The 115,343-nt window shown below is 71.4% G+C and carries 95 protein-coding genes and 2 pseudogenes (2 of these 97 only partly in view); 53 read left to right on the forward strand and 44 right to left on the reverse strand.

Translation table 11 applies throughout. The features are described from left to right. The 3 genes in view from ACWC97_RS06620 to ACWC97_RS06630 are tightly spaced (at most 26 nt apart) and all read left to right on the forward strand, a layout consistent with a single transcriptional unit that may run on beyond the window. Positions 1-569, forward strand: partial view of an ABC transporter permease gene (locus ACWC97_RS06620; protein WP_450647809.1) — the 3' portion only. It extends 412 nt beyond the left edge of the window; the window shows 569 of its 981 coding nt (coding positions 413-981); the start codon falls outside the window, past its left edge; its stop codon occupies positions 567-569. An 11-nt stretch (positions 570-580) separates the two neighbouring features. Beyond that, on the forward strand, positions 581-1,606 hold the full coding sequence (locus ACWC97_RS06625; protein ID WP_352273305.1) for an ABC transporter ATP-binding protein: 1,026 nt from the start codon (positions 581-583) through the stop codon (positions 1,604-1,606). 26 nt (positions 1,607-1,632) lie between these two features. After that, complete coding sequence (locus ACWC97_RS06630) at positions 1,633-2,709, forward strand: ABC transporter ATP-binding protein (protein WP_352273306.1); 1,077 nt, start codon at positions 1,633-1,635, stop codon at positions 2,707-2,709. Positions 2,710-2,887: 178 nt separating this feature from the next. Here ACWC97_RS06630 and ACWC97_RS06635 read toward each other — a convergent pair whose 3' ends face one another. From ACWC97_RS06635 to ACWC97_RS06665, 7 genes are all read right to left on the reverse strand, one after another. Further along, positions 2,888-4,039, reverse strand: coding sequence for an ABC transporter ATP-binding protein (locus ACWC97_RS06635; protein WP_352273307.1), 1,152 nt, complete (start codon positions 4,037-4,039; stop codon positions 2,888-2,890). Continuing rightward, entirely contained in the window at positions 4,032-5,090 is a 1,059-nt protein-coding gene (locus tag ACWC97_RS06640; RefSeq protein WP_352273308.1) for an ABC transporter ATP-binding protein, read from the reverse strand. Before ACWC97_RS06640 ends, ACWC97_RS06635 begins: the two co-directional genes overlap by 8 nt. A gap of 14 nt (positions 5,091-5,104) precedes the next feature. Next, positions 5,105-6,049, reverse strand: coding sequence for an ABC transporter permease (locus tag ACWC97_RS06645; RefSeq protein ID WP_352273309.1), 945 nt, complete (start codon positions 6,047-6,049; stop codon positions 5,105-5,107). Beyond that, a complete protein-coding gene (locus ACWC97_RS06650; protein WP_352273310.1) occupies positions 6,042-6,968 on the reverse strand; it encodes an ABC transporter permease in 927 nt (308 codons plus the stop codon). Before ACWC97_RS06650 ends, ACWC97_RS06645 begins: the two co-directional genes overlap by 8 nt. Before the next feature lie 151 nt (positions 6,969-7,119). Then, the gene (locus tag ACWC97_RS06655; protein WP_352273311.1) at positions 7,120-8,763 is read right to left on the reverse strand and encodes a peptide ABC transporter substrate-binding protein; all 1,644 of its coding nucleotides are present in this window, start codon (positions 8,761-8,763) and stop codon (positions 7,120-7,122) included. A 524-nt stretch (positions 8,764-9,287) separates the two neighbouring features. Beyond that, positions 9,288-11,192 carry a translational GTPase TypA gene (typA, locus tag ACWC97_RS06660; RefSeq protein WP_352273312.1) on the reverse strand — a complete coding sequence of 635 codons (1,905 nt, stop codon included), beginning with the start codon at positions 11,190-11,192 and terminating at the stop codon, positions 9,288-9,290. 560 nt (positions 11,193-11,752) lie between these two features. Further along, positions 11,753-13,999, reverse strand: coding sequence for an ABC transporter family substrate-binding protein (locus ACWC97_RS06665; RefSeq protein WP_450647813.1), 2,247 nt, complete (start codon positions 13,997-13,999; stop codon positions 11,753-11,755). A 369-nt stretch (positions 14,000-14,368) separates the two neighbouring features. Here ACWC97_RS06665 and ACWC97_RS06670 point away from each other — a divergent pair, with 369 nt between their 5' ends. Continuing rightward, entirely contained in the window at positions 14,369-15,421 is a 1,053-nt protein-coding gene (locus tag ACWC97_RS06670) for a LacI family DNA-binding transcriptional regulator (RefSeq protein WP_385214141.1), read from the forward strand. Between the two features lie 54 nt (positions 15,422-15,475). Here ACWC97_RS06670 and ACWC97_RS06675 read toward each other — a convergent pair whose 3' ends face one another. Next, the gene (locus ACWC97_RS06675) at positions 15,476-16,465 is read right to left on the reverse strand and encodes an acetylxylan esterase (RefSeq protein WP_352273315.1); all 990 of its coding nucleotides are present in this window, start codon (positions 16,463-16,465) and stop codon (positions 15,476-15,478) included. A 262-nt stretch (positions 16,466-16,727) separates the two neighbouring features. On the opposite strand from ACWC97_RS06675, the gene ACWC97_RS06680 reads away from it, so the two are divergent. From ACWC97_RS06680 to ACWC97_RS06710, 7 genes and pseudogenes are all read left to right on the forward strand, one after another. Continuing rightward, positions 16,728-17,978, forward strand: coding sequence for a sugar ABC transporter substrate-binding protein (locus tag ACWC97_RS06680; protein ID WP_352273316.1), 1,251 nt, complete (start codon positions 16,728-16,730; stop codon positions 17,976-17,978). A gap of 5 nt (positions 17,979-17,983) precedes the next feature. After that, entirely contained in the window at positions 17,984-18,970 is a 987-nt protein-coding gene (locus ACWC97_RS06685) for a carbohydrate ABC transporter permease (RefSeq protein WP_352273317.1), read from the forward strand. Further along, on the forward strand, positions 18,967-19,860 hold the full coding sequence (locus ACWC97_RS06690) for a carbohydrate ABC transporter permease (RefSeq protein ID WP_450647817.1): 894 nt from the start codon (positions 18,967-18,969) through the stop codon (positions 19,858-19,860). The genes ACWC97_RS06685 and ACWC97_RS06690 overlap by 4 nt, the downstream gene beginning before the upstream one ends. A 96-nt stretch (positions 19,861-19,956) precedes the next feature. Then, on the forward strand, positions 19,957-21,159 hold the full coding sequence (locus tag ACWC97_RS06695; protein ID WP_385214154.1) for a glycoside hydrolase family 1 protein: 1,203 nt from the start codon (positions 19,957-19,959) through the stop codon (positions 21,157-21,159). 255 nt (positions 21,160-21,414) lie between these two features. Next, positions 21,415-22,886, forward strand: a pseudogene (locus ACWC97_RS06700) (glucoamylase family protein). Between the two features lie 104 nt (positions 22,887-22,990). Continuing rightward, a complete protein-coding gene (locus ACWC97_RS06705; RefSeq protein ID WP_450648193.1) occupies positions 22,991-25,072 on the forward strand; it encodes a TPM domain-containing protein in 2,082 nt (693 codons plus the stop codon). Between the two features lie 47 nt (positions 25,073-25,119). Beyond that, positions 25,120-25,833: a PspA/IM30 family protein gene (locus ACWC97_RS06710; RefSeq protein WP_352273321.1), complete on the forward strand. Its 714-nt coding sequence runs from the start codon at positions 25,120-25,122 to the stop codon at positions 25,831-25,833. A gap of 31 nt (positions 25,834-25,864) precedes the next feature. Here the strand turns inward: ACWC97_RS06710 and ACWC97_RS06715 are convergent, their stop codons facing one another. From ACWC97_RS06715 to ACWC97_RS06740, 6 genes are all read right to left on the reverse strand, one after another. After that, complete coding sequence (locus ACWC97_RS06715; RefSeq protein ID WP_352273618.1) at positions 25,865-28,393, reverse strand: SpoIIE family protein phosphatase; 2,529 nt, start codon at positions 28,391-28,393, stop codon at positions 25,865-25,867. Between the two features lie 190 nt (positions 28,394-28,583). Next, positions 28,584-29,012, reverse strand: coding sequence for an ATP-binding protein (locus tag ACWC97_RS06720; protein ID WP_352273619.1), 429 nt, complete (start codon positions 29,010-29,012; stop codon positions 28,584-28,586). 237 nt (positions 29,013-29,249) lie between these two features. Beyond that, entirely contained in the window at positions 29,250-29,651 is a 402-nt protein-coding gene (locus ACWC97_RS06725; protein ID WP_352273322.1) for an NUDIX hydrolase, read from the reverse strand. A 130-nt stretch (positions 29,652-29,781) separates the two neighbouring features. Then, a complete protein-coding gene (locus ACWC97_RS06730) occupies positions 29,782-29,964 on the reverse strand; it encodes an SPOR domain-containing protein (RefSeq protein ID WP_352273323.1) in 183 nt (60 codons plus the stop codon). Positions 29,965-30,245: 281 nt separating this feature from the next. Next, positions 30,246-30,998, reverse strand: a complete 753-nt coding sequence (locus ACWC97_RS06735; protein WP_352273324.1) for a GntR family transcriptional regulator — start codon at positions 30,996-30,998, stop codon at positions 30,246-30,248. 415 nt (positions 30,999-31,413) lie between these two features. Next, on the reverse strand, positions 31,414-33,000 hold the full coding sequence (locus tag ACWC97_RS06740) for a S8 family peptidase (protein WP_450647821.1): 1,587 nt from the start codon (positions 32,998-33,000) through the stop codon (positions 31,414-31,416). Positions 33,001-33,230: 230 nt separating this feature from the next. On the opposite strand from ACWC97_RS06740, the gene ACWC97_RS06745 reads away from it, so the two are divergent. Continuing rightward, positions 33,231-34,331 carry a threonine synthase gene (locus tag ACWC97_RS06745; protein ID WP_450647823.1) on the forward strand — a complete coding sequence of 367 codons (1,101 nt, stop codon included), beginning with the start codon at positions 33,231-33,233 and terminating at the stop codon, positions 34,329-34,331. Positions 34,332-34,461: 130 nt separating this feature from the next. Continuing rightward, positions 34,462-37,086, forward strand: coding sequence for a glycosyl hydrolase family 65 protein (locus ACWC97_RS06750; protein WP_450647825.1), 2,625 nt, complete (start codon positions 34,462-34,464; stop codon positions 37,084-37,086). Between the two features lie 7 nt (positions 37,087-37,093). Here the strand turns inward: ACWC97_RS06750 and ACWC97_RS06755 are convergent, their stop codons facing one another. Continuing rightward, positions 37,094-37,984, reverse strand: a complete 891-nt coding sequence (locus ACWC97_RS06755; protein ID WP_352273328.1) for a peptidoglycan recognition protein family protein — start codon at positions 37,982-37,984, stop codon at positions 37,094-37,096. Between the two features lie 126 nt (positions 37,985-38,110). After that, positions 38,111-39,232 carry a PP2C family protein-serine/threonine phosphatase gene (locus ACWC97_RS06760; RefSeq protein ID WP_450647827.1) on the reverse strand — a complete coding sequence of 374 codons (1,122 nt, stop codon included), beginning with the start codon at positions 39,230-39,232 and terminating at the stop codon, positions 38,111-38,113. 224 nt (positions 39,233-39,456) lie between these two features. Between ACWC97_RS06760 and ACWC97_RS06765 the strand changes: the two genes are divergently transcribed. Together ACWC97_RS06765 and ACWC97_RS06770 are read left to right on the forward strand one after the other, a co-directional pair. Beyond that, positions 39,457-40,485: a helix-turn-helix domain-containing protein gene (locus ACWC97_RS06765; RefSeq protein WP_352273330.1), complete on the forward strand. Its 1,029-nt coding sequence runs from the start codon at positions 39,457-39,459 to the stop codon at positions 40,483-40,485. A gap of 234 nt (positions 40,486-40,719) precedes the next feature. Continuing rightward, positions 40,720-44,109 (forward strand): S8 family serine peptidase, encoded by a 3,390-nt coding sequence (locus ACWC97_RS06770; protein WP_450647830.1) that lies wholly within the window; start codon positions 40,720-40,722, stop codon positions 44,107-44,109. A 273-nt stretch (positions 44,110-44,382) separates the two neighbouring features. On the opposite strand, the gene ACWC97_RS06775 is transcribed toward ACWC97_RS06770, so the two are convergent. After that, complete coding sequence (locus ACWC97_RS06775) at positions 44,383-44,637, reverse strand: Txe/YoeB family addiction module toxin (RefSeq protein ID WP_352273331.1); 255 nt, start codon at positions 44,635-44,637, stop codon at positions 44,383-44,385. Further along, positions 44,634-44,918, reverse strand: a complete 285-nt coding sequence (locus ACWC97_RS06780; protein WP_450647832.1) for a type II toxin-antitoxin system Phd/YefM family antitoxin — start codon at positions 44,916-44,918, stop codon at positions 44,634-44,636. Before ACWC97_RS06780 ends, ACWC97_RS06775 begins: the two co-directional genes overlap by 4 nt. Before the next feature lie 402 nt (positions 44,919-45,320). Here ACWC97_RS06780 and ACWC97_RS06785 point away from each other — a divergent pair, with 402 nt between their 5' ends. The 5 genes from ACWC97_RS06785 (at position 45,321) to ACWC97_RS06805 (ending at position 49,559) form a co-directional block, all read left to right on the forward strand. Then, positions 45,321-45,707, forward strand: a complete 387-nt coding sequence (locus tag ACWC97_RS06785; protein WP_450647834.1) for a CPCC family cysteine-rich protein — start codon at positions 45,321-45,323, stop codon at positions 45,705-45,707. Next, positions 45,704-46,435, forward strand: coding sequence for a HEAT repeat domain-containing protein (locus tag ACWC97_RS06790; protein ID WP_450647836.1), 732 nt, complete (start codon positions 45,704-45,706; stop codon positions 46,433-46,435). Before ACWC97_RS06785 ends, ACWC97_RS06790 begins: the two co-directional genes overlap by 4 nt. A 492-nt stretch (positions 46,436-46,927) precedes the next feature. Then, on the forward strand, positions 46,928-48,877 hold the full coding sequence (locus tag ACWC97_RS06795) for a GmrSD restriction endonuclease domain-containing protein (protein WP_450647838.1): 1,950 nt from the start codon (positions 46,928-46,930) through the stop codon (positions 48,875-48,877). A gap of 156 nt (positions 48,878-49,033) precedes the next feature. After that, positions 49,034-49,303 carry a type II toxin-antitoxin system Phd/YefM family antitoxin gene (locus tag ACWC97_RS06800; protein ID WP_450647840.1) on the forward strand — a complete coding sequence of 90 codons (270 nt, stop codon included), beginning with the start codon at positions 49,034-49,036 and terminating at the stop codon, positions 49,301-49,303. Further along, entirely contained in the window at positions 49,296-49,559 is a 264-nt protein-coding gene (locus ACWC97_RS06805; protein WP_385214203.1) for a type II toxin-antitoxin system RelE family toxin, read from the forward strand. The genes ACWC97_RS06800 and ACWC97_RS06805 overlap by 8 nt, the downstream gene beginning before the upstream one ends. Before the next feature lie 97 nt (positions 49,560-49,656). Here ACWC97_RS06805 and ychF read toward each other — a convergent pair whose 3' ends face one another. Continuing rightward, positions 49,657-50,745 (reverse strand): redox-regulated ATPase YchF, encoded by a 1,089-nt coding sequence (gene ychF / locus ACWC97_RS06810; protein ID WP_352273333.1) that lies wholly within the window; start codon positions 50,743-50,745, stop codon positions 49,657-49,659. A gap of 231 nt (positions 50,746-50,976) precedes the next feature. Here ychF and ACWC97_RS06815 point away from each other — a divergent pair, with 231 nt between their 5' ends. Beyond that, entirely contained in the window at positions 50,977-51,618 is a 642-nt protein-coding gene (locus tag ACWC97_RS06815) for a DUF6542 domain-containing protein (RefSeq protein ID WP_352273334.1), read from the forward strand. A gap of 8 nt (positions 51,619-51,626) precedes the next feature. Here the strand turns inward: ACWC97_RS06815 and ppgK are convergent, their stop codons facing one another. Together ppgK and ACWC97_RS06825 are read right to left on the reverse strand one after the other, a co-directional pair. Beyond that, a complete protein-coding gene (ppgK, locus tag ACWC97_RS06820) occupies positions 51,627-52,367 on the reverse strand; it encodes a polyphosphate--glucose phosphotransferase (protein WP_352273335.1) in 741 nt (246 codons plus the stop codon). A gap of 88 nt (positions 52,368-52,455) precedes the next feature. Then, positions 52,456-53,445 (reverse strand): 4-hydroxy-3-methylbut-2-enyl diphosphate reductase, encoded by a 990-nt coding sequence (locus ACWC97_RS06825; RefSeq protein WP_352273336.1) that lies wholly within the window; start codon positions 53,443-53,445, stop codon positions 52,456-52,458. Between the two features lie 89 nt (positions 53,446-53,534). Between ACWC97_RS06825 and ACWC97_RS06830 the strand changes: the two genes are divergently transcribed. From ACWC97_RS06830 to ACWC97_RS06845, 4 genes are all read left to right on the forward strand, one after another. Then, positions 53,535-54,914 (forward strand): APC family permease, encoded by a 1,380-nt coding sequence (locus ACWC97_RS06830; protein WP_450647844.1) that lies wholly within the window; start codon positions 53,535-53,537, stop codon positions 54,912-54,914. Between the two features lie 167 nt (positions 54,915-55,081). Beyond that, positions 55,082-56,293, forward strand: coding sequence for an exodeoxyribonuclease VII large subunit (xseA, locus tag ACWC97_RS06835; protein WP_385214215.1), 1,212 nt, complete (start codon positions 55,082-55,084; stop codon positions 56,291-56,293). A gap of 166 nt (positions 56,294-56,459) precedes the next feature. Further along, positions 56,460-56,726, forward strand: a complete 267-nt coding sequence (locus ACWC97_RS06840; RefSeq protein ID WP_450647846.1) for an exodeoxyribonuclease VII small subunit — start codon at positions 56,460-56,462, stop codon at positions 56,724-56,726. A gap of 123 nt (positions 56,727-56,849) precedes the next feature. Continuing rightward, positions 56,850-57,440: a malonic semialdehyde reductase gene (locus tag ACWC97_RS06845; RefSeq protein ID WP_385214219.1), complete on the forward strand. Its 591-nt coding sequence runs from the start codon at positions 56,850-56,852 to the stop codon at positions 57,438-57,440. Between the two features lie 124 nt (positions 57,441-57,564). On the opposite strand, the gene ACWC97_RS06850 is transcribed toward ACWC97_RS06845, so the two are convergent. Further along, on the reverse strand, positions 57,565-58,113 hold the full coding sequence (locus ACWC97_RS06850) for a DUF4245 domain-containing protein (RefSeq protein ID WP_352273341.1): 549 nt from the start codon (positions 58,111-58,113) through the stop codon (positions 57,565-57,567). Positions 58,114-58,267: 154 nt separating this feature from the next. On the opposite strand from ACWC97_RS06850, the gene glpX reads away from it, so the two are divergent. Then, positions 58,268-59,299: a class II fructose-bisphosphatase gene (gene glpX / locus ACWC97_RS06855; RefSeq protein ID WP_352273342.1), complete on the forward strand. Its 1,032-nt coding sequence runs from the start codon at positions 58,268-58,270 to the stop codon at positions 59,297-59,299. Between the two features lie 178 nt (positions 59,300-59,477). On the opposite strand, the gene ACWC97_RS06860 is transcribed toward glpX, so the two are convergent. Both ACWC97_RS06860 and ACWC97_RS06865 read right to left on the reverse strand, forming a co-directional pair. Beyond that, positions 59,478-59,861 (reverse strand): WhiB family transcriptional regulator, encoded by a 384-nt coding sequence (locus tag ACWC97_RS06860; protein ID WP_352273343.1) that lies wholly within the window; start codon positions 59,859-59,861, stop codon positions 59,478-59,480. A gap of 419 nt (positions 59,862-60,280) precedes the next feature. Further along, positions 60,281-60,940: a DUF1707 SHOCT-like domain-containing protein gene (locus tag ACWC97_RS06865; protein ID WP_352273344.1), complete on the reverse strand. Its 660-nt coding sequence runs from the start codon at positions 60,938-60,940 to the stop codon at positions 60,281-60,283. A gap of 231 nt (positions 60,941-61,171) precedes the next feature. Here ACWC97_RS06865 and ACWC97_RS06870 point away from each other — a divergent pair, with 231 nt between their 5' ends. Together ACWC97_RS06870 and ACWC97_RS06875 are read left to right on the forward strand one after the other, a co-directional pair. Next, positions 61,172-62,839: a fumarate hydratase gene (locus ACWC97_RS06870; RefSeq protein ID WP_352273345.1), complete on the forward strand. Its 1,668-nt coding sequence runs from the start codon at positions 61,172-61,174 to the stop codon at positions 62,837-62,839. 465 nt (positions 62,840-63,304) lie between these two features. Next, positions 63,305-64,606, forward strand: coding sequence for a M18 family aminopeptidase (locus ACWC97_RS06875; RefSeq protein ID WP_352273346.1), 1,302 nt, complete (start codon positions 63,305-63,307; stop codon positions 64,604-64,606). A 70-nt stretch (positions 64,607-64,676) separates the two neighbouring features. Here ACWC97_RS06875 and ACWC97_RS06880 read toward each other — a convergent pair whose 3' ends face one another. After that, positions 64,677-66,209 (reverse strand): ricin-type beta-trefoil lectin domain protein, encoded by a 1,533-nt coding sequence (locus ACWC97_RS06880; protein ID WP_450647851.1) that lies wholly within the window; start codon positions 66,207-66,209, stop codon positions 64,677-64,679. A 115-nt stretch (positions 66,210-66,324) separates the two neighbouring features. Here ACWC97_RS06880 and ACWC97_RS06885 point away from each other — a divergent pair, with 115 nt between their 5' ends. From ACWC97_RS06885 to ACWC97_RS06900, 4 genes are all read left to right on the forward strand, one after another. Further along, positions 66,325-67,749 carry a class II fumarate hydratase gene (locus tag ACWC97_RS06885; RefSeq protein WP_352273620.1) on the forward strand — a complete coding sequence of 475 codons (1,425 nt, stop codon included), beginning with the start codon at positions 66,325-66,327 and terminating at the stop codon, positions 67,747-67,749. A 45-nt stretch (positions 67,750-67,794) separates the two neighbouring features. Then, entirely contained in the window at positions 67,795-68,493 is a 699-nt protein-coding gene (gene fomD / locus ACWC97_RS06890; protein ID WP_352273348.1) for a cytidylyl-2-hydroxypropylphosphonate hydrolase, read from the forward strand. Positions 68,494-68,871: 378 nt separating this feature from the next. Beyond that, positions 68,872-70,770 carry a SpoIIE family protein phosphatase gene (locus ACWC97_RS06895; RefSeq protein ID WP_352273349.1) on the forward strand — a complete coding sequence of 633 codons (1,899 nt, stop codon included), beginning with the start codon at positions 68,872-68,874 and terminating at the stop codon, positions 70,768-70,770. 137 nt (positions 70,771-70,907) lie between these two features. Then, entirely contained in the window at positions 70,908-72,386 is a 1,479-nt protein-coding gene (locus ACWC97_RS06900) for a catalase (RefSeq protein WP_352273350.1), read from the forward strand. Positions 72,387-72,449: 63 nt separating this feature from the next. On the opposite strand, the gene ACWC97_RS06905 is transcribed toward ACWC97_RS06900, so the two are convergent. Further along, the gene (locus ACWC97_RS06905; RefSeq protein WP_352273351.1) at positions 72,450-74,675 is read right to left on the reverse strand and encodes a transglycosylase domain-containing protein; all 2,226 of its coding nucleotides are present in this window, start codon (positions 74,673-74,675) and stop codon (positions 72,450-72,452) included. A 233-nt stretch (positions 74,676-74,908) separates the two neighbouring features. Here ACWC97_RS06905 and ACWC97_RS06910 point away from each other — a divergent pair, with 233 nt between their 5' ends. The 5 genes from ACWC97_RS06910 (at position 74,909) to ACWC97_RS06930 (ending at position 79,896) form a co-directional block, all read left to right on the forward strand. Then, complete coding sequence (locus tag ACWC97_RS06910) at positions 74,909-75,880, forward strand: SPFH domain-containing protein (protein WP_352273352.1); 972 nt, start codon at positions 74,909-74,911, stop codon at positions 75,878-75,880. Continuing rightward, positions 75,877-76,203: a hypothetical protein gene (locus tag ACWC97_RS06915; protein WP_450647854.1), complete on the forward strand. Its 327-nt coding sequence runs from the start codon at positions 75,877-75,879 to the stop codon at positions 76,201-76,203. The genes ACWC97_RS06910 and ACWC97_RS06915 overlap by 4 nt, the downstream gene beginning before the upstream one ends. 83 nt (positions 76,204-76,286) lie before the next feature. Then, the gene (locus tag ACWC97_RS06920; protein WP_352273354.1) at positions 76,287-76,811 is read left to right on the forward strand and encodes a PadR family transcriptional regulator; all 525 of its coding nucleotides are present in this window, start codon (positions 76,287-76,289) and stop codon (positions 76,809-76,811) included. Then, positions 76,808-77,494: an ABC transporter ATP-binding protein gene (locus ACWC97_RS06925; protein ID WP_352273355.1), complete on the forward strand. Its 687-nt coding sequence runs from the start codon at positions 76,808-76,810 to the stop codon at positions 77,492-77,494. The genes ACWC97_RS06920 and ACWC97_RS06925 overlap by 4 nt, the downstream gene beginning before the upstream one ends. Beyond that, positions 77,491-79,896: an ABC transporter permease gene (locus ACWC97_RS06930; RefSeq protein ID WP_450647857.1), complete on the forward strand. Its 2,406-nt coding sequence runs from the start codon at positions 77,491-77,493 to the stop codon at positions 79,894-79,896. The genes ACWC97_RS06925 and ACWC97_RS06930 overlap by 4 nt, the downstream gene beginning before the upstream one ends. Before the next feature lie 88 nt (positions 79,897-79,984). Here ACWC97_RS06930 and ACWC97_RS06935 read toward each other — a convergent pair whose 3' ends face one another. Beyond that, entirely contained in the window at positions 79,985-80,962 is a 978-nt protein-coding gene (locus ACWC97_RS06935; RefSeq protein WP_352273357.1) for a hydrogen peroxide-inducible genes activator, read from the reverse strand. Positions 80,963-81,092: 130 nt separating this feature from the next. On the opposite strand from ACWC97_RS06935, the gene ACWC97_RS06940 reads away from it, so the two are divergent. Further along, entirely contained in the window at positions 81,093-81,647 is a 555-nt protein-coding gene (locus tag ACWC97_RS06940; protein ID WP_189542777.1) for a peroxiredoxin, read from the forward strand. Positions 81,648-81,659: 12 nt separating this feature from the next. Beyond that, on the forward strand, positions 81,660-82,193 hold the full coding sequence (locus ACWC97_RS06945) for an alkyl hydroperoxide reductase (RefSeq protein WP_352273358.1): 534 nt from the start codon (positions 81,660-81,662) through the stop codon (positions 82,191-82,193). A 93-nt stretch (positions 82,194-82,286) separates the two neighbouring features. Here the strand turns inward: ACWC97_RS06945 and ACWC97_RS06950 are convergent, their stop codons facing one another. From ACWC97_RS06950 to ACWC97_RS06965, 4 genes are all read right to left on the reverse strand, one after another. Next, positions 82,287-83,714 (reverse strand): AI-2E family transporter, encoded by a 1,428-nt coding sequence (locus tag ACWC97_RS06950; RefSeq protein ID WP_450647860.1) that lies wholly within the window; start codon positions 83,712-83,714, stop codon positions 82,287-82,289. A gap of 134 nt (positions 83,715-83,848) precedes the next feature. Further along, positions 83,849-84,544, reverse strand: a complete 696-nt coding sequence (locus tag ACWC97_RS06955) for an aggregation-promoting factor C-terminal-like domain-containing protein (protein ID WP_352273360.1) — start codon at positions 84,542-84,544, stop codon at positions 83,849-83,851. A gap of 387 nt (positions 84,545-84,931) precedes the next feature. After that, positions 84,932-86,254: a PhoH family protein gene (locus ACWC97_RS06960; protein ID WP_352273361.1), complete on the reverse strand. Its 1,323-nt coding sequence runs from the start codon at positions 86,252-86,254 to the stop codon at positions 84,932-84,934. Positions 86,255-86,549: 295 nt separating this feature from the next. Beyond that, positions 86,550-87,311: an isoprenyl transferase gene (locus tag ACWC97_RS06965; protein ID WP_352273621.1), complete on the reverse strand. Its 762-nt coding sequence runs from the start codon at positions 87,309-87,311 to the stop codon at positions 86,550-86,552. A gap of 202 nt (positions 87,312-87,513) precedes the next feature. Between ACWC97_RS06965 and mgrA the strand changes: the two genes are divergently transcribed. Beyond that, on the forward strand, positions 87,514-88,554 hold the full coding sequence (gene mgrA, locus ACWC97_RS06970; RefSeq protein ID WP_450647862.1) for an L-glyceraldehyde 3-phosphate reductase: 1,041 nt from the start codon (positions 87,514-87,516) through the stop codon (positions 88,552-88,554). Between the two features lie 223 nt (positions 88,555-88,777). Here mgrA and ACWC97_RS06975 read toward each other — a convergent pair whose 3' ends face one another. Genes ACWC97_RS06975 through ACWC97_RS06985 form a run of 3 tightly spaced genes read right to left on the reverse strand, consistent with a single transcriptional unit; the run spans position 88,778 to position 91,130 of the window. Continuing rightward, positions 88,778-89,242, reverse strand: a complete 465-nt coding sequence (locus ACWC97_RS06975; RefSeq protein ID WP_352273363.1) for a hypothetical protein — start codon at positions 89,240-89,242, stop codon at positions 88,778-88,780. A gap of 43 nt (positions 89,243-89,285) precedes the next feature. Continuing rightward, the gene (locus ACWC97_RS06980; protein WP_352273364.1) at positions 89,286-90,086 is read right to left on the reverse strand and encodes a class I SAM-dependent methyltransferase; all 801 of its coding nucleotides are present in this window, start codon (positions 90,084-90,086) and stop codon (positions 89,286-89,288) included. Positions 90,087-90,146: 60 nt separating this feature from the next. Then, entirely contained in the window at positions 90,147-91,130 is a 984-nt protein-coding gene (locus tag ACWC97_RS06985; protein ID WP_450648197.1) for a prepilin peptidase, read from the reverse strand. Positions 91,131-91,242: 112 nt separating this feature from the next. Here ACWC97_RS06985 and ACWC97_RS06990 point away from each other — a divergent pair, with 112 nt between their 5' ends. Then, on the forward strand, positions 91,243-91,623 hold the full coding sequence (locus ACWC97_RS06990) for a DUF192 domain-containing protein (RefSeq protein ID WP_352273366.1): 381 nt from the start codon (positions 91,243-91,245) through the stop codon (positions 91,621-91,623). A gap of 52 nt (positions 91,624-91,675) precedes the next feature. Here the strand turns inward: ACWC97_RS06990 and ACWC97_RS06995 are convergent, their stop codons facing one another. Further along, positions 91,676-92,260, reverse strand: a complete 585-nt coding sequence (locus ACWC97_RS06995) for a helix-turn-helix domain-containing protein (RefSeq protein WP_352273367.1) — start codon at positions 92,258-92,260, stop codon at positions 91,676-91,678. 230 nt (positions 92,261-92,490) lie between these two features. Here ACWC97_RS06995 and ACWC97_RS07000 point away from each other — a divergent pair, with 230 nt between their 5' ends. The 5 genes from ACWC97_RS07000 (at position 92,491) to ACWC97_RS07020 (ending at position 98,479) form a co-directional block, all read left to right on the forward strand. Next, a complete protein-coding gene (locus tag ACWC97_RS07000) occupies positions 92,491-93,639 on the forward strand; it encodes a zinc-binding dehydrogenase (protein WP_402389066.1) in 1,149 nt (382 codons plus the stop codon). Beyond that, on the forward strand, positions 93,636-95,063 hold the full coding sequence (locus ACWC97_RS07005) for an APC family permease (protein WP_352273369.1): 1,428 nt from the start codon (positions 93,636-93,638) through the stop codon (positions 95,061-95,063). Before ACWC97_RS07000 ends, ACWC97_RS07005 begins: the two co-directional genes overlap by 4 nt. Positions 95,064-95,279: 216 nt before the next feature. Beyond that, the gene (locus ACWC97_RS07010) at positions 95,280-97,289 is read left to right on the forward strand and encodes a hypothetical protein (RefSeq protein WP_352273370.1); all 2,010 of its coding nucleotides are present in this window, start codon (positions 95,280-95,282) and stop codon (positions 97,287-97,289) included. A 71-nt stretch (positions 97,290-97,360) separates the two neighbouring features. Beyond that, positions 97,361-97,954 carry a hypothetical protein gene (locus ACWC97_RS07015; protein ID WP_352273622.1) on the forward strand — a complete coding sequence of 198 codons (594 nt, stop codon included), beginning with the start codon at positions 97,361-97,363 and terminating at the stop codon, positions 97,952-97,954. 75 nt (positions 97,955-98,029) lie between these two features. Further along, positions 98,030-98,479 (forward strand): DUF3592 domain-containing protein, encoded by a 450-nt coding sequence (locus tag ACWC97_RS07020; RefSeq protein ID WP_450647867.1) that lies wholly within the window; start codon positions 98,030-98,032, stop codon positions 98,477-98,479. A 25-nt stretch (positions 98,480-98,504) separates the two neighbouring features. On the opposite strand, the gene ACWC97_RS07025 is transcribed toward ACWC97_RS07020, so the two are convergent. The 3 genes from ACWC97_RS07025 to ACWC97_RS07035 all read right to left on the reverse strand — a co-directional run bounded on the left by ACWC97_RS07025 (position 98,505) and on the right by ACWC97_RS07035 (position 102,407). Further along, positions 98,505-99,233, reverse strand: a complete 729-nt coding sequence (locus ACWC97_RS07025; RefSeq protein WP_352273372.1) for a hypothetical protein — start codon at positions 99,231-99,233, stop codon at positions 98,505-98,507. A 50-nt stretch (positions 99,234-99,283) separates the two neighbouring features. Continuing rightward, positions 99,284-101,638, reverse strand: a complete 2,355-nt coding sequence (locus ACWC97_RS07030; protein WP_450647869.1) for a Tox-REase-5 domain-containing protein — start codon at positions 101,636-101,638, stop codon at positions 99,284-99,286. Between the two features lie 175 nt (positions 101,639-101,813). Then, positions 101,814-102,407 carry a hypothetical protein gene (locus ACWC97_RS07035; protein ID WP_352273374.1) on the reverse strand — a complete coding sequence of 198 codons (594 nt, stop codon included), beginning with the start codon at positions 102,405-102,407 and terminating at the stop codon, positions 101,814-101,816. Between the two features lie 298 nt (positions 102,408-102,705). Here ACWC97_RS07035 and ACWC97_RS07040 point away from each other — a divergent pair, with 298 nt between their 5' ends. Further along, positions 102,706-103,209, forward strand: coding sequence for a DinB family protein (locus ACWC97_RS07040; RefSeq protein WP_450647871.1), 504 nt, complete (start codon positions 102,706-102,708; stop codon positions 103,207-103,209). Positions 103,210-103,258: 49 nt separating this feature from the next. Here the strand turns inward: ACWC97_RS07040 and ACWC97_RS07045 are convergent, their stop codons facing one another. Continuing rightward, a complete protein-coding gene (locus ACWC97_RS07045) occupies positions 103,259-104,128 on the reverse strand; it encodes an LLM class F420-dependent oxidoreductase (RefSeq protein ID WP_450647873.1) in 870 nt (289 codons plus the stop codon). Positions 104,129-104,433: 305 nt separating this feature from the next. Here ACWC97_RS07045 and ACWC97_RS07050 point away from each other — a divergent pair, with 305 nt between their 5' ends. From ACWC97_RS07050 to ACWC97_RS07065, 4 genes are all read left to right on the forward strand, one after another. Continuing rightward, positions 104,434-105,006 carry a dihydrofolate reductase family protein gene (locus ACWC97_RS07050; RefSeq protein ID WP_352273377.1) on the forward strand — a complete coding sequence of 191 codons (573 nt, stop codon included), beginning with the start codon at positions 104,434-104,436 and terminating at the stop codon, positions 105,004-105,006. Between the two features lie 170 nt (positions 105,007-105,176). Continuing rightward, on the forward strand, positions 105,177-105,512 hold the full coding sequence (locus ACWC97_RS07055) for a hypothetical protein (RefSeq protein WP_450647876.1): 336 nt from the start codon (positions 105,177-105,179) through the stop codon (positions 105,510-105,512). A gap of 217 nt (positions 105,513-105,729) precedes the next feature. Continuing rightward, positions 105,730-106,233, forward strand: a complete 504-nt coding sequence (locus ACWC97_RS07060; protein ID WP_352273379.1) for a hypothetical protein — start codon at positions 105,730-105,732, stop codon at positions 106,231-106,233. A 92-nt stretch (positions 106,234-106,325) separates the two neighbouring features. Beyond that, complete coding sequence (locus tag ACWC97_RS07065; protein WP_450647878.1) at positions 106,326-106,625, forward strand: hypothetical protein; 300 nt, start codon at positions 106,326-106,328, stop codon at positions 106,623-106,625. A 164-nt stretch (positions 106,626-106,789) separates the two neighbouring features. Here the strand turns inward: ACWC97_RS07065 and ACWC97_RS07070 are convergent, their stop codons facing one another. After that, complete coding sequence (locus ACWC97_RS07070) at positions 106,790-107,122, reverse strand: helix-turn-helix domain-containing protein (protein WP_450647880.1); 333 nt, start codon at positions 107,120-107,122, stop codon at positions 106,790-106,792. A gap of 547 nt (positions 107,123-107,669) precedes the next feature. Between ACWC97_RS07070 and ACWC97_RS07075 the strand changes: the two are divergent. Next, positions 107,670-107,828: pseudogene (locus ACWC97_RS07075) on the forward strand (dihydrofolate reductase family protein); the annotation flags it as partial. An 89-nt stretch (positions 107,829-107,917) separates the two neighbouring features. Here the strand turns inward: ACWC97_RS07075 and ACWC97_RS07080 are convergent. From ACWC97_RS07080 to ACWC97_RS07090, 3 genes are all read right to left on the reverse strand, one after another. Continuing rightward, entirely contained in the window at positions 107,918-108,802 is an 885-nt protein-coding gene (locus ACWC97_RS07080; protein WP_352273382.1) for a DUF6528 family protein, read from the reverse strand. A gap of 108 nt (positions 108,803-108,910) precedes the next feature. Then, positions 108,911-109,912, reverse strand: a complete 1,002-nt coding sequence (locus tag ACWC97_RS07085) for a peptidoglycan-binding protein (protein ID WP_352273383.1) — start codon at positions 109,910-109,912, stop codon at positions 108,911-108,913. Between the two features lies 1 nt (position 109,913). Continuing rightward, complete coding sequence (locus ACWC97_RS07090; protein WP_352273384.1) at positions 109,914-110,060, reverse strand: hypothetical protein; 147 nt, start codon at positions 110,058-110,060, stop codon at positions 109,914-109,916. Between the two features lie 303 nt (positions 110,061-110,363). Between ACWC97_RS07090 and ACWC97_RS07095 the strand changes: the two genes are divergently transcribed. Continuing rightward, complete coding sequence (locus tag ACWC97_RS07095; protein ID WP_450647883.1) at positions 110,364-114,323, forward strand: nSTAND1 domain-containing NTPase; 3,960 nt, start codon at positions 110,364-110,366, stop codon at positions 114,321-114,323. A gap of 428 nt (positions 114,324-114,751) precedes the next feature. Here ACWC97_RS07095 and ACWC97_RS07100 read toward each other — a convergent pair whose 3' ends face one another. Next, a protein-coding gene (locus ACWC97_RS07100) for a DUF2690 domain-containing protein (RefSeq protein WP_352273386.1) crosses the window boundary here: on the reverse strand, positions 114,752-115,343 show its 3' portion. 212 nt of this gene lie beyond the right edge of the window; the window shows 592 of its 804 coding nt (coding positions 213-804); its start codon lies off the right edge, out of view; the stop codon is at positions 114,752-114,754.

The following is a 115,343-nucleotide window of genomic DNA, read 5'->3' on the forward strand; positions in this document are numbered from 1 at the left end:
AGTGGCTGGACAAGATCGCGTCCTCGGCCTCGCTGGTCGGCTCGTCGATGCAGATCTACTTCGTCGGCGTCATCGCGATGTACTACCTCGCGGACCAGTGGCACCTCATGAGCCGCCCCAAGGAGGTCCCGCTCAGCGAGGACCCGGCCGGCTGGTTCACCGGGCTGCTGCTGCCCTGGCTGGTGCTGGCGCTGATCTTCACCGCCAACTACACCCGTATGACCCGCTCCCAACTGGTGGAGACGCTGAGCGAGGACTACGTGCGCACCGCGCGCGCCAAGGGCCTCTCCCGCCGGACGGTGTTCTTCAAGTTCGCCTGGCGCGGCGCCATGGGCCCGATCGTCACCATCTTCGGCCTCGACATCGGCGTCCTGCTCGGCGGCGCGATCATCACCGAGAAGACCTTCGGTCTGCACGGGATCGGCGCCCTCTCGATCAAGGCCGTCTACGACAACGACCTTCCGATGATCCTCGGCGTGGTCCTGGTCGCGGCAGCGGCGATCGTCGTCTTCAACATCATCGTCGACGCCGTCTACGCCCTCATCGACCCGCGCGTCCGCCTCGCCTAGGGAGAGATCCAATGAGCACCCCCTTCCTCTCCGTACGCGATCTGCGCGTGCACTTCTCCACCGAGGACGGCATGGTCAAGGCCGTCGACGGCCTCTCCTTCGACGTCGAGAAGGGCAGGACCCTCGGCATCGTCGGCGAGTCCGGCTCCGGCAAGTCGGTGACCAACCTGACCATCCTCGGCCTGCACCACCCCGACCACACCGAGATCGAGGGCGAGATCCTGCTCGACGGGCAGGACCTGCTCAGCGCCTCCGAGCGGGAGCTGGAGCGGCTGCGCGGCAACAAGATGGCGATGATCTTCCAGGACGCCCTGGCCTCGCTGTCGCCGTACCACACCATCGGCCGACAGATCGGCGAGACGTACCGCAAGCACACCGGCGCCTCCAAGAAGGAGGCCCGGGCGCGGGCCGTCGAGATGCTGACCAAGGTCGGCATCCCCCAGCCCGACCTGCGGGTGGACGACTACCCGCACCAGTTCTCCGGCGGCATGCGCCAGCGCGCGATGATCGCCATGGCGCTGGTCTGCGACCCGGCGCTGCTGATCGCGGACGAGCCGACGACCGCGCTGGACGTCACCGTGCAGGCCCAGATCATCGACCTGCTCAAGGACCTCCAACAGGAGACCGGCACGTCGATCATCTTCATCACCCACGACCTCGGCGTCATCGCCGACGTCGCCGACGACGTGCTGGTGATGTACGGCGGCCGCTGCGTGGAGCGCGGTACGAAGAAGGAGGTGCTGCGCGCCCCGCAGCACCCGTACACCCTGGGTCTGCTGAGCTCGATGCCGAGTCTCAACGGCCCGGTCGACGTACCGCTGTCGCCGATCCCCGGCACCCCGCCGAGCCTCCTCAACCCGCCGAGCGGCTGCCGCTTCCACCCCCGGTGCTCCTTCACCGAGCAGGTGGGCGGCGGGCGCTGCGCGAGCGAGCAGCCGTCGCTGGAGATCACCGCCGGGCGCGGCTCCGCCTGCCATCTCACCGCCGAGCAGCGTGCCGAGTTCTTCGCGGACTTCACCGGCACCCGAGCCAACTGACGTACAAGAGACGGGACTTCCCCACCATGAGCAGCACAGATCCCCTCCTGGACGTCTCCGGACTCACCAAGCACTTCCCGATCAAGGCCGGTTTCCCGATCCGGCGGACGGTCGGGGCGGTGCAGGCGGTCGACGGACTGGACTTCACCGTCGCCGAGGGCGAGAGCCTGGGCCTGGTCGGCGAGTCCGGCTGCGGCAAGTCGACCACGGGCCGGCTGATCACCCGGCTCCTGGAGCCGACGGCCGGCCGGATCTCCTACCGCGGGCAGGACATCACGCACGCCTCGCGCAAGGAGCTGGCCCCGGTCCGCTCCGAGATCCAGATGATCTTCCAGGACCCGTACGCCTCGCTGAACCCGCGGCAGACGGTCGGCAAGATCATCACGGCTCCGATGGAGATCAACGGCATCGAGCCGGCGGGCGGCCGCGAGGCGCGCGTGCGGGAGCTGCTGGAGATCGTCGGGCTCAACCCGGAGCACTACAACCGCTTCCCGCACGAGTTCTCCGGCGGCCAGCGCCAGCGCATCGGGGTGGCCCGCGCGCTCGCCCTGGAGCCGAAGCTGATCGTGGCGGACGAGCCGGTCTCGGCTCTGGACGTGTCGATCCAGGCGCAGGTGGTCAACCTGCTCCAGAAGCTCCAGAAGGAGCTCGGGATCGCCTTCCTGTTCATCGCCCACGACCTGGCGGTCGTACGGCACTTCTCGCAGCGCGTCGCGGTGATGTACCTCGGCCGGATCGTGGAGATCGCCGACCGCGAGGACCTGTACGGCAACCCGCGCCACCCGTACACCCGTGCGCTGCTCTCGGCCGTGCCGGAGGCCTCCGCCGACGACACCCCGGCCCAGGAGCGGATCCGGCTCGTCGGCGACGTCCCCTCCCCCGTCAACCCGCCGTCCGGCTGCCGCTTCCGCACCCGCTGCTGGAAGGCGACGGACAAGTGCGCCACCGAGGCTCCGCCGCTGGTGCGGATCGAGGGCAGCCGTGAGGGCCACCTGACGGCCTGCCACTACCCGGAGGACACCCGGACCACCGGGTCCGTCCCCAAGGCCCGCGAAGCCGCCTCCGGGCCCGCCTCCGGGTCCGGGTCCGACGAGAAGGCCTGACGCTCCCGGTGGGCCCGGGGCCAGGACCCGACCGGTCCGGCCCCGGGCCCGCCGGCCCCGAGGAACCGGGCGCGGGCGCCCCTGACCCGAGCCACCCGCGTACCCGGTCCCGATGGAGAAGAGAGAAGCGCCCGGAACCGATCGGTTCCGGGCGCTTCGGTGTGCTGCGGGCGCGTGGCTACGAGGCGGCGCCCACGACGTCGCGCTCCTCGGCGAAGTGGCAGGCCGACTCGTGCGCCGCGGGGGTGTCGGAGCCCTTGAAGCGCTCGGGAACGGCCAGCAGCGGCAGTTCCGTGGAGCACTTGTCCTGGGCCTTCCAGCACCGGGTGCGGAAGCGGCAGCCGGACGGCGGGTTCGCCGGCGAGGGGACGTCACCGGTGAGGATGATCCGCTCGCCGCGCTCACGGGCCTCGGGGTCCGGGACCGGGACCGCCGACAGCAGCGCCTGGGTATAGGGGTGCGTCGGGTGGTCGTAGATCTCGGTGTCCGTGCCGATCTCGGCCATCTTGCCGAGGTACATCACGCCGACCCGGTCGGAGATGTGCCGGACGATCGACAGGTCGTGCGCGATGAAGACGTAGGACAGGTTGAACTCGTCCTGGAGCTTCTCCATCAGGTTGATGACCTGCGCCTGCACCGACACGTCGAGCGCGGAGACCGGCTCGTCGCAGATGATGATCTCCGGGTTGAGCGCGAGGCCGCGGGCGATGCCGATGCGCTGGCGCTGGCCGCCGGAGAACTGGTGCGGGTAGCGGTTGATGTACTCCGGGTTGAGGCCGACGACGTCCAGGAGCTCCTGGACCTTGGCCCGCCGGTCGCCCTTGGGGGCCACCTCGGGGTGGATGTCGAAGGGCTCGCCGATGATGTCGCCGACCGTCATGCGCGGGTTCAGCGAGGTGTACGGGTCCTGGAACACCATCTGGATGTTCCGGCGGACCGCCTTCAGCGCGCGGCCGGACAGCTTGGTGATGTCCTGGCCCTTGTAGAAGACCTCGCCCGCGGTGGCGGTCTCCAGCGTCATCAGCAGCTTGGCGACGGTGGACTTGCCACAGCCGGACTCACCGACGATGCCGAGGGTCTCGCCCTGGTAGAGGTCGAAGGAGACCCCGTCCACGGCCTTGACCGCACCGACCTGGCGCTTGAACAGGATGCCCTGGCTCAGCGGGAAGTGCTTGACCAGATTGCGCACCTGGAGGATCGGCTCGCCGCGCTCCACCGGCGCCTCGATCGCGGCGACCGCCGCCGTGTCGTCGGTGGCGTCCACCGCGACGACCTCGGTGACGTTCGGGGTGGCGTCCATGGAACCGTCCGTCTTGTCGTTCTCAGCCATGGATCGTCTCCTTCCAGAAGTGGCACGCGCTGCCGCGGCCGGGCAGCTCGGAGCCGTCCTGCTCGGTCACCGTGACCAGCTTGGGGATCTCCGTGCGGCAGACGTCCTCCGCCTTGGGGCAGCGCGGGTTGAAGGCGCAGCCCGAGGGGATCTTGAGCAGGTTGGGCGGCAGGCCCTTGATCGCGTAGAGCTCCTGGCCCTTCTGGTCCAGCCGCGGGATCGAGTCGAGCAGGCCGCGGGTGTACGGGTGCGCGGGGCGCTTGTACAGCTCGTGCACCGGCGCGGTCTCGACGATCCGGCCCGCGTACATGACCGCGATCTTGTCCGCGACGTCGGCGACGACGCCGAGGTCGTGGGTGATCAGGATCAGGCCCATGTTGAACTCCGTCTGGAGCTCCTTGAGCAGGTCCATGACCTGGGCCTGGACCGTCACGTCGAGCGCGGTGGTCGGCTCGTCCGCGATGATCAGGTCCGGCTCCAGCGCCAGCGCCATGGCGATCATGATGCGCTGGCGCATACCGCCGGAGAACTGGTGCGGGTAGTCGTTGACCCGCTGCGTGGCGGCGGGGATCTTGACCCGGTCCATCAGCTCGATGGCCTTGGCCTTGGCCTCCTTGCGGGAGAGCCCCTGGTGGACCCGGAACATCTCGCCGAGCTGGTAGCCGACCGAGAGCACGGGGTTCAGCGAGGAGAGCGCGTCCTGGAAGATCATGGCGATCTTCTGGCCGCGGATCTTCCGCCGCTCCTCGTTGCTCATGGTCAGCATGTCCTGACCGCGGTAGAGGATCTGGCCCTGCGGGATCTTCCCGGGCGGCATGTCGAGGATGCCCATGATCGCCTGGGCGGTCACGGACTTGCCGGAGCCGGACTCGCCGAGCACGGCGAGGGTCTCCCCGGAGTCCACCTTGTAGTTCACACCGTTGACGGCCTTGGCGACGCCGTCACGGGTGTGGAACTCCACGTGGAGGTCACGCACTTCGAGGAGCGGTGCGCTGTCCGACGCCCCGGAGCGGGGCGCCGGGCTGTCTGCTGTCTTGTCCATGATGGTCACGTCGTACGCCCTCCTCAGCGCAGCTTCGGGTCGAGGGCGTCGCGGACCGCGTCGCCGAGCATGATGAACGCGAAGACCGTGAGGCTGAGCATTCCGGCGGGGAACAGCAGCGCGTGCGGGTTGTCGCGGATGGCCTGGCTGCCCTCGGCGATGTCGATGCCCCACGAGATCGTCGGGTCGGCGAGGCCGAGCCCGAGGAACGAGAGCGTCGCCTCGGCCGAGATGTAGCCGCCGAGCGCGATGGTGGCCACGACGATGGTCGGGGCGAGCGCGTTCGGCAGGACGTGGCGGAAGAGGATGCGCGGGGTGCCGGCGCCGAGGGCGCGGGCGGCCGTCACGTAGTCCGCCTGCTTGGCGGTGATGACGGAGGAGCGCATCACTCGGCAGATCGAGGTCCAGCCCAGGAAGGCGAGGGCCAGGATCACCACGTAGACCTTGCGGTCGGTGAAGGCGTTCAGGACGACCATCGCACCGAGCAGGAACGGGATGCCGAAGAAGATGTCGGTGATCCGGGAGATGATCGAGTCGAGCCAGCCGCCGAAGTAGCCGGCGAGCATGCCGAGCAGACCGCCGACCAGGGTGACGGCGGCGGTGACGCCGACGCCGACCAGGATCGAGGCGCGGGTGCCGTAGATGACACGGGCGTAGATCGAGCGGCCCTGACCGTCGTAGCCGAACCAGTCGGGCTTGAAGAAGTGCCCCAGCTCCGGCTTGGTCAGGAAGTGGTTGGTCAGGTCGCCGTCGCGCGGGTCCGCACCGGTGAACAGACCGGGGAACGCCGCGATGACCAGCAGCACGACCAGCAGGATCGAGGAGATCCAGAACATCGGACGGTGACGCAGGTCGAACCAGGCGTCGCCCCAGAGACTGCGCGGCTTGTCCTGCTTCTTGGCGTCGGCCGCGGGCGCCGCGGTGGCCTCGGCCACCGCTTCGGTCTGGGTCTTGGTCGCGTCAGGCATACCGGATCCTCGGGTCCAGGACCGCGTACAGCAGGTCGACAAGCAGGTTGATCACAAGGATGACGAGGACGAAGACCGTGACGACGCCGACGATCGTGGAGCCCTCGCGCTGCTGCAGCGCCTTGAAGAGCAGGTTTCCGACACCCTGGACGTTGAAGATGCCCTCGGTGACGACCGCGCCGCCGATGAAGCCGCCGACGTCGGTACCCAGGAAGGTGACGACGGGGATCAGCGAGTTGCGCAGCAGGTGGACACCGACGATGCGGCGCCGCGGCAGGCCCTTGGCCATGGCGGTGCGCATGTAGTCGGCGCGCAGGTTCTCCGCGAAGGTGGTGCGGGTCAGCCGTGCCACGTACGCCATGGAGAGCATGGCGAGCACGAAGCCCGGCAGGAACAACTGCGCGTAGTCCGTCGAGTCCTGGACGTTCGGTGCCACCCAGCCGAGCTGGTCCGCGAGGACGAAGCGGGCGAGGAAGCCGAGCACGAACACCGGGATCGAGATGACGATCAGGGTGAAGATCAGCACGCCGGTGTCGGCGGCCTTGCCGGCCCGCAGACCGGCCCAGGCGCCGAGCCCGATGCCGACGATGATCTCGATGATCATGGCTACGGCGGTCAGCCGCAGGGTCACCGGGAAGGACTCGGACATCTCGTCGATGACCTGGCGACCACCGAAGGTCTTGCCGAAGTCGCCCTGGAAGAGATTGCCCATGTAGTCGACGTACTGCTTCCACAGGGGCTGGTCGAGTCCGAACTCATGGCGCAGCGACGCGACCTGTGCGGGGTCTGCCGCCTTGTCTCCCCACATCGCCCGGATGGGGTCACCGGGAAGGATGTGGACCATGAGGAAAATAATCAGAGTGGTCCCGATGAAAACCGGGATCATCTGGAGCAGTCGCCTTGCGACGTAACGCCCCATCATGCCTCCATGCCGTGAGGGGTCGGCGATGGCCTACTCAGAGTTGTCTCCGCCGCGGGGTGTGGGGGAGAAGCCCCGGGGCCGACGCCTACGGGCCGGCCCGTCGCTCCTCCGATGAGGAGCGACGGAACCGGCCGTCGGATCCCGAAAGTTACTTCTTGGCCTTCACCTGGACGTCGGTGAAGATGGGGTCGCCGTCCTGGCCGTAAACGATCTTGCCGAAGACGTTGGTCGACTGGCCCGAGTTGACCTTGTAGAACCACAGCGGGATGGCCGGCATGTCGTTCTTCAGGAGCTGCTCGGCCTCCTGGTACATCTTCACGGTGTCGTCGAGCGTCTTGGCCTTGTCGGCGTCCGAGGCGAGCTTGTCGAACTCCTTGTTGGAGTAGCCCGACGTGTTGCCCGCGGCGGTCGTGCCGTACAGGTCACGCATGAAGTTCGAGTTGACGGGGTAGTCGAGCACCCAGCCACCGCGGTACATGGACTTGACCTGCTTGTTGTCACGCGCGTTCAGGTCGGCCTGGAAGTCCGGCTTGGAGTCGCCGACGCACTCGACACCGGTGGCCTTGCGGATGCTGTTGCAGACCGCGTCGACCCACGGCTTGTGGGACTGGTCGGCGTTGAACTGGATCGAGATCTTGTTGCCGGGGACGCCGCCGCCCTCTTCGATCATCTTCTTGGCCTTGGCCGGGTCGTACTTCACGACGTCGCCGAGGGCGCCCGGCTTGTAGCCGAGCACGCCGCGGGCGACGAAGGAGTCGGCCGGGGTGCGGGTGCCGTGGAGGACGGTCTTCGTGATCGTGTCACGGTCGATCGCCATCGACAGACCCTGGATGACCTTGGGGTCGATGTCCTTGAACTGCTTGGTGTAGAACGCCGGGACGATCGACTGCACCGCGGAGTACTCGGCGTCGATGGCGCGGTCGCCGAGGTCCTGCTTGTAGCTGGTCAGCGCGGTCGTCGGGACCTGCTCGATCCAGTCGAGGTTGTTCGACCGGAGGTCCGAGTAGGCGGCGTCGGCGGTGGTGTAGTTCTTGAAGTCGATGCCACCGTTCTTGGCCTTGTTCGGGCCCTGGTAGTCGTCGAACTTGCGAACCTTGATCAGCTTCTTGTGGTCCCACGAGACGAACTTGTAGGGGCCGTTGCCGATCGGGTGCTGGCCGGCGGCGGCCGGGTCCTTGAAGAAGGACTCGGGCAGCGGCGCCCAGACGTCGTAACCGAGCTTGTACGCGAAGTACGAGACCGGGCCGGTCAGCGTGATGGTGAAGGTGTTCTCGTCGACGACCTTCAGACCGGACATCTTGTCCGACTTCGGGGAGCCCTTCTCCGGGTGGACGTCCTCGTAGCCCTTGATGTCCTGGAACCAGCTGGAGTTGGTCTGGTTGTTCTTGACGTTGGCCGACCAGTTCCAGGAGTCCACGTAGGACTTCGCGGTCACGGCGGTGCCGTCGTGGAACTTCCAGCCCGGCTTGAGCTTCACGGTCCAGACCGACGAGTCGGCGTTGGGCGTCACGGACTCGGCGTTGACGTTCACGAGCTTGCCGGTGCCGGGCTCGTAGTCGACCAGGCCGGAGAAGATGGTGCGCAGGACGCGGCTGCCCTGGCTCTCCTTGGCGTTGGCCGGCTGGAGCGGGTTCTGCGGCTCGCCGAGCTGGGCGGTCAGGATCCCGTTCGGGTCCGCCTTGCCCGAGTTCATGGCCTTGTCGCCACCGTCGTCGTTACCGCCACAGGCAGTCGCGGCCAGGGCGATGATGGCCGCACCCGCGACCCACTTGGCGCTCTTGGCACCACGCATGGGTTTCCTCCTCATGAGTCCACTTTTGACTACAAGAAGGGCACTGGAGTGATACACCGACACCCCTGACGGTGATCGTTCAGTGCCCCTAGTGTGCTCGTGAGTCGGCACTCCCCACAGTGCGTGACCCATTGACCCGAGCTCAATGGAGCCAACTATTAAGTACGACCGGGCCGTAAACCACACTTAAAGGGTCTCGTTTTAACAACATCACAGAAGAGCGATTGCCCGAAATCCGGACAAAGCGATCCCAGACAGACACGCTCGAAACGGACCGTTAACGCAGCTTTCGGAGAGCGACGATCGATATGCGGACGGATCGCCGGGGAAAACAACTGGACAGGGGCGTGTACCGCCTGCTTGACAGCACACCGCCAACAGTGCGCGGTTGCGGTCGCACATCCTTCTCCCCCGGTCCCCGCCCGACCATGCGCGCTACGGCATACGAAGGGGCCCGGCCTCCGTCAACCGACGGCGGGCCGGGCCCCGTTGACCGTGCGGGCGCTCCCGGCGCCCGCGACGGATCAGCGCTTGGCGCGCGACGCGGTGCGGCCGCGCTCCTTCTGGTCCAGGACGACCTTGCGGATACGCACGGCCTCCGGGGTCACCTCGACGCACTCGTCGTCGCGGCAGAACTCCAGGGACTGCTCCAGGGAGAGCTTGCGCGGCGGCACGATCGCCTCGAAGGAGTCGGCGGAGGAGGAGCGCATGTTGGTGAGCTTCTTCTCCTTGGTGATGTTCACGTCCATGTCGTCGGCGCGCGAGTTCTCACCGACGATCATGCCCTCGTAGACCTCGGTGCCCGGGTCGGTGAAGAGCACACCGCGCTCCTGGAGGTTGGTCATCGCGAAGGCGGTGACCGCACCGGAGCGGTCGGCGACCAGCGAACCGTTGTTGCGGGTCGTCAGCGTGCCGAACCACGGCTCGTGGCCCTCGTGGATCGAGTGGGCGATGCCCGTGCCGCGGGTCTGCGTCAGGAACTCGGTACGGAAGCCGATCAGGCCGCGGGAGGGCACGACGAACTCCATGCGGACCCAGCCGGAGCCGTGGTTCGACATGTTGTCCATCCGGCCCTTGCGGACGCCCATGAGCTGGGTGACGGCGCCCATGTGCTCCTCGGGCACGTCGACGGTCATGCGCTCGACCGGCTCGTACGTCTTGCCCTCGACCTCCTTGGTGACCACCTGCGGCTTGCCGATGGTCAGCTCGAAGCCCTCACGGCGCATCTGCTCGACCAGGATGGCCAGCGCCAGCTCGCCGCGGCCCTGCACCTCCCAGGCGTCGGGGCGCTCGGTGTCCAGGACGCGGAGCGAGACGTTGCCGATCAGCTCGCGGTCCAGGCGGTCCTTGACCTGGCGGGCGGTGACCTTGCGGTCCTTGACGACGGCCTTGGCGTCGGCGCCCTTGCCGGTGGCACCGCGGCCGACCAGCGGCGAGGTGTTGGTACCGATGGTCATGGAGATCGCGGGCTCGTCGACCGTGATCAGCGGCAGCGCCACCGGGTTCTCCGGGTCGGCCAGCGTCTCGCCGATCATGATGTCCGGGATACCGGCCACGGCGCAGATGTCACCGGGGCCCGCCACCTCGGCCGGCTTGCGGGTGAGCGCCTCGGTCATCATCAGCTCGGAGATGCGGACGTTGGACACGGTGCCGTCGCGCTTGATCCAGGCGACCGTCTGGCCCTTGCGCAGCTCGCCCTGCTCGACGCGGAGCAGCGCGATACGGCCGAGGAAGTTGTCGGCGTCGAGGTTGGTGACGTGGGCCTGGAGCGGCGCGTCGTCCTCGTACGTCGGGGCCGGGACGTGCTCCAGGATGGTGGTGAAGAACGGCTCCAGGTTGGTGGAGTCGGCCGGGACGGTGCCGTCCTCCGGCTTGGTGAGGGACGCGATGCCGTCACGGCCGCAGGCGTAGACGATCGGGAACTCGATCTGCTCCTCGTCGGCGTCCAGGTCGAGGAAGAGGTCGTAGGTCTCGTTGACGACCTCGTCGATCCGGGAGTCCGGGCGGTCCGTCTTGTTGATGCAGAGGATCACCGGCATCCGGGCCTGGAGGGCCTTGCGGAGCACGAAGCGGGTCTGCGGAAGCGGGCCCTCGGAGGCGTCCACGAGCAGCACGACCGCGTCGACCATCGACAGACCGCGCTCGACCTCGCCGCCGAAGTCGGCGTGGCCCGGGGTGTCGATGATGTTGATCGTGATGGGCGCACCGCCGTCCTTGGGGTGGTACTTCACCGCCGTGTTCTTGGCGAGGATCGTGATGCCCTTCTCACGCTCCAGGTCGTTCGAGTCCATGACGCGGTCGTCGACGGACTCCAGCTGGTGGGCGGCGAACGCCCCGGCCTGCTTGAGCATGGCATCGACGATGGTCGTCTTGCCGTGGTCGACGTGGGCAACAATGGCTACGTTACGGATGTCATGGCGCGTGGGCATGGGTGGCTTGCGCTTCTCTCGGATCGTGGGATCAGGCGTCTAAGTCGGTCTCGAGTCCTCGTACGCCCACCGGGCGGACACGCCACGGCTCGTCCCATGGTACGGGCCCGGGGCCCCAGCGGCTTCCCGGGCAAGGGCCGGGGGCTCCCCCGGGCCGGGGAACGGCCGCCCCGACCGGCGCGGACGCGGCGGGCGGATCGCCTCGTCGGCCGCACGTTCGCGCCCCCGTGGCCGGGTCTTCCGGCGGATTTCACCGGGGACGCGGCACGGGGGCGCGATGGGGGACGTGGGCCCGTCCCGGGACGGGCCCGGATTCTGCGCGGCTTCGGAGGTGGGGCTCCGGAGCGGATGTCTCCGGGAGACCGGGGTTTGGGGCCCCGGCGCGGTTCCTGGAGGTGGGGGGAGCGAGCGGCCGCCCGGGTCAACGGGCAAGGGACCCTGTCCATCGGGTGAGGGCCCCGGGCCGACCTTGCCCGCGGGGCAAGGCGGCGGGCAAGGGATTTGAGCCTTTTCTGAGGTTGCGGACGGCCGGCGTCCGCCCGGCTGACCTGGTGCTTCTTCTACTCGCTGCCGGCCTTGGCGGCCTGGGGCCGTTCGAAGCCGATGTCCTGGTAGCGGGGGGCGGCGAAGCCGAAGGCGCCGACGTTCACCAGCTTCCGGTCGACCGCGACCAGCTGCGGGCGCCGGTAGAGCGGGATGGACCCGGCGGCGGCCCAGATCCGGGCGTCGGCCTGCTTCATCAGCTCCCGGGCGGCGGACTCGTCGAGCTCGGCGACCGCCCGGTCGAAGAGCTGGTCGATGTGGTCGGTGCCGACGCGGGTGTAGTTCTGCTCGACCTGGAGCGAGCCGTCGGCGGCGGGCACCGGCTTGGCGAAGATCGGCCGGTCGTCGGTGGCCGGGTAGGCGGTCGCCGGCCAGGAGTACAGCGCGAGGTCGTAGTCACCGGCGGCGACATGGTCCCGGAAGTAGCTCTCGTCGGGGACCTTGACGATCTCCGTACGGATGCCGATCTCCTCCAGCATCGCCGAGATCCGGTCGCCCACCCCCCGCAACTGCTCCGAGCCGGGGCCGGACGGCAGGACGAAGCGCAGGCTCAGCGGCTTGCCGTCCTTGCCGAGCGGTCCGGGCCGGGGCCCCGTCGCCCGCGCGGGGGCCGCGGTGCCCGGCGGGGCGTACGCGCCGACCGCGCCGCCGGGCCGGTCGTCCCGGACGGGGGCGTCCCCGGCGGAGGCGGTGAGGGCGCCGGCCTGGCGCAGCAGGACGGCGCTGTGGAACGCGGCGGCGGGGGCGGTGGCCAGGACGTGCCCGACGCCGTCGAACGGTTCGCCGTCGCCGGGCTTGCCGTCGTCGGCCCCGTCCGTGCCGTCGTCGGTCCCGTCGCCGTCCGGGTCCGCCTCGGGTCCCTGCCGCCCGGCCTCGCTGCCCGCCTTGGTGCCGGCGTCCGGGTGGGCCGCGCCCTCCCGCGTCCAGCCCGCCTCGGCCAGCAGCGCCCGGGCCTGCCCGGTGTCCTGGTCGCCGAGCGCCCTGCTGCCGTCCTGGTAGCCGGGCTGGCCGGCCAGCGCCAGGTGGCTGCCGACCGGCCGGGCGGGCAGGCCGAGCGGGCGCAGCACGGTCTCCGCCAACTCCTGGCGGTCCAGGGCGCGGGCGACCGCCCGGCGCACCCGGTCGTCCGCCAGCGGCCCGGACTCGCCGTTCAGCGCGAGCTGGGTGTAGGCGGGCTCCAGCGACCTGCGCACCACGTAGCCGCTCAGCGTCTTCTGCTCGGCGGCGTACGCCTCGGCCTCCGCCCGCGCCTTCGCCCTGGCGGTCCGTTCGGCGGCGGCCGCCGCCGGGTCCGAGCCGTGGGCCACGGCCCAGGAGCGGAGGGCCGCCGCCGGGTCCGCCGCCGCGCCGGGGCCCATCGCGAGGGGCGGGCGGCCCTTCGCCCGGTCGCGGACGGCCCGGGTGATCCGGCGGTCCGCGGCGGCGTCGATGTCGGCCACGTCGACCCGGCCCTCGGCGAGCGCGGCGGCCCGGTCCCGGGGTGCGACGGCCCGGAAGACCAGCGCGTCCAGCTTGGGCCGGCTCCCCCACCAGCGGAGGTTGCGGGCGAGGGTGACCTCGCCCGCCTTCCTGTCGACGCCGCCCAGCCGGAAGGGCCCGGCGGTCTTCGGGAGCGTGGTGCGGGATCCGTCGTTGAAGGCGTCCGGGGAACCGGTCACCTCCTTCGGGTACAGCGGGGAGAAGAGCGAGCGCCAGTCCGCGTACGGCCGGTTGAAGGTGACCCGCACCTCAAGGTCGTCGGCGCCGCGCTCGATCCTGTCGATGCGGTCGTAGCCGGCGTTGCGGGCGGTCCAGAACGCGCTGTCGCGGCCGCTGAGCGCCCGCCACTGGGCGAGGAAGTCGGGGGCCCCGATCTGCCGGCCGTCGCTCCACACCGCCTGCTGGTTGAGGCGGTAGAGCACCACCTGGCGGGGCTCGCGCTCGATCACCTTCGCGGACTCCAGGTAGTCCGGATCGGGCTGCGGCTCGCCCCGGGCGTCCAGCGGGAAGAGCGTCGGCAGCAGGGCGCCGGTGATCCGGGCGGTGGTGGCGTCGGCGTCCGCCTGGAAGGCGTTGAGGGTGGTGGGCAGCGCGTCGACCGCCCAGTCGACCGTGCCGCCGTCGGCGATCCGGTTCCGGTCCACGACGGCGATGTCGGGACCGGCGGTGGAGCCGTCGCCGGAGTCGCAGCCGGCCAGCAGGGGGAAGGCCAGCACACCGGTGGTGAGAAGCGCGAGGGAGCGGCGCGTGCGGGCCGTCCCCCACGGGACGCCGAGGTGGGACATGGCTGGTTACCTCCGGGGCCGGCCCGGTCCGGCCCGCCCGTCAGCGGGGGGCCGGATGGGGCGCTCTTGGTGGCATTTGCAGATGATCACACTGATTGGTCCGTCTACTGAATGCGCCCGTGCCCGGGCGGCGGCGCAGACACGGCGCCGCCGCCCGCGAAGCTCACCCGTGCGGCGCAGCGGAGGCGGCCCCGGCCGCATCCGCACGGCCCGCCGCCCCGTACGGATGCGGCCGTCGTGGCGGGACCCCGCCGGACGACCTTGCTCGCCGAGCGGCCGGGGACCTAGGGTGAATGCGCTTTCAGAAAAGGGTCGGTCCATGGAACAACTGGTGCTTCGGCACAGCACGAACAGCGGGCGGTCGGTCGAGTGAGCGCGCCCACGGTGTACGACGTCGCCGAACGGGCGGGCGTCTCCATCGCCACGGTCTCGCGGGTCTACCGCACCCCGGACTCGGTGCGCGCGCAGACCCGGGAGCGGGTCCTGGAGGCCGCCCGCGCGCTGGGCTACGTCCCCAGCGGGAACGCCCGGGGCCTGGCCAGCCGGACCACCGGGGTGCTCGGCCTCTGCTTCCCGGACTACGCCGACCCCGAGGCCGAGGCGGAGGCGGAGGACAGCGACGCCGACGATGCGGTGATGCTCTACTCCGACCAGATCATCCGCGGCATGGAGCGCGCGGCCCGGCGGCACGGCTACGCGCTGCTGATCGCCGCCCTGCTGGACGGCGGTACGGAGGACCTCGTCGCGAAGGTCGCCGGACGGGTCGACGGCTTCGCCGTGATGGCGCGGACCGTGCCGACCGAGGACCTGGACGTGCTGTCGCGCCGGCTCCCGGTGGTGATGCTGGCCGGTCCCCGCGAGATAGACCACCTCGACCACATCGTCGTGGCCAACACGGACGGCGAGCGCGAGCTGACCCGCCACCTGATCGAGGACCACGGGCTGCGCCGGCTCGCCTTCGTCGGCGGCGAGACGGACTCGCCGGACGCCGAGGCGCGGTTCCTGGGCTTCCGGCAGGCGTGCGCCGACGCCGGGCTGCCGGTGCCCGAGGCGCCCGATCTGCGGATCGCGATGATGACGCAGGCCGAGGGGGCGCGGGCCGCGGAGGCGCTGCTCGACCGGCCCGGCGAGCGGCCGCAGGGGATGCTCTTCGCCAACGACCAGATGGCGGTGGGCGCACTGCGCGCGCTGGCCCGGCGCGGGGTGCGGGTGCCCGAGGACGTCGCGGTCACCGGCTTCGACGGGATCCCGCTGAGCCGGATCGTGACGCCGTCGCTGACGACGGTGCGCCAGCCGATCCGCCGGCTCGGCGAGCAGGCGGTGGAGCTGCTGGTGCAGCGGCTGGCCGAACGGGACCGGGAGCCGGTCTCGCTGATGCTCCCGGTCTCCCAGGCCCGCCGCGCCAGCTGCGGCTGCGGCTGACGGAGGCCACCGCCCCCGCGCGGGTCCGGGCCCGCCACGGCGGCCCCGGCGTGCCTACGCGGTCAGCCACTTCCCGAAGAACCGGCCGCGGGCGGCCTGGAGCTCCGCCACGTCGGCGGCCGTGCCCTCGTACGCGAAGTGGCCCGCGTCCATCACCTGGAGCTCGCGCTCCCCGGCCAGCGCGTTGTACACGGCGAACTGTCCCGGCGGCGGCACCGAGGGGTCGAAGAGCGCCGCGGCCACCAGCACGGGCAGCTCCAGCCGGGTCGCGGCGGTGGCGGCGTCGAAGTACGGCAGCACCTCGGTGACCTCGGGGTGCTCGACGCGGTAACCGCGTACCGCCTCGCCGCTGCCGATGCAGGGCAGGGTGAGCCGGAGCGGGTGGTTGCCGAAGGTCGGCACGGTGAGCTGTCCGGCCCGGAACCGGTCGTCCCAGGGCAGCGCCAGCGCGCCCAGCCCGCCGCCGAAGCTCTCCCCGTAGTAGCCGAGGCCGGGGCCGCCCTCCTGCGGGGTGAGTCCCGGCACCAGCTCCGCCAGGGCCGAGGCCGCGCACCAGAGGTCCGCGACGCAGTCGCCGATGACGTAGGTGTCGCGGTCGGCTATTCCGTGCAGCACGTGGCCGCTGGAGACGTCCGGGATGCCGGGCACCAGGCCGCGGTCCTTCATGCCCCGTACGCAGGGCAGGATCGCCGCGGACCGGGGCAGCGGCAGCGGCACCTCGGGGCCGGCCGCCTCACGGCCGCCGTAGCCGTGCCCGATGACGAAGCCGTGCCCGGCGGGCCCGTCGACGGGCAGCGCCAGCCACCCGCCGATCCGCACGCCGCCGACCGAGGTGAAGGTCACACCGTGGATGCGCACCCCGTCGCGCTCCTCCTCCAGCGGACCGATCTCCGGCTCCGTGGCGACCTCGCGGGCCTCGGCGTGACGATCCCGCCAAAAGGCGTCGAAATCGTCCGGACCTGCGGGGGCGGGCACCTCCAGCAGCTCCGGGAGCGTGTGGTCGTACCGCGGATCGAAGGGGAAGTCATGCACGAAATCAGCCATGGTCACGACCGTATAGCCCCCTTCGGGACGCCCCGGCCGGCACCCGTCGCCGCCCGGCGAGCGAAATAGGTCACACATCCCCCAAGCGCACAAATGACACACTTGCCGCGTCCCGGTCGGCACCGATGAGACGTCCAGGTGTCCGGCACGTTGCACGAGTGTGACCCAGCACCCTCTTGCGGATTCCCGAATCTCTGCCGCAGAGTGATGTATGCGCTTACAGGCAGCGCATACATTCGGATTGCTCAAGGAGGAGCCCTCCATGTCCCGCACCGCCAGAAACGCCACGATCGGCATCGCAGCCACGGCCGCGCTCGCTCTCGGTCTCACCGCGTGCGGCAGCTCCGGCGGCGACGACGTCGCGGCGGACAAGAAGCAGACGATCACCGTCTGGGCCATGGGGGCCGAGGGCGAGAAGCTCACGGATGTGGCCAAGGAGTACACGAAGGCCAACCCGAACATCACCGTGAAGGTGACCCCGGTCGGCTGGGACGTCGCCCACCAGAAGCTGGTCTCCGCGGCCGCCGCCGGCACCCTGCCGGACGTGGCGCAGATGGGCGGCAGCTACATGGGCGAGTTCGCCGAGCTGGGTGTTCTGGAGCCGGTCGACACCAAGACCTTCGACGAGAAGGACTACTTCGCCTCCGGCTGGAAGCAGGGCGAGGTGGACGGCCAGGCGTACGGCGTGCCGTGGTACGTCGACACCCGCGTCCTCTACTACCGCACCGACCTGGCCGAGAAGGCCGGGATCACCAAGGCTCCGACCAACTGGAAGGAGATGCAGGACCTCGCCACGGCCTACCAGAAGAAGGCCGGGACCAAGTGGGGCCTGTCCATCCAGCCCAGCGGCCTGGACACGGTGCAGAACTTCTACTCCTTCCTGTACTCGGCCGGCGGCGAGATCCTCGACGACCAGGGCAAGGCCGTCATCGACAGCCCCGAGGCCGTCAGGGCGCTCAAGGAGTACGGCTCGTACTTCGACAAGGGCCTGTCCAACAAGTCCGTGCAGCCCGGCTACGACGTGGTCAAGGACTTCGGCAACGGCCGGGTCCCGATGTTCTTCGGCGGCCCCTGGCACGTCACCCTGCTGAACGAGGGCCAGCCGCAGCTCAAGGGCAAGTGGGCGGTGGCCAACGTGCCCGCCGACAAGTCCTCGGTCTCGATGGCCGGCGGCTCCTCCCTGGTGATCTCCAAGGACAGTGAGCACAAGGCCGCCGCCAAGGAGTTCATCAAGTACCTGACCGACACCAAGGGCCAGGCCGACTGGTACAAGCGCACCAAGGACCTCCCGGCCAACACCGCCGCCTGGACCTCCGGCGACCTCGCCGGTGACGCCGACCTCCAGGTCTTCAAGAAGCAGATGGACACCGCCAAGTCCTCCCCGTCGCTGTCCAACTGGACGGAGATCACGGACAAGGTCGACCTGGCCATCGCCAAGGTCACCCAGGGCAAGGCGTCCGCCGAGGACGCGCTGAAGACCGCCCAGTCCGAGATCGAAGGCCTCGTGAAGTAGGAGTCATGCGCACCATGACCGCAAAGGCCGCACGGGCGGCCGAGGCGCAGGCCGGGCCGGGGGCACCCACCACGCCCCCGGCCGCCGGGCCCAAGGGCCGCCGACGCAAGTCGATGGGCGTGCAGAACGTGGCCGGCTGGCTGTTCTCCACCCCCTTCCTCGTGCTCTTCCTCGTCTTCATGGCGTTCCCGATCATCGCCACGCTGGTGATGAGCTTCACCGACTTCGGGCTGCGCAACGTGACGCACCCGATGGACGCGAACTTCATCGGCCTCGACAACTACACCAAGCTGTTCGGCGACGAGAGGTTCCTCAAGTCGCTGTTCAACACGGCGTACTTCGTGGTGATCGGCGTTCCGCTGACGCTCTTCCTCGGGCTGGTCGTCGCCGTGCTGCTGAACAACGGCATCGACCGGGCGCGGACCTTCTTCCGCGTCGGCTTCTACACCCCGGTGGTCACGACGATCGTCGCGGTCGCCGTGGTCTGGCGGTTCGTGCTCGACCCGAGCGACGGCCTGGTCGCGGGGCTCTTCTCGGAGGTGGGGCTCACCGCGCCCGACTTCCTGGGCTCCGAGGCGCTCGCCATGCCGTCGATGATCGCGATGGCGGTCTGGCGGAACCTCGGCACGGTCATGGTGCTCCTCATCGCCGGCCTCCAGGCCATCCCCACCGAGGTGCGGGAGGCCGCCCGGCTGGACGGGGCCGGCGCCTGGCAGGAGTTCAGGGGGATCACGGTGCCGCTGCTGCGGCCCACCCTGCTCTACGCCACGGTGATCACGACCATCGGCTACCTCAACGTCTTCGAGGAGCCGTTCGTGATGACCCAGGGCGGTCCCTCGGACTCCACCCTCACCGTCTCGCTGAACATGTACCGCGAGGGCTTCAACTTCTTCCACATGGGCTACGCGAGCGCCATGGCGTACGTCCTCTTCGTGGTGATCATGGGCATCACGGTGCTCCAGCTCCGACTGCTGAAGGACAACACGAAATGAGCGCCACCAGTGCACCGGGCGCCGTCCCCGCTCCGCCCGTGAAGAAGCCCGAAGGCCGTACGGGGCGGCTCCGCCCCAAGCGCGTCCTGGTCTACGTCCTGCTATCGGCCGGCCTGCTGGTCATGGCCGCGCCCTTCCTGTGGATGGCGCTGTCCGCGTTCAAGACGCAGCGGGAGCTGACCGCCAGCCCGCCGGTGTGGCTGCCGACCGAATGGACCCTGGACAGCTTCCGGGAGCTGTTCGACAAGCTGAACCTGCCGCTGTACTTCATGAACTCGTTGATCGTGGCGGTGCTGGTCACCGTCTCGAACCTGGTGTTCTGCTCGATGCTGGGCTACGCCCTGGCCAAGCTGAACTTCGCCGGCCGCAACAAGATCTTCGGCCTGGTGCTCGGCGCCCTGATGGTGCCCGGCAACCTGATGCTGCTGCCGCTGTTCGTGCTGATGAGCAAGTTGCAGCTGATCGACACGTACGCCGGTCTGGTGCTGCCGTTCGCCGCCGGGGCCTTCGGGGTCTTCCTGATGCGCCAGTTCATGCAGTCGATCCCGGACGAGCTGCTGGAAGCGGCCCGGATGGACGGCGCCGGTGAGTGGTACATCTTCTGGCGCATCGTGATGCCGCTGGTGAAGCCCGCGCTGGCGACGCTCTCGATCTTCACCTTCCTCGGCTCCTGGAACAACTTCGTCTGGCCGCTCATCGCGACCAACGACCCGGACAAGTACACCCTGCCGGTCGCCCTGGCCACCTTCGCCACCGACCCCAACAAGGCGGGCGGCTCCAACGGCATGCTGATGGCCGGCTCCCTGCTGGTCGTCCTGCCCGTGGTGGTCCTGTTCATCGCGCTCCAGCGGCACTTCACCCAGGGCATCGCCACCGCGGGCATGAAGTAGCCCGGCCGCCGACGAGCACGGCGCCCCACCGAAACGTACGAGGCCGCGGCCCGCACCCGCGGTCACACCCCTTCCTCACCAGAAAGACAGTCCGCGATGACGCACACCCAGGTCCCGTTCCCCGACCACTTCCTGTGGGGCGCCTCCACGGCCGCCCACCAGATCGAGGGCAACAACACCAACTGCGACTGGTGGGTCAAGGAGCACGCCGAGGGCACCCACATCGCCGAGCCCAGCCTGGACGCCGCCGACAGCTACCACCGCTGGGACGAGGACATGGACATCCTCGCCTCGCTGGGCTTCACCGACTACCGGTTCTCCATCGAGTGGGCCCGCATCGAGCCGGTCGAGGGCACCTTCTCCCGCGCCGAGCTCGCCCACTACCGCCGCATGGTGGACGGCGCGATCGCGCGCGGCCTGCGCCCCATGATCACCCTGCACCACTTCACCGTTCCGCAGTGGTTCGAGGCGCGCGGCGGCTGGACCGCCGAGGGCGCCGTCGAGCTCTTCGCCCGGTACGTGGCGGCCTGCGCGCCGGTGATCGCCGAGGGCGTCGAGTACGTCTGCACCATCAACGAGCCGAACATGATCGCCGTCATGGCCGGCCAGGCCAAGCGCGGCGACAACAGCTTCCCGCCCGCCGGTCTGCCCACCCCGGACGACGAGACCACCGGCGCCGTCATCGCCGCGCACGTCGCCGCCGTCGCCGCCGTCCGGGCGATCAACCCGGACATCAAGGTCGGCTGGACCATCGCCAACCAGGTCTACCAGGCCCTCCCCGGCGCCGAGGAGGTCACCGCCGCCTACCGCCACCCGCGCGAGGACGTCTTCATCGAGGCCGCGCGCGGCGACGACTGGATCGGCGTGCAGTCCTACACCCGGACCAAGATCGGCCCCGAGGGCCCGATACCGGCCCCCGCCGACGTCGAGCGCACCCTCACCACCTGGGAGTACTACCCCACCGCCGTCGGCCACGCGCTGCGCCACACCGCCGAGGTCCTCGGCAACGACGTCCCGCTGATCGTCACCGAGAACGGCATCGCGACCGACGACGACCAGCGCCGGATCGACTACTACACCGGCGCCCTGAACGAGGTCGCCTCCGCGATCGAGGACGGTCTGAACGTCCGGGGATACCTCGCCTGGAGCGCCCTGGACAACTACGAGTGGGGCACCTACAAGGCCACCTTCGGCCTGGTCGGCTGGGACCCGGAGACCTTCGAGCGGCTGCCCAAGCCGTCCGCCTCCTGGCTCGGCGCGATGGGCCGCACCCGCACCCTGCCGCGCACCACCGCCTGACGCCCGCGAGGGCCCCCGAACCGGGAGCGACCTGACCGCTCCCACCCGTACGGGAACCGGCTGCACCTGACGGGCACCGGTTCCCGTACGCCCGCGCGGCCGCCGCCCGTGTCCGGCCCCGCTCACGGCCGGCGGCCCGCCCGGGTGCCTCACCCGGCACCGCGCCCCGGCGCCCGCACCTCACGACCGACGCACGAAATCCGCCCACCGCCCACAGTCGGTGGGTCCTCCCAGTTGCCTTCCCGAGGGGATCTGATGGACCGTCGTACGTTTCTCACCGCAGCGGGAACGGGGGCCGCGGCCCTCTCCCTGGGCGCGCTCGCCGCCACCCCGGCGGGCGCCGCCCAGCCCGCGCGCGGCCCGCACGCCCCGCTGCTGCTGCGCTGGTTCCGCGACACGTACCGCTCGATCGAGGCCATGACCACCGACTTCGGTCTGGCCGTCGACAAGATCGACGTCAGCGGCCCCGGCGCCCCCGTCCGGTCCCGTCAGACCTCCCCCACCAACATCGGCTGCGGCCTCTGGTCGACCGTGGCCGCCGCCGGTCTCGGGGTGATCGGCCAGGACACCATGCTGCGCCGCCTGGAGAAGACCGTGCGGGCCGTCGAGAAGCTGGAGCGCCACCACGGCTTCTGGCTCAACTGGTACGACGCGCACGACGGCTCCGTCATCACCGAATGGCCCAGCACCGGCGACCCGGTCCGCCCCTTCCTGTCCTCCGTGGACAACGCCTGGCTGATCACCGGACTGCGCATCGCCGCCGACGCGGCCCCGCCCTCGGCCCCCGCATCGCCCGCATCCTGGCCACCGCCGACTGGTCCTACTACTACACGCCGTACGATCCGGCCGACCCGGTCGCCGGCCCCGGCCAGCTGCGCGGCGGCTTCTGGCCCGACACCGAGGAGCCCACCGGCCACCACTACGGGGCCCTCAACACCGAGCCCCGCATGGCCAGTTACCTCGGCATCGCCGACGGCTCGCTCCCCGCCGACCACTACTGGCACCTGCTGCGCACCATGCTCCCCGAGCACGAGCAGGAGCAGCACCCGGACGGCTCCTACGTCGCGATGAACGGCGTACGCGTCTGGCAGGGCCACTACACCCACCGGGGCCGGAAGCTGGTGCCGTCCTGGGGCGGGTCGATGTTCGAGGCCCTGATGGTGCCGCTCTTCGTGCCGGAGGCCGAGTGGTCGCCGCGCTCCTGGGGCCTGACGCACCAGCGCTACGTCCGCAGCCACATCGAGCACGGCCTGGCGGAGGCCGGGTACGGCTACTGGGGCTTCTCGCCCGCCAACATCCCCGAGGGCGGCTACCAGGAGTACGGCGTCGACGCGATCGGCATGCAGGTCGACGGCTACGCCTCCAACACCGACCGCACCTACACCACCGACGGCGCCCCGCTGCCGCCCGCCTCGGCCTTCACCAACGGGGTGGTCACCCCGCACGCCTCCTTCCTCGCGCTGCCCCACGCGCCCGCCGAGGCGATCGCCAACCTCCGCGCCCTCGACCGCGACTTCGGCGCGTACCACCCCGGATTCGGCTTCCGGGACTCGGTCAACGTCTCCACCGGCCGGGTCAGCGACTACCTGCTCGCCCTCGACCAGGGCATGATCGCCGCCGCCCTCGCCCAGGCGCTCCGCCCCGGCCTGCTCCAGCGCCCGTTCCGGACCGGCGGCTTCCGTGCGAAGGTGCGGCCGCTGCTGGCCATGGAGCGGTTCTCCATCTGACCTGCCCGGCGGGAGCCCGGCACCCGTACCGGTCCGGTGCGGGTGCCGGGCTCCGGTCGCGGGTGACGGAGGGTGGACATAGCCTCACAAACGTGACGCCGCTCGTGAGCCGTACCCGGATATCCCTGCCGGGCCGGGCGCTGCTCGCCGTGTTGCTGGCGGTGGCCTGGCCGGCCCTTTCCGCCGTGCGTCCGGCCCACGCCGACGGGCCCGTCACGCTGTCCCGGGACGGGCAGGTCACCGACCGGGTCGACGCGCTGGGCGACCGCGCGGGCCAGGTGCGGGCCGCGCTCGACCGGCTCTACGCCGACCGCCGCCTCCAGCTCTTCGTGGTGTACGTACGGGACTTCTCGGGCCGGTCGGCGCAGGACTGGGCCGATGCGACGGCCGACCTCAACGGGCTCGGCCAGGACGATGTCCTGCTCGCCGTCGCCACCCACGACCGGCGGTACGCCTACACCGTCGACCAGGGCTCCCGGCTCACCGACGCCCAACTGCGGGACGTGGCGTCCACCGCGATCGAGCCCGCGCTGCGGGTGCACGACTGGGCGGGGGCCGCGATCGGCGCGGCGAAGGGCTACTCGGCGGTGCTGACCGGGAAGCCGGTGCCGGTCCCGTCCCTCACCCCCGGCCCCGCCGACCCCGGCACCGGCTCCGGCGGCACGGACACCGCCGGTCTGGTCCTCCCGTTGGTGGTCGTGGCCGGGGTGGCGGGGCTGGCCGGTTACGCGTACGTCCGGCGCAGGAAGCGCGGCACGACCCGCACCACGCCCGCCGCGAAGGGCTGGGGCCCGGCCGCCGGGCCGGGCGGGCCGCCCGTGCCGCTGCCGGAGCTGGACGCCCGGGCGAAGGAGGCGCTGGTGGCGACCGACGACGCGGTCCGCACCAGCGAGGAGGAACTGGGCTTCGCCACCGCCCAGTTCGGCGAGGAGGCGGCGGCCCCGTTCACCTCGGCCGTCGACTTCGCCAAGGGTGAGCTGACCACCGCGTTCCGGGTGCGCCAGCGGCTGGACGACGCCGTCCCCGAGAACGACGAGGACCGGCGCCTGATGCTGGGCGAGATCCTCGCCCGGTGCGCGGAGGCGAGCGCCCGCCTCGACGCCGTGGCCGGGGACTTCGACCGGCTGCGCGCCCTGGAGCGCGAGGCCCCGCAGGCCCTGGCCGCGGCCGAGACCGCGTTCCGGACCCTGGCCGGCCGGGTCTCCGGCGCCGAGACCACGCTGATCGCGATGCGCGAGCGGTACGCGCCCGCCGCCTCGGCGGCGGCCGGCCAGGACCTGGAACTGGCCAAGGACCGGCTGCTGTTCGCCACGTCGAACCTGAACCGGGCCCGGCAGTCGCTGGACGCGGCGGACCGGTCGGCGGCCGCGGTGTACCTCCGGGCCGGTGAGGGCGGGGTGGACCAGGCGGCCACGCTGGTCGACGCGGTGGACCGGCGCGCCCGGGAGCTGGCGGAGGCGGCGGAGCGGCTGCCCGGGGCGCTGGCCGAGACCGAGACCGATCTGGCCGACGCGGGCGGGCTGCTCGAAGGCACCGCGGCCGGGGTGCCGACCGCCGATCTGCGCGGCCGGATCGCCCGCGCCCGCGCGGTGGTGGACGCGGTGCGCGAGGAGCTGCGCACCGGCCCGTACGACCCGATCGACGCGCTGCGCCGGGTCGAGGAGGCGGACACGGCGCTGGACACCGCGCTGGCCGGGGCCCGGGAGCGGGAGGAGGGCGACCGGCGGGCCCTCGCCCTGCTGGACGGGGCGACGCTCACCGCCCGTTCCTCGATCGCCGCCGCGGCCGATCTGATCACCACCAACCGGGGGGCGGTGGGCAGCCAGGCCCGCACCCGGCTGGCGGAGGCCCAGCGGCGGCTGGAGCGGTCCCGGGAGCTGGCCGGTGCGGGCGCCGACCCGCAGACGGCGCTGGCCGAGGCGCAGCAGGCGGACGCGCTGGCCGGGCAGGCCCGGCGGCTGGCGGAGCACGACGTGCGGTCGTACGGCGGGCCGGGTGGTCCGGGCGGTGGCCCGTCCAGTGGCGGCGGGGTCGGGGGCGCGGTGCTCGGCGGGATCATCCTGGGCGGCCTGCTGGGCGGGGGCGGCGGCCGCGGGGGGTACGGCGGCTTCGGCGGGGGCGGCGGGCCGGGCAGTTTCGGCGGCGGGGGCACCCGGGGCCGGCGCGGGGGCGGCGGCCGGTTCTGACCAACCCGTACGCATCACCCACTCCCCTTCACGACCAGGAGGCATCGATGTCCAAGCAGACCATTCTCGGCCGGGTCACCCAGTTGGCGAAGGCCAACATCAACGCACTGCTCGACCAGGCCGAGGATCCGCAGAAGATGCTGGACCAGCTGATCCGCGACTACACCGCCAACATCGCGGAGGCGGAGCAGGCGGTCGCCGCGACCATCGGGAACCTCCGCCTGATGGAGCAGGACCACCGGGAGGACGTGGCGGCGGCCGGGGAGTGGGGCGGCAAGGCCCTGGCCGCGAGCCGCAAGGCCGACGAGCTGCGGGCGGCGGGCTCGGCGGCGGAGGCGGACCGGTTCGACACCCTGGCCAAGGTGGCGCTCGGCCGCCAGCTCCGCTCGGAGCGGGAGGCGAAGGGCGCGGAGCCGGTCATCGCCGCGCAGACCGAGGTGGTGGACCGGCTGAAGTCCGGGCTGGACCGGATGAAGGAGAAGCTGGCGGAGCTGCGGGCCAAGCGGGACGAGCTGGTGGCCCGCGCCAAGTCCGCCGAGGCGCAGAACCGCATGATGGACGCGGTGAAGAGCGTCGACGTCCTCGACCCGACCAGTGAGATCGGCCGGTTCGAGGACAAGGTGCGGCGCGAGGAGGCGCGGGCGATGGGCAAGCAGGAGCTGGCCGCCTCGTCGCTGGACGCCCAGTTCGAGCAGTTGGACAGCCTGGGCGACAGCGCGGAGGTCGAGGCCCGGCTGGCCGCGCTGAAGACCTCCTCCTGACCCGGGCCGTCCCGTCCCCCGCGCGGGCCGCTCAGTACATGCTCAGCAACTGGTCGACGGAGAGCTCCACGGCCGGTTCGCCGTCGGGCAGGGCCAGTTCGAACCAGACGGTCTTGCCGCGCGGGGTCCGCCGCGATCCCCAGGCCACGCTGAGCAGTCCGACGAGCTGGAGCCCGCGCCCGCCCTCGTCGGTGTCGCGGGCCCGGCGGCGCCGGGGCTGGACGAGCCCGGCGTCCCACACCTCGCAGACCAGGGTGCGGTCGCGCAGGAGCCGGAGCCTGATCTCGCCCTCCCCGTACCGCAGGGCGTTGGTGACCAGCTCGCTGACCAGCAGTTCGGTGGTGTCCACCAGGTCGTCCAGGCCCCAGGCGAGCAGCCGGTCGCGGGCCAGCTCGCGGGCGCGGCCCACCGAGCGGGGTTCACGGGGCAGCCGCCAGTCGCCGACCGCCTCGTCTGGCAGGCCCTGGATGCGGGCCATCAGCAGGGCGATGTCGTCCTCGCCGTGCCGGGTGTCGAGCGTGGTCAGTACGTGGTCGCAGAGCTCCTCGACCGGCCGTTCCGCCTCGACCAGCGCGCCGCGCAGGGCGTCGAGCCCTTCTTCGAGCGGGTGGTCGCGGGATTCGACGAGCCCGTCCGTGTAGAGGGCGAGCAGCGCGCCCTCCTTCAGGTCGACCTCGACCTCCTCGAAGGGTTCGCCGCCGACGCCGAGCGGCATCCCGGGCGGTACGTCGAGCAGCCGGGCCCGGCCGCCGGGTTCGACCACGGCGGGCGGCAGATGGCCGGCGTTGGCGAAGGTGCACCGTCGGGTGACCGGGTCGTAGACCGCGTAGACGCAGGTCGCCAGGTAGACCTCGGAGAGGTCGGCCTCGCGGGACTTGTGGGCGGCCCGGGAGGGCCACTGGGAGCCGCCGCCGGACGCGGTCCCGCCGGGGGTGCCGAGCCCCCGGGCCACCTCGTCGAGCGCGGCGAGCACTTCGGCGGGCTCCAGGTCCAGCAGGGCCAGGGTCCGTACGGCGGTGCGCAGTTCGCCCATGGCGACGGCGGCGCGCAGTCCGCGGCCCATCACGTCGCCGACGACGAGCGCGGTGCGGTGGCCGGGCAGCTCGATCACGTCGAACCAGTCGCCGCCCACCTCGGTGGCGGTGTTGCCGGGGAGGTAGCGACAGGCGATGTCGAGGCCCGCGGCGACCGGGTCGCCGGGCGGCAGCAGGCTGCGCTGGAGGATCAGGGCCCGCTCGTGCTCGCGCCGGTAGAGGCGGGCGTTGTCGATACAGACGGCGGCGCGGGCCGCCAGCTCGGTGGCGAGCCCCCGGTCCCGCTCGCCGAACGGCTCGCTGCCCTTCGTCCGGGAGAACCGGACGAGGCCGACGACGGTGTCGTGGGCGACCATCGGGACGGCGAGGGTGGACTGGACGAAGCCCCGGTCGTCGCCGGGCACGTCCTCGACCCGGCCGGTGCGCAGGGCCACGGCGCACGGCGAGTTGAACGCGAAGCGGTGCACCGAGCCCAGCTCGGGGCTTCCGGTGTCGGCGTCGTCCTCGGGCAGTACGTCCGCGACCGCGCTGGCCAGGGCGACCCGGCGCAGTTCGGCGGAGCCTCCGACGGATTCCTGGCGGAGCGAGTCCCAGCTCCCCGGCGGGGCGTCGTCACCGGTCAGCAGCCCCTGGTAGAGGTCGACCGAGGCGAGGTCGCAGAAGCCGGGCACGGCCACGTCGAGGAGTTCGCGGGCGGTGGTCTCCAGATCGAGGGAGTTGCCGATGCGGGCGCTGGCCTCGTTGAGCAGGGCCAGGTTGCGGCGGGCGCTGGCGGCCTCGCGGGCGGCGATGTGGCGGCGGGTCACATCGGTGGCGAGCCCGGCGACGCCGGTGGGGCGGCCCGAGCCGGAGTGCACCCGGTACAGGTTCATGGACCAGTGGCGGCTGCCCGGTTCGCCGGGCGCGGTGCCGACGATCTGGAGGTCGGTGACGGAGACCCCGGTCTCCAGGACGCGCCGGATGGTGGCGGTGAGCCGGTCGGCCTCGGGCCCGGAGAGGTAGTCCTCGACGGTGCGGCCGCGGTGGTCCTCGGCCCGGCCGCCGAAGACGGTGGCGAACCGCTGGTTGGCGCGGAGGACCGCCAGGTCCGTGCCGAACAGCACGAACCCGAAGGGTGATTGGCCGAAGATGGCCTGCGAGGCCGCGAGGTCCGTCTCGATGTGGCGCAGCGCCCGGACGTCCACGACGATGCAGAGCGCCCCCCGCTCCCCGCTCGCCGTCTCACTGGGCATCACGTAGATCTCGGCGAGCCCGTGCGCGGCCCGCTCGCCCGGCATCCGGAACGGGACCAGGCCCGTCCACTCCTTGCCGTCGAGGATCTCCGCGACCCGGCGCCGCCCGTCGGCGTGCATCGAGGCGGGCATGAAGACGTCGACCGGGTCCATGCCGACCGCCTTGTCGGCGCCCATGCCGAAGAGGCCGGCTGCCCGGCGGCTCCACTGCTCGATCCGGCCATCGGGGCCGATCGAGAAGGAGGCGACCCTGATGTAGTCGTAGATCGAGCCAGGCGGGCTGCTCTGCCACATGATGTCGCCCGCTGTCCCAGGTATTTCGCTCACGCGACCGTCCCCTCCAGCTCACACACCGGACCGGTCCTGCCCGCAGTATTCAGCACTCCGGCCTCAACCGACACGGCGTTCACGATCACAGCACGGTCTCAGTCCCTTTCCGCCCGCTTCGGGCCGAGCCGTGATCGCAGTCCGTCCCACCCCACTCCTAACCAGGCAGAGCCAGCTCGAACCACACGGTCTTGCCGCTCTTTCCCCGGCGGGTCCCCCAGCGCCGGGCGGAACACGCCACCAGCTGGAGCCCCCTGCCCCCTTCGTCCTCCGGCCCAGCCATACGTTCGGTGGGGGGATCCGGAAGCGGATCGGAGACCTCCACCAGCAGGCCGGAACGGGCGACGGCGGTTTCACCGTCGGACCGGGGGCGGACCAACCGTACGCCAATGGGGCCGGATGTATACCGCATCGAGTTGGTGACCAACTCGCTGACCAGCAGAACCGTCATGTCCCCGACCGAGCCGTCGATCCCCCAGTCCCTCAGCGCGCCGTGGACGGCGTGCCGCGCGGATCGCGCGGCGCCCGGCTCGGCCGGGAAGGTCCACTCGGCGGTGTCGCCTTCGGTGTCGATCACGCCGATCACTTCCCAGGGCCAGCGGCGGGGACGTCCCGTGTGCAAGGACTAACCCTCACATACCCGATAATCGGTACAAATTACCGCCAGGATCGGCACGTGGGGCGTACGGGTGTATGCCCGCGCACACGGACAGGTGAGCAGGGCGGGGAGGGCGCACGGCCCTCCGACACGCGCCGCCGCCATGGTTCCGGACCCGTACCCGACCGCCGGGCGACCGGGCCCACGCCCGGGGCCCGGGCCGGATCAGCTCAGCTCGCCCGCGGCCTTCAGGTCGTCGAAGAGCAGCTGGTCGACGGGCGGGACGAGCGGCCGGTCGGCGTAGGAGAACCAGGCCATCTCCTCGATCTCGTTGCCGACCGCCAGCGTTCCCTCGTAGTCGGCGGTGTAACAGGCCATGCGGACGAGGACGCCGTCGGCATGGCCGTGCGCCTGCGCCTCGTACGTACCCTTCGGGGAGACCGTGGCGGGCAGGATGGCCACGCTCAGCTCCTCGTCGACCTCGCGCAACAGCGTCTGGAGGTCGGTCTCCCGGCCCTCGCGCTTGCCGCCGGGGATGTAGAACACGTCCTTCCCCCGCGATCGGGCGCAGAGGATCCTGCCGTTCTCCACCCGCACCCACGCCACCGTGTCGATCAGGCCCGACATCGCTCCGCCTTCGCTCGTACCGCCCGGTCGCAAGGACCCTAACGAGGCGGCGCGCCTCCGGCGGACGCCGGGGTCGCGGACGGCGGGACGGGAGCGGGGACGCGGGCGCGGGAGGAAACGGCGGGGCGGGTCAGGCGCGGGGGCCGCGTTCGACGCGCTCCACCCAGTAGAGCTGCTTGTGCCCGCGGCCGTCGAGCTTGTCGGCGATCGCCTGGGCCTCCCCCTGCGTGGCGAAGTGGCCGACGCGGTAGCGATTGCCGTTGTCGTCCTGCCGTATGACCAACCAGGGCAGAGTGGCGCGGTTGTCGCTCATCGCGCGCCTCCCCCGGATCGTGCCCCTCCCACGAACATCGTGCACCTCACTAAGGATCCCCAGGAAACCGCAGTACGCATATGCGCGAGCGTACGCCTGACCTTCACGCAACGAATACGTAATTACACAAAGAGACACCGATCAGTCCGAGAAGCGCAGGCAGAAGGGGCGCATCCGGCTGGATGCGCCCCTTGGCGGTGCGTACGAGGAGGCCCCGAGGGGACCTTCGGGACGCCTTGCGTCCGGGCCATGACAATCGATCGGTCACGGCCTCCGACGGCTCACCGGACCGGGAGGTGGTACGCGACCCGGAAGCGGTCGGCGGGCACCACCACGTCGGCCGTCTCGACCGCGCGGCCCGAGGCGTAGTACGTCCGCTCGATCACCATCACCACATGGCCCGGCACGCCGCCGAGCGCCAGGAGCTCCTCCGCCAGCCCCGGGCGCGCGCCGACCTGCTCGGACACGTTGTCCACGACGACGTCGATCGCGGCCATCCGGTCGACCACCCCGCAGCCGCCCAGCGGGCCCTCCTCCGGCAGCATCACCGGCGTGCGCCCGGTCACGGCGAGCGGCTCCCAGGAGGTGGAGAGCATCATCGGCTCCCCCGCCTCGCGGAAGACGTACGCCGTCCGCATCACCCGGTCGCCCGGCTCGATGCCCAGGCGCCCGGCGACCTCGGCGCTCGCCGCCTCCTGCTCACTGCGGGACTCCCACGTCCCGTGCACCCCCTCCGCCGTCTGCTCCTGGCGGAACGGGCTGGCGCCGGCCGCCGGGCGGTAGCCGGAGCGGGCGATCCGCCGCGGAACGGGCCGCTCGCGCACATACGTGCCGGAACCGGAACGGCCCTCGACCAGCCCCTCGGCCATCAGCACCTTGCGTGCCTCCAGCGCGACCGTGTCCGAGACGCCGTACTCCTGGCGGATGCGGGCCTGCGAAGGCAGGCGCGTGTGCGGCGCCAGCGAACCGTTGACGATCTTCTCCCGCAGGTCGCTTGCGACGCGCAGATACGCGGGCTGCTCACCGAAAGCCACAGGCCACTCCCAACAGGTTGACGGACTGCAACAGATTGACAACCGTCGGTTGTGAACCGCAAGCATGGGCCAGAGATTCACCCGAAGTGATGATTCCCTGGCCGTCCGCGCATGCCCGGACACCCCCGCACGCGCCCGTCGGCATCCGGCCCGCGCCCCGCCCGCGTCCGGCGCGCGCCCCTCGGGTGCGCGTTCGGCGACCCCGGAGACTTCCCGTCCTCTGCACGAGCGGCGCCCGTCCCCGGTTCACCGCGGCCGTGACCGGTTCGGGCCGTACGCCCCCGATGTCCCCCGCACGGCTGTGGGGCGGCCGCCGAAGCAGCCGCCCCACACGTTCCGCGCATCATGGGCGCCCCGTCACGAGGGGCGCTCCCTCACCGGTGCCCGTGCGGGCGGTGATCCGGTACCCCCGCGGTCAGAACTGCAGACCCCAGGAGTTGATCCGTCCGGTGTCCCCGCCGGCGTTGTCGCTGACCCGGAGCTTCCAGGTGCCGTCGGCCGCCACGGCGGACGCGTTCACCGTGTAGGTGGTCTTCACGTTGTCGGTGCTGCCGCCGACCCCGTACGCCTTCAGGTTGTAGACCGAACCGTTGGGCGCGACCAGGTCGATCTTCAGGTCGCCGCTGTAGGTGTGGGTGATGTCCACCGGCACGCTCAGCGTGGCGGGGGCGTTGCCGCCGACGCCGCTGACGGTGATCGGCGATTCGACGGTGGTGTAGTCGCCGATGGCGTAGCTCGTGGTGCTCTCGAACTTCTTGCCGGTCGGCGGGGTGGTGGAGCCGGTGCCGACGTTGAGCAGGCGGTTCGGCGAGCCGGTGCCCGGGTTGGTGACCACTCCGGTGCTGGCGGCGGCGACCAGTCCGGCGGAGACCTGCGCCGGGGTGTCGCCCGGGTGGTCGGCCAGGTAGAGCGCGGCGGCACCGGCCACGTGCGGGCTCGCCATCGAGGTGCCCGAGATGGTGTTGGTGGCGCTGTCACTCGTGTTCCAGGTCGACGTGATCGACGAGCCCGGGGCGAAGATGTCCACCACGCTGCCGTAGTTGGAGAAACTGGAGCGGGCGTCGGTGCTGGTGGTGGAGCCGACCGTGATGGCCTCGCCGACGCGGGCCGGGGACTTGGTGGAGGCGTCGGTGGACTCGTTGCCCGCCGCGACGGCGTAGGTCACGCCGGACGCGATGGACTTGCGTACGGCGGCGTCGAGCACCGCGTCCGCCCCGCCGCCCAGGCTCATGTTGGCCACCGCGGGCTTCACCGCGTTGGCGGTCACCCAGTCGATGCCCGCGACGACCTGGTCGGTGGTGCCGGAGCCGCTGTTGTCGAGGACCCGGACGGCGACGATCTTCGCCTTCTTCGCCACGCCGTACGACGTACCGGCGACGGTGCCCGCCACATGGGTGCCGTGGCCGTGGCCGTCCTGCGCGGTGTTGTCGTTGTCGATGGCGTCGTAGCCGTTGGAGGCCCGGCCGCCGAAGTCGCTGTGGCTGATCCGCACACCGGTGTCGATGATGTACGCGGTGACGCCCGCTCCGGCGTGGTCCGGATAGGTGTAGCTCTGGTTCAGCGGAAGGGACTTCTGGTCGATCCGGTCGAGACCCCAGGAGGGCGGCGAGGTCTGGGTGCCGGTGACGTGGAAGGTCCGGTTCTGCGCCACGGACTCGACGGCCGGGTCGGCGGCGAACTTCTTCGCCTGGGCCTCGGAGAGCTCCACCGAGTAGCCGTTGAGCGCGGCCCGGTAGGTCTTCCTGATCTTGGCGCCGTACTCCTTGGCGAGCGCCCGCCCCTCGGCGGAGCCCGCCCTGGCCGCCGACGCGTCGAGCGTGACGATGTAGCTGTCGCGGACAGTGTCCGGGGCGCCGGCGTTCAGGATCCGGCCCTCGGCGGCCGGGCCGGACGCCGAGGCGGGGAAGACGGCCGCGCCGGACAGCGCGAGGGCCGCACCCGCCACCACGCTCACGGCGGCGACTCTTCGGCGGGACAGAGGGGTGTGACGCGTCACTGACATGTGGGGGCCTCCTCGATTGCGGTGCTCAGGTGGGGGATCACGTGCGTCGAGACAGAGCTGCGCCGGAACGGGGACAGGCATGCGCATGACAACCGATGGACCGGATCGCCGCGCCGCCAAGTCCCCGTCGACAGCGAAAGATTGGCCGATCCTTGGGAATCGCACAAGAGTGCGTTGGGCTCCGCAATACCTTCGCCACGGGGCGGTCATACGGCTGACATGCTGACCGCATGCCCGCATACATCTGCCCGCAGGACGGCACCCGCGCCGACACCACCGCTCTCACCTGGTGCTGTCCGGTCTGCCGCGGCCCCTGGGACCTCGCGTTCGAGCCCTCCGGCGCGCTCTCGCCCGACTCCCTCGCGGGCCGCGTCAATTCACTGTGGCGTTACGAGGAGGTGCTGCCGCTCTCCGCGCCCGCGACGAGCCTCGGCGAGGGGCGCACCCCGCTCGTCCCGCTCACGGGAACGGTCTCGGCCAAACTCGACTTCCTGATGCCGACGCTCTCGTTCAAGGACCGGGGCGCGGTGATGCTCGCCGAGCTGGCCCGTCGTCTGGCGCCGGAGCGCGTCGTCGCGGACAGCAGCGGCAACGCGGGGACGGCCGTCGCCGCGTACTGCGCGCGTGCCTCGCTGCCCTGCACGGTGTACGTCCCCGAGGGCACCTCCGCGAAGAAGACCGAGCAGATCCGGGCCCACGGCGCCCGCCTGGAGATCGTCCCCGGCGACCGAGAGGCGGCCGCGGCCGCCGCCCGCGCCGCCGCCGACGTCCCCGGCACCTTCTACGCCTCGCACGTCTTCAACCCGTTCTTCCTGCACGGGACGAAGACCTATGTGTACGAGCTGTGGGAGGACCTCGGCGGGCGGCTGCCGGACGCCCTCGCCGTGCCGGTCGGCAACGGCACCCTGCTGCTGGGCGCGGCCCTGGCCACCGCCGAGCTGCACGCCCGGGGGCTGATCGACCGGCGGCCCGCGCTGATCGCCGTCCAGGCCGAGGCCGTCTCCCCGCTGGCCGCCGCCTTCCGGGCGGGCGCCGACGGGCTGCCCGACGCCCCGGCCGGGCCGGCCGCCGCCACCCTCGCCGAGGGCATCGCGATCCCCCGTCCGCCGCGCGCCCGCGCGGTGCTGGCCGCGGTCCGGGAGTCGGGCGGCACCTTCCTCACGGTGACCGAGGACGAGATCCGCGCCGCCCAGCTGGATCTGGCCGCGCGCGGCTTCTACGTCGAGACGACCGGCGTCGCCTGCTGGGCGGCGGTCGGCGGCTGGACGGACGGGAGCGTCGTCGTCCCGCTGTGCGGCGCGGGCCTGAAGACCGGCCTCGCCGCCGCCTGACCCACCGCCGGGAACAAACAGCACCGGCAGCCGGCGGGAGGCCACCACCACCCGCCCGGTGGCACACCGTCGCCCGATCACCCCGCGCGCCGCGCGCCACCGGGCGGCGGCGGCTTCCTACGGTCGTACGGTGAGCCTCCCGCGCATCCGCCGCCGTACCGCCCTCGCCTGCTGCGTGCCGCTGCTCGCGGGCGCCCTGCTCGCCGCCGCCCCGGCCCCCGCGCCACGGGCGGCGTCGCCGGGCGCCCCGGCGCCCACCGCCTGCGGCCGGGACACCGACCCCGCCTGGGCACCGTCCTCCACCGGGTACGGCCGGGCGGCCGGTCACGACCCGTACACCGGCAACGGGTACCTGGGCCACCGGGTGCCCGCCGTCGGGGCCGGGTACGCCGTCCCGGGCGGGAAGTCCGGCTGGCCGCTGTACACCCCGCGCTACGACGGCGCCCTCGTCTCCGGCCTGTACGGGCGCGACCCGGCGCTGGCGGCGGGCCGCGAGGTGGCCGCCGCACTCCCCACCTGGACCGATCTGGAGCTGCGCGTCGGCGGGGAGGTCTACGGCCCCGCCACCCCGGCCGGCCGGATCTCGCACTACCGCCAGACCCTCTTCCTCCGCTGCGGACTGGTGCGGACCGCGCTGCGCTGGACCACGGCCGACGGGCACGCGACCGACCTCGTCCACGAAGTGCTCACCGACCGGTCCGCGGTGCACACCGGCGCCGTACGACTGAGCCTCACCCCGCGCTGGAGCGGCATCGCGACCGTCACCGCCCGGCTCGACCCGCGCGGCGCGCGCCGGATCGACCTCGCCGGGGACGGCACCTTCCGCACCCGGGGCACCGGGGTCCGGGGCGCCATCGCCCAGGAAGTGCGCTCCGGCGGAACCGGGACGGCGCTCGCGCCCCGGAGCACGCACCGGGTGCGCGCCGGGCGCACGTACACCGTCGAGAAGTACGTCGGCGTCGACACCACGCTGACCTCGCGCGACCCGCGCGGCGCGGCACGGGACGCCGCCCGCCGGGCCGCCCGGCGCGGCTGGTCCGGGGTTCTCGCGGCGAACGCGGCGGCCTGGCGACGGGACCGGTCCGCCGACATCTCCGTCCCCGGCGACCCCGAGCTCCAGAAGTGGCTGCGGGCGGCCCAGTACGGACTGCTGGCGTCCACCCGGCCCGGCTCCCGGGACAGCGTCGCCCCGGCCGGTCTGACCAGCGACGACTACGCGGGCATGATTTTCTGGGACGCCGAGATCTGGATGTACCCGGGGCTGCTGGCCACCCGGCCCGAACTGGCCCGCTCCGTCGTCGAGTACCGCTACCGCACCCGGGACGCCGCCCGCGAGAACGCCCGCAAGCTGGGGTTCCAGGGCCTGTTCCACCCGTGGACCGGGGCGAGCCGGGGCGATCTGTGGTCCGAGTGCCAGAGCTGGAACCCGCCGCACTGCGTCACCCAGATCCACCTCCAGGGCGACGTGGCACTGGCCGTCTGGCAGTACTACCTGGCGACCGGTGACCGCGACTGGCTCGCCCGGCACGGCTGGCCGCTGCTGGCGGGGGCCGCCGACTTCTGGGTCTCCCGGGCCACCGCCGACGACGGTGGCGGCTACTCGCTGAAGGAGGTCGCGGGCCCCGACGAGTACAGCAACGGCGTCACCGACGGCGTCTACACCAACGCGGTCGCCGCCACCTCCCTGCGCGACGCCACCCGCGCGGCCCGGCTGCTCGGCCGCCCCGCCCCGGCCGCCTGGCAGCGGGTCGCGGACGGGCTGCGCATCCCGTACGACCCGGCCCGCAAGCTCTTCCTCCAGTACGCCGGGTACGACGGCTCGACGATCAAGCAGGCCGACACGGTGCTGCTGATCTACCCGCTGGAGTGGCCGATGGAGCCGGGCGCCGCCGCGGCCACCCTCGATCACTACGCCGAGCGCACCGACCCGGACGGCCCGGCGATGACCGATTCGGTGCACGCGATCGACGCGGCCGCGATCGGGGAGCCGGGCTGTGCGACGTACACCTACCTCCAGCGCGCGGTACGCCCGTTCGTACGGGAGCCGTACGCGCTGTTCAGCGAGGCCAGGGGCGCCAAGGCGGGCGCGCAGGACGCCCTGTCGGGGTCGCCCGCCGAGGACTTCCTGACCGGGAAGGGCGGCTTCCTCCAGGTCTTCACGCACGGGCTGACCGGGCTGCGGCTGAGGGAGGACGGGGTGCGGCTCGATCCGCTGCTGCCGCCGCAGCTGGCGCCCGGCGTCACCCTGACCGGCCTGCGCTACCAGGGGCGCACGTACGACGTGGCGATCGGCCCGCGCACGACGACGGTCCGGCTGACCTCCGGCGCCCCCTTCACCGTCCACTCCCCCACCGGCCCCCGCCTGCTGAGCGGCGCCCTGACGCTGCCGACCCGGCGGCCCGACCTGGCGGCGACGGACGACGCGGCCCGCTGCCGCCCCGCGACGGCCGACTCCGAGGCCCCCGGACTGTACGCGGCCGCCGCGGTGGACGGCAGCCGCGCCACCGTCTGGTCCCCGGCGGGCCGGACGGGCGCGCTGACGGTGGACCTGGGACGGGTGGCCGCGGTGACTTCGGCGGTACCGGAATGGGCGGAGCCGCGCCCGGCCGCGTACCGCCTGGAGGTCTCGGCCGACCAGCGCCGCTGGCGGCCCTACCGGGCGGGGGAACCGGCCCGCTGGATCCGGCTGACGGTCACCTCGACGGACGAACGCCGGCCCGCGGGGGTGAGGGAACTGCGCGTGGCCCAGCCCTGACGTGCCGTCACTTCGTGCTCTTCCGCGCACCGTTCGGGCTGTCCGGACCGACGGGGTGAAGGGCGGCGCGCCGGGTCGCGGCAGCCGCCTGGAGTTCGGCGGCGAGCCTGCGGATCGCGGGGAGCCGGGCGAAGAGCGCCTCGCCGGGGCAGTTGGTGGCGAAGCCGTCGCGGTGGCCGGATATCGCGTCGAAGGAGGTGGATGTCCCCTTCGGATAGCGGCTGTTGCTGTTGGTGGAGGTGAGCCGCGTCTTGCCCAGCGGATCGACACCGCCCAGGCCGAGCTTCCAGGCGGCGAGCGCGGCTATCGCGCGTTCCATCGCGGCCGGGACGGGGACGCCGGGGCCGAAGGTGCCGATGGCGGCGATCCCGGTGGTGCCCTGGTTGAAGCCGAGTGTGTGGGAGCCGATGACGGCCCGGTCGACCCCGCCCGCCCGGCCCTCGTAGACGGTGCCGCACCGGTCGACCAGGAAGTTGTATCCCATGTCGCCCCAGTGCAGGTCGCCGGTCTGCCCGTCGTAGAGGTTGCGCAGGGTGCGGGGGACGTCCGCGCAGTCGTAGTCGTTGGGGGTGTCGGTGTGGTGGACGAAGACCGCGCCGACACCGCCCGCGTACCGGGCGGTGCGGTCGCGCTTGGTCTCGTCGGGCCGCCACCCGGCACGCGGCACGATGGCGGGCCGGGGTGCCGCACGGGGCGGCGCCATCGGCCGCGCCCCCAGCGCGGGGGACGGCCGGTCGCCCCGGGTCGGGCGGGTGGCCGCCTCGAACCGCCCGGCGGAGAGCGGCGGTTGGTGGACCCGGTCGCGGGCGTGGCGGGCCGTCGGCACTCCGGCGGGCGCGGCCAGCAGAGGAAGCGTCACGGGCACGACGGCCCAGAGCGCTATTCGGTACAGACGCACAGGAGGAACCTTCTTCGTCGTTCGCCGGATCACCGGCGTGAGCGCATATGCCCACAGCCTCCCGGCCCCCCGCCCCGGGCGCGCGCGGAATTAGTGCAGACAGGCGAGGACGACGCGGCGCCCGGCTCAGCGGTACGGGGACCGCCGCACGGACAGGATCGCCACGTCGTCGTGCTGGTCCTCGCCCCCGGCGAACGCGCGTGCGTCGCTGTGGAGGGCTGACGGCAGCTCGGTGGCGGGGAGCGACACGTGCCGGGCGAGGCTCTCCGTGACGGGAAAGAACGTGCCGTCGGACGCGCGGGTCTCGGTGAGCCCGTCGGTGGTGAGCAGGAGCGTCGCGCCGCGCGGGAAGGCGAACCAGTCGACGGTCGCGGGGTCGGCGGACAGCTCGGCGAGGCCGAGGGGAACGCCCGAGGTGAGGTCCGGTGTGGTGACGGTGGTGTCGTGCAGCACGTGCGGAAGGACGTGTCCGCAGTTGATGGCCTGCACCTCCTCGTGCGCGTCGATGCTGACGATCAGGGCCGTGACGAACCGTTCGTCGTCGCCGGTCCGGGCCGCGTACGAGTTGTGCAGGACGACGGAGGCGTCCAGTGCGTCGACGAGCGCGGTCAGGGTGGGTTCTCGGTGGGCACTCGCACGGAAGGCGCCGATCACGGCGAACGCGGCGCCCACCGCGGGCAGGCCCTTGCCCTGGACGTCACCGATCAGCACCCGGGTCCCCCACGGCGAGGCCACCACGTCGTAGATGTCGCCGCCGACGAGCCGGTCCTCCTGCACCGGCTCGTACACGCCGTCGACCAGGACGTCGTCGGTGAGCATGGGCAGCGGGCGCAGGATGTGACGCTGCATCGCGACCGCCGTGGAGCGCAGTCGCAGCGTCTCCCGCTCGCGGCCGATACGGCGGTGGCACGCGTAGACGGAGGCCGCGCCCAGGACGAGGGTGAGCAGCATCATGAGGGTTCTGTCGAGCCACGGCCGCCCGTCGCCGTGCCGGAGGAACATGGTGCCGATGACGACGAGCACGGTCCAGGCGAACACGAACCCCGTCTGACGCACGGTGCACAGGGCCGACGCCGCCCCGGGCAGGAACACGAGAAGGCCGAGCAGCCACACCGGGGAGCCGGACAGGAATCCGAGGACCCCCACCAGAACCGTCACGACCGCGACGGCGATCACCACCTGGGCCGTGCTGGGTGGTTCGACCGTCTCGACCGGTCGAACGGGCTTCTTCCGATGGGTGCGGGGCACGGGACCTCCGGGGCGAATGGAGCATTTCCCGTACCGTAGGCACGCGCGGCCACGGGTCGGCCGCGCCCCGCCGGAGACCGTCCGCGGCCCGCGCGGAACGGGTGAGCCCCGGACGGCGCCGCCGGCGGGCGCGGCGGAAGGATAGGGTTCGGCCCCGGGAAGGTCCGTGCGGCCGGTAGGGCCGCACCGGGGGCGGACGCGGCGGCTGCCCGAGGGAGCGCTGGATGCTGCAGGCATTGGGGCTGAGCCCGGACGAGGAGACCGTCTACACGGCGCTGCTGACCCGGCCGACCGCCTCCGCGCGGGACCTCGCCGGGCAGACCGGGCTCAACAGGGACGGGATCGCCCGCATCCTGCACGACCTGGCGGCACGCGGCCTGGTCGCGGTCGAAGCAGGGGCGGGCGGTATGTCCGACTCCCACGCCCGTCCCGGGTCCGGCGACGGACACGCCACCCCCTACCGGCTCACGCCGCCCTCCGTGGCCCTGGCCCCGCTCCTGGTCGAGCAGCGCAACGCCCTGCACCGGGCCGAGACCGCCTTCTCGATGCTGACCGAGCAGTACCGCAGCACCGCCGCCCACCCGGCGGGCAACGTCGTGGAGGTGGTGGTCGGCGTGGAGCAGGTCGCGCACCGGTTCCACCAGTTGCAGCGCGGCGCGCAGCGGGAGCTGCTCGTCTTCCTCGTCGGCACGCCGATCGCGGTGCCGCGCGAGGACACCGACCTGTCGGAGAGCGCCGCCCTGGACCGGGGGGTGGATTTCCGGGTCGTGGCCACGAAGGACTATCTCGACGGTCCCGAGGTGGCGCGGGACATGCGTACGGCCGTCACGGCGGGGCTGGGGCTGCGTCTGGTCGAGGCGTTGCCGCTGAAGATGGTCGTGTCGGACCGTCAGAGTGCCATGGTTCCGCTGGACATGGCCGACTCCGGGGGCGAGCCGAGCGCCATCGTGGTGCACCGCAGCGGTCTGCTCACCGCCCTGGTCCAGCTTTTCGAGAAGGAATGGGCCCAGGCCCGGCCGCTGTACCCCACCCCCACGGGGATGCGGGTGCGGACGGCGGAGCGGGAGCCGACCGTGGGGGAACTGGAGGTCCTCGCGCTCCTGCTGGCCGGGGTCTCGGACCGTCGGGCGGCGTCCCAGCTCGGGGTCTCCATCCGCACCGTGGAACGGCGGACCCGGCGGCTGATGGACCTTGCCGGGGCGGATTCGCGCCTCCAGCTCGGCTGGCACGCCGCACGCGCGGGCTGGTTGTGAGCCACCGGGCCCGCTGAGCGGAGACCGCCCCGACGCAGGTCCGCCCCCGCCCGTATCCGCAGTGGCCGCGACGCCGGGCGGGGGCACGGCGGTACCGGACGCAGTGGCCGCGGCGCGATGTCGGAAATCCGACATGCGGCCAACCCGTCACCCGCAGGCGTCCCCGCACCGTCGGCCGGTCTGCCAGGCTGCAGCCGCACCACGGCATTCCACCGCGTCGAAGTAGGGAGATCCATGCGCCCCCTCACCCGAATATCCCTGGCAGCGGCATGCGCCGCCGCCCTGGCCCTCACGGTGGTCGCACCGTCCGGGGCAGAGGGCGCACCACCCGGCGGCGGCTCGGGGAAGAGACCCGTCGTCGGCAGCGGGCCGGCGTCGTCCGGAGGCCGGCAGACGGCCGTCACGCTCATCACCGGCGACAAGGTCCTCGTGACCACCGACGCGTCGGGCCGCAGCTCCGCGGCGGTACTGGCGCGCGAGGACGGCACCCGGCCGGTGGTCCAGACGTACCAGTCGGGCAAGGACCTCTACGTCTACCCCGAGGGCGCCACCCGGGCCGTCGCCGAGGGCCGGGTCGACGAGAGGCTGTTCAACGTCACCGGCCTCATCCGCCAGGGGTACGACGACGCGCACACCGACGCGCTGCCGCTCATCGCCACCTACGGGGACGGCGTGGACGTCGCCAGGAGCACGCCCCCGGCCCCCCGCGGCTCCGAACGGGGACTGCTCCTCCCCGCGGTGGGCGGCGTCGCCCTCACCGCAGACAAGGACACCGCCGCCACCTTCTGGCGCGACGTCACCGCCCCGCGTTCCCGTTCCGCCTCCGCACCGCGGAAGCTGTGGCTGGACGGACGGGTCGAGGGCACCCTGGACCGGTCCACCAAGCAGGTCCACGCTCCGGAGGCATGGGCCGCCGGTCACGACGGCAGCGGCACCAAGGTCGCCGTGCTCGACACGGGAGTGGACGCCGGGCACCCGGATCTCGTGGACCGGGTCACCGCCTCCGAGAACTTCACGGACTCCGCGACCACCGACGACCGTGTGGGCCACGGTACTCATACCGCCTCCACCGTCGGCGGCTCCGGAGCGGCGAGCGGAGGCCGGAAGAAGGGCGTGGCCCCCGGCACCTCCCTGCTCATCGGGAAGGTCCTCAACGACGCCGGGTACGGCCAGGACTCCTGGGTCATCGCGGGGATGCAGTGGGCCGTCGACCAGCGCGCCGACGTCGTCTCCATGAGCCTGGGCAGCCAGGCGATCGGGGACTGCACCGACCCGGTGGCGCAGGCCACGCAGCGGCTCGCGCAGAGCACCCGCTCCCTGTTCGTCGTCGCCGCGGGGAACGCCGGACCGGGCACCGAGACCGTCTCCTCCCCCGGGTGCGTGCCCGAGGTGCTGACGGTCGGCGCGGTGGACCGTGACGACAGCACCGCCCCGTTCTCCAGCCGCGGCCCGGTGGCCGTCACGCACACCCTCAAGCCCGAGATCGCCGCGCCCGGCGTCGGCATCTCGGCGGCGAGCGCGGGCGGCCGCGGCGTGTACGCCTACCGGTCGATGTCCGGCACGTCGATGGCGACCCCGCACGTCGCGGGCGCCGCGGCCGTCGTGCGCGGCGCCCACCCGGGCTGGACCGCGCAGCAGGTCAAGTCCGCGCTCGTCTCCTCGGCCCGCACCGGCGGCGGGGTGGAGGGAGCGGACCGGACCGGCGCCGGTGTCCTCGACGTGTTCGCCGCGGTGAACCAGAAGGTGCTGGCCGCGCCCGCCGTCCAGGGGGGCAGCTACGCCTGGCCGCAGGACACGTCGGACCGCACCACTGTGACGGTGCCCTTCACCAACACCGGCGACAGCGACGTGGCCCTGGGCCTGAAGGCCGACGGTGTGCACGGCAACGACGGCAGCGCGGTCCGCTCCGGCATCATCGAGCCGGTACGGCACAGGGTGACGATCCCCGCGGGGGCCACCGTGCGGGTACCGGTGCGGATCGACCCCACCGCGCGCCTGAAGGACTCCCAGTACGGTGCGGTCACCGGCCGCCTCCTGGCCACCGGCCACGGTGTGCACGTCTCCGTACCGGTGACGCTCTACGTCGAGCCCGAGACGGTCACCCTCCGGGTCAAGGCCGTGGACCGCGACGGCGGGCCCGCGGCCGGCACCTCCTCCCTGGACCTGGTCAGCCTGGACATTGACAAGGGAGAGCGCCGCGCGAACGCCGGGGCGCCCGACCAGACGTACCGCGTCCGCCCGGGCAGCTTCTCCCTCAGCGCCTTCGTGACCACGTACAGCGCGAACGGGGCGCCCGGGTCGGTCAGTTACCTCGCGAAGCCGCAGCTCCGGATCACCAAGGACACCACGGTCGTCCTCGACGCCCGGCGGGCCCACCGGTTGAGCCTGGACACCGACCGGCCGGCGACGGTGGACACGACCACGATCGGCTACGCCCGGATCTGGGACGACACCTGGCTGGTCGCCGGCTCGGTCTCGACGGACAGCACCGTCCAGGAGTTCTACGCGGACGTCGACGGACGTGCCACGGACGGCACCTTCGAGTTCCGGCCCACCTGGCGGGCCAGCGGCTCCCGGGGCGGCTCGCCGTACGTGTACAACCTGACGTTCCCGACCTCCGGACCGATCCGTTCCGACCAGGTCTACCGGCCCAGGGACTCCCGGATGGCGCGGGTGACCGAGACCTGGAACGCCGTGGGCAAGGAGGCGGACTACCTCGACGCCCTGTTCGTCCGCCGTCCCGAGAGCGGCAGCGACTACATCCCGGTGAGCCCGTACGGCGCTGTGCACGTGCCCGCGACCCGTACCGCCTACTACACGACCGGCGACGACCTCTGGTACCACGGCGCGATGAGCAGCTTCCCGTTCGCCGCGTTCATGGGTGACCAGGAGCGCGCCTACCGGCCGGGGCAGCGACGGTCCGAGGAGTGGTACCGCGGCGTGCTGCGGCCCGCCGCCGCCCGGGACACCGGCGGGAAGCCCATGCTGGCCGCCGAGCGACAGGGCGACCAGATCGGCGTCCAGACCGCGTTCTGGCTCGACGGTTCCGGTGACCACTGGTCCCCCGGCGGCTCGTTCGGCGACATCGGCAACCTGCGCCTGAAGCGCGACGGCGAGGAGATCGGCCGACGTGCCGACCCGTTCGGCGTGTTCCAGGTGCCGGACGAGGACTCCGTCTACGAGCTCACCCAGAATCTGCAGAAGATCGCGACCTCGGACAAGAACTGGCTCCGCTCCAGCGCGGTCACCACTTCCTGGACCTTCCGCTCCCACCGGGAGCCGGACGTCTACTCGCGCGGCCTGCCGCTCCTCTTCCCGGCGTACGACGTGCCGGTGGACGGCCTGAACACCGTGGCCGCGCGAAAGGGCACGGAGATCGGGCTGTCGGTCGAGGGCCACGCCGGATACACCTCCGGCGCGGTCACCGGTGCCACGCTGTCCTACTCCTACGACGGCGGAACCACCTGGATCCAGGCGCCGACCGAGCACCGTGACGGCCGCTGGACGGCCGTCCTCGACCACACCGGCGCCTCCGGCGAACAGGTCACGCTGAAGGCATCCGTCACCGACTCCAACGGCAACGCGGTCACCCAGACGATCATCCGCGCCTACGACGTGCGGTGATCCGGGCGATCACCCGCGGCTACGACACACGGTGATACCGGTTGCGGCCGGGCGGCCCCTCCTCACGGGGACCGCCCGGCCGCGACACGAGGTGGCGACGGCTACGCGGCTACGGCTCGTACAGAGGCAGAAAGTGGATGACCGCCTCCTCATAAGGATGCGCGGCACGCACGGCCCGCTGGACGGCGGCGGCCCCGGCTGTGGCCCTACCAGCGCCTTCCGTCGCCAGCCTGCAACGCACGGGCCGCGTCCCACAAGAAAACGTCCCGGACGTCAGTAGTGATAACGAGCCGCGAGAATGACGATCTCCTTGTCCATGACCAGGTAGACGAGGCGGTGCTCATCGTCGATCCGCCGCGACCATGCCCCGGGCAAGTGGTACTTCAGCGGCTCGGGCTTGCCGATCCCCGTGAAGGGGTCACGCTTGACGTCCTCGATGAGCTTGTTGATCCGAGCGAGCATCTTCCGGTCGTTCTGGAGCCAGGACGTATAGTCCTCCCAGCCCTGATCCTCGACGACAAGCCTCACGCGACACCCTCACGTGCCGCATCCGGCGAGTCGGGGTCGATCAGGTCCCGCTCGGACACGTTGATGTTGGCCAGGGCGTTCTCGTACGCCTTGAGCAAGCGGCGAGCGTTCGCCGGAGAGCGCAGGAGGTACGAGCCTTCACGTAGCGCCGCATAGTCCTCGGCCGAGACGAGCACCGCGTTGCCGTGCTTGGAGACGATCTCGATGGCCTCGTGATTGTCGTTGACCTTCTTGATCAGCGGAAAGAGTGCCTTGCGGGCTTCACTCGCAGTTATGGACATGACCTGCCCCTTCCCGGTTGCGGTACCGAATAACGTACCACTTTCACCACTCCCGGACAGGGCGGACACCTGACGAAAGATCAGGAAACCCAGCACCATTTCAGCACGGGAGACGACGAGGGGCCGGCCGCCCGGGAAACCGGCCCCTTGCCACCTGCAAACCTGACGAAGCGCCTTGCTCGTAGTAAGACGACGCTCACACGTTGAAGCGGAATGTCTGAAGCCAGATCCTGACCTGCGACGGAGCCCCGCACCGGGCCCTGACCTGGGATTCCTCGTTGGCATGCGTTGGCTCCCGACGGCCGTTTACGGGTGTCCTGCGGACTGGCTGCGGACTGGCCGGGCGGGCGGGGGCCGAGAAATCCATGGCGCACCGGCGGAACCGGCAAGGAGACTGCCTGGGTGAGCGACCGCTACCCCTGCCCATGCTGCGGGCACCGCGTGCTGGGCGAGATGCCCGGCTCGTACGAGATCTGCCCCGTCTGCTTCTGGGAGGACGACGGGGTCCAGTTCCGCTGGCCGACCATGGGCGGCGGCGCGAACAAGGTCTCCTTGATCGCGGCCCAGCGGAACTACCAGGACTTCGGCGCCTGCGACGAGCACGGCCGCCGGTTCGTCCGTCCGCCGGCCGAAGACGAGCCGCTCGACCCCGCCTGGCGCCCCATCGATCTGACCCGGGACTCCTTCGAGGACTGGGCAGCCGAGGACAGCGCCCCATGGCCCGACGACAGCTCGGTTCTCTGCTGGTGGCTCCCCACTTTCTGGCGCCGGGACCACTCCGTGTCATGACCTCCCACATCGAGACACTCGTCCGGCAGCTCGACGGCAAGGCCGACGAGTCCTACGACGCCCGCGCGGAGCTGATCTGGATCGGCGCCGACGCCATACCCGCCGTCATCAACGGCCTGCCTTCCCTCGGCGGCTTCGGCCAGCTGACCGCCATCGAGGTCTTCGAGGAGGTGGGCGATCCCCGTTGCGGCCCCGCTCTCATCGGTCTGCTGGACAGCGACAATCCGACCGTCCGCGAATGGGCGGCCATGGCCCTGGCGAGCCTGGAAATCGACGGCGCCATCGAGCCCCTGCGCCGCGTCTATCTCGCCTGCCTGGAACGGGCGACGCCACCCGACTGGAGCGAGCCGGAAGGCATCCGCTGGGCCCTGACCGAACTCGGCGCACGCAGCCCCGTCGTCCCGCCGCATACTGCCCACCTACGAGACACCGCTGCGGACGACGCCCCGGGCTGGCCCTCGGCCCACTTAACCGAGATCATCAACAATCTGGCCGACCACGCCCAGGTGATCCTCTACTCACAGTTCTGGCGCGTGGACGCCGGCCGCACGTACGGCATCTCCGGCACCGCCCTGGACTGGGAACTCGACTGGACCGCGCCCTGGGAGCACCTGGTCGAAGAGTCCCGCGCCTGGTCTCTGCTGGAAGCCTCCGAAGCCCCCACCGGCAGCAACATCTTCTTCGCCCCCACCTGGATCGACCGTACCGACCTGCACCCGGAGAGGTGACCGATGCCGTTCCGGCGCCCCGAGGAGACCGGCTACGGCTACGTGGTGGAGCGCCGACGGCCGGCGATACGCGTCGGCCAGCGCGAACAAGCGGATCACAGCGACGGTGACGTTCCTCGTGTGCTGCTTCGGAGCGTCCCGGTCGTGATGCCCAAAGACCTGACAGGAATCGACTTCAGTACGGCGAACATCCGACGCGACAGTGAGCAGCATGCCGCTTGGAGCGACTCCCCCCTCCGAAGAGATGACGTCGTCCTGGCGCGCAAAGGAGAGCTGGGGCGAGCTGCCGCGTCCCGCCCGCAGCCGAAGCCCAAACAGACGCGTCGGCCTGCCAGGGCGGTCATGAGGGCGGCTGCAGGGAGGAGAAGGATGCCGATGACCTGCCTGAGCCTCTGGTCCGTTCCCTGGGTCACCGTTCGACGTGACTGATATTTTACGAAGATCGCAACCTGGTGGGGGGAAAGCCGCCGGGGCTTGGAGATCAGGAAGACAATGCGCATTGCCCAGATCCTCGACAAGATCGACTCCGGCGACATCGCCCTGCCGGAATTCCAGCGCGGATATGTATGGACCCGCGACCAGGTACGCGGATTCTTCCAGTCCCTCTATCGCAGCTACCCGATCGGCGGCTTTCTCACCTGGGGAACCAAGGTTGAAAGCACCCAGACCAGAGGGGTCCGGGCCGACAGGGACGGCACTGTAAATCTTCTGCTGGACGGGCAGCAGCGAGTGACCACGCTCTACGGCGTGACCCGCGGTCGGCCTCCCCACTTCTTCGAGGGAAACCCCGCAACGTTGAAAGGGCTGCACTTCAACCTGGATACAGAGACGTTCGAGTTCTACGCACCGGCGAAGATGAAGGACAACCCTTTGTGGTTGGACGTCACCTCTCTCCTTCGCAACGGTCTGAGCACCCACCTGCAGACAGTGAACCAACTGGCTGACGGAGACACCGAGGCACTGTCCACCTACATCGAACGCCTGAACCGCATCACCCAGATCATGGACCGAGAGGTCCACATCGACGAAGTCACAGGTGAGGACAAAACCATCGATGTCGTCGTCGAGATCTTCAACAGGGTTAATTCTGGCGGCACCAAGCTCTCCAAAGGTGATCTTGCTCTGGCTGCGATCTGCGCCTCATGGCCGGAAGCCCGGCCGACGATGAACGAAGCTCTGACGACTTGGTCCGCGGCAGGATTCGACTTCAAGCTCGACTGGCTGTTGCGCAATGTCAACGCAGTACTCACGGGCGAGGCACAGTTCTCGAAGCTCGCAGAAGTTGGAGTCCTGCCCTTCCAGGCCGGCTTGAAAGGGACCATCGACTCTATCGACTACATGCTCAACGCGTTGGGCGGACGGCTGGGGCTCGACCACGGAAGGGTCATCAGTGGCCGGGGTGCCTTCCCTGTCATGAGCCGTCTGCTCCACATCCACGACGGAAGATTCCCTGACGGGACAACCCGCGACCGACTCTTCTACTGGTATGTCCACAGCTTCCTGTGGGGCCGTCACACGGGAGCGACGGAAACTACGCTCAATCAGGATCTGAAGGCGCTCGACGACGGCGGAGTCGAGCTGCTCATCGACGTGCTGCGGCGCAGCCACGGCGGACGGCTGCAGGTGAGCCCCGACGACTTCGCAGGTGCCAGCATGGGATCGCGTTTCTACCCCCTGCTGTACATGCTCACTCGGGTCCACGGCGCGCAGGATCTGGACAGCGGGGTACCACTGCGGGACGGCATGCTGGGCCGATTGAGCTCCCTCCAGGTGCACCACATCTTCCCCAAGGCTCGCTTGCGCGCGTATGGGTACAGTCACGCCGAGATCAACGCGGTGGCCAACTTCTGCTTCCTCACACAGGACACCAACCTACGGGTTGGGGCCAAGAATCCCGCGAATTACCTTGCAGAAATCACGATGCGCATGCCGGGCGCACTGGAATCACAGTGGATCCCGGTGGATCCGGAACTCTGGCGCGTTGAAAACTACCCGAAGTTCCTGGCCGCGCGTCGCGAACTCCTGTCGTACGTCGCAAACGACTTCTTGGACACGCTCCACGATGGCCCAGCCCCTGTAGACCTCGTCTCTCCCTCGCGACCCGGCCTTCCGCGTACTGCTGTGGCGGTGTCCGAACCAACCTCGCTCGACGACGTTCCCGGCCTCGCGGCGCTCCTGCTTGAGGTCCAGGAAGCAGGATTCGCGACGCCCGACCTGGACAGCGAGGTGGTCGATCCCCGTACGGGTGAGGCGATCACCATCGCCACCGCTTACTGGCCTCATGGCCTTCAGGCGGAGGTGGGCGGGTCCGTGGTCCTGGCCATCGACACGACGCCCGCAGAGCAGGCGGCGATGGAAGCGAGCGACTACCGCGTCTTCCACAGCGCCGACGCCCTGCGCCGGTACGTCAAGCATATGCGCGCCGAGCACGCATCAACGTGACCTGAGACAGACGAGATCGATCCGCACGGGATGCCGGGAGAAGCCACAACAGGGCCGCGCCCGGTACCCCCCTCCACAACCGGCTCACGGCGAGGCGGCCCGATCATCGCCACACGTCCGTTGTGTACACATGGGACACCCGGTACGCTTGAGCACATGACGCAGCCGCTGCCCATAGAGTCCATCCGCGCCGTCCGCGCCCACCTGGCCGAGGTCGTGGAGCGGGCGGACCGGGACGACGTGCCCACGGTGATCACACGTCGAGGCAAGGAAGTCGCCGCCGTCGTCTCCATCGATGTCCTGCGCAAGTACCAGGAGTGGGAGGACCGCGAGATCAACCGGATCATCGACGAGCGCATGGCCAACCCCGTACGCGGCATCCCGATCGAGGACATCATGAGGGAGACCCTGGCTCGCGGTGAGTGAGTATCGAACGGTCTTCCGGCCCGAGGCGCAGGCCGAGCTTCGGAAAATCCCTCGCGAGACGGCGCTGCGCATCCTGGCCAAGCTGACCGAGCTGGAGACCGACCCCCTCGGCTTCAACACCACCGCGCTTGTGTCCCAGCCGGACCGCCGGCGGCTACGAGTGGGCGACTACCGCGTCGTCTACACGCTCGACAACGGCGAACTGGTGGTCTGGGTCGTTCACGTGGGGCACCGTTCCACCGTCTACGACACCTGACCACCGCCGGCAACAGCTCGGAATCACCGGCACATCCGGCCCGGTGACGACGAAGGGGTCGGACTCCACGGAGCCCGACCCCTTCTGACGTGCACGACTACACGTTGAACCGGAACTCCACCACGTCCCCGTCCTGCATCACGTAGTCCTTGCCCTCCATGCGGGCCTTGCCCTTGGCGCGGGCCTCGGCGACGGAGCCGGTTTCGATCAGGTCCTCGAAGGAGATGATCTCCGCCTTGATGAAGCCCTTCTGGAAGTCGGTGTGGATCACACCGGCGGCCTCGGGGGCGGTGGCGCCCTTCTTGATCGTCCAGGCGCGGGCTTCCTTCGGGCCTGCTGTGAGGTAGGTCTGGAGGCCCAGGGTGTCGAAGCCGACGCGGCCGAGGGTGGCCAGGCCCGGCTCCTCCTGGCCCATGGACTGGAGGAGTTCCAGGGCCTCGTCGTCGTCGAGCTCGATCAGCTCGGACTCGATCTTGGCGTTGAGGAAGATCGCCTCGGCGGGGGCGACCAGGGCGCGCTGCTCGTTCTTGAAGTCCTCGTCGACCAGTTCGTCCTCGTCGACGTTGAAGACGTAGAGGAACGGCTTGGTGGTCAGGAGGTGCAGCTCGTGGAGGAGCTTGCCCTTCTCGGTGCCCGCGGTGATACCGGCGGCGAAGAGGGTCTGGCCGGACTCCAGGATCTTCTGGGCCTCCTCGACCGCGGCGAGGACGGCGACCTTCTCCTTCTGGAGGCGGGACTCCTTGGTCAGGCGCGGGACGGCCTTCTCCACGGACTGGAGGTCGGCGAGGATCAGCTCGGTGTTGATCGTCTCGATGTCGTCCTTGGGCGAGACCTTGCCGTCGACGTGGACGACGTTCTCGTCCTTGAAGGCGCGGATGACCTGGCAGATCGCGTCGGACTCGCGGATGTTCGCGAGGAACTTGTTGCCCAGGCCCTCGCCCTCCGAGGCGCCGCGGACGATGCCGGCGATGTCGACGAAGTCGACCGTGGCAGGGAGCAGCCGCTGGGACCCGAAGATCTCGGCGAGCTTGTTCAGGCGCGGGTCCGGGACGCCGACGACGCCCACGTTCGGCTCGATCGTGGCGAACGGGTAGTTGGCCGCCAGCACGTCGTTCTTGGTCAGGGCGTTGAACAGGGTCGACTTGCCGACATTCGGCAGACCGACGATTCCGATCGTGAGCGACACGTTGGCGACTTCCTGAGGAGTGGGGCGGTGGGCGGAGAGCGGGGCCCTGGGTGGGCCGATTCTCCAGTTTACGGGCGGGGGCAAGCGGGTACCCACGGGTCCGGTCGGGGAGGGGTCCGGGCGGCCGGGCCGGTTCCCGTTCGGCCGTGTGGCATCGAACTCATCGTCCGGCTCGCCCAAAGGGCGTGTCCCGTACCCGCTTCACGGCGCCCGGCACCCTACGTTGTCCCGGTGGAGCAGCACAGGACACGTCCCCCGCAGCGCAGGCAGGCGCCTCAGTCACCTCAGCCGCCTCAGGCCCCGCTGTCCCCGCAGGGCACCATCGAGGAGGCCGCGACCGTCTACCGGGCGGTGCGCCCGCCGACGGGCCGGAGGCGTCCGGTACCGCCCGTGGTGCTCGCGCTGCGCAGACTGCCCAATCCCCGGCTGACCGGTATCGGGGCCGGACTGTTCGCCGCGGTCACCATGTTCGTCCTGGCCTGTCTGGACCTGGTGGCCCTGGACGGGTCGCCGGCGGTGTTCGGGGTGCTGTTCCTGCCGGTCTGCGCGCTGACCGCGCTCTGGGTCCGGCCCGCGGACCTGGTGACGGCGCCGATCATCGTGCCGATCGCGTTCGCCGTCGGGATCGTGCCGATCTCCGGGGGCTCCGGCGGGCTCGGCGGGCGGATCATGGCGGTCGTCACCGCGCTCGCCGTGCACGCCGGGTGGCTGTACGGCGGAACGCTCGTCGCCGGTGTCATCACGACGGTACGGAAGGTGCGGCAGATGCGTCAGCGCCGGCGCCGTACGGCGGTGGCTCCCCGGACCGCGGGGGCGGCGCGCGCCCCGCAGGGGGGTCCGCGCCGCCCGCGTCGGCGGGAGGACGCCTCGTAGGCCCTGCCTCAGGCAGCGCTCCCGGCCGCCATGGCCGCGCCCACGATCCCGGCGTTGTTCTGGAGTTCCGCGGGCACCATCTCGGCGCGTACGTGCTCGATCAGGGGCAGGAACTTGGCGGCCTTGCGGCTGACGCCGCCGCCGATGATGAAGAGGTCGGGCGAGAACAGCATCTCCACGTGGGCCAGGTACTTCTGCAGCCGGTGCGCCCAGTGGTGCCAGCCCAGGTCCTCGTCCTCCTTGGCCTTGGTGGAGGCGTGCTTCTCCGCGTCGTGGCCGTTCAGCTCCAGGTGGCCGAGCTCGGTGTTGGGGACGAGGTGGCCGTCGACGAAGAGGGCGCTGCCGATGCCCGTACCGAGCGTCAGCATGATCACGGTGCCCTTGCGGTCCCGGCCGGCGCCGAAGGTCATCTCGGCGACGCCGGCCGCGTCCGCGTCGTTCAGCAAAGTGACCGGGAGGCCGAGCCGGTCACCGATCAGGGCGCGGGCGTCCATGTCGATCCAGCCCTTGTCGACGTTGGCGGCGGTACGGGTGACCCCGTCGGTGACGACGCCCGGGAAGGTGACGCCGACGGGGCCCAACCAGTCGAAGTGGCCGACGACCTCGGCCACGCACTCGACCACGTCCTTGGGGGTGGCCGGTCGCGGTGTCAGTACCTTGTGGCGCTCCTGCGCCAGGTCTCCGCGGGCCAGGTCCACGGGTGCGCCCTTGATCCCGGATCCGCCGATGTCCACGCCGAAGATCTGCATACGGTCCACGGTACGGGCAGGCGGCCCCGCCCACTCCCCGGAACGGGATGCCGCCCTGCGGCGGGCGGCATCCGGGCGGCGTCCCGGGCTACTGCTCCGTGAGGGCCGCGGCCTCGGCGCGCAGGTCGCGGCGGAGCTCCTTGGGCAGCGAGAAGGTGATGGACTCCTCGGCCGCCTTCACGATCTCCACGTCCTCGAAACCGCGCTCGGCCAGCCAGGCCAGGACCCCGTCGACCAGCACCTCGGGCACGGAGGCGCCGGAGGTGACGCCGACCGTGGAGACACCGTCCAGCCAGGCCTCGTCGATCTCCTCGGCGAAGTCGACCAGGTGGGCGTCGTTCGCCCCGGCGCCGAGGGCGACCTCGACCAGGCGGACCGAGTTGGAGGAGTTCTTGGAGCCGACGACGATCACCAGATCGGCGTCCTCACCCATCTGCTTCACCGCGATCTGGCGGTTCTGCGTGGCGTAGCAGATGTCGTCGCTGGGCGGCGAGACCAGGAGCGGGAACTTCTCCTTGAGGGCGCCGACCGTCTCCATCGTCTCGTCGACGGAGAGCGTGGTCTGGGAGAGCCAGACGACCTTGGAGGGGTCGCGGACCTCGACACCGGCGACGTCCTCGGGGCCGTCGACCAGCGTGATGTGGTCGGGGGCCTCGCCGGAGGTGCCGATGACCTCCTCGTGGCCCTCATGGCCGATCAGCAGGATGTCGAAGTCCTCCTGGGCGAAGCGGACCGCTTCCTTGTGGACCTTGGTGACCAGCGGGCAGGTCGCGTCGATCGTGGCGAGCTTCCGCTCGGCGGCCTCCTGGTGCACGGTCGGCGCGACGCCGTGCGCGGAGAACATCACGATCGAGCCCTCGGGGACCTCCGCCGTCTCCTCGACGAAGATCGCGCCCTTCTTCTCCAGGGTCTGCACGACGTACTTGTTGTGGACGATCTCGTGGCGTACGTACACCGGGGCGCCGTACTGCTCCAGGGCCTTCTCCACGGCGATCACGGCGCGGTCCACGCCCGCGCAGTAGCCACGGGGGGCGGCGAGCAGGACGCGGCGGGAGGTCGTAGCAGTCATGCGGCCCATCGTACGGCCCGGTCGGCGGCGTCGGGATCGCGGAGGAGCGGGCCGGTGGTGAGACTGGGCCTTGATCCGTACCTGATCTGGGAGGTCCCATGCCGGACGCCGCCACCGGGATCGACGACGGGGACTCGGGGGCGCACCAGGAGGCCGGGCGGCTGCGGCGGACACTCGGCTTCCGGGACCTGGTGGTCTATGGCCTGCTGTTCATCGCGCCGATGGCCCCGGTCGGGGTGTTCGGGACGCTGGACGCGAAGTCGGACGGCGCGGTCGCGCTGGTGTACGTCGCGGCGACGGTGGTGATGGCGTTCACGGCGTTCAGCTACGCGCAGATGGTGCGGGTCGCGCCGCTGGCCGGTTCGGTCTTCGCGTACGCGCGCAAGGGGCTCGGCGAGGGGCCGGGGTTCGTGGCCGGGTGGATGGCGATGCTCGACTACCTGCTGATCCCGGCGGTCGCGTACCTCTTCTCCGGGATCGCGCTGAACGCGCTGGTGCCGTCGGTGTCGCGGTGGGTGTGGACGGCGCTGGCCGTCGTCGTCACCACGCTGCTCAATCTGTGGGGGGTGCGGGCCGCCGCCCGGGTGGGGTTCGCGGTGCTCGCGATGGAGATCGTGGTGCTGGCGGTGTTCCTGGTATCGGCGGTGGTGGTGCTCGTCCGGGACGGGGCGCAGCGGGGCTGGCTGTCGCCGTTCACGGGTGATTCCGGGTTCTCCATGGCGGCGGTGCTGGGGGCGGTGTCGGTGGCGGTCCTGTCGTACCTGGGGTTCGACGCCATCGCGACGTTCGCCGAGGAGGTGTCCGGGGGTTCGGCGAAGGTGGCGCGGGCGCTGCTGTTCTGCCTGGTGCTGACGGGGGTGCTGTTCGTGGCGCAGGCGTATCTGGCGGCGCTGCTGGAACCGATGACCTCGGCGGAGCTGGCCGCCGATCCGGCCGCGCAGGGGTCGGCGTTCTACGACACGGTGGACGTGTCGGTCGGCGGCTGGCTGCACGATCTGGTGGCGGTGAGCAAGGCGATCGGGGCGGCGTTCGCGGCGCTGGCCGGGCAGGCGGCCGCGGGGCGGCTGCTGTTCGCGATGGCGCGGGAGCGGCGGCTGCCCCGGGTGCTGGCGAAGGTGGACGCGGGGTCCGGGGTGCCGCGGCTCGCGATCCTGCTGGCGGCGGTGGTGACGCTGGTCGCCGCGGTGTGGGCGGCCCGGCGGGCCGACGGGCTGGACCATCTGGTGTCGGTCGTCGACATCGGCGCGCTGACGGCGTTCGTGCTGCTGCACGCGTCGGTGGTCGGCTGGTTCGTCGTACGCCGGATGGCGGGGCCGCCGAGCTGGTGGCGGCATGTGCTGGTGCCGGTGGTGGGGGCGGGGGTGCTGATCGCGGTGATCGTGGAGGCGGCCGGGAGCGCCCAGGTGGTGGGGGTGTGCTGGTTGGCGGTGGGGCTGGTGGTGCTGGCCGCGCAGCGGGGGCGACGGGCGGGGCGGTAGGGCACGCCCGGCGGCGCGGCGCGGTGACGCAGTCGCGCGGTGGCGCGGTGGCGGTCCGCCCGCGGAGCAGTGGCGCGGTGGTGCCGTGGCGGTCCGGCGGCGCAGTGACGCAGTCGCGCGGTGGTGTGGAGGGCCGGTTGTCGGTGGGGGCGGTTACGCTCGCCCGCATGGCTCTCCACACGTCGGCGGAAGCTCCGCTGCCCGTAGGTGATGTGTCGCGGCTCATCGGCGGCTGGATCGACCGGCTCGGCGCGGTCTGGGTCGAGGGGCAGATCACGCAGCTCTCGCGGCGGCCGGGCGCCGGGGTGGTCTTCCTGACGCTGCGCGACCCCTCGCAGGACATCTCGGTGAGCGTGACGTGTTTCCGTCAGGTCTTCGACCGGATCGCGGACGTGGTGTCGGAGGGGGCGCGGGTCGTCGTCCTGGCCAAGCCGGAGTGGTACGCGCCCCGGGGGCAGCTGTCGCTGCGGGCCACGGAGATACGGCCGGTCGGCATCGGCGAACTGCTGGTCCGCCTGGAGGCGCTGCGGAAGTCGCTGGCCGCCGAGGGGATCTTCGCGGCCGACCGGAAGAAGCCGCTGCCGTTCCTGCCGCAGCTGATCGGCCTGGTCTGCGGGCGGGCGTCGGCGGCCGAGCGGGACGTGCTGGAGAACGCCCGGCGGCGGTGGCCCGCGGTCCGCTTCGAGGTCCGCAACACGGCCGTGCAGGGGGTGCACGCGGTGAGCCAGGTGGTCCGGGCGGTGCGCGAGCTGGACGGGCTGGACGAGGTCGATGTGATCGTGGTGGCGCGCGGCGGCGGCAGCGTGGAGGACCTGCTGCCGTTCTCGGACGAGGAGCTGGTCCGGGCGGTGGCCGAGTGCCGTACACCGGTGGTGTCGGCGATCGGCCACGAACCCGATTCGCCACTGCTCGACCTGGTGGCGGACGTACGCGCCTCCACACCGACGGACGCGGCGAAGAAGGTCGTCCCGGACGTGGGCGAGGAGCTGGACCGGGTGCGGCAGCTCCGCGAGCGGGCGCTGCGCTCGGTGCGTGGGCTGCTGGACCGCGAGGAGCGGGGCCTGGCGCACGCGCTGGCCCGGCCGTCGATGGAGCGTCCGCAGCGGATGGTGGACGAGCGCGCGGCGGAGATCGACGCGCTGGCCGGGCGGAGCCGCCGGGTGCTGGGCCATCTGCTGGACCGGGCGGATTCGGAGCTGGCCCACACCCGGGCGCGGGTGGTGGCCCTGTCCCCGGCGGCGACGCTGGAGCGGGGTTACGCGGTGCTCCAGCGGGCGGACGGCCATGTGGTGCGGGACCCCGAGGAGGCCGGGGAGCCCGGCGAGGTGCTCCGGGCGCGGGTCTCGGGCGGCGAGTTCGCCGTACGGGTGGGCGAGTGACGGATGGGCGAATGACGGCGGACCGGTTGACGGACGGGCGAGTGACGAGGGACCGGTGCGCCGGTGCCCGCCGGGCGGAACGCGCCGGACGCCGGGCGGAACGCGCCGGACAGCGGGCGGAACGTGCCGGACAAGCGGCAGAGGACCGAGACACGAGGTGGAGAAGATGACGGACGAGACGGCCGCGGAGGCCGGTGCCACCGGCACGCTCGGCTACGAGCAGGCCCGTGACGAGCTGATCGAGGTGGTGCGCCGCCTGGAGACGGGCGGTACGACGCTGGAGGAGTCGCTGGCGCTCTGGGAGCGCGGCGAGGAGCTGGCCCAGGTGTGCCGGCACTGGCTGGAGGGCGCCCGGGCCAGGCTGGACGCGGCCCTGGCGGGCCCGGAGGCCGGGAGCCGGGAGGACGAGGAGCAAAGCGGCGGCAACGACTGAAACCGCGCGGCTCCCTGTGGAGCGGGTCACCCCGCTCACGGTTTAGTTGAAAATTAACCTACCTCTCCGTTACGGTGGCCGAGTCGCTCGACCCCCGTGTACGTCCGGAAGGTAATACGCACGATGTCCCTCGCTCTTGACCCCACCGCCCAGGACCTCCTCTTCCGCGAGGCCCGCACCGCCAACACCTTCTCCGACGAGCCGGTGACGGACGAGCAGGTCCAGGCGATCTACGACCTGGTCAAGTTCGGGCCCACCGCGTTCAACCAGTCGCCGCTGCGCGTCGTCCTGGTCCGCTCCGAGGACGCCCGCGCCCGCCTGGTGAGCCACATGGCCGAGGGCAACCAGGCCAAGACCTCGACCGCCCCGCTGGTCGCGATCCTGGCCACCGACAACGAGTTCCACGAGGAGCTCCCGGCCCTGCTGCCGCACTTCCCGCAGGCCAAGGACGCGTTCTTCTCCGAGCGCCCGGTCCGCGAGTCGTCCGCCGCGCTGAACGGCGCCCTGCAGGCCGCGTACTTCATCATCGGCGTCCGCGCCGCCGGCCTGGCCGCGGGCCCGATGACCGGCTTCGACGCCGCGGGCATCGAGAAGGAGTTCCTGGACGGCGACCACAGCCTGCTGATGGTCGTCAACATCGGCAAGCCGGGCGAGGACGCCTGGTTCCCGCGCCTGCCGCGCCTCTCCTACGACGAGGTCATCACGACCGTCTGAGCCGTCCCCCGGCCGCACGGCCGTCCGGGTGGTCGTCGACCGCCCGCAGCGCGACGAGGCCCCGGAGCGGCGCACGCTCCGGGGCCTCGTCGCACCTGCCCGCGCGCCGCGCGGGCGGGTGCCGTCAGGAGGACGGGGAGGGCGTGGGGGACGGGGCGGCGGTCTTCAGCGCGGCGGCCATCTCCGCCAGCCGCTCCGTCGACGCCGAGCCCGTGACCACCGTGGTCGAGCCCTTGTCCTGGCGCACGAGGGCGTCGTACTTGTCGCCCTCCCAGTGCTGCCACGCCTCGCCCGCGACCTGGCGCGTACGGCCGGTGTCCGCGGCCTTCTGGCTGACCTCGGTGACGTACCGCTTCGCCGGGGAGGTGGACTGCTCCACGGCGACGTACTTGCCGTCCGGGTCGAGGAAGCCCAGGTGCCAGCTGTTGCCCGCCTTGCGGTCGTAGCTGACCGAGGTGGCCTTCCAGCCGCCGGTCAGCCCGTCCGGGGCGGCCACCGGGTACGGCGCCGCGCGCCGCGCCGTCAGGAGTTCCACCCGGTAGTCGACGGCCGGGACCGGATCGGCGTTCTTGTCCTGCGGGATGAAGATGTAGACACTGCCCGCGACGGCGGTGATGACCGCCATCGACAGGAACATGTCCCGCGCCGTCTGCTTGCCTCGCTTGCTAGCCACGGACCCATGGTCGCATTGCGCCCGGCGGACCCGAGCGGGGGGCGGCGGCCGACAACGAGCGCTCAAAAGTGACCCGGTCTGCTCATTTTGTCGACCTGACGATAGAGTCACAGCACCCTCTTCCGGTCGTCGCCGTACAGAAAGGTGCGTTCCGATGCCCGAGCATCATCTGCCGTCTCCGCTCGAGGTCTCCCCCGAGGCCCCCGACCGCAACCTCGCCCTGGAGCTGGTCAGGGTCACCGAGGCCGCCGCCATGGCGGCCGGGCGCTGGGTGGGCCGCGGCGACAAGATCGGCGCGGACGGCGCCGCCGTGAAGGCCATGCGGACCCTCGTCTCCACCGTCTCGATGAACGGCGTCGTCGTCATCGGCGAGGGCGAGAAGGACGAAGCCCCCATGCTGTTCAACGGCGAGCGCGTCGGCGACGGGACCGGCCCCGAGGTCGACATCGCCGTGGACCCGATCGACGGCACCACCCTGAACGCCAAGGGCATGCCGAACGCGATCGCCGTGCTGGCCGCCGCCGACCGCGGCGCCATGTTCGACCCCTCGGCCGTCTTCTACATGGACAAGCTGGTCACCGGCCCCGAGGCCGCCGACTTCGTCGACATCAACGCCCCCGTCTCGGTGAACATCCGCCGGGTCGCCCGGGCGAAGAACTCCGCCCCCGAGGACGTCACGGTCGTCGTGCTCGACCGCCCGCGCCACGAGGGCATCGTCAAGGAGATCCGCGAGACCGGCGCCCGGATCAAGTTCATCTCCGACGGCGACGTCGCGGGCTCGATCATGGCGGCCCGCGAGGGCACCGGCGTCGACCTGCTGATGGGCATCGGCGGCACGCCCGAGGGCATCATCTCGGCCTGCGCCATAAAGTGCCTCGGCGGCGTCATCCAGGGCAAGCTCTGGCCGAAGGACGAGGCCGAGCGGCAGCGCGCCCTGGACGCCGGGCACGACCTGGACCGGGTGCTGTCCACCAACGACCTGGTCAGCGGCGACAACGTGTTCTTCGCCGCGACCGGCATCACGGACGGCGAGCTGATGCGCGGGGTGCGGTACCGGGCGGAGACGGCCACCACCGAGTCCATCGTGATGCGCTCCAAGTCCGGCACGATCCGGCGGATCGACTCCACGCACCGGCTCTCGAAGCTGCGCGCCTACAGCGCCGTCGGCTTCGACCGCGCGCAGTAGGAGCCGCCCTCGAGGACGCCTCTCCGGAGCGGGTCCTCGGGCACGGCCACGCGAAGAGGCGCCCCCCGTGTGCGGTGGGGGCGCCTCTTCGCGTGGGTGACCGCGCCACCGGGCCGCCGTCGGGCCGGTGCGCGCGGAGGCCGGACCGCGGCGGCGTGCGCGCGGCCCGGTCGGGCGGTCAGCCGGCCGCGGCGACCCGGCCCGTGGCCCCGGCCGACGCCGACGACGCCTTGAGCTCCATCTCGCGCCGTCTGCGCCGGGCGAGCACCACACGGCGCTCGGCGGCGGTGAGCCCGCCCCAGACCCCGTAGGGCTCCGGCTGTATGAGCGCGTGCTCCTGGCACTCGATCATCACGGGGCAGCGCGCGCAGACCCGCTTGGCGGACTCCTCACGCGCGAGTCTGGCGGCCGTCGGCTCCTTCGACGGGGCGAAGAACAGCCCGGCCTCGTCCCGGCGGCACACCGCCTCCGAGTGCCAGGGGCCGGCCTGGTCCTCCCGCGCGGGGGCGCGCTGGGCAGGCACGGCGGCTACCTGCAGGGGCTGATGCGGCAGTTGCAGCACGGTCCACTCCTGACGACGGCTTCGCGAGCGAGAGACGATGCAGCATTCCCTACCCCCTGTGCGCACGCCCATGCACTGAGTGGCGCCCCGCACCCGGGGTCGAATTGCGGCGCCCCGGGAATTGGCTTGTTCTCGAAGTTTGACGAAGGTTCGCAAACATTCGCGAAGATTCGCGGGGACCCACCGGAACCCATGGGGATTCACGGAGATTCACGCGGGTTCGAGAAGTCCCACGGAGGTCCGGAAGGCCCGCCCGGGAACGCCCGGGGCCCGCCGAAAGCCCTCGCGGGGGTTCCCCACGGCATTCCGGGACCGCCGGAAGAAGGCGGGACGAACCCGCGGGGAGCCACCGAGAGCCGCCCGGCGCGCCCCCTCGTACCGTCGCGGACCAGCTCCGACGCGGATGCCGGTACGACCGGTCAGCCGAGGCGCTTGCGCAGCCGGTCCTGGAGATCCGCGATGAACTTGCCGCGCTTGGGCTTCGCCTCGACGCTGCCGAACACGGAATATCCGTTGATGACGACGACCGGCGCCTCGGGGTCGCCGGATTCCAGCGTGGCGACCTCGAAATTACCGAAGACGCCCGCGCCACCGCCGCGCAGCGAGATGTTCTCGGGAACCCTGATGTCGACGCTCCCGAAGACGGACGTCGCATTGATGACCGTCAGTCTCTGACCGAAAAGTGCCTCGGTCAGATCGATCTCCACGCTGCCGAAGAGCGCGAAGGCGTTCGTCCGGGCGCCGACCCGCCAGCGGCCCTTGCGGGTCGACCCGCTGAAGATCGCCACCAGGTTGTCGGCCGGACCCTCGGGCCCCTGCGCCTCCTGCGTGCCGGGGGCGGCGGGCACGGCGGAGCGGACCGTGCCCGGGGCGCCCGGCAGGTCCCGCACCAGCGGTTCCAGTTCCCCGACGGTCTTGGCCCGGTAGACGGCGTCGACCCGCTCGGCGTGCTCCTCGGCGGTGAGCCGGCCCTCGGCCATGGCTTCCCGCAGGATGTCCGCGATCCGGTCCCGGTCCGCGTCGGAGGCACGGATGCCGACCGGCGCCACCGGCTGCTGAGGCTGCTTCTCTAGGTCCACCGGACCAGCCTACCCAAACGCGATAGATCGCGACTAGGGTGCGGGGCGCCCGGCGTGCCGGACCGGCCGTGTCCACCGTCCCGTCCGGCACATCCGCCACCCCGGACGCACGGGGCACATCCGGCGACTGAGCCTTACCTCACAGCTTCGCCACGCCCGCGGCGCTCTACCCTGGTGGATGCGCTGCCCGAGGGAGGTCAGCCACCGTCTGCCGAGTGAGGAATGGCCGTAATGCCAGAGTTTGCGTACTCCGATCTGCTCCCGCTGGGAGAGGACACCACGCCGTACCGCCTGGTGACCTCCGAGGGTGTCTCCACCTTCGAGGCCGACGGCCGTACGTTCCTCAAGGTCGCCCCGGAGGCGCTGCGCACCCTGGCCGCCGAGGCCATGCACGACATCTCGCACTACCTGCGCCCCGCCCACCTGGCGCAGCTCCGGCGGATCGTGGACGACCCCGAGGCGTCGTCCAACGACAAGTTCGTCGCGCTCGACCTCCTGAAGAACGCGAACATCGCCGCGGCCGGCGTGCTGCCGATGTGCCAGGACACCGGCACCGCGATCGTGATGGGCAAGCGCGGTCAGAACGTGCTGACCGAGGGCGGTGACGAGGAGGCCCTGTCGCACGGCATCTTCGACGCGTACACCAAGCTCAACCTCCGCTACTCGCAGATGGCTCCGCTCACCATGTGGGAGGAGAAGAACACCGGCTCGAACCTCCCCGCGCAGATCGAGCTGTACGCCACCGACGGCGGCGCGTACAAGTTCCTCTTCATGGCGAAGGGCGGCGGCTCGGCCAACAAGTCGTTCCTCTTCCAGGAGACGAAGGCCGTGCTGAACGAGGCCTCCATGATGAAGTTCCTGGAGGAGAAGATCCGTTCGCTGGGTACGGCCGCCTGCCCGCCGTACCACCTGGCGATCGTCGTCGGCGGTACGTCGGCCGAGTTCGCGCTGAAGACCGCGAAGTACGCCTCCGCGCACTACCTGGACGAGCTGCCCGCCGAGGGCTCCCCCACCGGTCACGGCTTCCGGGACAAGGAGCTGGAGGAGAAGGTCTTCGAGCTGACGCAGAAGATCGGCATCGGCGCCCAGTTCGGCGGCAAGTACTTCTGCCACGACGTGCGCGTGGTCCGGCTCCCCCGGCACGGCGCCTCGCTGCCGGTGGCGATCGCGGTGTCCTGCTCGGCGGACCGCCAGGCCGTCGCGAAGATCACCGCCGAGGGCGTCTTCCTGGAGCAGCTGGAGAAGGACCCGGCGCGCTTCCTGCCGGACACCACAGACGAGCACCTGGACGAGTCGGGCGACGTCGTGAAGATCGACCTCAACCGGCCGATGGACGAGGTGCTGGCCGAGCTGACCAAGTACCCGGTCAAGACCCGGCTCTCGCTGACCGGTCCGCTGGTCGTGGCCCGCGACATCGCGCACGCCAAGATCAAGGAGCGGCTGGACGCGGGCGAGGAGATGCCGCAGTACCTGAAGGACCACCCGGTCTACTACGCGGGCCCGGCGAAGACGCCCGAGGGGTACGCCTCCGGTTCCTTCGGCCCGACGACGGCGGGCCGGATGGACAGCTACGTCGCCCAGTTCCAGGCGGCGGGCGGCTCCAAGGTGATGCTGGCCAAGGGCAACCGGTCGAAGCAGGTCACCGACGCGTGCGACGCGCACGGCGGCTTCTACCTGGGCTCGATCGGCGGTCCGGCCGCGCGCCTCGCGCAGGACTGCATCAAGAAGGTCGAGGTCGTCGAGTACGAGGAGCTCGGTATGGAGGCGGTCTGGAAGATCGAGGTCGAGGACTTCCCGGCGTTCATCGTCGTCGACGACAAGGGCAACGACTTCTTCACCGAGCCCGCCCCGGCCCCGACGTTCACCAGCATCCCGGTCCGCGGCCCGGGCCTCGCCTGATCCGTACGCCGGTCGGCCCCCTGGTACGTGTTTGCGCGTACCAGGGGGCCTTCGCATGTCCCCGGGCAGGTTCCAGGAGGCGCGCGGCGGGCGCGCCGTAGCCGCTCCGCGCGCCCGGAGCCGCCCCCGGCCGGGGTGGAGCGGCGGCCGGGCCGTACAGCGTTATCCGGCCAATTCCGCAGAGGTCGTCGCGGTGCCGGACGCCCGTCGTGCCGGGCCGGGTGGTGCCGGTGGGCCGCCGTGCGCCCGGAGCCCGGCGGATCCCCGCGGTGGAGCGGCACCACCGCTTTCCCGCACCGGCGTGCGCGACGGACTTGCGCCGCACCGAGCCGCTTTGGTGGGTTGTCCGGCGATCCCGAAGCGCTCCCACCGCCTCCGGGCGCCACCCGTACCGCACCGCCCCCGGCGGCCTCGCGCGGTACACCCTCCCCTCGCCACGTCGAACACCGGAAAGGCGGACGCCGCATGACGCCGCTTCCCCACCGCAGTCACAGCGACGACCTGCTGGACTTCATCGGTGCCAGCCCGTCCCCGTACCACGCGGTGGCCAGTGCCGCCCGGCGTCTGGAGAAGGCCGGGTTCCGCGAACTGCGCGGCACGGACGACTGGACGGGCACGACCGGCGGCGCCTTCCACATCCGCGACGGCTCGCTGATCGCCTGGTACGTCCCCGAGGGCGCCCCGGCGCACACCCCGTTCCGGATCGTCGGCTCGCACACCGACTCCCCGAACCTGCGGGTCAAGCCCGTCCCGGACACCGGTGGCGCGGGCTGGCGGCAGGTGGGCGTGGAGATCTACGGCGGTGTCCCGCTGAACACCTGGCTCGACCGCGACCTCGGCATCTCCGGGCGGCTCGCGCTGCGCGGGGAGGGCGGGGCGGTGGAGACCCGACTCGTCCGGATCGACGAGCCGCTGTTCCGGGTGCCGCAGCTCGCCATCCATCTGGACCACTCGGTCAACGACGGGCTGGCGCTGGACCCGCAGCGCCACCTCGCCCCGGTGTGGTCGCTCGGCACGGCCGAGAGGGGCGCGCTGATCCGCCGGGTGGCGGCGGCCGCCGGGGCGGAGCCCGGCCGGGTGCTCGGCTGGGACCTGATGCTGCACGACGTCCAGCCGCCCGGGTACCTGGGCGCGGAACGGGAGTTCGTGGTGGCGTCGCGGCTGGACAACCTGGTCTCCGTGCACGCCGGGGTGGTGGCCCTGACGGCCGCGGCGGACGCCGTCGACGCGCCGGTGTGCGTTCCCGTCCTGGCCGCCTTCGACCACGAGGAGGTCGGCAGCGGTTCGGCGACCGGGGCGCACGGGCCGCTGCTGGAGCGGGTGCTGAGCCGCTCGGTGACCGCCCGGGGCGGCTCCCCGGAGGACTGGTCCCGGGCCCTGTCCGGCTCCTTCTGCGTCTCGGCCGACATGTCCCACGCGGTGCACCCGAACTACGCGGAGCGGCACGACCCGGAGCACCGTCCGCTGCCCAACGGCGGCCCCTCCCTGAAGGTCAACGTCAACCAGCGGTACGCGACCGACGGCACCGGCATGGCGGTCTTCGCCTCGGCCTGCGAGCGGGCGGGCGTGCCGTGGCAGCCGTTCGTCTCCAACAACGCGATGCCGTGCGGTACGTCGATCGGCCCGATCACCGCGGCCCGGCTCGGGGTGCCGACGGTCGACGTGGGGGTGCCGGGGCTCTCCATGCACTCGGCCCGTGAGCTGTGCGGGGCGGCGGACCCGGGCCATCTGGCGGCCGCGCTGGGCGCGTTCGTCACCTCCGGCTGAGGCCCGGACGCCCGGAGGGGCGGGGCGGCTCCCCGGCCGCCCCGCCCCTCCGTCGTACCTCCTCGTGCGCCTACGCGAACCGCTGCTGCGCGCCCCCGTCGCAGGGCTGGAGCCTCAGCGGGTCCTTGGCTCCGGCCAGCGTCAGGCAGAGCCCCGTGGAGGCGGCAGGGCGCAGGGTGGCCCCGTCCTTGACGAACTGCTGGTTGGCCGCGCCGGAGCAGTTGTACAGGATGAGCGTGGCGCCGGCCTTGTAGTCGGCGCCCGGCACGTCCAGGCACCGGTCGTGGCTCAGCTCCGTGCGCAGGTTCTTCGTGCCGGAGTCGTACCACCAGCCCTGGTTGCGGCCGCCGTGGCAGTCCCAGCCGCCGACCTTGGTGTCGTTGCGGGTGACCGAGGCGGGGGCGTCCAGGCAGGTGCCGGTGGCCTCGTTCCTCACGGGCTTGAACAGGTCGTCCCAGGCCCCGGCCTGGAGGACCGGCTTCCCGGTGCTGGCCGGGTCGGCGCAGCTCGCCTCGCGCAGGCCGGAGTTGTAGACCTGGGTGAGGCAGGACGCGAAGGCGCCGTGGCCCCGCTCGTTCGGGTGGTAGGACTGCCGCAGCGAGTTGGAGTCCGGCGGGAAGTGGCCGAGGTCGATGTAGAGGCCGCGGGCGAAGGTGTTCTCGCTGCACACCTCGTGCCCGTGGAAGAGCCGGGAGTTGTCGAGGTAGACGGCGCCGGTGTCCGCGGCGGCCTTGCGCATACCGCGTTCGAAGGTCGGGACGGCGACGTTGCGGCCCCAGGCGGCGTCGGAGTCGTATCCGGCGCAGCCGCCGGGGAGCTTGCCGGGGAAGGCGGGGTTGTCGTAGAAGTCCGGGCCGATCGGGCTCGGGTAGCCCATGACCACGAGCTTGTAGTCACCGGAGGCGTATCCCGCGTCGGACATGACGGTCTTCAGGTCGCGCACGGTCTTCTCGACCTTGGGGACGAGTCCGTCGACCCGCGCCTGCCAGCCGCCGTCGTACTTCGGCTCGCAGGTGCCCTGGGAGAGCACCCAGCGGGTGACGCAGTCGGTCATGACCGGACCGAACTGGAGGTCGTCGTTGGCGCCCGCGACCAGCACGATCATCTTGATCCGGGTGTTGCGCGCCTTGATCGCGAGGTTGTCGCTCTGCACCAGCTCGTCGGCGTACTGCTTGGAGCCGCCGATCACGATGTTGCCGGTGTACGCGCCGGAGCAGGAGACGTTGTACGTGACGTCCGCAGGGATGCCGGTGCGGTGGATCGCGGAGTCGGGCGAGCGGTGGCACCAGTTGTCGGGGCCGTTGGTGCCGGCCTCGTAGGTACCGACGCCCTCGCCGGAGATCTCGCTGTCGCCGAGCGAGATCAGCCCGGTCTTGCGCTGGGCCATCGGCCGTTCGGCGGAGTCGCCGTACAGCTTGGTGGCCTCGGCGGCGCGGATCGCCTCCAGTTCGGGCGGGAGGGGGGTGGACGCGGTGGTGCGGGCGGTGGCCCCGTCCGCCGCGTTCGCCGCCGGGCCGGTGGCGAAGGCCGTACCGCCGAGCGCCGCCGCGATGGCCGCGGCGGCCGCGACCGTACAGCGGAGTCTGTGCCTGGTGTGCCTCATGGTGCCTCCCCGGGTTGTGGTTACCCCCGGTATTTACTGGCCGGTAGCTGTCTTGGGAATAGAAAGAACAAGACAAGTGCTCAACTTTTTCAGGAGGTTCAAGGAGATGAACGAGATGAACGGGTCGTCGACCGGCTCCGCGTCCCCCGGCGACGGGGCGGGTTTCCGCGTCGAGCACGACTCGATGGGCGAGGTCAGGGTGCCCGCGGCCGCCAAGTGGCGCGCCCAGACCCAGCGCGCGGTGGAGAACTTCCCGATCTCCGGTCAGCGCCTGGAGCGGGCCCACATCGAGGCGCTGGCCCGGATCAAGGCCGCCGCCGCGAAGGTGAACGCGGAGCTGGGGGTGGTGGACCCGGAGACCGCCGCGGCCATCGGATCGGCCGCCGCCGAGGTCGCCGAGGGCCGCTGGGACGAGCACTTCCCGGTCGACGTCTTCCAGACCGGCTCGGGCACCTCGTCCAACATGAACACCAACGAGGTGCTGGCCACCCTCGCCACCGAACGGCTGGGCCGCGAGGTCCACCCCAACGACCACGTCAACGCCTCGCAGTCGTCCAACGACGTCTTCCCCTCCTCCATCCACATCGCGGCCACGGCGGCCGTCACCCGCGAGCTGATCCCGGCACTGGATCACCTGGCTTCCTCCCTCGAACGGAAGTCCAGCGAGTTCGCCCCGGTGGTCAAGGCGGGGCGCACCCATCTGATGGACGCCACGCCCGTGACGCTCGGCCAGGAGTTCGGCGGCTACGCGGCGCAGATCCGGTACGGGGTAGAGCGGCTGCGCGCCTCGCTCCCCCGCCTCGCCGAACTGCCGCTGGGCGGCACGGCCGTCGGCACCGGCATCAACACGCCGCCCGGCTTCTCCGCCGCCGTCATCGCCGAGGTGGCCCGCGCCACCGGGCTGCCGCTGACCGAGGCCCGCAACCACTTCGAGGCACAGGGCGCGCGGGACGGCCTGGTCGAGACCTCGGGCCAGCTCCGTACGATCGCCGGCTCGCTCACCAAGATCGCCAACGATCTGCGCTGGATGTCCTCCGGCCCGCGCACCGGCCTCGCCGAGATCAACCTGCCCGACCTCCAGCCCGGCTCCTCGATCATGCCGGGGAAGGTCAACCCGGTCGTCCCGGAAGCCGTGCTGATGGTGGCCGCCCAGGTGACGGGGAACGACGCGACGGTCGCCGCCGCCGGCGCGGCGGGCAACTTCGAGCTGAACGTGATGCTCCCGGTCATCGCCAAGAACCTGCTGGAGTCGGTGCGCCTGCTGGCCAACGCCTCCCGTCTGCTGGCCGACCGCACCGTCGACGGCATCACCGCCAACCCCGAACGGGCCCGCGAGTACGCCGAGTCCTCCCCCTCCGTCGTCACCCCGCTGAACAAGTACATCGGCTACGAGGAGGCCGCGAAGGTCGCCAAGAAGTCCCTCGCCCAGCGCCGCACCATCCGCGAGGTGGTCCTGGAGTCCGGCTACGTCGACCGGGGCGACCTCACCCTGGAACAGCTCGACGAGGCCCTCGACGTCCTGCGCATGACCCGGCCGTGACCCGCACCGCTGCCCGGGCGGGCCGGGCAGCCCTAAGATCCGGCCATGGCAGGTACCGGAGAGAGTGAGCGCTGGGCGCCGGGCGAGCAGATCCTGTGGCGCTACCGCCGCAACGGCGCGTCGGTGGAGGGCGGTGCGCCGGGGCGGTGGGGCGGGGGCATCCATATCTGCCGTCCGGTCACCGTGGTGCAGGACACCGCCGATCTGCTGGCGGTCTGGGTGGCGCCGGGCACCGAGTGCGTGAAGCCGGTGCTGGCGGACGGGCGGGACGTGCACGCCGAACCGCTCGCCACCCGCTACACCGCCCCGCGCACCACGGCCCGCTCGCCCTGGCTGGGCAACGGGGTGCTGAAGCTGGCCCGGCCCGGGGACCCCTGGTCGGTCTGGCTGTTCTGGGAGCCGGCCTGGCGGTTCCGCAGCTGGTACGTGAACCTGGAGGAGCCGCACACCCGTTGGCAGGGCGGCGTCGACTCCGAGGATCATTTTCTCGACATCTCCGTCTACCCGGACCACAGCTGGGTCTGGCGCGACGAGGACGAGTTCGCCATGGCGCAGCGGGCCGGCCTGATGGCTCCCGAGACGGCGCGCCGGGTGCGTGAGGCGGGGCGGGCGGCCGTCCGGCTGATCGAGGGCTGGGGCGCCCCGTTCCGGGACGGCTGGGAGCGCTGGCGGCCCGATCCACAATGGCGGGTTCCCGCACTGCCGGATGACTGGGACCGCACCCCTTCGGCCATGCCGTCGTGAGACCCTTGGTGCATCCCGAGGGGGCAAACGTAGGATCGTCCTCCGGGGAGCCGCACCGCTCCGACCGGGAGGCGCGGCACCGCACCTGACCACAAGTCACCGCACGAGCACCACGCACTGCATGAGCTGTGAGCTGTACGAGCCGCATCAGGCGTACGCATCGTATGAACCACTTCGAGGGGGTGGAGACGTGCTCACCGTTGCCCGCCCCGTCGCCGGAAACGTTGTCACCGGGCCGTTCCGCGGGCGTCAGGTTTCAGCCCCTCGTCCCGGGGCATCCGGTGACAGCCGTTGTTATCGCCGCTCCCGCGGGGGCACAGTAACGCCCCAGCAGGCGACCGCCTCGTACAACCGGCCCGGACGGACGGAACCCCAAGCGTGACGGAGCACCCCACCTCCCACGAAGGCCGGCAGCCCCTGGCAGCCCGGTCGCAGGAACGCACCCGGCCGCGGCAGCAGGACGCCGCGCCGGCCGCCTCCCCTGCCACCGCGGCGATCCCTGCCCCCGCTCCGGCGCCCGGCCCCGCCCCCGCGGGGCTCGACCCGCAGGCCGCGGTCCGTCGTGAGGGCGACCGGCTGCGGTTCGTCGGCGCGGCCACCCGGCGGATCGCCCGCGGCATAGACCTGGACGAGATCGTGCTGGGCCTGTGCCGGGCCAGTGTGCCGACGTTCTCCGACGCCATACTCGTCTACCTCCGCGACCCGCTCCCGGTCGGCGACGAGCGGCCGGTCGCGCCGTTCGTGCTGCGGCTGCGCCGCTCCGACCGGCTGCGGCTGAGCGACGAGGAGACCGAGGGCCCGGCGGAGACCGAGCGGCTGCGGCTGCCGGTGATCGATCCGCACGGCGACCTGACCCCCGCCGCCGAGCTGTGCGAGGTCCGCTCCGGCGGGGCGCTGGCCGAGGTGCTGCGCGGGGTGCGGCCGGTCTTCGGGGACTCCGCGGCGGCCCGCGCCGCCCTGCCCGAGCTGCTCGGCGCGGGCCGGACGGTACCGACCGGGCACCGCGCCATCCTGGCCCCGCTGCGCGGCCGGCGGCGGGTGATCGGCGCCGCCGTCTTCCTCCGCGGCACGGAGCGGCCGGCCTTCGAGGCGAACGACCTGCTGGTCGCCGCCCAGCTGGCGACGCACACCGCGCTCGGCATCGACAAGGCCGTGCTGTACGGGCGCGAGGCGTACATCGCGGACGAGCTCCAGCGCACGATGCTCCCCGACTCGCTGCCGCAGCCCACCGGCGTCCGGCTCGCCTCCCGCTACCTCCCGGCCGCCGAGACGGCCCGGGTCGGCGGTGACTGGTACGACGCGATCCCGCTCCCCGGCAGCCGGGTCGCCCTGGTGGTGGGCGACGTCATGGGCCACTCCATGACCTCCGCCGCGATCATGGGCCAGCTGCGCACCACCGCGCAGACCCTCGCCGGGCTCGACCTGCCGCCCCAGGAGGTGCTGCACCACCTCGACGAGCAGGCGCAGCGGCTCGGCAGCGACCGCATGGCGACCTGCCTGTACGCGGTGTACGACCCCGTCACGCACAGGATCACCGTCGCCAACGCGGGCCATCCGCCGCCGGTCCTGCTCCACCTGGGCGGCCGTGCGGAGGTGCTGCGGGTGCCGGCCGGTGCGCCGATCGGGGTCGGCGGGGTGGACTTCGAGGCGGTCGAGCTGGACGCGCCCGCCGGGGCGACGCTGCTGCTGTACACGGACGGGCTGGTGGAGTCCCGGCTGCGGGACGTGTGGACGGGGATCGAGCTGCTGCGCGAGCGGCTGGCCGCCACCGCCCGGCTCACCGGCCCGGACCACTCGCCGCCGCTGGAGGCGCTCTGCGACGACGTGCTGGACATGCTCGGCCCGGGCGACCGGGACGACGACATCGCGCTGCTGGCCGCCCGGTTCGACGGGATCGCGCCGAGCGACGTCGCGTACTGGCACCTGGATCCGGAGGAGACCGCGCCGGGGCGGGCCCGCAGGCTGGCCCGGCGGGCGCTGAGCCGGTGGGGACTGGACGATCTGTCCGACGCGGTGGAGCTGCTGGTCAGCGAGGTGGTCACCAACGCGGTCCGCTACGCGGAGCGACCGGTGACGCTGCGGCTGCTGCGTACCGACATCCTGCGCTGCGAGGTCGGCGACGACTCCCCGCAGCTGCCCCGGCAGCGCCGGGCGCGGGACATGGACGAGGGCGGCCGGGGCCTGTTCCTGGTGAACCGGCTGGCCAGGCGGTGGGGGGCGACGCGGCTCTCGACCGGCAAGGTGGTCTGGTTCGAGATGCCGCCGCGCGGGCAGTAGCGGCGCCGCTCTCCGTTCGGGTACGCCGTATCGCCCTGGACGGAGAGCGACGAAATGTTGCCGACCTCCTGTCGGCGGGTTTGACTCGGTCGTGACGAGACGGCCTGGCCGAAACCCCCACCGACGGGAGGACGCTCGTGTCCGAGGAACCCACCACCCTCAAGACCCCGAACACCGAGTACACCACCAACAACGCCGGAATCCCGGTGGAGAGCGACGAGCACTCGCTCACCGTCGGGGCCGACGGGCCGATCCTGCTCCAGGACCACTACCTCATCGAGAAGATGGCCCAGTTCAACCGTGAACGGGTTCCCGAGCGGGTGGTCCATGCCAAGGGATCGGGGGCGTACGGCCATTTCAGGGTGACCAACGACATCAGTCAGTTCACCAAGGCCGACCTGTTCCAGCCGGGCAAGGAGACCGCCATGCTGGCGCGGTTCTCCACGGTCGCCGGTGAGCAGGGCTCGCCCGACACCTGGCGCGACCCGCGCGGCTTCGCGCTGAAGTTCTACACCGAGCGGGGCAACTACGACATGGTCGGCAACAACACGCCGGTCTTCTTCGTACGGGATCCGATGAAGTTCCAGGACTTCATCCGCTCGCAGAAGCGCCGCCCGGACAACGCGGTGCGCGACCACGACATGCAGTGGGACTTCTGGACGCTCTCCCCGGAGTCGGCGCACATGGTGACGTGGCTGATGGGCGACCGGGGCATCCCGAAGACCTACCGCCACATGAACGGCTACAGCTCGCACACCTACATGTGGGTCAACGCGGGCGGCGAGCGGTTCTGGGTGAAGTACCGCTTCAAGACCGACCAGGGCATCGACTACTACCCGCAGGCCGAGGCCGACCGGATGGCCGGGATCGACGGGGACGTCCACCGCCGCGACCTGTACGAGGCGATCGAGCGCGGGGACCACCCGAGCTGGACGCTGTACGTGCAGGTGATGCCGTTCGACGACGCGCCGGACTACCGGTTCAACCCGTTCGACCTCACGAAGGTGTGGCCGCACGCGGACTACCCGGAGATCGAGGTCGGGCGGATGACGCTCGACGAGAACCCGGAGGACTTCTTCGTCCATATCGAGCAGGCGTCCTTCGAGCCGTCGAACCTGGTGCCCGGAATCGGTCCGTCGCCGGACAAGATGCTGCTCGGCCGGCTCTTCTCGTACCCGGACACCCACCGGTACCGGATCGGCCCGAACTACGCGCAGCTGCCCCCGAACCGCCCGCGTTTCGGCCGCAACTCGTACGCGAAGGACGGCCCGATGCGGTACGAGCCGAGCCGTACGGGGGCGGTCTACGCGCCGAACTCGTACGGCGGTCCGGCCGCGGACACCGCGCGCTTCGGTGACCCCGCGGGCTGGGCGACGGCGGGCGAGATGGTCCACGAGGCGTACAAGCTGCACAGCGAGGACGACGACTGGGGCCAGCCGGGCACGCTGGTGCGCGAGGTCATGGACGACGCCCAGCGCGAGCGGTTGGTGGGGAACATTTCCGGCCATCTGCTGGACGGGGTGAGCCGCCCGGTCCTGGAGCGGGCGCTGCAGTACTGGCGGAACGTCGACAAGGACCTCGGCGACCGGGTCGCCAAGAAGGTCGACGGTGGCTGATCGCAGCCCACGAGGAAGGGTGAGGGGCGGTGCCGGAACCCGGCGCCGCCCCTCACCCCTTGCTCACTGGTTGCCCGCCGGGGCGTTGTTCCCGCCCGCCTGGCCGGGGCGCCCGTTGTCCAGCCCGTCGCCCGGCGGCTCCGGGGACTGGCTCGGCGGCGGCACCTCCGGGGACTGGCTGGGCGGCACCTCGGGCGACTGGCTCGGCGGGACCTCGGGCGACTGGCTCGTGTCCTGCGAGGGGGCGTCCGGCGACTTGCTCGGGGACGTGTCGGTGCTCGCGGACTGCGAGGGCGACATCGACGGCGAGGACGGCACGGTGGACTCGCCGCGCTCGACGTCCTCCAGGTCGAACCGGGCGGTGGAGCCGCCGCCCAGCGCGCCGAGCGTGTAGTCCGCCCAGATCTGCGCGGGGAAGCCGCCGCCGTTGGCCCGGCCGGAGTTGGCGGTGCCGGTCAGGCTGACCTGGGAGCCGCCCTTGGGCGACTCGCCGAAGAGCGCGACGACGGTGGTCAGCTCGGGGGTGTACGCGGCGAACCAGGCCGACTTGTTGTTCTCGGAGGTACCCGTCTTGCCCGCCGCGTCGTAGGCGCTGGTGTTGGCGGCCTTGCCGGAGCCCGCGTCCACGACCCCGGTCAGCACGGAGGTCACCGTGTCGGCGGACTTGCGGCTGATCACCTGCTTGCCGATGCCCTCGACCGGCTCGACGGTCCGGTCGCGGTGCTGGGCGGACTTCACGATGAAGGGGGTGACCTTCTTGCCGTGGTTGTCGAGCGTGGCGTACGCGCCCGCCATGTCCCAGGTCGAGGCGTTCATCGTGCCGAGCGTGATGGCGGGGCGCTCGGGGAAGTTCTTGTCGGGCAGGCCGAGGGAGAGCGCGGTCTTCTTCACCTGGGCCGGGCCGACGTCGACGACCATCTGCGCGAAGGCGGAGTTGATCGAGGCGTTCATGGCCTTCTGCACGGTGACGGAGCCGTAGCTCCGGTCGTCCTCGTTCTCCGGGGCGAAGGGGGTGTCGCTGCCGACGACGGGCCGCTTGCTGGTGCCGTCGTAGCGGGTGTTGACGCCGATCAGGTCGCCGTCCTGGGTCTTGGACTCGTTCTCCAGCGCGGAGGCGAACACCAGCGGCTTGAAGGTGGAGGCGGGCTGGAAGTCCCGGCGGGTGGCGTTCGAGACGTAGTGCTTGACGTAGTCCACCCCGCCGTACAGCGCGACGACGGCACCGGTCTTCGGGTTGACGGACGTGGCGCCCGCCTGGACGGTCGCGTCGACCTTGTTGCCCTTGCGGTCCAGCTTGGACTCCAGCTGGCGGTCGACGGACTCCTCCAGCTGCTTCTGCCGCTTCTTGTCGATGTTGAGCGTGAAGGTCCAGCCGCCGGCCTGCCGCATCTCGTCGGTGACGCCCTGCGCGCGCAGCTCCGCGTTGGCGGCCTCGACGAGGTAGCCGGTCTGGCCCTCCATACCGGGGGCGGGCTTGGCCTTCTGCGGGACCGGGAACTTCTGCTTGTCGCGCTCGGCCTGGGAGAGCCACTTCATCTCGACCATGTTGTCGAGGGTGTAGGCCCAGCGGTCCTTGACCAGCTTCCGGCCGGTCTCGCTGGCGGTCTGCCAGTCGTACTGGCTGGGGGCCTGGAGCACGGAGGCGAGGTAGGCGCCCTGGGAGACGGTGAGGTCCTTGGCGTCGACGCCGTAGTACGCCTGCGCGGCGGCCTGGATGCCGCTGGCGCCCCGCCCGTAGTAGGCGGTGTTGATGTACCCGGCGAGGATGTACTCCTTGCTCTTCTTGCTGTCGACCTTGAGCGAGATCACCAGTTCCTTGAGCTTCCGGCTGATCGTCGGGTCCTGCGTCAGGTAGTAGTTCTTCACGTACTGCTGGGTGATGGTCGAACCACCCTGCTTGCCCTTGCCGCTGAGCGTGTTGAGCAGACCGCGCGCGGTGCCCTTCAGGTCGATGCCCTTGTCGTCGTAGAACGTCTTGTTCTCCGCCGCGACGAAGGTGTGCTGGACCGCCTTGGGCACCACGGCCAGGTCGACGATCTGGCGGTTGACGCCGTCGCCGGTCCTGGCGAGCAGCGATCCGTCGCTGTACTGGTAGACGTTGCTCTGCCGCTCGGCCAGGGCGTTGGCCTTCGGGATGTCCACGTAGAGGTAGAGGGCGACGAAGGCACCCATGCCCAGCAGGCAGAACCCGAAGAAGGCGCCCAGCATCTTCCGCCAGGTGAAGAGTCTGCGTATGCCGCCGCTCTTCGCAGCCCTTCGTTGGGCTCGCCGCGCATCCGCTCGACCCATCGCTGTTTCGCTCCTGTTTCTCTGCTCGACCCGCTCAGCTCAGCCCAGCCAGCTAACACCTTCGGCAAGGACGAAAAGCAAGAGATGCGGTCTTTTGCGGACGTGACAATCAGCACCTACTCCCATGGGAACCGACTCCCGAGAGGCGTCCAAGGTTGCCATCCGGGGTAATGTGTAATCACATTGCTAGCAGCGGGCAGGCCGACTGCTCGTTCTCGAAACGGGGGGACCCCATGACCGGTCACGACATGGCGCGCGACGCCGCCGCCCAGGGCACCGACCTCGCACCCGACGCCCCGCAGATGCCCGAACCGCAGGTGCGGGAGGTGACGGCGCACAGCATCCCCGGCGGCCTCGGCCTGCTGCTGACGGTGCTCGGGGTGATAGCCGGCATCGGCCTCGCGATCGTCGGCGGCGTCGTCGGCTCCCACGGCAACAACGCGGTGGGCGTCCCCGTCTGCGTCTTCGGGGTGCTGCTCGTCATCGCCTCGTTCTTCTGCATGACGGGTGTGAAGATGGTCGCACCGGGCGAGGCCCGGGTGATCCAGCTCTTCGGCCGCTACGTCGGCACGATCCGTACCGACGGCCTGCGCTGGATCAACCCGCTCACCAGCAGCCGCAAGATCTCCACCCGGGTCCGCAACCACGAGACCGCCGTCCTCAAGGTCAACGACGCCTACGGCAACCCGATCGAGCTCGCCGCGATCGTCGTCTGGAAGGTCGAGGACACCGCGCAGGCCCTCTTCGAGGTGGACGACTTCCTGGAGTTCGTCGCCACCCAGACCGAGGCGGCGGTCCGGCACATCGCGATCGAGTACCCCTACGACGCCCACGACGAGGGCGGGCTCTCGCTGCGCGGCAACGCCGAGGAGATCACCGAGAAGCTGGCCGTGGAGCTCACCGCCCGGGTGCAGGCCGCCGGGGTGCGGATCATCGAGTCGCGCTTCAGCCACCTCGCGTACGCCCCGGAGATCGCCTCGGCGATGCTCCAGCGCCAGCAGGCCGGTGCGGTGGTCGCGGCCCGGCAGCAGATCGTCGAGGGCGCGGTCGGCATGGTCGAGATGGCGCTGACCCGGATCGCCGAGCAGGACATCGTCGAGCTGGACGCGGAGCGCAAGGCGTCGATGGTCAGCAACCTGATGGTGGTGCTGTGCGGCGACCGCGCGGCCCAGCCGGTCCTGAACACGGGCACCCTCTACCAGTGACCGGACAGCCCCCGCCCCGCCGGACCCCGCCGCAGCGCAAGCAGATGCTGCTGCGGCTGGATCCGGCGGTGCACGACGCACTGGCCCGCTGGGCCTCCGACGAGCTGCGCAGCGCCAACGCCCAGATCGAGTTCCTGCTGCGCAGGGCGCTGGCGGAGGCGGGCCGCCTGCCGGGCGCGGCACGGCCGATCCCCCGCCGGGGCCGCCCGCCGAAGAACCGGCAGGAGGGGCAGGAAAAGCCGGGGACGCAGGGGACCCCGGGCCCCTCGGGAACGCCGGAGACCCGGGAGGCCCCGAGGGCGTCGGAGGCCCCGGAGGACTGAATTCCGGAAGCCGCCGGGGCGGCCGACAGCCTATTCACCAGGGGTATACATCGTAGGTATACACACCGTGTAGAGTGCTCCGCATGTCTATCGGCCACACCCTGCTCGGACTTTTGGAGTCCGGCCCCCGCCATGGCTACGACCTCAAGCGCGAGTTCGACGAGAAGTTCGGCCATGACCGCCCCCTGCACTACGGGCAGGTCTACTCGACCATGTCCCGGCTGCTCAAGAACGGCCTCGTCGAGGTCGACGGGATAGAGAGCGGCGGCGGCCCCGAGCGCAAGCGCTACGCCATCACCGAGGCCGGGATCACCGACGTCGGCGCCTGGCTGGAGCAGCCGGAGAAGCCCGAGCCGTACCTCCAGTCGACGCTCTACACCAAGGTCGTCCTGGCCCTGCTCACAGGGCGGAGCGCGGAGTCGCTGCTGGACACCCAGCGCGCCGAGCACCTGCGACTGATGCGCATACTCACCGACCGCAAGCGCAAGGGCGATCTGGCCGACCAGCTGATCTGCGACCACGCGCTCTTCCACCTCGAAGCCGATCTGCGCTGGCTGGAACTGACCGCCGCCCGGCTCGACCGACTCGCCATGGAGGTGGGCGCGTGATCCCCGCCGGTTCCCTGCTCAGCGCCGACAGCCTGCACAAGACGTACAACCGGACGCCCGCCCTCGACGGCGCGTCCTTCTCGATCCACCCCGGCGAGGTCGTCGCCGTGCTGGGCCCCTCCGGCTCCGGCAAGTCGACCCTGCTGCACTGCCTCGCGGGCATCGTCACCCCGGACCGGGGCACGATCACCTACGCGGGCCGCGAGCTGTCCGCCATGTCGGACGCCGAGCGCAGCGCGCTGCGCCGTACCGAGTTCGGCTTCGTCTTCCAGTTCGGCCAGCTCGTCCCGGAGCTGACCTGCGTGGAGAACGTCGCGCTGCCGCTCCGGCTGGCCGGGGCCAAGCGCAAGGAGGCCGAGCGCACCGCCCTGCACTGGCTGGAGCGGCTCGAGGTCGACAACGTCGCCGCCCAGCGTCCGGGCGAGGTCTCCGGCGGCCAGGGGCAGCGCGTCGCCGTGGCCCGCGCCCTCTCCGCCTCCCCGAAGGTGATCTTCGCGGACGAGCCGACCGGCGCGCTGGACTCGCTGAACGGCGAGCGCGTGATGCAGCTCCTCACCGAGGCCGCCCGGTCCACCAACGTCGCGGTGGTCCTGGTGACCCACGAGGCGCGGGTGGCCGCGTACTCCGACCGTGACGTCACCGTGCGCGACGGACGGACCCGCGACCTGGAGCACATCGGATGACCCTGCTCGACGAGAAGAACGCGGCGGCCCCGCCGGACGCCCCGCGCCCCACCGCCCCCACCGGCCTCGCGGCCTGGATACGCGACCTCGGCCTCGGCATGCGCTTCGGCGCCGGCGGCGGCCGCGAGGGCTGGATCCGTACCGCGCTGACCGCCGTCGGCGTCGGCCTCGGGGTGGCCCTGCTGCTCACCGCGGCCTCCGTCCCGCACATGCTCCAGCAGCGCAGCGACCGCAGCGCCGCCCGCGCCGCGAGCGTCATCGACTCCTCGCCGGGCAAGCAGGCCCCGAAGTCCGACATCTCGGTGCTGCGGTCCGACGTCGAGACGGAGTTCCGCGGCCGCGTCGTCGAGGGCCAGCTGATGCGCGCGGACGGGGCGCACCCGGTGCGTCCGCCGGGCGTCGAACGCTTCCCCGCCCCCGGCGAGGCCGTGGTCTCCCCCGCGCTGAAGGAGCTGCTGGACTCCTCCGAGGGCGAGCTCCTCAAGGACCGGCTGCCGTACCGGATCATCGGCACCATCGCCGACCCGGGCCTGGTCTCGCCGGGCGACCTGGTCTACTACGCGGGCAACGACACCCTGACCGACGACCGCGGCGCCCAGCGGATCGCCGGGTACGGCGACCGGAACATGGCCGAGGAGATGCCGCCCATCCTCATCGTGCTGATCATCCTGATCTGCGTGGTGCTGCTGATGCCGGTCGCGATCTTCATCGTGACGGCGGTCCGGTTCGGCGGCGACCGCCGCGACCGCCGGCTCGCCGCGCTGCGCCTGGTCGGCACGGACATCCGGATGACCCGGCGGATCGCCGCGGGCGAGGCCCTGTTCGGGGCGCTCCTCGGCCTGGTGACCGGGGTGCTGTTCTTCTTCGTGGGCCGGGAGTTCGTCGGCGGCGTGGAGGTCTGGAACGTCAGCGTCTTCCCGGGCGACCTGGTCCCCGACCCGCTGCTGACGGCGCTGGTGGTCCTCGCGGTGCCGCTGACGGCGGTGGTGGTGACGCTCGGCGCGATGCGCGCGGTGGTGATCGAGCCGCTCGGCGTGATCCGCAACGGCCGCAGCCGCGGGCGCCGGATCTGGTGGCGGCTGCCGGTGCCGCTCGCCGGTCTGGCGGTGCTCGGGCTGACCGGCAAGGTCGACGCGTACGGCCCGGTCGATCCGTACCCGATCGCGGGCGGGGCGGTGCTGGTCCTGGTCGGGCTCGCGCTGCTGCTGCCCTGGCTGGTCGAGGCGCTGGTGAACCGGCTGAACGGCGGCCCGGTCTCCTGGCAGCTCGCCGTCCGCAGGCTCCAGCTGAGCAGCGGGGCGGCCTCCCGGGCGGTCAGCGGGATCACGGTGGCGGTCGCGGGCGCGGTGGCGCTGCAGATGATGTTCGCCGCGGTCGGCGACGAGTTCAACAAGATCGTCGAGGAGAACACCTCGGGGGCGCAGTTCTCCTCGTACTCCGAGAAGGTCACCCGGGACGGTGCCACCCGGACCGCCGAGGCGCTCCGGGCCACCAAGGGCGTGACGTCGGTCGTCGGCATGGTCAGCGTCTACGTCACCCACCCCGACAGCTCCGAGGACGAGGACGTCCAGCGGACCACCAGCCTGACCATCGCCGACTGCGCGAGCCTGCGCGAGATGGCCCGGATCGGCGCCTGCAAGGACGGCGACACCTTCGTCTCGCACCCCGCGAAGGACAAGGACATGTCGCGGTGGATCGACCGGACGGCCCGCAAGGGCAAGGACGTCCTGATCGAGTCCGGCGGCTCCGCCGGGAAGTCGGTGCGGTGGACGCTGCCCGCCGACGCCCGGACCGTCACGGCCCACAGCACCGTGCTGGGCGACGGGGCCACCGGCATCCTGGCCACCCTCGGCGCGGTGGACCCGAGCACCCTGCCGGACGCGACGACCGAGGCGCAGATCACGATCGACCCGAGCGTGCCGGACGTCGCGGAGCACGTGCGGAACACGGTGGCCCGGATCGACCCCACCGCACGGGTGGCGACCTTCCAGTCGGAGGCCCGGGACAAGAAGTACGCCAGTGTGCAGCGCGGCCTCCAGGTCGGCGGCACGGCGACGCTGCTGCTGATCGCGGCCTCGATGCTGGTCTCCCAGCTGGAGCAGTTGCGGGAGCGCAAGCGCCTGCTCTCGGTCCTGGTCGCCTTCGGCACCCGGCGCTCCACGATGGGGTGGTCGGTGCTCTGGCAGACGGCGGTGCCGGTGGTCATCGGCCTGGCGGTGGCCATCGCGGGCGGGCTCGGCCTGGGCGCGACCCTGATCTACATGATCGACAAGGAGGTCACCAACTGGTGGCTGTTCCTGCCGATGACCGGTGCGGGCGCGGCGCTGATCGCGCTGGTGACGCTGGTGTCGCTGCCGCCGCTGTGGCGCATGATGCGGCCGGACGGGCTCCGTACGGAGTGACCGGGCGGTGAGGGTGGAGGGGCGCGGCCGTGCGGGCCGCGCCCCTTTCGGCCGTCCTGCCCGGTCCCGCCGCTTCCCCGAACGAGCCTCAGGCGCCGGGCCGGTCCCGTACGCCGTCCGTCACCCGGACCGGCAGCGCGGCCATCGCGCGGCGCAGCGCCGCCGCCAGCTCCTCGAACTCCTCCCGCCGCGCCGCTCCGGTGCGCATTCCCAGCGCGACCCGCCGCGAGGGGGCCGGTTCGGTGAAGTAGCCGGTGGCCAGGGCGTCGTTGCGGTCGGTCTCGACGGTGAGCGCGGTACGCGGCAGCAGCGTCACCCCGAGCCCGCCGGCGACCAGCTGCACCAGCGTGGAGAGTCCGGCGGCGGTCGTGGTGACGGGGGCGCCGGTGGTGCGCCCCGCCTCCCGGCAGATGTCCAGGGCCTGGTCGCGCAGGCAGTGCCCCTCGTCGAGCAGCAGCAGCGGCAGCTCGCGCAGTGCCTCGCGCGGGATGTCGGCGCGTCCGCCCAGCCAGTGGTCCTTCTCCATGACCAGGACGAAGTCCTCGTCGAAGAGGGGAAGTTCGGTCACCCCGGGCACCCCGAGCGGCACCGCGAGCAGCAGTAGGTCCAGCCGTCCGGCGGCCAGTCCGTCCAGCAGCGAGGCGGTCTGCTCCTCGTGGACCTGGAGGTCGAGCTCCGGATAGTCCTCGTGGACCAGCCGCAGCACGGTCGGCAGCAGATACGGGGCGACGGTCGGGATCACGCCCAGCCGGAGGACCCCGGTGAACGGCGCCCGGACCGCCTCCGCCTCCTCCATCAGCTCACCGACCGCCTCCAGCACCGCCCGCGCCCGCACCGCGAGCCGCTCCCCCGCCGGCGAGAGCAGCACCTTGCGCGTCGTACGCTCGATGAGCCGGACACCGAGTGCCTCCTCCAGCGCCGACACCGCGCCGGAGAGCGCCGGCTGACTCATCCCGATCGAGGCCGCCGCGTCCCGGAAGTGCAGGCACTCCGCGACGGCGACGAAGGCGCGCAGCTGCGAGAGACTGGGCTGTTTGGGTCGAGTGCCCTGATTGCTCTGCACCACTGATAGGCACCTCCGATCATCACGACCAAGTGTAGCTATTTCCGCGATCAATGCACTCTGTGCCAAGGTGGATCTCGTCCAACCCTCAGGAAAGCCCCAAAAGGGATTTCCAACGCTGCAAGGAGTGCGCGTGCTCACTGTCGGTGACAAGTTCCCCGAGTTCGACCTGACTGCTTGTGTCTCGCTGGAGAGCGGCAAGGAGTTCGAGCAGATCAACCACAAGACCTACGAGGGCAAGTGGAAGATCGTCTTCGCGTGGCCGAAGGACTTCACCTTCGTGTGCCCCACCGAGATCGCCGCCTTCGGCAAGCTGAACGACGAGTTCGCCGACCGTGACGCGCAGATCCTCGGTTTCTCCGGCGACTCCGAGTTCGTGCACCACGCATGGCGCAAGGACCACCCGGACCTGACCGACCTGCCTTTCCCGATGATGGCCGACTCGAAGCACGAGCTCATGCGTGACCTCGGCATCGAGGGCGAGGACGGCTTCGCGCAGCGCGCCGTCTTCATCGTCGACCAGAACAACGAGATCCAGTTCACGATGGTGACCGCCGGTTCCGTGGGCCGTAACCCCAAGGAGGTCCTGCGGGTCCTGGACGCCCTGCAGACCGACGAGCTGTGCCCCTGCAACTGGACCAAGGGCGAGAACACTCTCGACCCGGTCGCGCTCCTCGCGGGCGAGTGAGCTGACGGCGACATGGCACTCGACGAACTGAAGGCCGCCGTTCCGGACTTCGCCAAGGACCTGAAGCTGAACCTCGGTTCGGTGATCGGCAACAGCGAGCTCCCGCAGCAGCAGCTCTGGGGCACCGTCCTCGCCTGCGCGATCGCCTCGCGCTCGCCGAAGGTGCTGCGCGAGCTGGAGCCGGAGGCGAAGGCCAACCTCTCCGCGGAGGCGTACACCGCCGCGAAGTCGGCCGCCGCCATCATGGCGATGAACAACGTCTTCTACCGGACCCGGCACCTGCTGTCGGACCCCGAGTACGGGACGCTCCGCGCCGGCCTGCGGATGAACGTCATCGGCAAGCCCGGTGTGGAGAAGGTCGACTTCGAGCTGTGGTCGCTCGCGGTCTCCGCGATCAACGGCTGCGGCCAGTGCCTGGACTCGCACGAGCAGGTGCTCCGCAAGTCCGGCGTGGACCGGGAGACCATCCAGGAAGCCGTCAAGATCGCCTCGGTGATCCAGGCGGTCGGCGTGACCCTCGAAGCCGAGGCCGTGCTCGCCGAGTAGGACCGTACGCGCCCGACCGGCACGTATGAGGAAGGGCCCCGTGGACGACCGACCGTCCACGGGGCCCTTCCGTATGGCTGGGGGCCGCTCCGGTCACGCGTCCTTCGCGTCGCCCTCGCCGTCGTCGCGTCCGGCGGGGCCGGGCGGTGTGCCGGGGGCCGGGGTCGGGGCGATGTCGAGCGCGGTCGCCCCGTGCGGCGGCGGGGCGTGGCGCAGGGCCTCCTCCTGCCCGTACGCCCGCAGATAGCCGACCACCGTGTTGGTGACCGCGACCAGCGGCACGGCGACGACCGCGCCGCCGATGCCCGCCATCAGGCCGCCCGCCGCGACCGAGAGGACCACGGCCAGCGGATGCACCCGCACCGCGCGCCCCAGGATGAACGGCTGGAGCACATGGCCCTCGATCTGCTGCACCGCGAGCACCACGGCCAGCACCATCAGCGCGGTGAACACGCCCTGGGTGACCAGCGCGACGACCACCGCCAGCGCCCCGGAGATCACCGCTCCGACCAGCGGGATGAAGGCGAAGAGGAAGATGAAGACGGCCAGCGGCACCGCCATCGGCACATCGAGGAAGAAGATCCCGAGCCCGATGAAGAACGCGTCGATCAGCGCGACTATGACGGTGCCCCGCACATAGGCGGTCAGCGTCCGCCAGGCCCGCGGTCCGGCCCCCGCGACGCCCGGCCGGGCCTGGGCGGGCACCAGCTTCAGCACCCAGTGCCAGATGCGCCGGCCGTCGTAGAGCAGGAAGAGTGTCGAGAACATCGCCAGGAGCATCCCGGTGAGGACCTCCACCATGACGGTGACGCCCTGGAGTCCGGCCGTGGTGATCTGCTCGGTGTTGGTGCCGATGGTGTCGCTGAGGTTCTTGGCGACGTCGTTGATCTGCTGCTCGGTGACGTGGAAGGGGCTGTCGAGCAGCCAGTGCTTCAACTCCTCGATCCCCGTCTGCACCTTGTCGGAGAGGGTGTCGATGTTGTCCATGACCTGCCAGACCACGAACCAGCCGACCAGGCCCATGATGACGAAGCCGAGCACCGCCGTGACGGCGGTCGCCAGTCCGCGCGGCAGCCCGCGCCGCCGCAGCCGGGCGACGGTCGGCTGGAGCAGGGCGGTGACGAGCAGGGCGGCGACGAAGGCCAGCACCACGAGCTGGACGGCGCTGATGATCCACATCAGCACCCAGAGGGTGCCCGCGAGGACCAGCAGCCGCCAGCCCGCCTCGGCCGCGACCCGCATCCCCCAGGGGATCGCCGCGACCGGATCGGGCCGGGCGGCGACGGAGGGCGCGTACGAGGGCGGCGGCGGCACCCGGTCCCTCGCGGCGGCAGCGGGAGCGGGCTCCTCCGCCTCGTCCCGGACGGCCGGGACGTCGACCAGGACCGCGCCCGGGACGTCCACCGCCCCGGGCGGGGGCGGCTCCCTGCGCTCGGTGTCGGCCCTGCGCCGCTCCAGCCGGTCGCCCAGCTCGGTCAGTTCGCCGCCCAGCCGGGAGAGCCACCCCGGAAGTTTCGACATGTGCGTTCCTCTTCCCCCGTCATCTCGCCGCCGCTCCCCGACCGGGCCGCGGGAACCGACCGTACACGCGTGAAGCCCCCCACCGTAGAACGGCGAGGGGCTTCGTGGCGCTGGGAACCGGAACCTCGGGGGTTCTAGTACCAGTTGTGCTGCTGCCAGAAGGACCAGGCACCACACGGGCTGCCGTAGCGCCCGTTCATGTAGTTGAGGCCCCACTTGATCTGGGTGGCCGGGTTGGTCTGCCAGTCGGCACCGGCGGAGGCCATCTTGGAGCCGGGCAGCGCCTGCACCAGACCGTAGGCACCGGAGGACGGGTTGGACGCCCGGTAGTTCCACGTGGACTCGTGGTTCACGATGTTGCTGAAGCACTGGAACTGGTCGGCGGGGACCATCTGCCGCGCGATCGCCTGGACGTCGGCGGCGGAGTACGAGCCCTGCGTGGCGAAGCTGGAGGCGCTGCGGACGGACGAACGGTTGGCCCGCTCCTCCTTCTCCTTGCGCTCCTGCTCGACCCGCTGCTCGGCGGCCGCCTTCTTGGACTTGGCGTCCTTGGCGGCCTGGATGCGGGCCGCCTCCTCCACGGACTTCTTCGCGGCGGCGTCGGCCGCCGACGCCTGGGCGTCGGCCTGCTGCGTCAGCGAAGCGGTCTGTACCTGGGCCTGCTGGCCCGCGGGAATGTCTGCGAGCAGCGTGGTGTCGGCTGCGGTCGCCTCGAAGTTGTTGTCATCGACAGCGGGGGTGCTGCCCGACGCAACGCCCACGACGGCGCCAACGGTGGTTACGGCGGTGGCGGATGCCACGGCGAACCCCCGGACCGAGATCCGGCTCACACGGTGTCCTTCCAGCATCGTCCGCTTAGGTGACCTCGCGGACGCAATCGTGCCCCTGACGCTGGCCTCCCTACTGCTTGGGTCACGGGAGGCACGGGCCCGGTGGGCGACTCCCGGAGGAGCGCCGCGTGGTACTCGCGGGCGGCATACGGACGGCGTCTGTTGAGTTGTGCGGTGCATGGCACCTCGAAAGGTGCGGGTGTGCCGTATGCGGGGCCTGACGGAAGCAAGACTCTGCCGGAACGGCACGCCGGGAAGCAATTCTCTGTTGCGTGTGAAAGCTCACACCTCGTTTGGAGCAGACGATTCGCGGAAACGCCGCCGTGACGCGACGCCGCCCGGCTAAGCTGCTTCGCTCGCCGGGCGGCACCAGGTTCACATCCCCGGTCAGATCTGCCCTTCCTCCAGCATTTCGGTCACCAGGGCGGCGATCTGCGAACGCTCGGAGCGGGTGAGGGTGACGTGCGCGAAGAGCGGATGCCCCTTCAGCTTCTCGACCACGGCGACGACTCCGTCGTACCGGCCGACCCGGAGGTTGTCCCGCTGCGCCACGTCGTGGGTGAGGATCACCCGGGAGTTGGCCCCGATCCGGGACAACACGGTCAGCAGGACGTTCCGTTCGAGCGACTGCGCCTCGTCGACGATCACGAAGGCGTCGTGCAGCGAGCGGCCCCGGATGTGGGTGAGCGGCAGGATCTCCAGCATCCCGCGCCCCAGCACCTCCTCGATGACCTCGCGCCCGGCGACCGCCGAGAGCGTGTCGAAGACGGCCTGTGCCCAGGGGCTCATCTTCTCGGCCTCGGTGCCGGGGAGGTAGCCCAGCTCCTGCCCGCCGACCGCGTACAGCGGGCGGAAGACCATCACCTTCCGGTGCTGCCTGCGCTCCAGGACGGCTTCGAGACCGGCGCAGAGCGCCAGCGCCGACTTGCCGGTGCCGGCCCGGCCGCCCAGCGACACGATGCCGACCTCCTGGTCGAGGAGGAGGTCGAGCGCGATGCGCTGCTCAGCGCTGCGGCCGTGGATGCCGAACGCCTCCCGGTCGCCCCGGACCAGGCGGACGTTGCCCTCGGCGGTGACCCGGCCGAGGGCCTTGCCGCGCTCGGACTGGAGGACCAGCCCGGTGTGCACGGGCAGTTCGGCGGCCTCGGGGACGTACAGCGTCTCCTCGCCGTAGAGCAGGTCCACCTGCTCGCCGGAGAGGGAGAGCTCCGCCATGCCCGTCCAGCCGGAGTCGGTGATGGCGAGCTCGGCGCGGTACTCCTCGGCGAGGAGGCCGACCGAGGACGCCTTGATGCGCAGGGGCAGGTCCTTGGAGACGACCGTGACGTCGTACCCCTCGGCCTGGAGGTTGCGCGCGACCGCGAGGATCCGTGAGTCGTTGTCCCCCAACCGGTAACCGGCGGGCAGTACGCCGGGGTCGGAGTGGTTCAGTTCGACGCGCAGCGTGCCGCCCAGCTCCCCGAGGGGGATCGGGGCGTCGAGCCGGCCGTACCGGATGCGGAAGTCGTCCAGCAGGCGCAGGGCCTGCCGGGCGAAGTACCCGAGCTCCGGGTGGTGGCGTTTGGCCTCCAGTTCCGTGACCACGACGATCGGGAGCACGACCTCGTGCTCGTCGAAACGGGTCATGGCGTTCGGATCGGCCAGCAGGACGCTGGTGTCGAGAACATAGGTGCGCCTGTCGGGCATGCGGCGCTTTGAGCTGGTCACCACGGAAGGACGTACCCCCTCGGACGAGGTTGGGGTGCGACGGCGTCGCGGAGCATCCCAATGGGAGAGGAATGACCGGGCAGGTACCCCGATGCACGGGCCGGGCACCGGCCCTCCGCGTCGGCCGCGTCGTTCTTACGGTCCTTCGTGTGCAAAGGGCCTCCCCGGCGAGCGGACTCCATGCCGCTCACTTGGACACGACGTCCGCCTGGTTCCTGACCGGACGTCGACCTGTCTGGGGTATTCCCTCGAACAACCGAAGCCATGCCGCCCGGGGCGGGCGGGCCGTGTGTGGCGCTCAGCCGCCGTAGCGGCGCCCCCGGGCGGCGTAGTCGCGCAGCGCGCGCAGGAAGTCGACCTTCCGGAAGGCCGGCCAGAAGACCTCGCAGAAGTAGTACTCGGAGTGCGCGGTCTGCCAGAGCATGAATCCGGACAGCCGCTGCTCGCCGCTGGTGCGGATGACCAGGTCGGGGTCGGGCTGGCCCCGGGTGTAGAGGTGCTCGGAGATCATGTCGGTGGAGACGATCTCGGCCAGGTCCTCGAAGGAGGTGCCCTTGGCGGAGTGGTCCAGCAGCAGCGAGCGGACCGCGTCGGCGATCTCCTGGCGGCCGCCGTAGCCGACGGCGACGTTGACGAGTATCCCGTCGACGTCCAGGGTGGCCTGCTCGGCCTCCTTGAGCACGATCTGGGTGTGGGAGGGAAGCAGGTCGAGCGTGCCGACGTGGTGGACCCGCCAGCGGCCGTCCGCCGCGAGGTCGCGCACGGTGTTCTCGATGATCCCGAGGAGCGGCTTCAGCTCGGACTCGGGGCGGTCGAAGTTGTCGGTGGAGAGCAGCCAGAGCGTGACGACCTCGACGTCCGTCTCGCTGCACCAGCCGAGCAGGTCCTTGATCTTGTCCGCGCCCGCCTGGTGCCCCTGCGCGGCCGTCCCGCCGGACGCCTTCGCCCAGCGCCGGTTGCCGTCGAGGATGACGCCGATGTGCTTGGGCACCTGGGTGAGGTCGAGCCGGGCCTCCACCCGGCGCGCGTAGAGCCCGTACACCAGGTCGCGCAAGTTCACTGAGTTCACCCTCTCGGTTCCGTGCGGGCCCGACCGCCCCCCGCTGCCCGGGTCCGGGGCCGTCCCCCCTGGGGTCGCCGCACCCGCCCGCGGGGCGCGTCGCCCCGCCGTGCCGTGGTGGTCCCCGAAGCCGCCACATTACTGCGCGGGCGGTGCACCGGCCCAACCTGGTCTGTCACAAGTCCGTGATAAGCAGAGAAACGTGACTGATTCTTCCTTTCCCCACCGGGCCTCCGACACCCGATACGACTCCATGGAGTACCGCCGCACCGGCCGCAGCGGTCTCAAGCTGCCCGCCGTCTCCCTCGGCCTCTGGCACAACTTCGGCGACGACCGCACGCTGGACTCCCAGCGGGCGATCCTGCGCCGCGCCTTCGACCTCGGGGTGACCCACTTCGACCTGGCCAACAACTACGGGCCGCCGCCCGGCTCCGCCGAGCTGAACTTCGGCAAGATCTTCCGCCAGGACTTCACGCCGTACCGGGACGAGCTGATCGTCTCCACCAAGGCGGGGTACGAGATGCACCCCGGCCCTTACGGCGAATGGGGCTCCCGCAAGTACCTGCTGTCGTCGCTCGACGCCTCGCTGAACCGGATGGGCCTCGACTACGTCGACATCTTCTACTCGCACCGCTTCGACCCGGAGACCCCGCTGGAGGAGACGATGGGGGCGCTCGCCTCCGCCGTCCAGCAGGGCAAGGCACTGTACGTGGGCGTCTCCTCGTACAACGCGGAGCAGACCGCCGAGGCCGCCCGGCTGCTGCGGGAGATGGGCGTACCGGCGCTGATCCACCAGCCGTCCTACTCGATGATCAACCGCTGGGTCGAGGACGACGGGCTGCTCGACACGCTGGAGGCGGCCGGCATGGGCTGCATCTCCTTCGTTCCGCTCGCCCAGGGCCTGCTCACGGGGAAGTACCTGAAGGGCATTCCGGAGGGCTCCCGGGCCACCCAGGGCAAGTCGCTGGACCCGGCGCTGCTCTCGGACGAGGTGGTGCGCCGGCTCAACGGGCTGAACGGGATCGCCGAGCGGCGCGGCCAGTCGCTCGCCCAGCTGGCGCTGTGCTGGGTGCTGCGCGACAGCCGTATGACGTCCGCGCTGATCGGCGCGTCGAGCGTGGCGCAGCTGGAGGAGAACGTGGCGGCGCTCACCGGGCCGCCGCTCACCGAGGCGGAGCTGAAGGAGATCGACACCTTCGCCGTGGACACCGCGGGCACCAACATCTGGGCCGGTCGGGGCTGACGGGACGGGCGGTTTCCCGGGGCCGGTGCGGCCGGTGCCGCGGGCCCGAAAAAACGGGCCGGTCCGTGGGGGGGGGATACGGACCGGCCCGAGGGGGGGTTTCCACCATAACCCTTCGTAAGTGCCGACGCGTGCCACGCCACACAACAATCACTCTCCGGATACAACGTGGATGCGGACAGCTTCCGGTCCGGCGGGCGGCGAGTGGCGGGGGGCCGGGTGGTCAGGTGGGGGACGGGGCGCCCCGGTGGCCCCGGGTGAAGCGGACCGCCACGGTGTCCCCGCCGCCGACCACGAAGCTGCCGCCCTCGCAGCGGATCACGGCCTCGCGCACCTGTCCGTTGGCGTCGCCGCGCTCCTCGGTGCGTACGACCGTCCAGCCGCCGTCGGGCGGGGGCGGCAGCCCCGGGAGGGTGGCGAACTCCCACTGCCCGGACGGTACGCACCAGTCGGGCAGCCGGGGCCAGGCTCCCGGGCCGATCCGCAGGCTCCGGTCCGACGCGCAGGTCAGCAGCAGCGACTGGCCGTCGGCCAGCAGGAACTCGACGGCCTCCGGTTCCGCCAGCAGCCCCTCGGGGCGGTAGACGACACCGAGCACCCCGACGATCCGCGCGCCGCTGAGCCAGTCGGCCCGGCGCTGCCTCGGCACCCTCGGCGCCCTGGTCACGTCCTCGTTCTCCGCCGGCATGGTCGGCTCCCTCCCCAGGCGCTCGCCGTCCAGGGTCGCATCCTCACTCCGGTCGCGGCGGCCGTACCGGTTTGCGCGCCTCGATCAGGAACCGGGTGGTGTGGGCGGTGAACGGGCCCTCGGTCTCGATCAGACGGTGCAGTTCGGCGAGGCGGGGGCGGTACTCCTCGACGGTGAAGCCCGGCACCATCCAGATCACCTTGCGCAGGAAGTAGACGACGGCGCCGATGTCGAGGAACTCGGTGCGCAGCCGCTCGGACCGCAGGTCGACGACGTCCAGCCCGGCCGCCTCGGCCGCCGCGCGGGCCTGTTCGGGGTCGCGGGCGCCGCGCACCTCGGGGGGCTGCGGGCCGAGGAAGTACTCGACGAGTTCGAAGACGCTGGCGGGGCCGACCTGCTGCGAGAAGTACGTCCCGCCGGGTGCGAGGACCCGGGCGATCTCCTGCCACCAGGTGGTCACCGGGTGGCGGCTGACGACGAGGTCGAAGGCGTTGTCACCGAACGGCAGCGGCGGTTCGTCCGGGTCGGCGACCACGGCCGCGCCGCGCGGGTGCAGCAGCGCGGTGGCGCGGGCGATGTTCGGCGGCCAGGACTCGGTGGCGACGGTGAGCGGCGGCAGCGCGGGGACGGCGGCGAGGACCTCGCCGCCGCCGGTCTGGATGTCCAGGGCGGCGGTGGCCCGGCCCATGCGCTCGGCCATGGCACGGGCGTACCCCCAGGAGGGGCGCTCCTCGGTGGCGCGGCCGTCGAGCCAGGAGAAGTCCCAGCCGTCGACGGGGGCGGCGGCCGCCTCCGCGACGAGTTCCTCGAACCGGGCGCGCTCTGCTTCGGGTGTTGCGGGCATACGGGCATGGTGGCAGCGGGCGCCGGGCGGCGCGAACGGGTATCCCGGCACCGGTCCGGGTCAGGAGGCCAGGGCGCCGAGGAGGATGCCCAGCAGCGCGCCCGTGATCATGAACGGGCCGAACGGGATGCCGGTCTTGCGCCCGGCCCGCCGCAGGACCATCAGCCCGAACCCGTACGCCGCGCCGAGCAGGAATCCGGCGAAGCCTCCGGCGAAGACCATGGCCCAGCCGTACCAGCCGAGGACCGCGCCCAGGGACAGGGCGAGCTTGACGTCGCCGAAGCCCATGCCGTTCGGGTTGATCAGGAAGAGCAGGAAGTAGAAGCCGCCGAGGGCGGCGCCGCCGAGCAGCGCGGTGGACCAGGAGCCCGCGTGTTCGGGGAGGAGCGCGGCGAGGCCGAGGAGGACGGCGGCGGCCCCGGCGGCGGGCAGGGTCAGCCGGTCGGGCAGCCGGTGGACGCGGCGGTCGATGGTCGCGAGGAGGACGGCGACGGGGGCCAGGAGCAGCCAGACGGCCAGCTCGGGGCGGGGCCCGGTGGCCGCGCCGAGGGCCGCGCAGGACAGCGCGGTGACGACCGGGACCAGGGCGCCGGGGGCGTACCGGGCGGGGTGGGGGCGGGTTTCGCCGGGGCCTTGGGCGGGCGGGTCGGCGGGCGGGTCGGTCTGCTGCCCGGTGGAGCCGTCGGCCGGGGCTTCGGCGGGCCGGGCGGCCCGCTCCTCGGTGGTTGCCGCGGGTCGGCCGTCCGTGGTCGTTCCGGCGGTTCCCCCGGACGGTACCTCTGCGGGCGCCTCGGCGGTTTCCGCGCCCGGGTTCTCGGCGGTTTCCGCGTGCGGGGCCTGGGCGTCGTCGGGGGCGTCCGGGGCCGTGGCGCAGGTCGTGCAGCGGGTGGAGCCGAGCCAGCCGCCGGCCGGGCCGGTCAGCGGGTGGCCCGCCGGGCAGGCGTCGCGCCAGGGCTCCTCCGGTTCCACGGAGAACCGGTAGGCGGCGCGCGGGACGAGCAGTCCGGCGGCCGTCCCCCAGAGAGCGGCGAGCACTGTCAGCATGGCGTCCACAAGGGCGACCCTAGGCGGGGCCCGGAGACGGGTCATGGGTCCTGGGGCCCACTGGGCACCGTTCCGGACCCAGGATCCGTCACTGGGCGCTACCTTCATGGCCATGGCTCAATGGCGCAATGGCACAGGCACGTTGACGGTCACCGACGGACAGGGCGGGCGGGGTGAGGCGATACCGCTGCGGATCGCGGCCTCCTACCGGGCCCGCAGTCGCGGTCTGCTGGGGCAGGACGGGATCGACGGCGCCCTGATGATCACCCCGTGCGGGAGCGTGCACAGCTTCCGGATGCGGTTCACCATCGATGTGGCGTACCTGGACCGGAAGTTCCGGGTGGTGGCGGTCCACACGATGAAGCCCGGCCGACTGGGTCTGCCCCGGCTGCGGGCCCGGCACGTGATCGAGTCGGAGGCCGGAACGATGGAGAAGTGGGGCATCCGGCCGGGAGCCGTCGTCGCGGTCGAACAGACCGGCACCGACCGGTAGCGAACGGTTGGGTGCGCCCGGCCGCACGGCGGGCGCACTGTGAAGTCGGGTCCTACGGCCTGAGTTTCGTGCGGGAGAGCGGAAGGGCCGGGGCGATCGACCAGAGGACCTCGGTCTCCTCCGCGCCGGGGTTGTCCCAGGCGTGCGCGGCCCGCGCGGAGAACGTCGTGGAGTCGCCCGCCTCCAGGAACCTGGGCTCGCCGTCCACGGTGAGCCGCAGGGTGCCGCGTACCAGGTACGCGAAGACCGTCTCGGCCTCCAGGCTGTACGCGCCGCCGGAGCCGCCGCCGGGGCGCAGGATCGTCCGCATCACCTGGACGTGCCGCTCCTCGGCGGGGGTGAGGAGGAACTCCTCGATGCCGTGCCCGCCCATCTCCAGCTTCGCGCCGAGCCCGCCCTTGACGACGTCCTGGTCCGGATAGTCGAAGAGCGTGGCGATGCCGGTGCCCAGGGCCTCGCAGATACGGATCAGGGTCGGGACGGAGACCGAGGTCTTGCCGCGCTCGGCGAGGCTGAGGAAGCCCTTGGTGACGCCCGCCTCCTCGGCGACCTGAACCAGGGTCAGCCGCTGGGACTGCCGGAGCTCGCGCAACCGCGGACCGATCGTGGACATGTGACTGTCAGCGGCTTCGGACATGGCGAACACGCTACCTGTCGGGGACGTCACGGGCGGTGGCCGGGGGAAGAGCCAGGTCAAAAGGGATGCAGAAGGGTCTTTACCCATCGAGTTTAGTGCTGTAAAACTTGACGAAAGTTTAATGGCGCTAAACAAGACGCCAGGGCGGCCTCCCGTGCCGCCCCCCTCGACGGCCGTATGCGCCGCCGCACCTCCCCCGTTTCGTTCCGCACCACCCGAGGAGTAGGCCGATGAGCTCCCCGTCCTTCCAAGAGAGCACCGCGCGTACGGTGCGCGGCGTCGTCTTCCGCTCCCCCGGCCAGGACGTGGCCGTCACCGACGTCACGCTGGCCCCGCCCGGCCCCGGCGAGGTCGAGGTCGCCGTGACGGCGGCCGGGGTCTGCCACTCCGACCTGCACGTCATCCGCGGCGAGTGGGACCACCCGGTCCCGGTCGTCCTGGGCCACGAGGGCTCCGGCGTGGTCACCGCGCTCGGCGCGGGCGTCACCGGCCTGGCGGTCGGCGACCACGTGGTGCTGTCCTGGGTGCCGTCCTGCGGCGAGTGCCGGTTCTGCCTGGCCGGGCGGCCCGCCGCGTGCAGCCTGGTCGCCGAGGTCGTGGCGCCCGGCGGAGTGCTCTACGACGGCACCAGCCGGCTCTCCGTCGACGGCGAGAAGGCCCACCACTACCTGGGCGTCTCCTCCTTCGCCGAGCGGGTCGTGGTCCCCGCCTCCGGCGCGATCAAGGTCCGTGAGGACGCCCCGCTCGACGTGATCGCCCTGGTCGGCTGCGCCATCGCCACCGGCGTCGGCGCGGTCCGCAACACCGCCGGCGTCGAGGAGGGCGCGACCGTCGCCGTCATCGGCTGCGGCGGCGTCGGGCTGTCCTGCGTGCAGGGCGCCCGGCTGGCGAAGGCCGGCCGGATCGTCGCCGTGGACGTCGTCCCGGAGAAGCTGGAACTGGCCCGCAGGCTGGGCGCGACGGACGCGGTGGACGCCCGGGACGGCGATGTCGTCGAGGCGCTGCGCGCCCTGGTCCCCGAGGGCCTGGACTACGTCTTCGACGCGATCGGCAAGATCGAGACCACCGAGCAGTCCATCGCGGCGCTCGGCCAGGGCGGCGCCGCCGTCATCGTCGGCCTCCCGCCGACCGGCCGGACCGCCCGCTTCGACCCGCTCGCCCTCGCCGAGGCCGACCAGCGCATCCTCGGCTCCAACTACGGCTCGGTGGACGCCGCCCGCGACATCCCCGCCCTGGTGGACCTGGTGGTGTCGGGTGAGCTCGACGTGGAATCGATGATCTCGGCGCGGCGCCCGCTGGACGAGGCGGGCGACGCCCTGGCCGACCTCGCCGCCGGTCACGCGCTGCGCCAGCTGCTGATGATGGAGGACCGGACATGAGCACCGCCGGAAAGCAGACCGCCCCCGCGCCGTCCGACGGCCTGGCCCACCGGTCCGTCTCCACCTTCGAGGTCGGCGCGCAGAGCGTCGCCAACGTGGCACCGAGCGCCGTCATCGCCTTCGCCCCCGCCAGCATGGCGGCGTCCGCGGGCAACGGCGCCTGGTTCTCGTTCTTCCTGGCCATGGCCGCCGTGCTGGCCATCGCGTACTGCATCTGCGTCTTCGCCCGCCGCCGGGCCGGGGTCGGTTCGCTGTACGCGTTCTCCCGGCTCTCGCTCGGGGCTCCCGGCTCCTTCGTGACCGGCTGGGCGCTGCTGATCGGCGCGGTGTGCATCGGTTCGGGTTCGCTGGCGGGCGCCGGGTACTACACGGCGCGCGCCCTCGACCAGATCGGCATCGGGGTCTTCACCGGGATCACCGGCCAGATCCTGCTGGACGTGCTGCTGGCCGCCGTCGCGATGCGGCTGACGATCGCCAGTGTGCGGACGGCGGCCCGGGTCGCCTCGGTGCTGGAGGTCGTGTCGATCGTCCTGATCGTGGTCGTGCTGCTGCCCGCCTTCTTCAAGAGCGGCAACATCATCGACACCGACCAGCTGAGCCTGAGCGGTTCCACCCTCGACGGCATCGTCTTCGCCGTGGTGCTGGGCGTGCTCGGCTTCGTCGGCTTCGAGGGCGCCGCCTCGCTCGGCGCCGAGGCCACCGACCCGTACAAGGCGATCCCCCGCTCGGTGATGGGCAGCGCGGTGCTGGCCGGGGTGCTGTACATGTTCGCCACGTACGCCCAGGTCGCCGGGTTCGGCGGGGCGGACGCGCTGGGGAAGAGCTCCGACCCGATGGACGAGCTGGCGGAGATGTCCGGGCTCGGCTTCCTGAAGTTCTTCCTGCACGCCGGGTTCGCCGCCTCGTTCGTGGCCGTGGTGATGGCCTGCATCACCGTCGCCGCCCGGCTCCTGTTCGGCATGGCGAACGAGGGTGTGATGCCGGCCAGGCTCGGCCGCGCCCACCCGCGCCACCGCACCCCGTCCGCCGCGATCTGGGTCGTCACCCCGTTCGTCGTCGTCCCGGCGGTGCTCGTGGTCGGCGCGGGAACGGCACCGCTGAACGCGACGTCGTACATCGACACCATCGGCGTCTTCGGCTACATGCTCAGCTACACCCTGGTCTGTCTGGCCGCCCCGCTGTTCGTGCGCCGGATCGGGGCGCGGGGGCTGCTGGTCACCTGGCTCCTCGGCCTGGTCGGGGCCGCCGCGATGGTCTACGTGTTCTACCGGAACCTGTGGCCGGTCCCGGAGTTCCCGTTGAACGTGCTGCCGTACGTGTTCGTCGGCGCGCTGGTCGTCGGAGTCGTCGGCTTCGCCGTCCTGAAGGCCCGCCGCCCGGAGGTCGCCGAGCGCGCCGGAACCTTCGCCGACGACCTGGACTGACCGTGCGGACCTGACGCGTCCGCTCCCCGGCGCGATGCCCCGCCCCTCCCCCGCCCTCGGCGGGAGGGGCGGGGCATCGCGCGTTGGGCCCGACTTTGGGGCCAAGGGCCCAGGTCACCCGGCTCGTACACCCGTACGCTCACGGCCACGCCCGCATCCCGAACCGCGGGCTCACGCAGGGCAAGCAGGGCGAGCGGGCGTCGGAGAGGAAGAGCCGTGACTGGTGGCGGGGGCTGGGGAAGTGGAGGCCGGGGCCATATACCTCCCGGGAGCCGGGGCGGTGGTTCCGGCGGGAGCAGCGGGACGTTCTTCGCGCTGACCCGTAGCTGGGCCGCCGGGGCGCTGGTCTACATCGCCGCCGGGTATCTGCTCTCGCGCGGGCTCGTCGAGCTGCTGGCCTCGGACGAGCGGCTCGCCGGCTTCGGCTGGCGGCTGGCCCTGCTGCACGTTCCCAACGTCATCACCACCCTGGTCACGGTCCTGGCCGCCGCCCGGGTGCTGCCCGCGGAGTACCGCGAATCGCGCGTGGTGGCGCTCGGCGCCGCGCTCACCGTGCCGGTGGCCGCGCTGGTCTACGGACTCGCCGTCTCCTGGCACCTGGTGGGCATCGAGGGCACCCTGATGCCGATCGTCTCGCTGGTGACCGGCGCGGCCGCGGGCCTGGCCGTCGACCGGCTCCTGGAGGACCGCGGCGAGGAGGACGCGCCCACCCCGTACCAGCCGTACTCCTGGCGGGACGGCGGGGCCACCGCCATGGAGTACCTCGGCGTGATCGTCCTGGTCGTCACGTTGATCGGCGCGATGTCGATGGCGGGCGTCGGCGGACAGATCGGCGAGCGCATCCGCTGCGCCATCAACGCGATGGGCGGCGGCGGGGGTTCCTGCTCCACCGGCGGCGGCAACGGCACGGACACCACCGCGAAGCCGAAGACGGACGCCGACTACGAACCCAAGATGTGCCAGGTCTCCAGCGTTTCCGACACCGTCGGCGGCAAGGTGAAGATCGGCTGGTTCGAGTGGGGCAACGAGTACGGCTTCCAGCAGAAGGTCAGCCAGGCCAACACCGACATCAACGGCGACGGCAAGGTCGACGAGAACGACAAGCTGGTCTACATGACGTTCACCGACGCCGCCTCGGCCGGGGCCACCGCCTCCACCCCCGGCGTCAAGCTCGGCAAGCTGGGCAAGGCGGACGTCGACGTCGGCGGCGGCATCAAGATCACCAACGGTGACACCTGGGTCTTCAAGAGCGAGGAAGAAGCCAAGAAGATGCGGGACGACATCGAGGAAATGAAGATGTGGGAGACCTCCACCAAGTACAGCGGTGGCTACGGCGGTGGCTGGTACTCCGGCATGAAGTGGGCCGACAAGAAGAAGGACGTCGAGAAGAAGATCGGCGACAAGAAGATCTCGTACTCGACGATCGGCCTCAACGCCTACGCGGACGGCGGACTCTCCATCAACGCGGGCGACGACACCAAGCTCGGCGCGAAGCTCGGCGGCAAGGCGAAGTTCTCCCCCGAGGTGACCATCACCAAGGACGACGTGAACGGCAACGAGTCGTACACGTACACCGCCAAGCTCGAACTGGAGGGCAAGGTCAGCGGCACCGCCGGCCCGTTCGGCGGCACGGCCGGCGCGAAGGACACCCGGACCGGGGCGGTCACCGTCACCCGCGACCAGAAGACCGGGAAGATCGTCCGTATCGACATGACCCAGACCCTCGAAGGCACCTCGACGTCGGACAAGGGCGACATCAGCGGCGACAACGGCAAGAAGGACGGCGACAAGCGGGGCGGCAAGGTCAGCGGCACCGACTCCTCCGGCGAGACCGGCATCCAGGTCAAGACGAACTCGATCGTCTTCGGCAAGGACACCGACGCGGACACCGAGGCCAAGCGGGCCATCGCCGAGCAGTGGCTGGACGGCTCCGGCAACAACACCGCGCCCTTCGAGTACCTCTTCGGCGACCACAACATGGAGAACAAGCCGGCCGGGAACGACCCGTTCGACCAGCTGATGTTCCAGGACGGTCTGTCGAGCACGATGAAGTACACCGGCCAGACGGACGCCCAGGAGTTCGGCTTCGAGGTCTCGCTCGGCATGAGCCTCGGGTTCTCGATCTCCGACGAGCACAAGAAGGAGACCCTGAACGACGCGCAGTTCCTCGGGGCTCCGCAGGGCGACAAGCGCTCCTATCTCCCGTACAGCTACTGCGCGAAGTAGCGGTACGGAAGGATGGCCGCGGAGCACACCGACCGCGGCCGGCACACAGGTACGACGAAGAGGCGATGGCGATGACGATGGCGATGACGACACGGAAGATCCACCGGGCGATCGGCACGACCGTTGCCGCCGCCGTCGGCCTCGCCCTGCTCTCCGGGTGCGGCAGCGACTCCGCCGCCCTCCCGGAGGGCTGGGGCAAGCTCGACACCAAGAGCCTCTCCGTCGGCTACCCCGGCAACCAGGGCTACAAGGAGCAGCCCGAGGCCGAACTGGCGAAGGGCAACGCGGCCGTCGCGCTGAAGGAGGAGAGCGGGCTGCGCACCGGCATGGTCTCGGTGCAGCTCGACTTCGCCACCGGGGTCGACGACGCGGGCGAGGCCGCGGCCGCGGCGGGCGCCGGCATCGGGGTCGGCGCCACCCGCAAGGCCACCCAGGAGATCCGGCTCACGGGCCCCGAGAGCGCCCGCGACGCCCGCCGGATCGACTACGAGTTCACCTCCAACGGCGAGCAGCGGACCCCCGCCGACGGCACCCGGATGACCGGGGTCGTGGTGGCGGGCGTCGATTCGAAGAAGGTGCCGTTCGCGGTGCGGATCAACGCCGTCAAGGGCACCCTGAGCGCGAAGGACCTCGACGCCTTCGTCGACTCCATCACCGTCAAGTAGCGGAAACGGCCGGTACGGTCGGGTGATCGACCCGGCCGTACCGGCCGTTTCCTGAAGGAGCGGGGGAGCTCGTCCATGCAGGTCCTGCCCGGTGGCACGGCCACCTTCCTGCTGCTGTTCGGCCTCTTCCTCGGGGCGTTCGCGATCCGCTCGGCCCTGCGGCTCAACCGGGTACTGGCGCTGCTGCGCCGCGGCGAGCGCGCCGAGGGGCGGTGCGCCGAGCGGCGCACGGTGGACCGGGGGCCGGGCACGGAACGCGGCTACGCCACCGAGTACGTCTTCACCTTCCGCACCCGCGACGGCCGCGACATCGAGTTCACCGACCACGCCCCGGGCCCGTTCGGCTTCGAGGTCGGGGCCCCGGTGCGGGTCAGCTACGACCCGGCCGACCCGGGACGGCGGGCCACGGTGGCCGGTCCGGGGGCGTGGGGGCCGGTGCTGATGCCCGCGCTGTTCACCGTGGTGCTCGGGGTGTTCGCGATCGGTCTGCTGGCCGGTTTCGCGGCCATGCGGGGCTGGCTCTAGGACATGTCCGGCCCCGCCCCGGTCGTCAGTAGCGGTCCCGGTCGAACGGCGTCGGGAGCTTCTCCAGCGCCCCGGCCGCCCGCAGCCGCTCGTTCGCCTCGATGACCGTGTCGATCTCCGGGGCCTTCGTGCCGCCGTACGTGAGGTCGACGACCAGCCCGCCGTCGGCGGTGCGGACGTACGCCCCGGGCAGGTCCTCGGGGGCGCGGGCCGCGCGGCCGGCCGAGAGGAAGACGGCGCGGCCGCACCGGGGGGCGCTGTTCTCCAGGTCGAACCGCTCGGTCACCGCCGCGTCCACGGCCTTGTCGTACACCTGCCCGGCGTCGATCTCCCACTGCTCCGCGAGGACGCGCAGGATCTCGGGGGTCCGCCGGATCACTTCGGCGGTCTCGTCGACCTCGCGCGACCGGAAGACGAGGGAGACGGAGTGCGGCGCGTACCGCGACGTGCCGCCCGCGTGGGTCGTCAGGGACACGTACGCCGCCTTGGGGTTCCGCGCCCACGACGACGACGTGTAGCCGACCACGTCGAGGTCGGGGCCCGTGTTCCGCCGCTCGATGTACTCCGCCAGCGCGGGGGCCGAGGGCTCCAGCAGGGGGTCGGACGGGAGGTCGTCACCGGCCTCGTGCCATACGTCGAAGGTCTGGGCGTCGACGTCCTTGAGGGCGGCGAGCGTGCCGGACCAGCGTTCAGCGACGCTCCGCACGGACTCCGCGCGGGGGCCCCAGAGACCGTTGACGACGACGTACAGCACGAGACTCTCTCCTCGGATTCGGGTCCTGCGCTCCGCTGCCCGGCCGACGCTCAGCCGCCGACCAGGTCATCGGGGGTGTGGATGACCTTAACGTCGATGCCCTGCTCCTTGAACATCTCACGCGCGGCCTCGGCGACATCCGGGTCGGAGAGGTGCCACTCGACCGGCCGGCCGCGCGCCGCGTCGACCTGCCGCCTCGCCTGGGCGGACCACCGCTCGGTGATCTTCGGGGTGAGCTTTCCGGTGTCGGCGTTGTAGAAGTCCGGGTTCTTGTACCCGTACTTCGCCTCCAGGTAGGTGCCGCGCGCGGAGTCCCAGCCGTCGAAGTCGACCGGCTTGCCGGTGAGCTTGTCGAGCGGTACCTCGTACTCCTTGCCCCGTCCCACCTTGGAGATCTGCTCCTGGTAGCGGGCGCCCATCTCCGTCGCGTAGCTGAAGACGCCCGGCTTGATCTCCGCCCAGGACCCGTCGCCGGCGTCCTTGGCCCCGGCCGGCGGGTCCTTCAGGTCGTCGTACCAGGCGGGCTTCGGCTGGGCCTGGGCCCGCTCCAGCCCCTGCCTGCGCTTGGCCGCGGCGGCGGCCTTCTTCGCCTCGTCGGCCTGCTTCTGGGCCTCGTCGGCGGCGGCCTTCTTCTCCGGGTCGACGTCGCCGCACTTCTCCAGGAAGAAGCCGACGGGCACGGAGGCGGGCGGCGCGGCCAGGACGGCGGTGCCGGTGCCGGACGCGCCGACGGCGGGGCCGGAGCCGTACGGGACGCGCAGGCGGCCGCCGATGCCGACGGTGCAGCCCTTGAGCCCGGCCTTCTCGGCGGCGTCGTCGGCGTGCTGCTGCGCTTCCTTGGCGGCCTTCTCGGCGGCGGCGACGTCGCCCGCCTTGGCGGCCTTCTTCGCCTTGTTCGCGGCCTCGCCGGCCTTCTCGGCGAACTCGCCGAGCTTGCCGAGTTTCCCGAGCTTGCCCAGCTTTCCGAGCTTCCCGACGAGCTTGCCCTCGCCGTAGCCGGGGATGAACAGCGAGCCGATGTTCCACAGGCCGGTGCCGATCGCCTGGCCCTCGTCGCCCCGGTTCCACATGTCCCGGACGTCGTCACCGATGAACACGTCGTCGAGGACCTTGACGCCCGTGGAGCCGGACGCCTTCGTCCAGTCCCAGAGCGCGCCGAGGTAGTCGCCCTTGTCCCACTTGCCGCCAGCGTCCTTGGAGTCCTCGCTCCACTTGTCGCCGAGGCTCTTGCCGTACTCCTTCAGGCCGTCCCACGCCTTGATGGGGTGCAGGACCGTGTCGATGGTGCCGGTGATGTCGCCCCACAGGCCGTCGCCGACCAGCCCCTTGAAGAAGCCGCCGGTCTGGTGGGCGGCGCAGGAGAAGAAGGCGCCGACGCCCGAGGTGCAGCTCTCGCCGGGCTGGTCGTCGCCGTTGGCGGTGCCGCTGTCGTCCTGGTCGTCGCCGCCGTCCGGTTCGCCGGAGGTGTCGACGTCGTCGCCGCCGTCGTCGGTCTGGACGGCGGTGTCGCCGCCGGAGCCACCGGAGGAACCGGTGCTGGCCGAGGAGCCGGAGGAGCCGGTGGTTCCGTCGGTTCCCTCGGTTCCCGAGGAACCGGAGCCGCCGGTGGTGCTGGTGCTTCCGGAGTCGCCCGTGCTGCCGGTGCTGCCGGTGCCGCCCGAGGTGCTGGTGCCTCCGGCCGTGTCGGCGCCTCCGGCGGAGTCCGCCCCGCCGCTGGCGCTGCCGTGTCCCGCCTCCACGTTCCCGCTGCCGGGCGCCGGGCAGGCGCTTCCGGTGAGGCGGCAGATCGCGTCCTGCATCCCGCCGGTGATCTGGGCGCCGATCCCGGTGACGACCAGCCCCCCGATGAGGGCGACGACCACCAGGACCATGCCCAGGTACTCCATCGCGGTCTGGCCCTCGTCGTCCCGCCGCCACCTGATCATGCGCGCGAGGCTGAACCGCCTGTGCGCCGCCCGCTGTCCGAGGGGGAGGTCGAACCACTCACGGGCGCTCGCCCGGAACAGCAGGACGAGGACCACGACCGGGATCACCAGCTGGGTGACCCCGCGCGCACCGCCGCCCCCGAGGGTCGCCAGGGCGCCCAGGGCGAGCCAGACGTGCACGGCCAGCAGCCCGCGCCGTACCCAGGCCCCGCCGGTGCGCACGTACAGCGAGAGCACGAAGCCCACCGCGCTCGGCAGCGCCGCGTACAGCAGCAGCCCGAGCAGCTCGCCGTCGATCCCGTCGAGCTCCGACGCGACCACCAGCACACCGATGCCGCCGAGGGCCGCGACGGCGAACAGGAGCCGTACGAGGATCAGTACCGCCTGCAGGGGGCGCGGCAGGGACCGCCTGCCGTACCCGCCCGTGACGACCCCGCCGCCCGCGCCGGCGCCCCCGCCCGCGAACGCTATTCCACTCATGCCAGACACGACAGGTCCCCCAGCTTGCCGGTGAGAGGCCAGAGTTCAGCCAGTTCACGCATCCGACCACACCGGCACCCTTCGGGGCATGGGCCTCAGGGCCCAATGCAAGGCTCAAAATCACTGATTGCACCCTGCACGGACCTGAAGGGGCGGAACCGGGCGCCCGCCGCCGCTAGCGGACGGGCACCTCGCTGCCGAACAGCATCCACGGCGACTGGTCGTACGAGGCCACCCCGGCCAACTGCGGCTGGGTCGCGGCGATCTCGTGCCGCACCGCCAGAGTGTCGGGCCAACTGTCGAAGTACGTCGTGCCGTTGATGACGACACCGCTCCAGTCCGTGGCCGCCGAGGCGCCCTCGCGGTCGACGACGAAGCCGATGCAGAGCACCGAAGCCCGCCCGATCGCCTCGCGGATCGCCCGCGCGGCCACCTCCTGCTCGTCCCGGGTGAGCCCGCCGAAGCCGAACTCCAGCGCCACCACCCCGTCCCGCATCCGGCGGACCCGGGCGGGCACCCCGGCGCCGCTCTCCACCCACAGCAGGAAGTCGACGCTGTCGAGCCGCTGGAGGCCGGCCAGGAGGACGAGCTGTTCCCTGGTCACCCACGACGGGAGGCCGCGCGGTCCGGGCCCCGGGCCGAGGAGGGTGACCCGTCTGGTGACCGGATGGCCGAGCCGCAGCCCCGCCGCGTCGAGATCACCGAAGAGGCACTCGGAGTCCGGGCGGCTCCAGCCGAGATGGTAGGAGTAGAAGAAACCGTCACTCATCGACACATCACCCCATGAAGAATCAGGTGGGCGTGCAGTTCAGGTGCGCGCGGGCATGCCGGACGGGCGCGTGTTCCGGCGCCTGTCGAGGGGGCTCGCAGTTGGTCGGCACGAGCCTAGCCAGGCGCGATCTCCCGGGCGTGGGCCCACGGACCCAGGCCAGGACCCCAAGGGGAACCCACCGCCCCGCCCGCCCGCGCTCCCCCGCCCACACTCCTCCGCCCTCCGGCCCCGGCACCTGGCGACGGCCGCCGAATCCGGTGGACAACCCGTGCCCCCTCGCGGATCGTGTACGCCGATGACACGCACCGACACGCCTCCCGCCCGGGACGAGCGCACCCAGCTGGCCACCTTCCTCGACTACGCGCGCGACACCGCCCGCGCCAAATGCGAGGGAATCTCGCCGGAGAACGCCCGCCGCGCCCCGCTGCCCGGCTCCCCCCTGATGACCGTCGCGGGGCTGATCAACCATCTGAGCTGGGTCGAGTACCACTGGTTCGAGGTGGTCTTCCTCGGCGGCGAGGACGAGGGGCCGTGGACGGAGGAGGACCCCGACCGCGAGATGCGCATCGCGCTGGACATGCCGCTCGACGACGTACTGGCGCTGTACGCCGAACGCACCGCCCGCTACCGGGAACTGGTCGCCTCTAACGACCTGGACGCACTCGCCGCCCGGCCGCGCGGCGACGGCCGCCACCCCGACCTGCGCTGGATCGTCCTGCACCTGATCGAGGAGACCGCCCGGCACAACGGCCACCTCGACCTGATCCGGGAGATCGTCGACGGCACCACCGGCGTGTAGCCGCCGGCACCGTCCCCGCCGTTCCCGCCGCCCCGCAAGCCCCCGCCGGTCACCCGATCGCGGCGACGGCGGGGGCGAGGTGCTCGGCGACCTGGCGGGTGAAGCTCACCGGGTTCCGGTCGGGCAGCAGCTGGATCTCGGTGACGCCCAGCTCCGCGTAGGCGCGGGCGTCGTCGAGGAAGGCGGCCGGGCGGTCCAGCACCGGGCCGTTGTACAGCACGGTCTTGGTGACGGCGTCATAGTCGCGCCCCTCGGCGACGCAGTGGGCGCGCAGCACGTCGAGCTTGTGGGCGACCTCGTCCCGGCCGGTGGCGAAGAGGTTGCAGGCGTCGGCGTACCGGGCGACCAGGCGCAGCGTCTTCCGCTCGCCCCCACCGCCGATCATGATCGGCGGGTGGCCGCCGATCGGCTCGGGCACACAGAGCGTCTCGGCCAGCCGGTAGTGCCGGCCCCGGAACGGCCCGTTGTCGTCGCTCCACATCTGGAGGCAGATCCGGAGCGTCTCCTCCAGCCGCTCGAAGCGTTCGGCGACGGGGACGACCGGGACGCCGAGCCCGTACTGCTCCCGCTCGTACCAGGAGGCGCCGATGCCCAGCCGGGCCCGGCCGCCGGAGAGCACGTCGAGGCTGGTGACGATCTTCGCGAGCAGGCCGGGGTGCCGGTACATCACTCCGGTGACGAGCAGGCCGAGGGACATCCGCTGGGTCACCGCGGCCACGTAGCCGAGCGTGGTGTAGCCCTCCAGCATGGGTTCGTCGGCGACGCTGTGCCCGGTCTCCATCTGGAAGTAGTGGTCCATGACGCTGAACGACGCGAATCCGGCCTCCTCGGCGACCCGGGCCGTCTCGGCGAGGGTGGGCGCGATGAGCGCGGGGTCGGCCGGTGCCGAGTAGTTCCAGTAGTGCAGGCCGAGCTTCATGGTCCGTCTCCGTCCACGCCTCCGTCCGCCGCCACCCCGGGCCGTACGTCAGCCGTACGCGGTCGGCTGTCACGCTATGCGCGGTGGCGGGGTGGCGGCATTCCGGGCGGGGCAGACGGGTGACCGCGGCGCACCACCGGCCTCCCTCGACGACCAACTCCCCACGACGGCAGCATGCTTGGCGAAACCGGCACCCGGCGGACGGGTCGCGCGACGAGGCACCGATGAGTTTCCGCGTGCCCGGCGGTCGTACCGGGTGAGAGATCATCGGCGTACCACTGCCACGGACACGGGAGACCCCGGACATGCGCACCCTGATCAGCACCGCCTTCATCTCGCTCGACGGCGTCGTGGAGGCGCCCGGCGGCGAGCCCGGCTACCGGAACTCGGGATGGACCTTCAAGGACATCGCCTTCGTGCCGGAGGCCTTCGAGATCAAGGGCCGCGAGCAGAAGGAGGCCGCCGCGATGATGCTGGGCCGGACCAGCTACGAGGCGTTCAGCGCGGTATGGCCGGACATGCCGGAGTTCGCCGACTACAAGACGATGCCGAAGTACGTCGTCTCCACCACCCTCACCGAGGACGACCTGGTGGACAACTGGGGCGAGACCACGATCCTGCGCTCGCTCGACGAGGTCGCCGCGCTGAAGGAGACCGAGGGCGGCCCGATCATCCTCCACGGCAGCGCCTCCCTCAACCGCGCCCTCTCCGACGCCGGCCTCATCGACCGCTACCACCTGCTGGTCTTCCCCCTCCTGCTCGGCGCGGGCAAGCGCCTGTTCAGCACCACGGACAAGGACGCCCAGAAGTTGCGGCTCGTCGAGCACGAGGCCTACTCCAACGGCCTCCAGAAGAACGTCTTCGACGTCGTCCGCTAGACACCGGGGCGGGAGCAGGTTCCATCAGCGAGCACCATGCCAACTACCTTGCCACGCTTCAACCTTGACGCCAATCCAGACGTCTGTCGTGATGAACGCACCCTTGTGCGCGAGGAGCGGCACACGGGCCCACGGCAGACGACCGCGGATCACAGGAGGGCGGGACACCCATGGAACGGACCCAGCCGAGACCCGAGCACACTGCGCGGGGAGAGAAGAGCACCACCGAGGCGTTCTACGAGGCCATGTGGGGCTCCCCGATCCCCTTCGCCGTCCTTTCGGTCCTGTTGTACGTCAAGGCGGACAACGACGACTGGCCCTTCGGCAGACAAGCGGCATGGTGGCTCGGTCTGGGTGGCTGGGTTCCGCTCGTCCTGATGGGCGTGTGGGCGGTCGCCGGGCGGAAGAAGCCGAAGCGGTCGACCGCCGTCGCCTCCGCCGTACTGCTGGTGGCGGCCTGCGCGCTCCAGTTCACGCTCAACGGGTCGGCGGCCCCTTGGCGCTGACCGCCCCCAAGCCGTCGCGACCGGCTGCGAGGCCGGAAGACACCACCACCACCAGCACGACCCGACAGGAGTAGCACTTTCAGGTTTTACACATAAGTCGGATGCCCGAAGATTCAATAGAATAAGCGATCCCCCTCTCGCGAGGATGCATGCAGCGGTAATCGCAATCGAGACGAACCGCTGAATCAATTTCGCGCAGAGATTTGGGGGACGTTCCATGAATCGCAAGCTCCGCATAACAGCTGCTTCGGTGGTCGCCGCAGTCACTCTCGGCCTCGCCGCGCCGGCGGCCAATGCTGCGACCCATCGGGCATCCGAGCCTGTCGCGGCCGCCCGGACCGTCCAGTTCGTCCAGGCAGACAGCACCGCTCAGGCTCGGACACTGGTGGCCGCGCTGAGGTCCGAAGGCATCAATGCCGGCACGGTGGGCCAGGGCTCCACCGTCATGGTTCAGGGCGACATCTCCACCAAGGGCGCCTCCTCCCTGGTCCTGAAGGCATGGAAGCTCCTCAAGGGAGTTCCGGGCGCCGTCAAGTGGTCGGTGAAGGTGGCCAAGAAGGCCTACTCGCTGGGAAAGACCAAGGGTGTCGCATACCTCAAGAAGCAGGTCTCCGGGCTCTCTTCCTGGAGCCCCACAAAGTGGGTGTGGAAGACCATCATCGGATTCTCCAACGCCAGCACCCTCTGGGAGATCATCAAGTACATCATCAATCACGCGTGATGCGCTGAGGTGATCGACTGTCCCCTGCTGCCGTGCAGCAGGGGACAGCGCCCGTTCCGAGGAGAAACACATGGAACGCAAAAGAGGGTGAAATGATCAATAATCCCGAACTAGCGGAAACCGGACCGGAGAAACCACCTCCGTACATCTACGTGCTTCCTGTCCTGATGCTCAGCGGGGGGCTGGCAGGAATCTGGCAGTCCAGCACCTGGTGGGCCGTGCTGCTCTCCGGCGCCATCATGCTCGCCGGATTGAACAGCTCCCTCAATCTCGCACACGCGGAAGTCAAGGCACACAAAGCAGGCCTCACCCGGAGCACGCTCCGCCCGGTCCTGCTTTTCGCCTACGCCGCAATAGCCGTAGTCGCCGCGGCCACTTCTTTCATCGTCTGACCGACCATACGGGATCACCCCGAACTCGGTATACCCGAACCCGGTGCGGGCCGAATGCAATGCACCCGGCCCGCACCGGTCAACCGCACGCAGCGGGGGCACCTCGGGATGCCTCCTCCTATGGGAACCAGGACGATGTCACTCCGGATCAGTTGCCATGCCCCTCATCGCACAACAAAGGAAAGACTGTGCCGGAGGATCACGCGATGGTACGCGAAGGAGAAAATGGCCACCTCCGTCCGGGACCGGACCCCGATTTTCTTCATGATGCTGGTCAGGTGGGCCTTCACGGTCCGTTCGGCTATGCCTAACGCACGGCCAATTTCACGGTTAGACGCGGCGCGCGAGAGCATAAGCAGCACATCCACTTCACGCGGCGTCAGGTCAGCGACGGCGTCGAGCTCCCCTTGCACCGCCGGCCGCACATGCCGCCCGGACTCCACATCACCCTGCCCATCGCGCCCCTCCCCTGCGTCATGAGAGATCTCCTTCAACACACTCCGCCTTCCCCCAACGAAATTCGTGCCCACACCTTGAAGGCCCTTCACTTTTGATGAACTCACCTCTCGGACCACACTCCGGGAAACCTGGTGATCACCCGGAAGGCAGAACGAGAAGAGACCTCGCGCCTCACTGGGATCCAATACCGACGATCGTGACTTCGTCGGCCCGCCGAGGCCCGGACGCTCCGTGCGCAACCGGCGATCCAGCACTCCGCCGACACCGAAGCGCGCAGCCCCAGGCCGTCCACCCCCTCCCGGGCACGTTGCGCAACACTCCGAAGAGGCACGCCCATCAGCGATACACAACGCTTGCTGTTGCAACTTGAGCAAAGGTACAAGCAAAGCTTCCACTCATCAAGGATGTTACAAGAACTGCATGAATTAGCCGACAAATACACGCGAAAGGCTCGCTGGGGCCTTACCGCGAGGAGCGAAATGTGTAGCAGCTAATGCAAATGAATGCGTAGCGCTCGACGGTGTCGACCAACCTCGGTCCACACCAAGCCACCGTCGAGCACTCCGTGGCGGCAGGCCTTTCCCTCTCATCGACCACTACCACCTGCTGGTCTTCCCCCTCCTGCTCGGCGCGGGCAAGCGCCTGTTCAGCACCACGGACAAGGACGCCCAGAAGTTGCGGCTCGTCGAGCACGAGGCCTACTCCAACGGCCTCCAGAAGAACGAATTCGACGTCGTCCGCTGAGAGATGAGACCCGGGAAGGGCCGTGGGACGGCGCGAGGGGTGTCACCGGGTCCGGCCCGGCGACACCCCTCGCGGCCCTTGGGGACGGCTCAGTGGAACTGGGTCGTGTAGAGGCGGGCCTTGTAGATCTCGGCTCCCGGCCGGGTGCGGTCGCCGCCCTCGGAGAAGTGGACCGTGGGGCCGCCCCAGCGCGAGTCGTCCGGGTCGGGGTCGGTGGTCCACATCGCCTGGCCGGAGGAGTGGCGTACGTAGGACTTCGGGTAGGCCAGGGAGATGGTCTTCGTGATCTTCCGGGTCTTCTTGTCCAACCAGTACACGTGGTGGCTGTCGCTGACCAGGAGCGTGCCGGGGCGGGAGTAGTCGGGCTGGATGTCGTGGCCGTTCCCGGCGATGGTGAGGTCGGGCCCGTACTTCACCAGGCGGGCGTTGCGCATCGTGCCGTTGACCCGGTAGGTGCGGACGACCTTGCCGCCCGTGACCCACAGAAGGTTGTTCTGGTCGTCCCACAGGACCGCGTGCGCCTTGGTGAAGGAGAGCGTCTGGATCTCCTTCAGGGACGCCAGGTCGCTGCTGGAGGGACCGAAGACGTGCAGCCGGTCCCGGGAGCCCGCGACGACGACGGTTCCGGCGTTGGGCACGCGCTCGATGCTGTGCGGGTAGGTGGTGATGCGGGCCGACCACAGGAGGTCCGCGCGGGTGAGGTGGGCGTCGCCGGTGACGTTGACGATGCCGGCGCGGCCCTCGCCGGGCTTGCCGAACGTCATGAGGGCGATGGCCCCGTAGCGCTTGGTGTCGCGGAAGCGGATCTCGAAGGGGTGGTCCCAGCCGGGGGCGTTGCCCGTGCTGAAGCTCCACTTCACGTGGGCGTCGGTGAACTGGGCGGTGCGCTCGAAGACGAGGATCTGGCCCTTGTGCTGCTCGGTGACGGCCACCTTGTAGCCGGTCGAGGCGGTCGCCGCGGTGGATGTGTCCATGTGTCTCTCCTGGCTGACGTCGACGGTCGGGGCGGGTGCCCGGGGCTCGGGGCGGGTGCCCGGGGGCGGGGGGACGCCGTGGTGTCCCCCCGCCCCCGGTGCGATCCGTCAGAAGGTGCCGTTGTTCAGGGCTTCCTGGAGCCGGCGGGTGGTGTCCTTGCTCCACTCGCCGTCGCCGGTACCGCCGAGGTGGTGCTGGAGGGCGGTGACGGTCTTCGGGCCGACGATGCCGTCCGCCGTGACCTTCAGGTACCGCTGGAGCGCGGTGACGGTCTTCGGCCCGAAGGCGCCGTCCACGTCCAGGGCGGCCTGGATCCGGCTGTTGAGCGTGCGCTGGAGGGCGGAGCAGGTGGCGGGCCCGAACTCGCCGTCGGCCTTGAGCGCGCCGGTGGGGACGAGGGCGGTGGGCCGGATCGGTTGGCTGCGCTTGGCGAGGGCCGCCTTCATCATGGCCGCCGAGCTCGGGCCGTACTCGCCGTCCACCGTCAGGCGGTGGGCCGCCTGGAAGACGCGGACCGCCTTGTCGGTGGCCGGGCCGAAATCGCCGTCCACCGTCAGCTTGGCGTTCTGCACGGTGTTGAGGTTCTTCTGCAGGACCGTGACGGCCTTGCCCTTCGAGCCCCGGCGCAGGATGCCGTCGGTACTCGGCATCGGGGCGCCGCCGCCCGCGTAGACGGGCCTGCCGTAGCCGACGACGCACGCGGAGTTGCGCAGACGGCGGCGGAAGGCGTTGGAGGTGTTGCCCTCCAGGGTGGTGATGGTGCGGTTGGAGTGCACCGCCTCGACGATGCCGACGTGGTCGATGGCGCCGATGGAGCGTGAGCCCGACCAGTCGAAGAACACGATGTCGCCGGCGCGTATGCCGCCGATGCCGTAGTGCCAGCGCCCCTTCTTCTGGAACGCGCGGGCGTGGGCGACGGTGTAGGCGAACTTGCCGCCCACCGCGGAGAGGTTGTCGGAGTGCGCGGCGGCGTAGCTGACCGCCATGTCGCACCAGGGGCCGGTGAAGCCGTACCACCGGGTGACCAGGTTGCGGTTGGATCCGGGCGGCTGCTCGGTGGTGCCCAGCAGCTTCCGGGCCGCGGCGAGCATGCCCTGAACGTTGCCCATGTCAGATCTCCGTGTCTTCGGGGAGGGCGTCGGTGTCCGAGGCCACGACGGTGTCCGGGTTCTGGCTGACGCCGCGCTGATCGGGGTCCACGTCGAAGATTCCGGCACCGCCGACGGGGTAGGTCGGCTTCTCCACTGGCTCGGTCATGGGGTGGTTCCCTTCCTGTCGTTTCCTGTCGTCGTCCGCCGGTGCGGCCGGGTGCCGGGGGACGACGCCGTGCGTCCGTCGGCACCGCCGGGCGTCCGGGCGGTCCGTGCTCGGCGGGGCCGTCCGTGCCGGCCGGCGCCGCTCGACAACGACTTCACCGCCCGCCCGGTTGATTGGCACCCCCGATCCGTGCGGGCAATCAACTCGCCCGCCACCGCGAAGGGTTGGGGATACGGGTACGGGGTGCCGTAGCGTGGTCGACCCGGTCGGGGGCCGGGTCAACTGCCAGGGGGAGGCAGCCGGATGGGACGTCCCGAGCGACCGATCGACGCGGACGCCGGCCCGGTGCAGCGGTTCGCCGCGGAGCTGCGGGGGCTGCGCGCCGAGGCGGGCGGGCCGACCTACCGGGTGATGGCGAAGGGGTCCGGATACTCGGCTCCCGTGCTGTCGCAGGCGGCGGCCGGCGAGCGGCTGCCGACACTGGCGGCGACGCTGGCCTACGTGGCCGCGTGCGGTGGTGACCGCGCCGAGTGGGAGGAGCGCTGGCGGGAAGCGGCGGCGCAGGTCGCGGCCGCTCCACGGGAGGACGAGCCGGTCGCGGACTCCCCCTACCGGGGGCTGGCCCGCTTCGAACCGGGTGACGCGGAGGTGTTCTTCGGGCGCGACGCCCTGGTGGACGGCCTGGTGGACGTGGTGCGCGACCACCGGTGCGCGGTCGTGCTGGGGCCCTCGGGCAGCGGCAAGTCCTCACTGCTGCGGGCCGGACTCGCACCACGGCTGGGACGGACGACGGAACGGGCGCTGCGCCCGGCCGCGATCCGGGTCCTGACGCCGGGCCCGCACCCGGTCCGCACGCACGGGAGCAGGCTGCGCCCCGCCGACGGCACGGGCGACACCCTCGTCGTGGTCGACCAGTTCGAGGAGGTCTTCACCCTCTGCCCGGACCCGGCCGAGCGCGCCCACTTCATCGACCTGCTGCTCGCGGCCCGGCAGAGCGGCAGCCGCCTACGGGTGGTGCTCGGCGTCCGCTCCGACTTCTACGGCCGGTGCCTGGAGCACCCCGCGCTGGTGCGGGTGATCCGGGACGCGAGTCTGCCGGTCGGCCCGATGGGCCGCGAGGACCTGCGGCGGGCGATCACCGGCCCGGCCGGGGTGCGCGGCCTGACCGTGGAGCGCTCCCTGACCGCCCAGTTGATCGACGAGGTGGACGGCGAACCCGGCGGGCTGCCGCTGCTCTCGCACGCGCTGCTGGAGACCTGGCGCCGACGATCGGGCCGGACCCTGACCCTGCGGTCCTACGAAGCGGCGGGCGGGGTACGCGGCGCCATCGCCCAGACGGCGGAGGAGCTGTACCGCACCTTCACCGCTCCCGAGGCGGCCCTGACGCGTCGGATACTGCTGCGTCTGGTCGCCCCGGGGGACGGCACCGCCGACACGTGCCGCCCCGCGGACCGGAGCGAGCTGGAGACGGCCCCGGCGGCGGGACGGCGGCACGGAACCGGCCCGGCGGACGGCAGCGGTGACGGCGGAAACACCGGGAAACCCGGGACCACCAGGAACGCTGGGGACGCCGGCGACGCCGGGAACACCGTGGACGGCGGTCCGGCGGACGGCACGAGTACAGGCCCAGGCACAGACACGAACACAGTCACCGGCACCGGCACCGGCACCCAGGCGGTCCTCGACCGGCTCGCCCGTGCCCGCCTGGTCACCCTGGACGGGGACACCGTCCGGCTCGCCCACGAGACGCTGATCACCGCGTGGCCCCGGCTCCAGGGGTGGATCGAGGAGGACCGCCACCGGCTGCGCGTCCTGCGCCGCCTCACCCAGGACGCCGCCGACTGGACGGAGCTGGGCCGCGACCCCGGGGCGCTCTACCGGGGAGCACGGCTGGCCGAGGCCGAGGAGAGCTTCGCGCACCCCGCGCACCTGGCTCAACTGACCGCCGCCGAGCAGGACTTCCTGCACGCGGCCCGGACGACCCGTACCCGTGAACGGCGACGGCTGCGCGCGCTGGCCGGCTCCGCGAGCCTGCTCCTCGTACTCGCCCTGATCGCGGGCACCGTGGCCTGGCAGCAGAACCGGGACGGCGACCGCCGTCGTGTCGACGCCGCGGCCCGCCGCACGGCCGGCACCGCCGACGGGCTGCGCGGTTCGGATCCGCGCACGGCGCTACGGCTGAGCGTCGCCGCCTGGCGGCTCAGCCGTACGCCGGAGACCCGGTCCGCGCTGATGGGCGCGCTGGGCCAGCAGGAACTCCCCGGATTCACCCCGCCCCGGCGGTCCGTCGCCACCTGGACACTCGGCTCCGACGGCCGCACCCTGGTCGGCGTCGACGAGCGCCGTGTCACCCGGTGGGACATCCCGAGCCGCCGGAGGACCGGCAGCTACCGGGCGCCCGGCGGCGGCGACCTACCGGCCGGGGCCGCCGAGACGGCCCAGCCCACCCCGGACGGGCGCTTCCTGATCGTGCCCGCGGACGAGGACGGGCGACTGCGCCTGTGGGACATCCGGGCCGAGCGCTACCAGGGACGTCCGTTCGGCCCGAAGGGCATGGCCGAGCCATCGGTGCCCGACGCGGGGGAGCTCGTCGAGGCCGGGCCTCCCGCCGGGGAGGGCGACCTGAGCCCCGTCTCCGTGAGCGCCTCGGCCGCCTACGGGCCGAGCTCCAGCGGACACGCGGTGATCTTCAATACGGACGCCGACCTGGACGTCTGGGACGTACCCACCGGGCGGCGCCTGCTCGCCGCCCTGCCGCTCGCGGGCACGGGCACGGGCACGCTCAACGACAGCGACGTCAGCCCGGACAACCGGCTGCTCGCCCTGTGCACGAGCCGCGGCCTGGTCCTGTGGGACGTACGCACACGCCGCCGCGCCGACACCGCCTGGCACCGCCGCCCCGCCTGCCCGTCCGACGGCCGGCTGCAGTTCACCCCGAACGGCCGGGAGCTGGTCCTGCTGGACGCCTACGCACTGCGCAGGGTGAGCGTCTCCAGCGGCAGGGAACTGCCGAAACTGAACCAAGTGGCCCCGCTGGACTTCACGTTCACCGAGGACGGCACCTACGCGGCGAGCCGGGGTTCGACGGACATCCTCATCTGGCGGCTCGACCGTCCGCAGGCCCCGGTCTTCCGTCATCAGCTGTCCGACGAGGACCCCGTCGACCTGAGGATCGACACCCGCGCCGGTGTCCTGCGCTACCTCGACGAGAGCCCGGCGAGCACCCGGACCGTCCACGCGCTCGACATCGGCGCCGTACTGAACGCCCGCTGGGACGGTCGGCCGGTGGAGCAGGCCGCCCTCAGCGAGGACGGCAGGGTGCTCGCCGTCCTGCGCGGCGACCGCCTCGGCCTCTACGACGGCCGTACGGGCCGGCACCGCTCCGACCCGCCGCCGCCTCCCCCGTCCCCCTTCGACCAGGACCTCGCACCGGACTCCCCCACTCTCTCGCTCAGCGCTGACGGACGACGACTCGCCTACGTGTCCCGGTACGAGGACGTACCGGGCATGGCCCGGCGCGTCACGGTGTGGGACACCGAGCGCCACCGCCGGATCAGCGAACTGCGCGCCCCCGGGGAGGACGGCTTCATGACCTTCACGCTCTCCCCGGACGGGCGCGAGCTGACGACGACCAGCACGGCCGGTGACGACACCACGGTCTGGAGCACCGACACCGCGCGCCGACTGCGCACCATCACCGCGCGCACGGCGCAACAGGACGGCGGCGGCACCCAGGACCCGGGCATGGGCGCATCGGTCGACGAAGCCACGACCGGCCCCCCGACGGCGAACTGCGCGTGCGTGGCCGCCTTCGACCGCGACGACGGCCTGGCCGCCAGGGCCGAACTGTCCGGCCACATCTCCCTGTGGGACACCCGGCGCCGCACCAGGCTCGGCATGCTCTACGGCGGCGCGGGCAAGGGCAGCCCCGACGCCCCGGAGGAGATCACCGCCCTCGCGTTCTCCCCCGACGGGACCACCCTCGCCACGGCCGGTTCGTACGGAACCCTTCGCCTGTGGGACGTCCCCTCCCGCCTGGCACTCGGCGCCGGGCTGCCCACGGCCGGGGACCACATCCGCGCTCTGGCCTTCGCCCCGGACGGCCGCACGCTGTCCCTGGCGGGCACGCACGTACCGCTGCAACACCGCACCATCGACCCGGACCGCGCCACCGAAGCCGTGTGCCGCCGCGCCGGCGGCCCCCTGTCACGGGACCAGTGGGACACCTACCTCCCCGACACCCCGTACCGCAGGACCTGCTGACACGCAGACCAGGGGCAGCACTATCTCCCTTTCCCCATAAGGGACTTGCCACCCGCCAACGCCCTCGGCGACGATGGCGGATCAGCCTGGGCGGCTGGGTCCCGCTCGCCCTGACAGGCGTATGGGCGATCACCGTACGGAGAAGGCCGAAGCGGTCGGCCGCCCTCACCTCTGTTGCGCTACTGGTGGCGGCCTCCGCGTTCCAGTTCGCGCTCAACGGGAAGGCGGCCCCCTCGCACTGACCGGCCCCTTCTCCGAGCGGTCGCGACCCACCGGACATCCGGGCCCGTCGCGGCCGTCCGGACCGTCCGGTTCATCCGGAGCGGCAGCAGTGCTCGGTCCCGGCATGCCCTGCGGCGGCGGGCCCACTCCGGATCACCGGCCCATTTCCGGGGGCCTTCGGCGAGGCGTCCAGGCGGAGGCGTCCTTCAGAGCGACGGACCGGCGGAAGGGGACAGATCACCCTCGTCGGCCCCGATGCGCATGACGTGTCCTGTCGCGACTTCACGGACGACACGCGTATTGACGGCGACCGCCGTCGCCTGCGCGGAAAAGTCCTTCGGCACGGCAAGCATCGGGGTGTACTGGGTGTGCCCGGTCGCCACCTTCGCCACCTGCCGCCGGGTCGGCGAGGTTTGGATCTCGACGGTGTCGTCGACCTCCGCGCCGGTCAGCTTGCCCCAGGTAGTCCGGCATCGCGGGCTGAACCGGATTTCCAGGTGCATGGCGCCGGCCCATTCCTCCGCGAGAGTCCTCGCTCCCGTTCCGCACCCCGTTTCCTTGGGGTCCAGCCCCGCGCATGCCTCGCCCGAACACGTCGGTGCGGTCGCGGCCCCGCCCTTCGACTCACCGGAAGGACTCGCGGATTCCGTGGTCCTCCCGCTCTCGTCGTCGCCGCCGATCGCCGCGGTCAGGAGCACCGGAACGACGGCGCCCACCGCTGCCACGACCACCGCCCCGACGAGGGTCTCGGGCCCGTGCCGACGCGTCCAGGCGACCGCTCTCCGCAAGCCGAAGCGG

This window comes from Streptomyces sp. NPDC001108, assembly GCF_053598535.1.

What these genes read in the sequence shown, in the direction of transcription:
- ACWC97_RS06635 (WP_352273307.1), bottom strand. Translation starts at nt 4,039, where the DNA reads ATGGCTGAGAACGACAAGACGGACGGTTCCATGGACGCCACCCCGAAC.
- ACWC97_RS06695 (WP_385214154.1), top strand. Translation starts at nt 19,957, where the DNA reads ATGACGCACACCCAGGTCCCGTTCCCCGACCACTTCCTGTGGGGCGCC.
- ACWC97_RS06880 (WP_450647851.1), bottom strand. Translation starts at nt 66,209, where the DNA reads ATGAGGCACACCAGGCACAGACTCCGCTGTACGGTCGCGGCCGCCGCG.
- ACWC97_RS07095 (WP_450647883.1), top strand. Translation starts at nt 110,364, where the DNA reads ATGGGACGTCCCGAGCGACCGATCGACGCGGACGCCGGCCCGGTGCAG.
- ACWC97_RS07020 (WP_450647867.1), top strand. Translation starts at nt 98,030, where the DNA reads ATGCAGGTCCTGCCCGGTGGCACGGCCACCTTCCTGCTGCTGTTCGGC.
- ACWC97_RS06920 (WP_352273354.1), top strand. Translation starts at nt 76,287, where the DNA reads ATGTCTATCGGCCACACCCTGCTCGGACTTTTGGAGTCCGGCCCCCGC.
- ACWC97_RS06770 (WP_450647830.1), top strand. Translation starts at nt 40,720, where the DNA reads ATGCGCCCCCTCACCCGAATATCCCTGGCAGCGGCATGCGCCGCCGCC.
- typA (WP_352273312.1), bottom strand. Translation starts at nt 11,192, where the DNA reads ATGCCCACGCGCCATGACATCCGTAACGTAGCCATTGTTGCCCACGTC.
- ACWC97_RS06945 (WP_352273358.1), top strand. Translation starts at nt 81,660, where the DNA reads ATGGCACTCGACGAACTGAAGGCCGCCGTTCCGGACTTCGCCAAGGAC.
- ACWC97_RS06875 (WP_352273346.1), top strand. Translation starts at nt 63,305, where the DNA reads ATGACGCCGCTTCCCCACCGCAGTCACAGCGACGACCTGCTGGACTTC.
- ACWC97_RS07050 (WP_352273377.1), top strand. Translation starts at nt 104,434, where the DNA reads ATGCGCACCCTGATCAGCACCGCCTTCATCTCGCTCGACGGCGTCGTG.
- ACWC97_RS06730 (WP_352273323.1), bottom strand. Translation starts at nt 29,964, where the DNA reads ATGAGCGACAACCGCGCCACTCTGCCCTGGTTGGTCATACGGCAGGAC.
- ACWC97_RS07015 (WP_352273622.1), top strand. Translation starts at nt 97,361, where the DNA reads ATGACGATGGCGATGACGACACGGAAGATCCACCGGGCGATCGGCACG.
- ACWC97_RS06675 (WP_352273315.1), bottom strand. Translation starts at nt 16,465, where the DNA reads ATGGCTGATTTCGTGCATGACTTCCCCTTCGATCCGCGGTACGACCAC.
- ACWC97_RS07080 (WP_352273382.1), bottom strand. Translation starts at nt 108,802, where the DNA reads ATGGACACATCCACCGCGGCGACCGCCTCGACCGGCTACAAGGTGGCC.
- ACWC97_RS06685 (WP_352273317.1), top strand. Translation starts at nt 17,984, where the DNA reads ATGCGCACCATGACCGCAAAGGCCGCACGGGCGGCCGAGGCGCAGGCC.
- ACWC97_RS07090 (WP_352273384.1), bottom strand. Translation starts at nt 110,060, where the DNA reads ATGACCGAGCCAGTGGAGAAGCCGACCTACCCCGTCGGCGGTGCCGGA.
- ACWC97_RS06830 (WP_450647844.1), top strand. Translation starts at nt 53,535, where the DNA reads ATGCCGGACGCCGCCACCGGGATCGACGACGGGGACTCGGGGGCGCAC.
- ACWC97_RS07045 (WP_450647873.1), bottom strand. Translation starts at nt 104,128, where the DNA reads ATGAAGCTCGGCCTGCACTACTGGAACTACTCGGCACCGGCCGACCCC.
- ACWC97_RS07085 (WP_352273383.1), bottom strand. Translation starts at nt 109,912, where the DNA reads ATGGGCAACGTTCAGGGCATGCTCGCCGCGGCCCGGAAGCTGCTGGGC.
- ACWC97_RS06870 (WP_352273345.1), top strand. Translation starts at nt 61,172, where the DNA reads ATGCCAGAGTTTGCGTACTCCGATCTGCTCCCGCTGGGAGAGGACACC.
- ACWC97_RS07035 (WP_352273374.1), bottom strand. Translation starts at nt 102,407, where the DNA reads ATGAGTGACGGTTTCTTCTACTCCTACCATCTCGGCTGGAGCCGCCCG.
- ACWC97_RS06995 (WP_352273367.1), bottom strand. Translation starts at nt 92,260, where the DNA reads ATGTCCGAAGCCGCTGACAGTCACATGTCCACGATCGGTCCGCGGTTG.
- ACWC97_RS06710 (WP_352273321.1), top strand. Translation starts at nt 25,120, where the DNA reads ATGTCCAAGCAGACCATTCTCGGCCGGGTCACCCAGTTGGCGAAGGCC.
- ACWC97_RS06740 (WP_450647821.1), bottom strand. Translation starts at nt 33,000, where the DNA reads ATGTCAGTGACGCGTCACACCCCTCTGTCCCGCCGAAGAGTCGCCGCC.
- ACWC97_RS06745 (WP_450647823.1), top strand. Translation starts at nt 33,231, where the DNA reads ATGCCCGCATACATCTGCCCGCAGGACGGCACCCGCGCCGACACCACC.
- ACWC97_RS06690 (WP_450647817.1), top strand. Translation starts at nt 18,967, where the DNA reads ATGAGCGCCACCAGTGCACCGGGCGCCGTCCCCGCTCCGCCCGTGAAG.
- ACWC97_RS06655 (WP_352273311.1), bottom strand. Translation starts at nt 8,763, where the DNA reads ATGCGTGGTGCCAAGAGCGCCAAGTGGGTCGCGGGTGCGGCCATCATC.
- ACWC97_RS07030 (WP_450647869.1), bottom strand. Translation starts at nt 101,638, where the DNA reads ATGAGTGGAATAGCGTTCGCGGGCGGGGGCGCCGGCGCGGGCGGCGGG.
- ACWC97_RS06975 (WP_352273363.1), bottom strand. Translation starts at nt 89,242, where the DNA reads ATGCCGGCGGAGAACGAGGACGTGACCAGGGCGCCGAGGGTGCCGAGG.
- ACWC97_RS06800 (WP_450647840.1), top strand. Translation starts at nt 49,034, where the DNA reads ATGACGCAGCCGCTGCCCATAGAGTCCATCCGCGCCGTCCGCGCCCAC.
- ACWC97_RS06645 (WP_352273309.1), bottom strand. Translation starts at nt 6,049, where the DNA reads ATGCCTGACGCGACCAAGACCCAGACCGAAGCGGTGGCCGAGGCCACC.
- ACWC97_RS06625 (WP_352273305.1), top strand. Translation starts at nt 581, where the DNA reads ATGAGCACCCCCTTCCTCTCCGTACGCGATCTGCGCGTGCACTTCTCC.
- ppgK (WP_352273335.1), bottom strand. Translation starts at nt 52,367, where the DNA reads ATGCAGATCTTCGGCGTGGACATCGGCGGATCCGGGATCAAGGGCGCA.
- ACWC97_RS06630 (WP_352273306.1), top strand. Translation starts at nt 1,633, where the DNA reads ATGAGCAGCACAGATCCCCTCCTGGACGTCTCCGGACTCACCAAGCAC.
- ACWC97_RS07000 (WP_402389066.1), top strand. Translation starts at nt 92,491, where the DNA reads ATGAGCTCCCCGTCCTTCCAAGAGAGCACCGCGCGTACGGTGCGCGGC.
- ACWC97_RS06990 (WP_352273366.1), top strand. Translation starts at nt 91,243, where the DNA reads ATGGCTCAATGGCGCAATGGCACAGGCACGTTGACGGTCACCGACGGA.
- ACWC97_RS06725 (WP_352273322.1), bottom strand. Translation starts at nt 29,651, where the DNA reads ATGTCGGGCCTGATCGACACGGTGGCGTGGGTGCGGGTGGAGAACGGC.
- ACWC97_RS07055 (WP_450647876.1), top strand. Translation starts at nt 105,177, where the DNA reads ATGGAACGGACCCAGCCGAGACCCGAGCACACTGCGCGGGGAGAGAAG.
- ACWC97_RS06845 (WP_385214219.1), top strand. Translation starts at nt 56,850, where the DNA reads ATGTCCCTCGCTCTTGACCCCACCGCCCAGGACCTCCTCTTCCGCGAG.
- fomD (WP_352273348.1), top strand. Translation starts at nt 67,795, where the DNA reads ATGGCAGGTACCGGAGAGAGTGAGCGCTGGGCGCCGGGCGAGCAGATC.
- ACWC97_RS06715 (WP_352273618.1), bottom strand. Translation starts at nt 28,393, where the DNA reads ATGTGGCAGAGCAGCCCGCCTGGCTCGATCTACGACTACATCAGGGTC.
- ACWC97_RS06950 (WP_450647860.1), bottom strand. Translation starts at nt 83,714, where the DNA reads ATGTCGAAACTTCCGGGGTGGCTCTCCCGGCTGGGCGGCGAACTGACC.
- ACWC97_RS06840 (WP_450647846.1), top strand. Translation starts at nt 56,460, where the DNA reads ATGACGGACGAGACGGCCGCGGAGGCCGGTGCCACCGGCACGCTCGGC.
- ACWC97_RS06905 (WP_352273351.1), bottom strand. Translation starts at nt 74,675, where the DNA reads ATGGGTCGAGCGGATGCGCGGCGAGCCCAACGAAGGGCTGCGAAGAGC.
- ACWC97_RS06780 (WP_450647832.1), bottom strand. Translation starts at nt 44,918, where the DNA reads ATGTCCATAACTGCGAGTGAAGCCCGCAAGGCACTCTTTCCGCTGATC.
- ACWC97_RS06790 (WP_450647836.1), top strand. Translation starts at nt 45,704, where the DNA reads ATGACCTCCCACATCGAGACACTCGTCCGGCAGCTCGACGGCAAGGCC.
- ACWC97_RS06910 (WP_352273352.1), top strand. Translation starts at nt 74,909, where the DNA reads ATGACCGGTCACGACATGGCGCGCGACGCCGCCGCCCAGGGCACCGAC.
- ACWC97_RS07060 (WP_352273379.1), top strand. Translation starts at nt 105,730, where the DNA reads ATGAATCGCAAGCTCCGCATAACAGCTGCTTCGGTGGTCGCCGCAGTC.
- ACWC97_RS06665 (WP_450647813.1), bottom strand. Translation starts at nt 13,999, where the DNA reads ATGTCCCACCTCGGCGTCCCGTGGGGGACGGCCCGCACGCGCCGCTCC.
- ACWC97_RS06930 (WP_450647857.1), top strand. Translation starts at nt 77,491, where the DNA reads ATGACCCTGCTCGACGAGAAGAACGCGGCGGCCCCGCCGGACGCCCCG.
- ACWC97_RS06885 (WP_352273620.1), top strand. Translation starts at nt 66,325, where the DNA reads ATGAACGGGTCGTCGACCGGCTCCGCGTCCCCCGGCGACGGGGCGGGT.
- ACWC97_RS06680 (WP_352273316.1), top strand. Translation starts at nt 16,728, where the DNA reads ATGTCCCGCACCGCCAGAAACGCCACGATCGGCATCGCAGCCACGGCC.
- xseA (WP_385214215.1), top strand. Translation starts at nt 55,082, where the DNA reads ATGGCTCTCCACACGTCGGCGGAAGCTCCGCTGCCCGTAGGTGATGTG.
- ACWC97_RS07005 (WP_352273369.1), top strand. Translation starts at nt 93,636, where the DNA reads ATGAGCACCGCCGGAAAGCAGACCGCCCCCGCGCCGTCCGACGGCCTG.
- ACWC97_RS06825 (WP_352273336.1), bottom strand. Translation starts at nt 53,445, where the DNA reads ATGGGCCGCATGACTGCTACGACCTCCCGCCGCGTCCTGCTCGCCGCC.
- ACWC97_RS07065 (WP_450647878.1), top strand. Translation starts at nt 106,326, where the DNA reads ATGATCAATAATCCCGAACTAGCGGAAACCGGACCGGAGAAACCACCT.
- ACWC97_RS06650 (WP_352273310.1), bottom strand. Translation starts at nt 6,968, where the DNA reads ATGGGGCGTTACGTCGCAAGGCGACTGCTCCAGATGATCCCGGTTTTC.
- ACWC97_RS06795 (WP_450647838.1), top strand. Translation starts at nt 46,928, where the DNA reads ATGCGCATTGCCCAGATCCTCGACAAGATCGACTCCGGCGACATCGCC.
- ACWC97_RS06980 (WP_352273364.1), bottom strand. Translation starts at nt 90,086, where the DNA reads ATGCCCGCAACACCCGAAGCAGAGCGCGCCCGGTTCGAGGAACTCGTC.
- ACWC97_RS06765 (WP_352273330.1), top strand. Translation starts at nt 39,457, where the DNA reads ATGCTGCAGGCATTGGGGCTGAGCCCGGACGAGGAGACCGTCTACACG.
- glpX (WP_352273342.1), top strand. Translation starts at nt 58,268, where the DNA reads ATGCCCGAGCATCATCTGCCGTCTCCGCTCGAGGTCTCCCCCGAGGCC.
- ACWC97_RS07040 (WP_450647871.1), top strand. Translation starts at nt 102,706, where the DNA reads ATGACACGCACCGACACGCCTCCCGCCCGGGACGAGCGCACCCAGCTG.
- ACWC97_RS06985 (WP_450648197.1), bottom strand. Translation starts at nt 91,130, where the DNA reads ATGCTGACAGTGCTCGCCGCTCTCTGGGGGACGGCCGCCGGACTGCTC.